The following is a 114,956-nucleotide window of genomic DNA, read 5'->3' on the forward strand; positions in this document are numbered from 1 at the left end:
ACGTTTAGTACGCCGACGCACCAAGGCATCCACGATGCAGGCTGTGATCAGCACCACGAACAGTGCCCACCACTGCACGATGCCTGCCAGTCTATACAGCGCCAGCATGGTCAACATATCGAGCGAGCGGAAATAGCTGTTCTGAAACAGCTGCAGACGCACCCGGCCCAGGCTATCGGCGACGGGTTGTGCTACCGGATCGCGCGTCACCTCGTGGACGTTGGCCGATGCCGGTTGGGAGTCCAATGCAGCTTGATACTGAAACATGCGGCTCAACACGCGGCGTGCATACAGATCGCCCCAGCAGTCCGCACTGGCCATATGCTCCGCGCGGATCTGCGCGACAAATCGCTGAGGCGGGAAGGCTGACGGCAGGTACAGCACCAGAATCAGGAGCACGCTCAGCGAAACAATGGCCATCAACCGAATCAGCATGCTTCACCCTCCTCCTTCTGATCGCGGCTTACATCGTCCGCGCCAGGGTCAATTAGCGTAAACCGCCCCTTGTAGACATGGCCGCCAGACACGGAGGCGAAGAACTGCAAATTGGGTAATTTACCGAGGATCGATGGCGGGACCAACTCGTTGACTTCCTCGCTCAACTGCGTTGAATCGACTGCCGTAAAATCCGTAAAGTGGCCGTCCCTGGCAGTGTTGTGCCCGACTTTCATGCTATGGATGGTGGTCTGCCCCAGTGTTTCATTGATGAACTCCTGAGTGGGCTGATCTTTGGTTCGGAAGGCGATGAGGTTGTTCAAGTTCCCCAATGCCATACGTGCCGTCTCCTGGCTGCCAAGGCGTTTCGCCAGGTCGGCAATCGTCTGCATGGCGGCCGTGGTGTACAGCCCTCCCTCGGCACCTTTATTCAGTATTTCGATCAACGGTTGATTGATCACGTTCGATAGCTCATCCACAAACAGGGAAATGCGCCGCTCTCCTCCCAGGTTGTAGCGAATGCCTGAGCGGGCCGCCAGGTCGGCCAGCGCCATGGCGCCGATTGCCGTTGCAACGGAAGGATCTGGCAACGAATCCAGACATAGAAGCAGCACATGTCCCGCGCGCTCGATCTTTTCCAAATTCATGATGGGCCGCTGATCATCCGCATCAAACGGATCGGGAGACAGGCTTTTTCCCAAGTCTCCGGATGTCAGCATGGACAAGATCGGTAAAAGATTAGCGGTTATTTTCTGATAGTGTTCCCGGTTATGCTGGAATACCCGGACTTGGGAACTGACCACCGGATCACGCCTAGCCTCATGCACATGGTGATCGTAGTAGGTCACATACGCCAAGAGTTCATGGCTCGCGGCTGGTGTCGGCGATTTGATCTGCCCTCTCCGCGCCTTATCGAGCAAGCGCACCATGTCGGGCGTACTACGCCACTGCATGCCAATGAGCTGTTCGTAAAAACGCTCGAGCGCCTGTTCTAGGATAGGTTCGACGCCTCCTTCAATGTATTGCTTCAGCTTCGCCAAATTCGGACGCTTCTCCAGTTGCACCATCCCTTGCACGACGACATTCACTGCGTCCCAACCAAATGCGCTGAACGTTCCAGCAGTATCTGGTGGCATGATTGACTGAATACGCGAAGCGACTTCGGTGGGCTTTTGCCAGTTAAACGTGAAGTCAAGACGAACACCCGTTTCCGGAAAGGCAGGATGAAACCAAAGAAAACTGTCTGGCTCGCGATACAGTTGACAGGCCTTCATGACCAGTCGCTTGAGGCGGCGTGAATTTTTCGGATCAATAATAATGACGACATCGCCACGGCGGATAGCCTGAAAAATCAACCAGCCAAGGCATACCCCTTTGCCCGACTGCGTAGTTCCGACCACCAATGTGCCCCCTTCAAAGTTCTGCAGCGGCCGCATCAACAAGCGCTCTTCCGACTCGACGCCATGAATCCAGGGTAGGCCAATCTCTGCGTCAGATTGTGGATTGGGTTGATATCCCAGAGCGCGTATGAGCCAGGGAGAAATGGTCATCGCGCGATAATCGATCTTGATCAACTCATAAAGCCGCTGAGAGTGCAGTGGCAACCAGATAAAGCCCAGGCCAAACACGACCTGTTCAGGATCGCCTGTCCATGTCGCCAGCCGGGAAATTGAAACCATTTCCAACGCGCGGCCAGACAACGCGGCACGAATACGCACAACACGCAGAGCTTGCCGGCAGCGAATCAAGGCAATGAGGATTGAGAAAAAAATGAGCGGAAAACCCGCACGCGGCGGCAAATGATCAGGTATTAGAAGGTAAAAAATAGCGGCGGCGAGAATCCATGCCAGAGCGGCCACGCCCTCAATGGGACTACGCCATGGCATTTCATACCGTCGCAGCAACATGATCAACCTGCATCCGAATTGATTGAGGTATCCCCTGCTGCATTCATGCCCTCGACAAATTGGCTAGCGATAACCATTCCAGCCAGTTGCTTGCCATGCAGGTTGTGATACTCAACAGGCTCGGTTCCGGCCGGCCCTACCACCAGCATGTTGGCATCGGCAAGTGCGCGTAGCGCCATCTTCGCATCCGCCTGTCGCGCCACGAAAGCGTCCATGGGGACAAACAGACCGGAGGCCGTCGGATAACATGCCGGTGGCATGCTCGTATCGTTTAGAGACCTCACGATCGCCTGCAATATCTTGGCAATGCCGGGATTCAGGCGAATCGGTGCGCACAACGAGTAGCGGCCCTTTGCTGACTGCATTGGCTCGGTATTTTTGACCTTCTTCCCCCTTCCTTGACGAGCACCTGCAGGTGGTTCGCTACCAGTGCCCGCCGCAGTTGGGGGAACCGGTGGGATGGATGGCAACGACAACTGACGATCGCTCACATCCGGCGGCGTCTCTGTGGCAACCCATTCGCCCTGAACCTGGGAGGATGCCGCCTTCGCCTGCCGTGGTCTAGCATCATGCTCCGTAGCTGGCACCTCGTCATGAGCGCGGCGGACAGCAATATCCATGTCCAGCGCCACTGGTGGCGGGTGCAACACAGCAAGGACAACGCCTGGCGTCACCAGCTTCAACGCCTCCAAGGGTTCAGGGGCGCCTGGCGGCCGGATTAACCAAACAGACTCGTCCGAATTCATTGGCAGGATGATCCCGGCATCGCTCAGAATTTCCATGGCCTTCACCGGGGAGGCAGGTAAGCCATACAATCCCTCGTCTTCCAGCAAGTTGAGTATGTCGCTTATTCCGTTCGGCCACACCAGAAACAGGCCGTCCCGCCCGAGCCACATGCGGGACCGTTCTGCATTGGGCACCCATCCCTGATGTGACTGCACGAGCTCGCGCATTGCTTTGAGCAGAAACCTGGCAAGGTAAGCCCGCGCGCGGGCCTTGCCTGCTTGCGTGTCGGCTTCGCGCAAGTCTCGGTAGATCACCAAAGTCGACGCACGATTGACGAGATGGTCAATGACGTTGTGATCTTGATATTTCACTTCACCACTGATCGCCGCAAGCATGTGGGCGACGATCATCGAGTCGTCGTGACTCAGGTAGGCCAGGGTATCTGGCGGCAGGATCATCGGTAGCGCGAACAATGACAGGGAGCGGCACTCCTGTCTGGCCTCCCCCCATCGGACGAACAGACGGTCAACCTCGCGTTTGTCAATCCACTCCCCAAGGGGTGCCAGGTATGGCTGCCACACGGTTCCATGCGCATCACTCACAACGACCGTGTCCACGACGCGGTAGAGGTACGCGCATAGCCCTGCAACGAAGGTAGCAAAGCGCCAGCGTGGCTCCAACTGTCGACGGGTTGATATCGTCGCCCTGCCAGCGAAAATCTGCGAGTCTGTCGCTTGCAGTGCGAAGAATGCGGTCTCCATGCCCAGGCGTGCCAAACCTCCAGGGCGAGCAAAAAAACTGTCCTGCGTCGCTGGCAAGACATTCACGTAAGCGATGTACTTCCTGATGAGCGGAAGCATTTCCTTGGTAAAGGCCTTAGCATCGCCGCCATAGGCCAGTTTGATGCGCCCCAGGATATCCCGATTGTCGTCCGAGATCGCATCGACAGTCCGGGGACGTATCCCGCCGTCACGCGCATGGCCGTTGATGGGATGTGAACGTTGAGGACAGGTGGGCGTGGCTTGACGGCCGCGATCACATTGACGATGGTGGCCAAGCCAACCCAGGTATTTGAAGAGATTCACTTTGGTCATAAGGAACACTCACGTGGCTATGTGAGCATTATGGCTATGCAAATCAACGTACTTCCAATTGAAAGCCGGCCCTCCACTGCGATCATTCATCGACACACGGCTCGGTCACCGATAAACAACCGCCCTCCTTTGACTACGCTAGATGTACAAGAAGGTTACCCGCGATAAGGGACCCGAGCATATCGGTCGGCACTACCGTAGCCAAAGGGGCAACCCTGCTGAAAGCAACTTTGCAATCCTCAATCCTCTCACTGGTTGCCGTGTACTTCCGCTTTCGCATGCGGATTGAATCCGTAGCTGTTTGCTGACGCTAGTAACTTCCATCTCAATACCCGACATTCTGATCTTCGCTCAATAAATCCAAATGCCTTTACATATCTCCTGCTAGTACACGCCCCATCTTGACCTCTTTAGGGAACAAGCTATTCGCGCGACTTATATCACGAAGTGACCTCAAGCAGCGGCATGGACCGTAGAATAATATTTTCAACAACACATGTCGATTCAATAAGAACCTAGGCGTAGGATCAGGCTTTTAGACGAGAGGTTGAATCCATGCGTGCTACTGCTACGTTGTCGCTACTAGGTGCCTGCTTACTTACTTCGGGCTGCCAGTCAGCTTACCTGTATAACAAGAAATCAGACGCCATAGCCAAAGCAGCGGCTGAGGACTACGAAGCTAGCAAGTTCAGTGAGCATTTAAAAGCTCAGCGTAAGGTATTAGTCACACTCGAAGATCGGGAAGTTTCAGCGTTTAGTAAGTTGACTCTCGCTGAGCGTGATCAAGCATTGCTCGCCCTTGTATCGTCTCAAGAAAAAGGCTTACCTGTAACTACGAAAGATGGGTTCGCCAATCGCCTGCTTGAAAAAATAGATGGTCGTCTGATTGCCCTAGATGGAAACCCAGATGCCCGACATGGTGCTAGGGCCAGTGAGGTAAAGGCGCGAGCGCTATTGAAGGTTTCTAGGGAGGGGCAAGTTCGTGCACGGCAGAATTTAGCCTTGCCAAACGACGGGTTTGATTCGATCGAGGCATGCAGTGACAAAGTAGCTAAGTTGGAAAAAGCTACAACTTCCGATGCTATCAAAGCGCTCGTAGAGCCGAATTTCGAGTCCATGGCAGTGGTGCTCTGGCCCTCGATTATAGGAAGCGCAAATGAACTTGGAAAGCAGTGCAGGATTGAGCAGGAGCAACTAGCGATCTTGAAAGAGTTGAAGCCTGAGCGGTCGTATTTCCTTGACCGTGCAGTAACGGCGTATGAGGTACAGGAGTCGGCAATCAAGAGCGCGGATGACAAAGCGAAAGCGTTAAAATCTGCGATGACAACCGCGGCTAAAGACTTGGCGGCTGCTACCAAGAGTAAAGCGGAAAGAGAGGCTCTTACTGATTTTAGCTGTCCTGCTGCCTCTGATGCTGCAGTTGCCCCTGCTGATCCTAATGCTACGTCTGCCGCTGCTGCGGGGGCGCTCGCAGCAACGGCAAAGCTCACAACAGAGGCGCCAGCTACTCCTGATACTGAACCGAAAAAAACTGTCATCACTTCAGCAAGCAATCTATGCAAGGCCCTCACTAAGTTGAAAGATCTCGGTTTTCGCGGTCGCAAGGTGGTTGCCGAAGAAAAAATTGCGCGGATCCGAGACGTTCTCCAGGCTATGAGTGGAATCACCCCGGAAACTCAATCTGCTGACACCGATTCATCGTTGGCATTGATAGCGGCAACCACGCGGCTCTCCGGCGCCCTGCGAATGTATCAGCAGGCAGGAAAATGGCCCTTACTTGAACCTTTGATCATTGAGAAGCAATTGGCAGATGCGCAATTAGCATCCGCGAATGCTCAGGTTGCGTTAGAGAAGCGGCGGCTCACCTACCACGCAGAAATTGTCACCTCGATACGGTCTGAAATCGAATTGCTGGATGAGGCCCGATATTCTCTGGTGAACGGATTTGGCGAGTTGGTCGACATCCGGCAAGAGGCGCCTTGCTCCAACAAGAATCTGAAACGGTGCTCATCATATGAGGCGCTCCTATCCAGCAACACCAGGGTGAATGGGGTACCCGAAGAGCGTGCGGCGTATCGGGCGATGGCACTGTTTGCAGAGTCTTACAGTGTAGGTAGAGATCGTCAGATGGCTGCTGGAGTGCGCCTAGCCCTGTCCAACTACCAGCGGAGCTATATATTGTCCGAAGAGGCGGTCGCATCCTGGACGGCACTACTTAATACCCCAGTAGACTTGCTGCGGCAGTACCACGCAGGAGGAATCACCACTGACGATGTCGCCCCGGTGATTTCCATCCTCCAGACCATTGGCATCTTCGGTATTGCGGATCGAGTCAAATAAGGAGCTAGCATGAAAGTAATCATTACGTTCTTAGCGGTATTTGCGGCCACGCTTGCCTACGCTGAAGATGGAAAGGAAAACTCTAAGCTGAGCTCGCCAGCCCAGCTGGCAAAAACGACGTCGGCCTATCTCGGTGCAGTTTCAGCGATGTTATCGAAGCAAAGTGCTGAGGTTAATCGGATGATTGATGAACGTACCGACGCCATTGCTGCACGTGAGCGTGCAGCTCTCACAGCGCAGAATCGAGTGAAGAGCGAGATTGAACACTACAACATGACTCGCAGTAACGTGCTTGCCGACAGTCTTCAGTCAATGATCCGCCGTAGCGATCGAGTAGCCACGGAACCTGCCGACTTGACTTCGGCGGAAGCTGCTCTCAGATCGGAAATCAAGGTGGCTACCGCGCTTCCACTCCTGTCGACAGATAAACTTGACTCAGCTGCTAAAAAGCTAGCAGTGCTAGCTGAGCAGCAGCCCCCTCTCGAGCGCGCGCAAGAGGCGATTGAGTTTTACAACGCAACCAAGGCTTCGGTTAACAAGATCGAAAAGGATGCTGAAGCGACAAAATTGAAAGCAGACGAAGAGTCCAAAAAAGCAATCTTACCAACTACCTAATGCGAGGTCATCATGAAAACACTCAAAGAGCTTCGAAATATCATAGCGAATGGCGAGCCAGAGGAAAAATTGACGGCTGCAATGGAGATTACAAACTTCATGCTGCCCTACAACGAGGAGTACAACCTGCTACTCGACCTTGAGGCGTCCGCTACCATAGAGCATTTCGCCATCACCCACCCAGAAAAGGGTGGAATCGATCATGGCTACCGTCTCGAACTGGAAGCGTTGCAAACTAGCATTATGGCACGGAAGTCGTTTCTGGACATGCAACTTCGTGCCTTTCAGAACAGCGAAATCGGCATCGATGCGCCTGACCAAGACGTAGTAGACAACGTTAAAAAGCTTACCGATAAAGTGGCGAAAATAGTGATGAAGAACCAGGCTATCAAGGGGATCATCGCATCTCTCGCGGAAATTGCAACGCTGATCAACAATACGATGGAAAGGTTGAAACCAGCGTAGAGCGTTCCGAAGCAGTCCCGCCGCAGCCCATTTCATCAAAAAATTAGATCATAGCAAGTTGCCACTGACAACCATTATGGCCCTCCATTATCTGCTAGTGGCTGCGGATAGCGGACGATCTGAGTGGCTCAGTGTACGAGATTATTGCGTCAATGGTGAGATAGCCCCCTGATTCCCCGGACACAGCCTATGCGTTATTCTTACGGATAGTAATAGGACTGTGCATATGACTAGGAACAAGCAAACAATCGAAGTGGTAACGGTGAGCCAGGAGCGTCGCAGACGCTGGTCAGCCGAGGAAAAGGCGGCACTGGTACGCGAGACGTACGAGCCGGGCATGAACGTGTCGCTGGTCGCTCGCAAGCACGGCGTGGGGGCGAGCCAGCTGTTCAACTGGCGCAAACTCGAACGCGAAGGTGCACTGATGGCGGTTACTGCCGGCGAATCGGTCGTGCCAGCGAGCGAACTGGCAGCTGCGCGCGCCCAGATCGCACAATTGCAGCGCATGCTTGGCAAGAAGACGATGGAGGCGGAAATTCTCAAGGAGGCCGTCGAGTTCGCTCGCGAAAAAAAGTGGATTGCGCGCTCGCCCTTGTTGGGCAAGGACGACCAGTGAAGCCGGTTTGTTCTGCCCTTGGTGTAGCGCGCTCGCATGTTTCGCAAATGTTGATTCGGCCGGCCGACTGGGTCGATGGCCGCACTGTACAAACGTTCCATCAACCTGCTGACGCGATCCTGGTCGACGCGGTGCGCGCCGAGATCACCGCATTGCCAACGTATGGCTATCGCCGTGCAGGCGCTCTGGTCAATCGAACACGCGCATTGATGGGGCTGCAAACGATCAACCATAAGCGCTTTTACCGGGTGATGAAACAGAACTCTCTACTGCTGCCCAAAGCACCTAAACGGCCCGTCAGTAGCCGCGTGCACGACGGTGTGGTGTCGGTGGCCGAATCGAACCAACGCTGGTGTTCCGACGGTTTCGAGATCGCCTGCGACAACGGCGAAGTGGTGACCGGCGTGTTCATGAAGGACTGCTGTGATCGTGAAATCATCGCGTGGCGGGCGTGGGCTGAACGTGGGTTGCCTGGCGAACCGGTACGTGACATGTTGGTGGAAGCGGTGGAAGCGCGATTTGGCCAGGCCAGTGTCGGATCGACCCGGCTGGAATTCTTGAGCGACAACGGTGGCGCCTACCGGGCCCATGAAACGCACGCCTTGGTGCGCGCACTTGGGATTGAACCGGTGCACACGCCGGTATGCAGCCCGCAGTCGAACGGCATTGCTGAAAGCTTCGTGAACACGTTTAAACGAGACTATGTGAACTTGATGGACCGCAGCAGCGCAGAAATCGTTCTGGCTCAATTGCCAGACGCCTTTATGCACTTCAACGAGGTCCATCCGCATTCGTCGCTGAAATGGAAATCGCCTCGCATGTTCAGGAGGGAGCTGGCGCGCCGGGCTCAGGAAAGTGGCGCTAACTAAACGATTGGCTGTGTCTGGTTATACGGGGGCAAGATCAAATGGCGAGTTTATGGGTTCGCTATAGATATCAAACCTAATGTTCGATAGCAATACAAAACTATCAGTGCGTCACTACAAAAAACGCAGAATAAACCATGCAATGACTAATTTTTCTCTACATTCAGGCGCAAGTCAGGTTTGCCAGCAAAGCTCGATTGAATACGGGAATCCGTGGCATATCGTTTGACGAGCTTGCAAAACACACATCCGGAGTGATCCGCCGAGGTATCCCCGAGTGCGATCAGATAGCGGCAGCGGCAACGCGGGCAGGTATGCAGCGCCAACTGCGATGAATGGTGGGTCCAAATGCCCTCTACGCTAGCGATCAGCTCGAAAGCGCGATCAAACGAGATGCTGGAACGGCCATTCCACCGCTCTCGATACATCTTGTAGGCGCAGACCATGGCCTTCCGTGCCGAACATGCATGCTGCGTACGCAGGAAATGAAAAATAGTGGCGATCAGTGACGCCTCGGCACGTTGCACCAGTGTCGCCATATGGTACCAATCCTGCGAGCTAGGCCATCGACCGCCGGTGGCCACCCGGTCATTGTAGAAATACTCCCGCAGCAGCGATGCACTCAATCCGGTCAAATAGGCGACGGTTTTCATCCGCGCGCCCTGTTCGACGCAGGATTTGGCAAGCTGCAGGGCCTGAATGTGCCGCTCTGCATGTTCGTACGCCATACGTCACCTATGCGAGGCGCGCATGAGCCGTAGTCGCCTGGCCGGCACGCGAGGGGCCACGGGTTGCATCCTGATCAACAGCGCGGACCCGGCACAACGTCATGGCCAATACGGGCGGCGTTTCCAGGAGAGTCTTAAAATTACCTATCGGCTTAAACAAGCTTTCATGCGACATGCTAGCGGCAAGCTGCTGCAATGAGTCCACGCTCATTGCGGCGAGCGTCTCGGCTGAGGCAGTGTCGAGGTGAAAGGTACAGCAAGTGGCCAGGAGGTCTTGCTTCAGACCCACCTGGATAGTGAGTAAGTAATTCAAATTGAGGTACTGCACGTCCGTGTATCGAATCGCGTCTTCCATGGTCCACCCCGCTTTGCCCCGCTACTGCGGGGCGTGGTCATTAATCCGGTTTCCGCTGTGCACATCTGCCCGGTCGGTCAACTGATTAGCGAAGTCATGAGTACGAGGACTACGCGCGTAGGCAATAGCACATTAAAAAAAGACTACTCCGCAAAATTTCAAAGGTCAATAGCAACTGCTAATCGAATCAAAATATTTATATGCACTTTAGCAAACTTTCACTGGAGGAAATCCGATTCCCCCTCTAAAATCAAGCTCAGCCCCATAAAAACATACCTATAACAACTGCTACAAATAATCTACAAACAAACTAAGGTCTCTCACTTTACCTCGGCCTGGAGACAAAAATCGTGACAACAAGCAATAACATCCCGCTTACCAGAGAGGCCGTCCGCGAACTTGACATCGATATCGTCCCTGGTGTCCGGCAACGGCTCATTGCAGAACTCGACAGACGGGGAATACATCCTGGTCAACGCGAGCACTTCCTGAGCCAGATTACTGGCCGAGCGCTGCAAACAGTGGCACGCTGGATCGATGAAGAAAAACCAGGTTTGCCCGATCTCAAATCCCTCGCCATTGTCTGCCTTCAGTTCGACATGGATGCGAACTGGATCCTGGGATTAACGTCGCATCGCATCCCTTTCCCACGGCAACAATTAACGCCTGGTGTGCGCCAACAAGTGCATGGCCAGGCGGCTCCGCCCTTTGACTGGATCGGCCATTTACTGGCAGAGACAGCATTGCTCAATGACACCGACTTAGCCGGCCTAATGCGTGGCGACGACATGGCCCCGTTAATCCAGGAAGGATCCTTGTATTTCTTTGATGCGTGTGTCCACGAAATAGATATCAATGGCATCTACGTACTTGAATATCAGGAAAAGGTGCTTGTGAGACACGTAGAGATCGTGGTGGGCGAAGGACTTCTCCTACGCTGCGAGAACGCGCGCTACAAACCAACCATGGTAAAAATGGCCAAAGTCGCAAGCACATTAAAAATCGTCGGGCGCGTTAAGAATGTACTGAATTTTTCAACCCTATAACATCACAATCTACGGGCCAATAGGGAGCTAAATCCCATTCAATATCTTGCAATAATCCATTTAATTGAGAACACATGCACAGCGTCGTAGCTTCGGTTTTACTTATTATTGGTCTTACTTCTACAGGAACCGCCCTCTGGAATGGACAGTTAATCGCAGCACTTGCAATTGCTCTGGCAACCGCATATGCCGTTCTTGCTTGGTATTCAGGCATCATTGACTCCCTGACGAACCCGATCTTCCAACTAGCAGGCGCAGTCGTCATTCTTCCCATTGGACTGGTAGCAATTCTAAACAACAATAGGGCTCTTAATGTGAATCTTCAGGTCGCATATAGTGCCGTTCTTTATGATCTTGGCACGATGGAATTGCACTGCGATGTCAGGTCAGCAGAGCTTCGAAAACTACAGGAATTCGGAGTGATGGCTTGTGCAATGCAAGGCAATTCAGACCAGTTAGGTGTCCTGAATGAGCTGAGCAAAGGAATCCATTTCGGGCCAACGCTCACAGTGCTGGACAGCGGCGCTGCACTGCTAGACAGCGAAAAGCCAAACTACTGTGCCAAAACCTTCAAAGCAGCTGAAAACCTATGCCCAACAGCATTTATGTCCTTGAAAAAATCATATCGCAGCGCGCTACTTGAAGCAGCACAGTAATCATCTATCCTCCATGAGGCAAGCCCTTCGGTCCTTTGATTTAAAACACCTATGGGAGATCAAATTCTGGTACACAAATGAACACGGCATCGATCTACAGTGTGATGGCAATGTGCGTTGCTCCGCAGACGCTTAATACCACTCCCCGGTGGCGGAAAGACGCCCCCGGGGATTTTTCAACCATGCCGCGATCAAATTAGGCAGCTTCGACGATCTGTTGCCATTCCTTGCCCGACAACTCCAACATCTTTCCACCGATCTCCTCGAACTCAGTGGCACGATCATAGTCATCCACTTCCTGCGAGTAGCCTGTCACCGCATTAAGCAAGCCGTAGCCGTTCAGCTGCTGTTCCGAAATCAGATGGCGTAGCACGCCTGCACGTTCCGTCTCGTTCAATACGAAGCGATTCGCCAACACCTCCACAGATTTCACCGGATCGCCCGTCAATGCGATGCCCATGGTTTTGCGCATTTTTTCCGATATGAGTTGAAAGGTTGTCTCCGACACCGCAGTCTGCACCATGTCCCGCGCTTTCAAAAAGATCGCGCGATCTTCGGCCTCGACTGTGTCATCTTGCAGAATAACGTCATCGCCACACTCCAGCAAACGCCCAGCATGGTTTTTCCGCATCGAGCGCTCACAAGCGATGAGCCCATTGCTGCATTTCAGCCGAAAAATCAACGGTTCGACCCGCAGCCGTCCCACGCCGATCTCCGAGTTGCTGACCACGACGCCTGCCTGCAGTACGTCACCGGGTGCAACCTCATGCGTCACCTCGGCACTGACCACCTTTAAATACATCTTGGTTTCGGTCAGCTCCACCGACTCAAATCGGGCGCCGGGCAGTTTGAGCAAGATCGGCAAAATACTTTGGGCCAGATCGATGTTGTCAAGCCGACGGAAGCGCGACGACAAAAAGGCCCTGGCCCGTCCCGCCAAGGTCCGCACCATATAGCTATCGGTGGCATTGATTCTGAACCACGCATTGATGTTTTCATCGAGCAGTTCGGTATCAAACGAACGCATGCGCTTAAAATACAGCAACGGTATATCCAGTTTCTTTGCCAGCTGCCCACAGGCAAAATCGTTCATCAGGTAGCGCTTTTTGCCATAGGGTTCGTCAATGACGAGATTGCACTGCCCTGCTGCTGTCGTCTCGCTCACCAGCTTCGTCGCCGGCACGATCATGTCCTTCTTGAGCGCCGCCTGCCGCTCAAGTTCGACGACGAGTTGTTCCAAAGGACGTCCTGTTTTCATCACAACCTCCATGAAAAAAGCGGGCGATGCAACTCCCTGGAGGGAGCGCATCCCCCGCAGGGTCAAGCACGCGGAACTCACTGAGTTCCACGTGGGCGCACTATTGCGCCAACATGCGGCGACCAAACGGCCGCCGCGCCAAATTCACTGCTTTGCTCTCAGCACCTCACGCCGCATGACACGTGCGGTGTGAAATCGTCAGTAGCACCTCTGCCCAATCGGCGCCCGCCGACTTCGGCACAAACACCTCAGCTGATTTCCCTGCCTGTCCTGCATGGGATTTCAAGTAGCGTCGGGCAAGGCTATAGGCCGCAGCCTGCCCATCAAAAAATGCATGCGCGTCGTTGTCGGCGTAAATTCGTAGGCGTTTGACTGTTTCCGGGATCCACAGCTTTTCCAGGTTTCCAGCACTCATCCCCGCCCACACCGGCTGATGCGAACGCTTCATCACTGCCAGCGCCGTTTCGATGCCTTCACACACAGCCAATTCGTCCGTGGATGGCGCCAGACGAATTGCTGCACCGCCTATCCCAGCACACAGCAGCTTCTTGACCGCGCATTCGCTGGCCTTCTCGCCATTGCTCAAGTAAGTCCGATGCAACGATACCGTGCGCCCGCTCTTGTCCTGCACGCAGGCCACCATGGCAGGGTAGCGTCGAACCACAACGGCTTGACCAGTGAGAAAATTGCGCTCGTAGTATCCCAATGCTGGATGCATGCGCAGCGTCGATGGATATCGCTCCAGGTTAACGCCACGTTTCCGCAGATACCTGTCGACCTCATCCCCCGGCGCAACGGGCACCGTTTCAGCCAGAATTTTCCGAATCAGGCCGTCACGTTCCAGGGGTGAATCCAGAGGAAGCGAGAGCGGCGCCCTCGGGGCGTTTCCACCAAGGTAGCCATCTACCCTACTCAGCGCATCAACCGCATTCAGTCCTAGGCAGCCCATCAACAACTTAAATCCGCCACCGGCGCCGCAGCCACGGCAAATATAATTACCGTGGCCAAACTTGTCCGTGTATTGAAACCGGTCAGTGCCGCCGCAATCACCCAATGGGCACGGCTGATTGCGTTGGTTGAGCACTTTCGCATCCACGCCCAGCGCCAGCAGGATTTCCGTCCATCGTCCAAACGCGCGCTGCTTAACCTGCTGAAAATGCGCGTTGAATTCTTCCCTATTTTTGCTCATGTTGACCTCCCCATCTCAGCCCCCGAGCAAATTGCCTCGGTTCGGGCACGCCACACGGAGTGTCAACAGCCACCCGTGCTCTATGGCAAGGCCAACTCGCCCCGACAGCAGTTCGTTTAACGTGAGAAATATCGTTCTTCTCTCCGGCCGGCCACGCTGTGGATCGACCTGAAAACCGCCAGGCACAAAGGACAAGCGTATCGACCGCAGTTCTTGTCCGAGATAGAAAACACGACCTGGCTGCCCCACAACGATCTCGCTTTCCTTGATTCTGAATGTCAGCTCGTCGATATCTTGCACCTGACAAAAGCGAACGGAAGGAAATGTAGCGGCAATGGTGGCGTCACGCATGGCACCCTCCCTTCCTGCCAACCTGGCGTCCATCCTTACCGCCATAGCCACTCAAATATTCCTCATCGTCCTCTGCAATCATCGATGAAAAAAGATCGGATTGATGGAGCTTGATCTGCTCATTCATCCACTGCGGATTTTTGAACAAATTGTCGGAAATCCAGTCTGGCTTTGTCAGTACCGCCTGGCGGACCCACGCAGGGTAGTCGTGCAGCGCGCTCATAAACCAGTGGCACAACTGGGAACCAATCCAATCGCGCACTTCCTGCGCATCGATGGCGCCGATAAATGGTAGCTGCGACAACGGACTGCCACTCACCACCTTCATGCAATTGACGAAGGAAAACGGCTGCGTATCGCGAACCGGATCCGTGAACACCCAGCGAACCAGTTCAAACTTCTCATCCAGCGGCGCGCGCGGGTCGCTGAGCAAACTTACTTTGCGTAATAGCCACCAGTGCAATGCCACCAACTCTTCTTCTGAAAATTCAATCACATCGTCGTTGCTTTCGCACGCCGATATCTTGCTCACAGGTGCCCGTAACACGTCCGTATGGGAAGGTGTGGTCCTACCCTGAAGGACGCGACAATGGTTGATCTGAGATCTGCTCATGATTGCCTCGCATAAGAAAGAGAGACGAGGCGGCTCCCTCCCGGGATGCATCGTCCCAAGGGGGAAATAAATCATCCGGTTGCTGCGACACACCGGAACTTCAATTGACTGGCTTGATACTGTCGGCTGATGCCGTTTCGGCGGGGATGCCAGCTACCGTCCTGAAAACGCATGCAAAGTGCTTTGACGTGACTGCGCGGCACGCATGGCACGTCAAAAACACTCTCGTTATTCAGGAACACGGACGTCACGCCTGGAAACAGGAGACGGTCCAATCGGTGCTGCAGCGCGCGCTGGGCGCAATTGATAAGGCTTGCCGGACAATGCAGGGCTAGCTACTGCGATGATTCTGACTTTAGGCCGCCCTCCCCTGCCTGTCAACACAGGTTCGACGAAAAATGCTACCGGCAAATCCACCGGCAGTAGGAACACGCAGTTGCGTGCGCATCGATATGTGTATCGACGTGCCCGAATGGCGAACGCAGTACCCGCAAATACGCTTCCAAAGCTCCGCGCATTCCTCTTGAATCAACAGGATGGTGAGTACACCATGTTATGTAGCCCAATGGGCATTTTTGAGGATATCACCATGAACTACCCAGCTCCCACCCATTTGATCGTCACGCGTGATCACGGCGAAACCAACAGGAAGTTGCTGGCCAAGGAGGCCGCCGCCGATCTGACGCGCGTCGAATCAGCGAGCCGCAAGGTCAATATCACGCTCGCCAGTCCGGAAGGCAAGCGTTTGTACTTGCGCTGCTTCTACGTATCACAAGCGAATTTCCATTTTATTTCCGTCTTTGCCAGGATGAAATTACCAGCCGAGGATGTCGACAAAGTGGAGCAGGAATTGCGCACCATGCTAGACGCGCGCATAGCCCTCGCCAACCAGCGTATCGTCGCTTTCGAGAAACTGTGCCATCAACATGGCATCACCGAATTGGCCAGCTACGACATCGAACCTCTCGCCATCGAAGCGAAAGTGTTTTCCATGTTCGGCCGGCGTTTACTTGAGTTGATCAGCAAAGTCGACCAGCTTATGCCCATGCTCGAAACCTTATGCATTGACGAGGCGCTCTCGACAAGCCAACTGATCACCGAAAAATCGCACGTCAAGAAAACCGTACGGGCAGTGACCGCTACCACGCGCGCGCTATCGCTCGGCCTGCTCAAACGCATCAATGCACTGCCCGCAACCGAGCGCAAGCCCACCGCACCGAGCAGCCTCCCCTCCCAGGGCGATGATTCAGCCGTTTCTCCAGCGTTCACCGGAGTGACTCAACGAGCAGACCATCCGGCACCAAATCCGGCCCCTGAGCGCATTTTAAGCATTCCATCCACCCCACTTAGCGAAGAGGTGCAGACAAGTCCCTGACGACCCTTACAAGCCTTCCTACCCGCATCCCGGATAGGAAGACTTTCAACCCACCAACCATCCGGCACGGAGGAAGCCATGTGCCTTAAAATGTTACTCTGCAGTGAAGCGCCGGCGGCACGGGCATGGTGCTTAGCAGCGATGGAAACCGCGTTTGGTCCGTCCTATCGGCTGGAGCCAAGGGGCGGCGGCATTTCGCCCCTGGGCATGCCGCAAGGACAAAGCGGCATAGCAACCATAGTCATCGAGCAGGTATCCGGGTTCGTTCCGCATGATGTCCGGCGCCTGATCGAATGGTGCCATGCACACGACAAGGTGGTGTTGGCATGTGGAGTTTTAACGGAGGACGAGCGGGAATCCTACGGGCTGAGCCATAGCATCGAGCTGGACATCATTGCCGCACATGCACCGCTCTGTATTCAGTGGACTTCCTGCGCCGGCACGCTCCACCTTTTCGAAGAGATGTTCGTGCCAACGCTTAAGGCGGTTCAACGCACCGCCCATCTCTATTGTTCCGGACTACGATGCCAGCAGCATCGCATTAGCGCGGTAACAGGCGCTCGACGAACATCGGCACCTCACAAGGGGCCAGAGCGGAGGAAAAGTCCCATAGGCCATTCGCACGCCAACTCTCACCCACATGATCACTGCCAATCGGCCCCACGCCACTGACGGCCGCCGCTACAGCATCCGTCAATTGCCGTGAAATACCACCTAAATATGCCGCTTTTCAACTTGATGCCCACGATCAGCGCAGCCACCATGGCTCAGGATCATCCGTCATCGGTCATGCAGACAGCTCATCATGAAATACATCTCCCCTTCGAACCATTGGCCGTCTGCCACCATGATGGATCCTGCAGTTGGCCAGCGGGCATTAACCGAGGGGCACGCCGATCACCATATGAATTACCCGATGGATCGCGCGCGCATTACATTTGATACGACGCTGCTGGCATCGGATACTAGGCTCAGGAATTCAAAATATCGTGCAGCGCTGGCGCGGCACACCGGACGATGGAGGCTCAGATGGAACATCCCGTGACGTGGGTAAAAATCAGCAAATACGCCGAACTCACCGGCGATACGGCAGCAGCCGTGCACGCCAGACGGCGTGCCGGAAAGTGGTGCGACGGCATACAATGCAAGGTGGTCGATGAAATGCTTTGGGTCAATCTCGCTGCCGCTGAAAAATGGGTGGAAACATGGGGGCAAAGAACAGCGGTACGGGCATAGAACTGCGCAAGGGAGCACGCTCGGAAACGATACGCATCGTGTTCCAGTACCAGGGGAAACGCTGCCGCGAACCACTGAAGCTGGAACATACGCGCAACAACATCGCCTTTGCCAGGCGCTTGCAAGGTGCCGTGGTCAATGCCATCGAACGCGGTACTTTTGTCTACGAGCAATTCTTTCCCGATTCGCTCACCATCCGGCGCCAAAAGCAGGCACAGGCCGACGCGCAGGCTGCAGCTGCCGCGAAGGTGCGTCCGCCAGTGCTCATGGGCGACCTGTTGCGCGACTACCTGCAGATCGCAAAGCGAAACCTGGAATTGTCGACCTACAACTGCTACCAGCAGGTGGCGAAGAACCATCTGCTTCCCCAATGGGAGGACAAACCGGCCGCCGAACTGACCACGCGCGACCTGCGCAAGTGGATCATGAGCCTGAACGGCAAGAGCAAGACCATCCAGCTAATCCTCACCCCGATGCGCAACGCCATCGAGCTGGGCGTGACCGAAGGCGACCTGGAGTCGAATCCCTTCGACAGCATCAAGCTGGGCAAGCTGCTGCCGCGCGACCAGCGCGTCAGCAAGTTCAAGGCCGACCCATTCAATATCGATGAGATGGAACTCATCCTGAAAGCGTGCGAGCGCGATGAAGAGCGCAACATGCTGCAGTTTGCCTTCTGCACCGGCATGCGCCCATCCGAATACATCGCGCTGCAATGGGCGGCCGTAGACGAGCCGCACCACCAGGTCAGCGTGGCCGGCGCATTCGTCGACGGAGAAATGAAGGATCGTGCCAAGACGCTGAGCGGCTTGCGCACGATCGACATGCGCTGCGGCGCACTTGACGCGCTGCAGGCACAGCGTGCCCTAACGGGCGCTGGCGGCGGGACGGTATTCCTGCACCCGCGCAGCGGAAAGCCGTGGCAGGGAGACAAGCCCATCTACAACTGCTGGAAACGCATCATCAAGGCCAGCGGTGTGCGCTTCCGCAATCCCTACCAGACGCGCCACACTTTCGCCTCCAACCTGCTCATGCTCGGCGCGCTGCCGCTGTACGTCGCTACGCAAATGGGCCATGCAGACACGACCATGATCGTGCGTACCTATGGCAAATGGATAGCCGCGGGGCTCGACCATGGACGCAGGGAACGGCTGCTGCGCCTGTATGCACAGACGAACCCGCTGCGGGCAGATGAATTCCCGAAATACAATTAAAAATACCCAACAGACCCTCCCGCCGTATGGCCGCTATCGCCCCATTGCAGACGTAGTAACCGTTCAAAAGCTGAGATCCAACGGTGAAAATAACCGGCTGCCGGAGCCCGCAGAGCGGAGGAAACCATTCAAAATAACTGGCTGCTGGAACGTGGGTTACGCCTTGTATTCACTCCACTCTCCGTTGTCTTGGTTCGCTGCCTGCTCGGCGGCATGCCAGCGACCAAATTCTTCTTTGCCGCCTTCGCTCCAGTGAAGGCGAATGGCACGAATGTCTTTGGTCGACCTGAGGGCGTTACGACCACACGAAGAGCCCGGGTAGTACTCCCTGAAACCCCTCGCAAATACGACCTCTAGAATCCAATGAGCTTGATTGCCTCCGTACCAATGGAGTATGAACCGGCGATTGCCACCGCCGACCACCTTGGCGCCACAAATTTCGTGGGTATGTTCGGAGAGGCACTTGTCGTTATTTAGCTCAATGTCGTTCCACTGTTTCACATACCGCTGATACATGCGGTAGACGGCCTCTTTCTCTTCGTGTTCAGTGAGGACGGTCGCCGTCGTCGTGGTGGTCCAGCGCTTTCCCTCCGATGGGCGGGGGCCAATCCAGTATGTCGGTTTTGCCATGTTGCCTCCAATAAGTTAGGCTAATTTCCGCGCCAACAAGGCCTAATGTAGGGCTGTGCGGCTGGTCGCCAGCGGATTAAATGCTTACCTGCGGTGCGCACCGGCCAGTCCGAACGAGCAACGAGTTGACCGGTCGCATGGCCGCTCATGGCCGATCTCGGCCGAATTAGCGGCGTAACTCTAGAACTACATCTTCAGGTCGAAACGCAACTAGCCATTGTGTAATACCGTCGGCATCACTGCATTCCAACTCGTAACCCGGAGTTGATGAGTAAACTTCAATGATGGTTGCTACATCACCGACTGCAGGCTGGCGAAGATTGGACTCATCAGAAAATGAGGCCTTTTGCACGTTGAATGCAACAATCTTAACTACATCGTATTGCATAAATTTCATAATGGAATCCATCATTGAACGGCTGCTCTTGGCCGAAAGCTGCTTGTCGGCGTCGCCAATGGCCGCGTCCAAATGGTCAATCGGAAGCTGGCAGGTGACGATGGGAGAGCGGCTACCGTGGCTCTAGCGGCTGTCAGAACTACGTCAACGAGGTAAATCACGGATCGGGGAGACGCTATCCCCGAATAGCACACGCCGCCGGCGAAACGGTGCGCCCTGGATGCATTCCGGTCTACTGATCCGGTCCATTCGAAAATGACGGAAGTCCTCGCGCGCAGGATCCCAGGCCACTAAATACCAGAGCGGTGGCAAGATGAGCATGGCTTGCGGTTCAACAACTCGATTGGTTACGCCCCCTTTTGCGTCACTATATTGGAAACCTAGGTGCAGCCGCTGGAGAAAAGCTTGCTCGAATGCGGGCAGCAAGGTAGGCTCCATCACTTCCATATCTGATATATCCACCAGTGGTGAAAGCTGCCCGACATACAGGCAGTCCAGAAACCGGCGCAGGTCGTGCACCTTGTCGGGCGGCAGGGCCTGCTCAATCTTGGCCAGCCCGGCATCTGCAAGACCTGAAAACGGTATATTCATGGCTGCCCGCATTGATGCAACGCTGACAAGCAGCGCAAAGACCTCGGCGACGGAGAGACGCGGCGTGGTCTGAACCGATTGCAGATTAAGTTGCAGCCCACCGCCGCGACCCGGTTCGGAATAAATGACAAAGCCCTCATCGCGCAGCGCGCTGATGTCACGCAACACCGTCCGCCTGGATACGCCAATCTCCTCCGCCAGTGCTCCGACTGTCGAAGTGCTGTTGCGGCGAAGGCTGCGTACGATGGCGTCATGTCGAAGGCGAAGATTCATGTCTCATCCTACCCTTAAATGGTGCCAGTATTTGGCACCATTGGATTTTAATATATCAGTGTTGCCGTCGAAATTGCCGTGCACACCCATTAAACCCGAGGACGGGAAAGAGCGGGCAATCCAAAACGGAATGAGTCGCTTGATCACCCGGAACGACCAAATAAAGGAAATACTAATGTCAACCACAACCCATTTTCCCAAGCCTACGTTTGTTCCAATCAACGGCGTGGTACTGGAAGTCTTTGAAGCAGGCCGACAAAATGGCGGAAATCCAATCGTACTCTGTCACGGCTGGCCTGAGCACGCCTTTACCTGGCGCAATCAGATTCCCGCCCTTGTCGCGGCGGGCTACCATGTCATCATCCCCAACCAGCGGGGCTACGGCAACTCGTCCCATCCGGCCGAAGTGACGGACTATGACATTCGAAATCTGTCGGGCGATCTTGTCGCTCTTCTCGATCACTACGGATACCAGAATGCGACCTTCGTCGGTCATGACTGGGGTGCAATGGTCGTTTGGGGGCTGACCCTGCTCTATCCGGACCGCGTAAACAAAGTGATAAATCTGAGCCTGCCTTACCAGGAGCGTGGCGCAAGACCCTGGATCGAGGTCCTTGAGCAAATCTTGGGCAGCGACTATTACTTTGTCCATTTCAATCGAAAGCCGGGTGTCGCGGACGCCATATTGGACGACAATACCTTCCGGTTCCTGCGTAACCTGTACCGGAAAAACGTGCCACTCAAAGAACCCGAGCCGGGCATGGCAATGATCAATCTGGCCAGAGCAGAAACTCCACTCGGCGAGCCTTTGATGAGCGACAGCGAATTAGCCGTTTTCGTCTCGGCCTTCGAAAAAACTGGGTTCACGGGCAGTATTAACTGGTACAGGAATCTCGACCGCAACTGGCACCTATTGGCGGACCTGGACCCTGTCATCCATCAACCTACGCTCATGATTTACGGGGATCGTGATGTGGTTCTCAAATCAGAAAGACTGGCAAAGTTCGTGCCCAATGTGGACGTGATCAGTTTGGATTGCGGTCACTGGATCCAGCAGGAAAAGCCGGAAGAAACCAACCAGGCGATATTGAATTGGTTGGCACGGCAGAGTTCAACCTGATCGTAGGGCCGGTTCAAGGGCACGTACGCTCTCCGGCCCGGTCCGGCCGGAGGGCAGGATGGCACGCCGAAAGCTATCAGTGAGCGGTACGCCTTCAAGCGCACGAATTCAATTTCTGAGGAAATCTACGAACACAGCACGAGTCAAACTACCTGCGGCGTAAGCCTCTAGCGAGTTCGCCAGCCGCTCAAGAATCGAAAGATTCGACACAAATGTCCTTCAATCGCCTGCTTGCGTAAATTACGTTTGACCGTCCGCTTTGGCCGCCAGCGGCCCTTGAGCATAACGAATTACCAAGCGAGGAAAGTCACGCATTGTCACGTCAACGCAACTGGCTGCTTCTGGCCGATAGCGGACGACCTGCATGGCTTAGTGTACGAACTTGTTGCTTTGAGAGCAAGGGGAGGTTGGATAGGCGCTTGAAACAAGCTAGATGTGAAAACGGCCGCAGGAAGCGGCCGTATCATTTTGGGCTGGACAATGGACGAAAATCCCATTGCCCCAAATTTGCCCCAAGTTCCTATTCAGACAAGATATGAAATCCTAAGTCATTGAATACAAACGAAAAATTTGGTGGGAAGTGCAAGTTTCGAACTTGCGACCCCTGCAGTGTGAATGCAGTGCTCTACCCCTGAGCTAACCTCCCGAAGCGAGGCGAATTATCGCATAGGTGTTGCGGCATCTGCAAGGGCTGGCGACAGGAAATTTAGCATGCCCCGCTTTTTTTCTCAGGCGGCCGCTGGTGGTGCGGTGACGGCGCTCCAGATGCACTGGCCTTTGGCAGCCTTGTCGAGGCCGGCGATGGTGGCTTCGTGGGCGGCGAGCTCGTCGGCCGTGGCACTCTGGAAGATGACTTCGGCGAGCGGCACGATTTCCAGGGCGGCGCCGTCGGCAGCCACTTCCACTTCTTCTTCCATGCTCAGGCTGTTTTGCCCGCGCGTCATGGCCAGGTAGACGTCGGCCAGCAATTCCGAGTCGAGCAGCGCGCCGTGCAGCTTGCGGTGGGCGTTCGAGACGCCGTAGCGGTCGCACAGGGCGTCGAGCGAATTGCGCTTGCCCGGATGCATCTCTTTCGCCTGCACCAGGGTGTCGATCACGCCATGCACTTGCTCATGCACGGGCGGCAGGTTCAGGCGCTTGAATTCCGCGTTGAGGAAGCCGATATCAAATGGGGCGTTGTGGATGATCAATTCGGCGCCGGCGATGTAGGCGCGGAATTCGTCGGCGATTTCCGCGAATTTCGGCTTATCGCTAAGGAATTCCGCCGTCAAGCCGTGGACGGCCAGCGCGCCCTCTTCCGAATCGCGCTCGGGATTGATGTAATGGTGGAAATTATTCCCCGTCAACATGCGGTTGTTCAGTTCGACCGCCCCGATCTCCAGGATGCGGTCGCCCGTGCGCGGGTTCAGGCCGGTGGTTTCAGTATCGAGAACAATTTGACGCATAGCGGATTCATTCGTAAAAGCAAAAAGCGAAGGGCACAGTATAGCAAACCTGTGTGCTGCAATCGCACCCAGACATGTTCGAACGCCCAACAAAACCGTAGCGAGCGGCAGTGATTTGTGGCCGGGAAGCGCAACCGTACTCTAGTACGGTGAGCATCACAGGCCGCAAAGCGCGACGCGCGGTAGGTTTGGTTGGGCGTTCTTAGGCGCGCACGGTTTCCACGCCCAGGTTGGCTAGCTCATCGGCCCGCTCGTTGCCCGGATGGCCATTGTGACCGCGTACCCAGCGCCATTCCACTTCATGGACGGCCTGGGCCGTGTCGAGCGCCTGCCACAGGTCGACGTTTTTCACGGGTGCCTTGGCCGCCGTTTTCCAGCCGCGCGCCTTCCAGCCGTGGATCCATTCGCTGATGCCCTTCTGCACGTACTGGCTATCGGTATACAACACCACCTGGCAGGGACGTTTGAGCGCCGTCAAGGCTTCGATCACAGCCTTCAATTCCATGCGGTTATTTGTCGTATTGAGTTCCCCGCCGTAAATTTCTTTCTTGGCGCCATCGGCCACCATCAGCGCACCCCAGCCGCCCGTGCCGGGATTGCCCTTGCATGCGCCATCGGCATAAATTTCTACCTTATCCATCTTGCTGTTCCCGCCTTTTATTCGTGACCGGTGCGCCTGCGGGCGCCGTCGCCGGTTTTTTGGTCCACGCCGGACCGATCAAACGCATCCCTTTGACACGCTTGATCGCCTGCACTATATACACTGCACCCAGATATGGCCACCAGCGCGCACCGGCCTTGTCCATGAAGGCGTTGCGGCGCAGCCATTTTTCTGTCCTGCAGGCAGGTGCGTAGCAGCCGAAGTGGCTTTGGCTGACGCCCATGTTCAGCAATTTTAACCAGTCTTTCATGCGCGGCATAGAGATCAGCTCGCCCGCCCGCGGCAGGTAATGGCGTCCCGTGACTCTTCCGAGACCCTGGCGCACGCCCCACAGGCTGGCCGGATTGAAGCCGCAGACGATCACGCGCCCCTCGGGGATCAGCACGCGCTCGACTTCGCGCAAGACCTGGTGCGGCTCGGCGGCAAATTCGAGTACGTGCGGCAAGACCACCAGGTCCAGGCTTTGCGAGTCGAACGGCAACTCGTCGAAGGCCGACACCAGAGTCAAACGGCTCGCTTGCGGCGAGCGCGACGGCAGGCGTGCATCGAGCAGCCATTTGTTCGGCATGCGGCTCGCCGCCAGCGCGTCGAGCTGGGGCAAGCCGATCTGCACGGCGTTAAATCCGAAGATGTCGACGGTGAGGCTGTCGAGGCATTGCTGCTCCCAGGCGCGCACATACAGACCGGCTGGGGTCTGCAGCCAGCCATCAAGCGCTATAATGGATTTTTCGGATGCCACACTGTCCATTCAGTTTTCTCTTTTGCTCATGACACATTCCCCTGAACACGCTTTATCGGTACTTGCCGTGCCCGCCTTTGCCGACAATTATCTGTGGCTGATCCATGACGGCCGCCACGCCGCCGTGGTCGACCCTGGCGATGCCATGGCCATCCTTGATGCGCTGCAAGCACATCAGTTGACATTGTGCGCCATTTTACTCACGCACCACCACGCCGACCACACGGGTGGCGTACCTGAATTGTTGCAGCATTTCGCCGTGCCCGTCTTCGGCCCGCGGAATGAGGCTATCACAACCATCACGCAAGCGCTTGGTGAAGGCGATGTCGCCTATGTGCCGGAGCTGGGTTTGCAGATGACAGTCATCGACGTGCCCGGCCATACCAAGGGGCATATCGCCTATGTGCGCCAGCGTTCGGAGCAAGGCGATGCGCCATGGCTGTTCTCCGGCGACACCCTGTTTGCCGGCGGCTGCGGCCGCCTGTTCGAAGGCACGCCGGGCCAGATGGCCGACTCGCTGGGCAAGCTGGCTGCCCTGCCCGACGATACCGAGGTATTTTGCGCGCATGAGTACACCCTGTCCAATCTGCGCTTCGCCAACGCCGTCGAACCGGGCAACCTTGCCCTGCAGGAACGCATCGCCATCGACACGGAAAAGCGCCAGCAAGGTTTATCGACCGTGCCGTCGACCATAGCCATGGAAAAGGCCACGAATCCCTTCCTGCGCTACCGCGAACCGGCCATCCTGAACAGCCTGAAGGTGGAAGGCAAGTTGGCCAGCGACGCTTCGCCCGTGGAAGCATTTGCCGCACTACGTATGTGGAAAAACAACTTTTAAGCTTCTGTTTCTAAAAAGAAAAATCCCGGCGATACCATCAGGTATCGCCGGGATTTTTTTTATCAATCTATTTGATCAGGATCAGATTTCTTCATACAGCGGCAAGGTCAGGAACTCGGCAAACGATTCCGACGTCGACATTTCCTCGAAAATCTGGCCCGCGCGCACATAGGTCGGACCGTTGCCGCCTGGCGCATCGCGCTGCACCTTGGCCAGTTCTTCCGGAATCATGGCGCGTACCATGTCGGCCGTGACCTTGCGGCCGTCTTCCAGCACGCCCTTGCTGGAACGAATCCATTGCCACACTTGCGAGCGGCTGATCTCGGCCGTGGCCGCATCTTCCATCAGGTTATGGATAGGCACGCAACCGTTGCCGGCCAGCCAGCTGCCCAGGTAATGGATGCCCACATTGATGTTGTAACGCAAGCCCGCTTCCGTGATCGGCGCTTCCGGCTGGAAGTTCAGCAGATCCGACGCTTTCACATCGATGTCGGGACGCTGTTTCTCGATCTGGTTCGGCTTGTCGCCCAGCACTTTCGTGAACTCGCCCATGGCCAGTTCCACCAGGCCCGGATGGGCAACCCAGCCGCCGTCGTAGCCGTCGGTGGCATCGCGCGCCTTGTCGTTGCGCACGCCGCCCATGGCGATGTCGTTCTTTTCGGGATCGTTCTTGATCGGGATCAAGGCTGCCATGCCGCCAATGGCGGGTGCACCGCGCTTGTGGCAGGTTTTCAGCAGCAGCAAGGCGTAGGCGCGCATGAACGGCGCCGTCATGGTGACTTTCGCGCGGTCGGCCAGGCAGAAATCCTTGTCCAGTTTGAATTTCTTGATGCACGAGAAGATGTAATCCCAGCGGCCCGCGTTCAGGCCCGAGCTGTGTTCTTTCAGTTCGTACAGGATTTCATCCATTTCAAACGCGGCCAGGATGGTTTCGATCAGCACGGTGGCCTTGATCGTGCCTTGTGGCAAGCCCAGCTCGTTTTGCGTCATGACGAAGATGTCGTTCCACAGGCGCGCTTCCAGGTGCGATTCCATCTTCGGCAGGTAGAAATACGGGCCCGCACCGCGCGCCAGCTGCTCCTTGGCGTTATGGAACATGAACAGGGCGAAATCAAAAATGCCGCCGGAAATGCGCTTGCCGTCGACCAGCACGTGCTTTTCATCAAGGTGCCAGCCGCGCGGACGCACGACGAGGGTGGCGATCTTGTCGTTCAGCTTGTACGACTTGCCATTTTGCTCCAGCGAAATCGTCTTGCGCACGGCGTCGAACATATTGATCTGGCCCGTCAGCTGGTTATCCCAGTTCGGCGTGTTCGAATCTTCGAAGTCCGTCATGTAGCTGTCCGCGCCGGAATTGAAGGCGTTGATGACCATCTTGCGCTCGACGGGACCGGTGATTTCCACGCGGCGGCATTCCAGCGCCTTCGGAATCGGCGCGATCTTCCAGTCGCCGTCGCGGATGTGCGCGGTTTCTGGCAGAAAATCAGGACGCTCACCCGCGTCGAGGCGCTTGGCGCGTTCCACGCGCACGGCCAGCAACTCCTGGCGGCGCGGCTCGAATGCGCGCGTCAACTTGGCCACCAGCGCCAGCGCTGCCGGCGTCAAAATCTGTTCGTAGCCGGGCTGGATTTCACCCGTGATTTGCATGCCTTCGGGAAGTGCGATCGTGTTCTGCGTCATGAAGTTCTCCGGTTTTTAATAAATATAAGCAAAGGTAATCTGGTGATCCAAGTATAAGCTGAATGACTGCGCGAACAAGCGGGACAAAGGCGTAAAAACACTCTGCCGGGCGGCGCGTTTGTTCTATAGTATTGCACTATAAGGCATGGAAACGAGATTAAAAATCACTTCATCTATGCGTTTTTATCACAAGTGACGAGATAGCGAGCACAGCATATGGGCCAGTTCAGACAAATATCGACCTTCGTGGAAGTGGTGGCCAAGGGCAGCCTGTCGGCGGCCGCGCGCGCGGAAGGCATCGCCCCGGCCATGATAGGCCGGCGCCTCGATGCGCTGGAGCAGCGCCTGGGCGTCAAATTACTGCAGCGCACGACGCGCAAGCTGGCCTTGACGAATGAAGGCGCCGCCTTCCTGGAAGATTGCCAGCGCATCCTGGGAGAATTGGAAGAGGCGGAAGCGGCCGTGGCCGAGCGCAGCGTGAAGGCCAGCGGCCATTTGCTCATTTCCGCGCCGGCCGGCTTCGGGCGCCAGCACGTGGCGCCATTGATCCCCTCGTTTGTCGCCGAGCACCGCGACGTGACGGTGTCGCTGAACCTGAACGACCGCCTCGTCGACCTGATCGGCGAAGGCATCGACGTGGCCATCCGCATCGCCAGCCTGTCCGATTCCTCGCTGGTGAGCACGAAACTGGCGGATAACCAGCGCGTGCTGGTCGGTTCGCCCGCCTATCTGAAACGGGCGGGCACGCCGCGCATCCCGGCCGACCTGGCGAAACATAATTGCCTGGCAATCAGCAGCGAAGGCAGCCAGCGGGGCTGGACCTTCCGCGAAAACGGCAAGAATGTCATTTTGAAAGTGGCCGGCAATATGGTGTGCAACGATGGCGAAGTGCTGCACGACTGGGCCTTGGCCGGCAAGGGTCTGGCGTGGCGCTCGATGTGGGAGGTGGGTGCGGAAATTGCCTCGGGCCAGCTGGTGACGGTGCTGGACCAGTTCGCGGCCCCGGGCAACGATATTTATGCCGTGTTCGCCCAGCGCCGCCACTTGCCGCTGCGCATACGGGCGTTTGTGGATTTTTTGCGGCACTCATATTCCCAGCCCGACTACTGGCGTGAAAGAGCAATCTAGTCAATGCGGGCCGAACTGGAAGAACGCAGCTTGGCGTAGGTCGGATTAGCGTAGCGTAATCCGACACCACCCCATACCTCTTGCCAACACCACCATTGCCGGCTTACGCGCAAGCGCTAAGCCGACCTACGCGATGATGCAAAGCACGCTAAAAAGAGCCGCGTAAGCCAAAAAACACTCGTAAAACCCCTGCCTCACGAAAATTCAGGCGAAAAAAAATCCTCGGAGACCGAGGATTTCTTTATTTCGTTTGATCCAGCGTATTAGATTGGCTGAATGTTCGAAGCTTGCTTGCCTTTAGGGCCAGCGGTCACTTCAAAAGAAACGCGTTGGTTCTCTTGCAGGGACTTGAAGCCGTTCGACTGGATAGCCGAGAAGTGAGCGAACAGATCTTCGCCGCCTTCGTCAGGGGTAATAAAGCCGAAGCCCTTCGAATCATTGAACCATTTTACGATGCCAGTTGCCATTACAATTTCCTATTTCAGTTAAGTTGGGCTTGCGCCCGTTATATCGTTTGAAGCAAGAAAGAAATGACAGACAAACTGCACTACTACCTCGAATCCAACGATGCCCAATTATACCAACAAAACTGAGAAAAACCATTCTTTCGCAAAATAAACTTGCGAACACTACTTTAATAGCCAAATCCCCGTCTTGCGGTGCCCTGTACCAGCGGCATGGAGACACTATATCCTAATCTGCGACGCCAATGCTTTGCGTTGCATCAAATGAATCATTGCAACCACATCTCTGTAGTGCTGTCACTTACACGCTGAAATGGGTGGCGCCCGCATCGCGTGCGGCCCAGTGCAGCAGCGCCTCCACTTGCGCCCGCACGGCTGGCCATTCCGCCACCGCCTGCGCAGGCGTGTTGAGCATGGCGCGCACCAGCTGTTCGAGGCGCCGGCATTCCTGGCCCAGCGCGGCAAAGCCGAAGGTGGCAGCCGAGCCGGCGACCGCGTGCAGCGCGCGGTGCAGCTCCGTCAACGGCTCCAGACGGGGGCCTTCACTGTCGCAGCGGCCGCTGGCCTGCGTGATCGCTTGCATCAGGGCCGGCACGCCAGCCGCATATTTTTCGTTCAGGGCGCGCAAACGCGCGCGAAAATCCGGATCGATCAAGGTTGCCATCGCAATACTCGCGGAAATGGCTTACTTGGTGCCAAAGATGCGGTCGCCGGCGTCGCCCAGGCCCGGCACGATGTAAGCGTGGTCATCCAGGTGCGAATCGAGCGAAGCGCAATACATCTTGACCTTCGGATGCGCGTTCTGGAACACGGTCACGCCTTCCGGCGCGGCTACCAGCGCCAGGAAGATGATCTGCTCGTCCGTCACGCCCCGCTTCTTCAGTACGTCGACGGCGTACACGGCCGAATTGCCGGTGGCCACCATCGGGTCGCACAGGATGAAGGTGCGCTCATTCAAGTCCGGTAGACGCACCAGGTATTCCACGGGCATGTGGGTGGTGGGATCGCGGTACACGCCGATGTGGCCCACGCGGGCCGATGGCACCAGGTTCAGCAAGCCATCGCTCATGCCGATGCCGGCGCGCAGGATGGGCACGATGGCCAGTTTCTTGCCTGCAATGACAGGGGCGTCGATGGTGACCAGCGGGGTCTTGATTTCGCGCGTGGTCAGTGGCAGGTCGCGCGTGATTTCATAGCCCATCAGCAAAGTGATTTCTTTGAGCAATTCGCGGAAGGTGCGCGTGGACGTGTCGTGCTCGCGCATGTGGCTCAGTTTGTGCTGGATCAAAGGGTGATCGGTAATGAACAAATTCGGGAAGCGTGGATCTTGTTTCATATTGTTGTTCTTTCTTTGCTCTCTGGCGCGGCGGCAAGCATGGCCGCAGGCGCGCTGTGTGTCGATAAAATGATGGATTGCCGCATTATCCCAGCCCACAGCCCGCCTGTGGCCTGAATTTTCGAAATAATCAGATTTATCGGGGTCAATACTCGCGCAGGGCGCGCGCCAGGATGGCCGCGCAATCGGTGCCCGCCGGCAAGCGGCCATACGCGCCGCCCGGCGCTTGCACCAGCCGCGACTGCAGGAAGGCCTGCGCGATGAAGGGCGGCGCATGGCGCAGCAGCAAGGCGGCCTGCACGGCCAGCACGATGCGCTCAGATAATTGCCTGGCGCCAAATTCATCCGTTTGCGGCCCGTCCAGGTCGGCCAGCAGGCGCGTCCGGTACTCTGCAAAGGCAGCGTCGGCATCGCCGGCCAGCGCCAGCTCGGCCGCCAGCGCGTCGCGCGCGGCCGGCGACTTGCCGAAGGCGCGCAAGACGTCGAGGCACATGACGTTGCCCGAACCTTCCCAGATCGAGTTGACGGGCAGCTCACGGTACAGGCGCGCCAGCGGCGCGTCTTCCACATAGCCGGTGCCGCCCAGCACCTCCATGGCTTCCGCGCCGAAGCCGGGACCGCGCTTGCAGATCCAGTACTTGCCGGCCGGCGTGAGCACGCGCGCCAGCATCGCTTGGCCTGCATCATCCTTTTCATCGAAACAGCGGGCCAGGCGCAGGGCAAAGGCCGTGGCGGCTTCCGATTCGAGCGCCAGGTCGGCCAGCACGTTTTGCATCAATGGCTGCCCGGCCAGCGGCTTGCCGAACACGGCCCGCTGGCGCGCATGGTGCAGCGCCTGCGTCAGGGCGGCGCGCATGATGCCGCTGCTGCCCAGCACGCAATCGAGGCGCGTATGGCTGGCCATTTCCAGGATGGTGGGAATGCCCCGCCCCGGCTGCCCCACGAGCCAGCCGTAGGCATTGGTAAATTCCACTTCCGACGAGGCATTCGAGCGGTTGCCCAGCTTATCCTTCAGGCGCTGCACGCGGATGGCATTGCGGCTGCCGTCGGGCAGGTAGCGGGGCAAAAAGAAACAGGACAATCCCCCCTCTTCCGCCTGCGCCAGGATCAGATGGGCGTCGCACTGCGGCGCCGAAAAAAACCATTTGTGGCCGACGATGCACCAGGCGCCGCCAGCCTCGTCGCCGAACAGGACCCGCGCCTCGGCCGGCGGCACGGGCACGGCGCGCGTAGTGTTGCTGCGCACGTCCGAGCCGCCCTGCTTTTCCGTCATGCCCATGCCGATCAGGGCGCCGCGTTTCTGTTCCACGGGCAGGGAGCGGGGATCGTATTCGCGCGAGAGGATTTTCGGCAGCCAGCGCGCAGCGATGTGCGGCAGATCAAGCGCCTGGCGCAAGGCCGGCACCGAGGCATACGTCATCGTCACGGGACACTGCGTGCCGTTTTCCACCTGTCCTACTAATAGATAGGCGGCCGCACGCGCCACCTGGGCACCGGGGCCCGGTGACGCCCAGGGCGCAGCGTGCGCGCCGGCGCCCACGAGGATGGCCATCAGCTCATGCCAGGCCGGATGGAACAGCACCTCGTCGATGCGGCGCCCGGCCCGGTCAAACTGCTGCAGCTCGGGCGTGTGGATATTGGCCAGGCGCGCCAGCGCATACGTCTCGGCACGGCCCAGTTTCTCGCCCAGCGCGTCGAGCTCCTGCCGCGCCGCGCCGCCGCCCTCGCGCAGCAGCGCTTCGACCAGCGCCGGGTCGCAGGCGAACAGATTGACGTTTTCAAACGGCGTGGCCTGGTTGAAAACTTCATGCGTGTCAAAAGCATTCATGGGAGTCTCCCGCGATTTGTTATCATGGCGCCCTGACTGTCGCTGGCGCACCGTCAACACCGTCTGTCAGCCAGACTAGCGTAAAGCGCATGGCGGGGCAAGCGCGCCAGTGAAAGCAATTGCCGATAAATGTTTCCATGGGGAACGAAAATGCCTGCGTGTGTCGCGCAGCATGATTTTTTTCATGGAAGGCAGGAATATTTACAAAACCTGAAGCAATGTTGCTTTATTTCATGTAATCGAATGCTTTTCAATGATACATTTCGTGTGGATCGCATTCCGATAGTTGCCCTCCGGCCCGCTATGGCGCGCGTAGCGCACGATGCACTCTTTCCGTTGGCGCCCTGCCCTGCAGCGTGCGCCGGCACTGATCACAAAAAGGTAAAAGCCAGCACGATGTTTTCCAGTACCCCATCCGCCGCCCACCGCGAGGCACGCCACGAGTTGGACAACCTCATGGAAGAGGCAGGCGACGTCGTGTTCCGGCTCGATACGGACGGCCTGATCCTGTTCGCCAGCAAGCGCGCAGCCACCCTGTTCGGTGCACCCTCAGGCCTGTCCGGCCACTTGCTGCTGCCGCTGGCCGCCGAAGCATCGCGCGCGGCGCTGCAGGCAGCGCTGGAAGATTCCCTGGAAGAACCGGGCCGCCTGGAAGTGCGCCTGCAAACGCCGGACCAGGAACTCTGGTTCGAGCTGCGCCTGTCTTCTTATATGAATGCAGCGGGCGTGGCCGAATTGCTGGTAGTCGGGCGCGACACCTCGGCCCAGCACAACACGGAAGAACGCTTGCGCCACATGGCCACGCACGATGCGCTGACCGGGCTGCCGAACCGCCTGCTGCTGTCGGACCGCATCCGCATGGTCATTTCCCAGGCGGCCCGTTCGGGCCAGGGTTTTTCCGTCGCTACCATCGGCCTCGATGGTTTTAAAAAGGTCAACGATGGCCTGGGCCATCCCGTCGGCGACGCCGTACTGCGCCTGGCCGCCGCGCGCCTGCGCAAGACCCTGCGCGACAGCGACACCCTGGCGCGCGTGGGCGGCGATGAATTCGTCGCCGTGCTGCCCGGCAGCGCCACCGATGCGCAAATCAAGCTGGTGACGGGCCGCCTGCTGGCCACCCTGCAGGCGCCGTTCGAAGTCGATGGCCACACGATCTACGTGGGGGCGTCCGTGGGCGTATCGATCTATCCGCTGCACGCGGAAGATGAAGTGCGCCTGGTGGCGCTGGCCGATGCGGCCATGTCGCGCGCCAAGGAAACGGGCAAGGCCCGCTGCCTGGTCTACAGCCCGCGCCTGAATGGCCCGTCGGAACACGATATTTCGCTGGAAGCGGCCATGTTTCACGCCGTGCGCGAAGGCGAGTTTCTGCTGTTTTACCAGCCCATCGTCGATGCGCACACGCGGCAGATCCAGGGCTTCGAAACCCTGATGCGCTGGAAGCACCCGACCCTGGGTCTGGTGCCGCCCGTGCGTTTCATCCCGATTGCCGAAGCCAATGGCCTGATCAATCTGCTGGGCGCCTGGGCGCTGAAGGCGGCCTGCGTGCAGCTCAAGCAGTTCCAGGAAGTGGCCAAGCGGCCGCTGTACATCTCCGTCAACATCAGCCCGCGCCAGTTCCGCAACGACAAATTCCTCGAAGTGCTCGATGACGCCATCGCCTTTTCGGGACTCTCGGGCGAACACCTGGTGCTGGAAATTACCGAAGGCACGCTGATGATCGACCCCGTGCATGCGGAAACCATCCTCGTCAAGATGACGGAGCGCCGCGCGCGCATCGCCATCGACGATTTCGGCACCGGCTACTCTTCGCTCGCGTATCTGAAGCGCTTCCCCATTTCGGTACTGAAGATCGACCGTACCTTCATCAAGGACTTGCCCGAATCGAGCAAGGACGCGGCCATCTGCAACACCATTCTCGACCTGGCCAAGCATTTGAATTTGTCCGTGGTGGCCGAAGGCGTGGAAACGGAGGCGCAGATGCACTTCATGGAGTCGCGCGGCTGCCAGTATGTGCAAGGCTATTTGACGGGCAAACCGATGCCGGCCCATGCCGCGCTATCGGCCTTGAGTGAAAAAACCTATGCGGCGCTGGTGCCCACGCCGTCTGCCTATGAACAGCGCGGAGGGGTGCAATGAATCCAGATCATTTCACGGTGCCGACACAGCTCGGCAAAAACACCCTGGACCTGCTGTGGGCGCGCACGCGACAGCAGGGCGACATGCCCGGCTTCGCGAAAGCCATCAGCGCCATCCTGGGCGCCATGCGCGGCGAGGATGACCACGAATTCGACATCACGCAAACGGTGCTTTCCGACCCTGTCCTCACGCACAAGGTGCTGCGCCTGGCCAACAGCGGCATGTATTCGGCCTTCGGCCAGCGGGTCAACACTGTCTCGAAGGCCGTGCTGGTGCTGGGCATCGACGCCATCGGCCACCTGGCGCTGGGACTGAAACTGATCGAGGAGCTGTCGCAGGCCTCGCCCGACTCCGTCAGTGCCCACGTGGAAATGGAGAAGGCCGTGCTGGCCGGGATGGTGGCGCAGCAAGTGGCCACCAGCGCCGGCAGCCTGCAGGCGGAGCAAGCCGTCGTCTGCTCCATGCTGCACACCCTGGGCCGCATGATGGTGACGTTCTACATGACGGACTTCTGGGCGCGCATGCAGGCGCATGCGGGTCCCGGCAACGAGGCGGCCGCTGCGCGCGAAATCCTCGGCCTGTCGCTACAGGAAGTGGGATATGCCACGGCTGCCCACTGGGGCTTGCCGCAGCACCTGATCAACGGCATGCATCCGATGGAGCCGTCGCCCGACAACGCGCCCGTCAGCGGCGCCGACTGGATGGCAGGACTGTCGACCATGGCGGCGCGCTGCGCCGACTCGCTGTGGCATGACGATGCGGCCGGAGCGGCGCAGGTGCACGCGCTGATCGATGACTATGCAGGCACCCTGGGCATCGCTGCCGCGGACCTGGTGGTGGCGGTGGACAAGGCGAAGACGATGGCGGCGGCCGACCTGTCGATCGCACCGCTGTCGAAACCGGCCGAACGGCGCGCGCGCCAGCTGGCCTCGACGCGCATGCGCGCCGAGGGCAACCGCGTGCTGATCGGCGGCCTGGCCGACCTGCGCAGCGCCATCGGCAGCGCCAGCCCCGGACAGATGGTCTCGATGGCGCTCGAAACACTGCACCAGGGCTTTGATTTTTCGCGCTCGGTGGCGTTCGTGCGCAACCACCGCGATCATTTGTATTCGGCGCGCATCAGCATGGGCGAAGGCATGGCCGACCTGCAGGATCTGATGGTGTTTGGCGACGCGTACGAGCCGAACGTATTCCACGCGGCCCTCAATAGCGACCGCGTGATCTTCATCGACAATGCGCGCGACCCGAAATTTGCCGCCAAGCTGCCGCAATGGTGGAAAGCCACCCTGTCGGATGCACGCAGCTTCGTCGTGCTGCCCCTGTCGGCCAACGGCCACCCCACGGGATTCCTGTATGGCGACTGGGACGACAGCTTCCCGCCGATTCAATTGAACCAGACGGAATTCAACCTGATCAACGATATCCGGGCCTTGCTGGTGCAGTCGGTGGAGATGCGGCACCAGCTCGAGCTGGTGGCAAATAAGGTAGCGTGACAGGAAACGCCAACGATGTTGTCGGATTACGCGGGGCGATGCCCCGCTAATCCGACCTACACACGGCGTGGGTCGTAGGTCGGATTAGGGCCGCAGGCCCGTAATCCGACAACATTCAACTTACTTCAACTTCGGCGTATTCACCGACACATCGCCGCACTGCGCGCGGTGCATCAGGGCGTGGTCGATCAAGACCAGCGCCAGCATGGCTTCGGCGATCGGCGTGGCACGAATGCCCACGCAGGGGTCGTGGCGGCCGAAGGTTTCCACCATCACGGGATTGCCCTCTTTATCGATCGAGCGGCGTGGCGTGCGGATCGACGACGTCGGCTTGATGGCGATCGAGACGCTGATATCCTGTCCCGTCGAGATACCACCGAGTACGCCGCCGGCGTTATTGCCGATAAATCCTTCCGGCGTCAGTTCGTCGCCGTGCTCCGAACCCTTTTGCGCCACCGAATCGAAACCGGCGCCGATTTCCACGCCCTTGACGGCATTGATGCCCATCATGGCGTAGGCGATGTCGGCGTCGAGCTTGTCGTAGATGGGCTGGCCCAGTCCGACCGGCACGTTTTGCGCGATCACGTCGATGCGCGCGCCGATGGAATCGCCATCGCGGCGCAATTGATCCATGGCCGCTTCCATGCGCGCGATCAGGTCCGCGTCGCCGCTGGCGGCAAAGAAGGGGTTCGCATGCACGTGTTCCCACGACTGGAACGGCACAGGAATGTCGCCCAGCTGGCTCATGCAGCCCTTGAAGGTGGTGCCGTACTGCTGCAGCAGCCATTTCTTGGCAATCGCCGCCGCGCCCACCACGGGCGCCGTCAGGCGCGCGGAGGAACGACCGCCGCCGCGCGGGTCGCGCACGCCGTATTTATGCCAGTAGGTGTAGTCGGCATGGCCGGGGCGAAAGCTTTCCGCGATATTGCCATAGTCCTTGCTGCGCTGGTCTTCATTGCGGATCAGCAGTGCGATGGGCGTGCCCGTCGTCACGCCCTGGTACACGCCGGAGAGAATTTCTACCGTATCGGACTCCTGGCGCTGCGTCACGTGGCGCGAGGTGCCCGGCTTGCGGCGGTCCAGTTCGGGCTGGATATCGGCTTCCGACAGGATCAATCCTGGCGGACAGCCATCAATCACGCAGCCGATGGCCGGGCCATGCGATTCGCCGAAAGTGGTAACAGTAAACAGCTTGCCAAAAGAATTGCCGGACATAGTAGGAGGTGTGAGGACTGGAAAACTCAATTCTACCAGTCTGCGGGGCATGCCATGCCGCGAATGCCGCAGCAAGGCCCGATATTCCCGCCCGTCATCAGCATTTTTAAGTCCCGTGTTTTTTTTCATACAAAAAACACCGAATATGAGCCGCAATCATGCAATAAAAGAAATATTGCTCTACGGAATAGGCTTAAAAAAACATTTTGCTTATTAAATAGCTATATACTTGAATGATGGACCATCAGAAAATGTGCGAGCCTCGGCAGCACCGGAATGCTACATTTTCGATGCGCCCTGAGTGCATCAGAAATGGCCAGGGCTAGGCGCGGCGCCGAAGACAGTACGCAAGTACGGCGAGGCGCTGCAACAACGCCATTGACATTTCTGATGTGCTCACATCTCGTTCCGAGTCATCCTGGAGAAGCTATACATGCCCGCACCGATCATCCCCCTTGACGCTAACAAGGACGATCACGACGACCTGGTATTCCTCGATGAGCAACCAGCGCCGCCGCTGGCCATCGCACCGCGCAGCGTCTGGCGGGTGATGATCATCGACGACGATGAAGACGTCCACTCCACCACCACTTTCGCCCTGGGCAACCTGGAAATGCAGCACCGCCCGCTCGAATTCGTGCATGCGTATTCGGCCGGCCAGGCACGCGAACTGCTCAAGCATGAAGACGACATCGCTGTCATCCTGCTCGACGTGGTGATGGAACAGGATGACGCGGGCCTGCACCTGGTGCGCTACATCCGCGAAACCCTCAAAATGACGGACGTGCGCATCATCTTGCGCACAGGGCAGCCTGGCTATGCGCCGGAAATCGACGCCATCCGCGACTATGACATCAACGACTACAAGACCAAGTCCGAACTGACGCGCATCAAGCTGTTTACCACCGTGACGGCCGCCATCCGCTCGTACGAACAGATACGCTCGATCAGCAACAGCCGGCGCGGCCTGGACCAGATCGTCCATGCCAGCACGCAGCTGATGGCACTGCACGGCGTGCAAAACTTCTCGGCCGGCGTGCTGGCGCAGATCGCCGACCTGCTGGACATTCGCGCCGATGGCGTGTTGTGCGTGCAAGAGATGCTGGACAATGGCGGCAAGGAGCTGCTCGTGTCGGCCTGCACGGGCAGCTTTTCCAGCCTGCCGCACAGCGCCCTGTGCGGCCTGCAAAACCCCCACGTGATGGCGGCCGTCGAGCACACACTGGCGCAGCGGCGCAATGTCTACGCACACGACTACGCCACCCTGTATTTCGCGGGCAAGGCCGGCCGCGATGCGACCGCCTACCTGGTCCTGCCGCGCCCCCTCTCGGCCATCGATGAAAGCCTGCTGGAAGTGTTTTGCAGCAACGTCGCCGTGGGCCTGGACAATGTCGAACTGGTATCGCACCTGCACAACGCCGCCTTCTACGACCAGTTGTCGAAGCTGCCGAACCGCACGCGCCTGGTGGAAATCCTCGACGCCACCCTGGCCGGGCCTGCGCGCGACGACGCCACCCTGGCGCTGGTCGACCTCGACCACTTTGCCGAGACCAACGACGCGCTGGGGCACCAGTTCGGCGACACCCTGCTGATTGCCGTGGCGGGCCGATTGCAAACCCAGCTCGGTTCCCAGCTGACGGTGGCGCGCCTGGGCGGCGACATCTTTTGCGTGCTGGGCGACTCGTCGCAAGTCAACCCGGCCAAGATCCTGGCCCTGTTCCAGGCGCCGTTCTGCATCGATGGCCAGGATGTGCAGCTGTCGGCCACCCTGGGCCTGGTGCGGCTGGGCGAACATGCGGGCACGGGCGCCGATGCGCTGAAGGATGCCGATATCGCCCTGAAACGGGCAAAAAGCCAGCAGCGCGCCGGGCACTTCTATTTTTCGCGCAGCATGGGCATCGAAATCCGCGAAAGAGTCCGCATGATGCATGCGCTGCGCACGGCCTTCAGCCAGGACCAGCTGTTTGTCGTGTATCAACCGCAGATCGACCTGACCACGCGCCGCCCCGTGGGCGCCGAAGCGCTGCTGCGCTGGCAGACGCCGGACGGCAAGTTCATCTCGCCCGACCGTTTCATCCCGATTGCCGAGTATTCGGGCATCATCATCGACCTCGGTGAATGGGTGCTGCGCACGGCTTGCCGCGAACTGGTGCTGCTGCGCGAACAGGGCCACCGCAACTTCGTCATGTCCGTCAACGTGTCGCAAGTGCAGTTCCGCCACCCGCTGTTCCTGGAAATGCTGCGCGTGGCGCTGGAAGAGACGCAGGCGCCGCCCGAGTTCATCGAGCTGGAAATCACGGAATCGATGGCCATGGAAGAGCCGGACCTGCTGATCAAGATGTTGTGGCAGATCAAGCAGACGGGCGTGAGCATCGCCATCGACGACTTCGGCACGGGTTTTTCGTCGCTGTCGTACCTGCAGCGGCTGCAAGTCGACCGCCTGAAAATCGACCGCGCGTTTGTGACGGAAATTACGGGTTCCGCGCGCGGCAGCAGCATCGCCGAAATGGTCATCCAACTGGGCCGCAACCTGGGCCTGGCCGTGATCGCCGAAGGCGTGGAAGACGAGCGGCAAGCACAAATTTTGCAGGCGCTGGGCTGCCCCATGGCGCAAGGTTTCCTGTTCGCCCGTCCCATGACGGCCACGGCGCTGAGCACCTGGCTGAACAACGAGGCGCTGCAGGGCGCGGCATAGGCGCCAGCTTGCATTGACCATGCAAAACGCCGGCAGTGCCGGCGTTGTTTTTACTGCATTGCGATCGCTTAATCGGTGGTTTCAGCCGGCCAATCGCGGATATACGCTTTCAGCATCTGGTTTTCAAAGCTTTGCGCTTCGAGCACGGCGCGTGCCACGTCGTAGAAGGAGATGACGCCCAGCAAGGTCTTGGCGTTCAAGACGGGCAGGTAGCGCGCGTGCTTTTCCAGCATGATGCGGCGCACTTCGTTCACTTCCGTATCCGGGGTGACGGTGATCGGATGGTCATCCATGTGCTTGCGCACGGTGCCGCCGCCGATCTGGCCCGCGTTTTCATGCAGCGCGTTCAACACTTCGCGGAAGGTCAGCATGCCGACCAGGTCGCCAAATTCCATCACCACCAGCGAACCGATGTCTTTTTCAGCCATGGTATTGGCCGCGTCAAGCAGGGGCTGGTCAGGCGTGACCGTATAGAGGATGTTGCCCTTGACTTGGAGAATTTCAGATACTTTCATATTGGCCGTCCTGTCCGCGTGATTGGTATTTTAGTTATTCTAGCCCTTACTGCGACTGTAGCCTATGCCTGAGGAAAAATCCAGCCTTGCGCGCAATCAAATCAAAGGGGATTGCGCGCCACTTTCCATCATCCCCTGCGGCGGAACCACCCTGCTATCGACAGGCGCTCGCGCGCCGTCGGCAGCACCTCGTGCAGCATCTCGCCCGACAGAAACATGGCCATGCGCCCTGCTTCTGGCGCGATATCCACGCTGGGGCCGCCATCGGGGTACAAACGCAGCGCGCCGCCGTGTTCGGGCAGCCAGTCGTCGTTCAGGTACAGCACGACGGACACGGTGCGTTTGTCATCGTCGCGGAAACGGTCCAGATGGGCCCGGTAAAAGGCGCCCGGCGCATACAGGGCAAAATGGCTTTCGTACTCTTCCAGCCCCAGGAACAGCTCGCGATTGAGGGTCTGACGCAACGCTTCCATATGCTTCAGATAGCTGTCGCAGGCGCTTGAGCGCCCCCCTTCCAGCCATGCGATATGGTCGCCGCGGATGTCCGGCTGCAGCAGCGGTGCATGGCCGCTGCCCACGCCGGCGCCCTTCATCTTGCCGCTTAGCATGGATTGCACGCATTCGGCGGCCAACTGGCGGCTGAGTTCAGGGGGAATGAATTGCTCTTGCAGGAGCCAAGCTGCGCGGCACAGGCCGTCAACGATAGACGCTCCGGGCACGGCAAGGGCGCCGTCGAACGATATTGCGGGCATAAAATCTTTCCTGGTGGACATACATGAGAGTGCGCCTGAAGCCCAGGATGTCGTTCGCTACAGCTGCTTCCCCGCGGTGCGGCGCACGCGCAATGGTCGAACAACCCGAATATCGCTGATCCGGCATGCTACCACCGCCACGCCGAGCCAGTCACTTTTTTTGACTTCAAGTGACAAGCGCCGCCCGCCAGCACGGCGCCATGCGCCCTGCACGCGAGGCCTTTTACTCCGCGCTGAATCAGGTTACGATCTTGCCACTATAAAACTTGGCGGAGACACCATGAGCGGCCCGAAATACCCCGGTTTCGATACTTTATCCCTGCACGCGGGCGCGGCGCCCGACCCGGCCACGGGCGCGCGCGCCACGCCCATCCATTTCACGTCCTCGTTTGCCTTCAAGAGTTCGGAGCATGCGGCCTCGCTGTTCAACATGGAGCGGGCCGGCCACGTGTACTCGCGCATTTCAAATCCCACCAACGCCGTGCTGGAAGAGCGCATCGCCGCGCTCGAAGGCGGCGTGGCCGGCATCGCCACGGCCAGCGGCCAAGCCGCCATGCACCTTGGTTTATGTACCATCGCCGGCGCCGGCTCGCACATCGTTGCCTCGCGCGCCCTGTACGGCGGCTCGCACAACCTGCTGGCCTATACCTTGAAACGCTTCGGTATCGAGACGACGTTTGTCGACCCGCGCGACGTGGATGCCTGGCGCGCCGCCATCCGCCCGAATACGAAAGTGCTGTTCGGCGAAACGCTGGGCAATCCCGGCCTCGACGTGCTGGACATCCCCACGATCGCCGCCCTGGCGCACGAACACCAGCTGCCGCTGATGCTCGACTCGACCTTTACCACGCCCTATTTGCTGCGCCCCTTCGAGCATGGCGCCGACCTGGTATTCCACTCGGCCACCAAGTTTTTATGCGGGCACGGCACGGCCATCGGCGGCTTGCTGGTCGATGGCGGCACCTTCGACTGGCAAGCCGCCTACGACAAGACGGGGCGTTTTGCCGAACTGTGCGAACCGTATGACGGCTTTCACGGCATGGTATTCGCCGAGGAATCGACAGTGGCGCCGTTCGCTCTGCGCGCGCGGCGCGAAGGCTTGCGCGATTTCGGCGCCGTCATGAGCCCGCACAATGCCTTCGCCATCCTGCAAGGCATCGAAACCCTGGGCTTGCGCATGGACCGCCACGTGGCCAACACGCGCAAGATCATCGACTTTTTGCTGGCCAATCCAGCCGTGGATGCCGTGTCCTACCCCGAACTGCCGTCGCACCCCGACTACGCACTGGCAAAGACCCTGCTGCCGAAAGGCGCGGGCGGCGTCTTCACCTTCCGCCTGCGCGGTGACCGCGCGGCGGGCCAGCGCTTTGTCGACAGCCTCAAGATCTTCTCGCACCTGGCCAATGTGGGCGACGCCAAGTCGCTCGTCATCCACCCCGCCTCCACCACGCATTTCCGCGTGCCCGACGAGCAACTGGCGCAGGCCGGCATCACGCAAGGCACCATGCGCCTGTCGGTGGGCCTGGAAGACGCGGACGATTTGATCGAAGACCTGGGCCGCAGCCTGAAACTGTCGCAGAAAGGCGCCTGAGATGCTGTTCACCATCGAAAACACCACGGCCTACTGCTACACGGGCGGCAAACCATACAACCCGAGCCAGCCTACGGCCATCTTCATCCACGGCGCGCAGAACGACCATTCCGTGTGGGCCCTGCAAACGCGCTACTTCGCCCACCACGGCTGGAACGTGCTGGCCGTCGACTTGCCGGGCCACGGGCGCAGCCCGGGTACGGCAAAGGATAATGTCGCAGAGCTGGCGCGCTGGATACTGGCCGTGCTGGACGCCGCTGGTGCGGACAAGGCCATGCTGATCGGCCACAGCATGGGCTCATTGATCGCGCTGGAAGCGGCGTACCTGGCGCCGGATCGCGTCAGCCACCTGGCCATGCTCGGTTCCACCTACCCGATGAAAGTCTCTCCGGCGCTGCTGGAAACGGCGCTCCAGGACGAACAGGCGGCCATCGACATGGTCAATATCTGGTCCCACTCGTCGATCGCGCAAAAGCCGTCGTTTCCCGGCCCGGGCTTCTACGCCATGGGCGGCGCGCGGCGCTTGAAACAGCGCATCGCCGCCCTCAATCCCGCTCACGTGTTTCACACGGATTTTTTCGCCTGCAATGCCTACGCGAACGGCGAAATCGCCGCCGCTTCGGTACACTGCCCCACTTTATTCATTTTCGGCGCGCGCGACATGATGACGCCGCCCAAGTCGACCAGGCTGCTGACAGCGGCCATCGCGCATGGCACCGTGGTGCAGGTCGACAGCGGACATGAATTGATGGCCGAGCAACCGGACGCAGTGCTCGACGCGCTGTTTGCGTTTGCGCAAAGCACCCCGGCATGAAGCCATGCCACGCACACTTTTTCAGGATCAATGAATGATGTTGTTGAATACTCTGCACGATGAATTGACTGGCCAAGGCAGCGGCACGGAAGCGGAGCGGCACGCACGCTATACATGGCTGGAACAGCTGCGCTTCACTAACCCGCTGGCGGACGAAGGCGGCCCCATGGCCGGCATCCCGTACTACCAATGGTGCCGGCTGCCGCAGGCGCTGGTCGTGGCGGGCCAGCACACGGATCTGCTGGTCGGCACCACCAGCGCCCTGTACCTGGTCTTCGAGGGCCGCCACGCGGCAGCCTTCGCGGCCGAACTGGGCCTGCAATACGACGCCAACAACCGCATCGACCGCCCCGGTGGCCTCGACGAGCTGCTCGACGCCTATGAAGAGCAGGACGACGGCAGCTGGACCACCTTGCCGGCTGGCCAGCCAGCGCCACCGCTGGCCGGCTGGGACGACGTGTATTTCCGCGTGCGCGACCTGAGCGACGGCAAGGCCATCCAGAGCGTGACCACCATCGCCTACGAGAGCAGCCGCTTCCCTGGCTACACCCTGCTGGGCACGACCATGGTGGGCGCGGGCGCCATCGCCCACGACGACGAGACGGCGCAATATCTGCAACAAATCTTCGCCGACTGGGCCATCCAGCGTGATTGCGCCGCCACCTGCCCGCCTTCGTCCGCGCCCTGGCCCTGCGCGCCGCGCCAGACGCCGCCCGAGACGTTCGGCACTGCGTTCGACTTTGGCCGCAACCTGACTTACCTCGATACGCTGCTCACTGCCTACGGACGCGCGCAGGCGCAGGCGCAAGTCGATGGCGGCGATGACGCCTACTGGGCGTGCGCGGCCGCCAGCACGGCGTACCAGGTCTTCTCGCTGCGCTACACGGCAGGCTTGCCCATGCCTGACGTGGAAACGGCGCTGGAAGCGGCCATCGCCGCCTGCGAAACGGCGCGCGCGGCCCTGGCCGCAGCCTACGATGACGATGCCTTGCCCGCCTTTGATTTCGAACAGTTGACGGATTACGCACGCACGCTGCAGTTGCTGGGCGCGGCCCTGCTGTTCGGCCGCCACGACCTGGCTGCCCGCCTGGCCGCCCTGCAAACGGCCTTCGATGGCGAAGACGGCGTGGTTGAGGCACTGCTGGCGACCATCGATCCGCAGCGTCCCGCCGTCGACGAATGGTATTTCGCCGAGCCCTACTCGGCCCTGTTCGAGTGCCTGGATACGGACGATCGCGCGCAGCAGCGGGAACACCTGCGGCACTACCTGGCCAGCTGGCATGGGGCATTGGTGCACGAAGACTGGTTCAACGGTCATTTGCGCGCACACGGCCTGGGCGGCTACTACGGCCTGTGGGCCTTCGAGGCGGCCGCCGTGGCCAAACACCTGGGCCTGGAGCGCAGCGCGCTGGCGCACTGGGTCATGCCGCCAGCACCCTGAATCCCCCGTTCACTTTCAGATAAATATCAATGATCAATACCGCAGCCCTGTTCAGCACCGCCTTCCTGCCCGGCCACGCCGGCTTCGACACCGAGGCCATCACGGGCCTGGCCGAATGGCGGCTGGACGCACCTGCGCTGTTCAAGCTGCTCATCGGCGCCGGCACGCAAGCCGTCGCCTGGCCCATCTACGGCGATGGCGAAGACTGCGCCTGCGTGCTGGCTGCGCCAATGCTCCAGGCGCGGGCCAGCTGGCAAGCCTTGTCCGTGCTGATGGACAAGCCGCGCGACGACGCCGCCATCGTCGCGCACAGCGCCATCAGCACCCTGCTGGCGGGCGGCCAGCCATGGCTGATCCTCGATTGCGTGCAACTGATCCCGCACGATATCGGCACGCCGCAATACGCGGCCGCGCTCGACGCCCTGCGCGCCGAGGCGCAAGCCTTGCACTCTGCCCTGCTGCGCGGCGAGCGCGATGTCCTGGCGCCCCTGCTGGCCGCCGGCGCCGCATCGCCGGCGACCGGCTACTGGTCCGCCACGGCTGATGCGCAGCTGGCCGATGTCGAGGAACTGGGCGCGGACGAACTGCCTTTCCTGCAAGGCCTGGAAGTGGCGGGATGGGAGGAAGACGCGCTGTGCTATGCAGTGAGCGCCGCCGGCGAACCGGCCGTCACCGGTCTGGTCACGCCTTATGGCCGCTGGATCGTGCCGCTGTCGCGGCGCTATGTCGACCTGGGCGTTTACTACGCGGACGATGGCTGGATCACCTTTGCCACGGCGGACGCCCCCGATGCGCACGGCGTGCTGGACCTCAACGGTACGGTGGTGCTGCCGCCCGCACCCGGCGCCCTGTATGTGATCAACCCCCATCTGGTGCAGCAGATCGATGCAGACGGCGCCAGCCGTTTGCTGCGCCTGCCCGATGGCGCACTGCTGATGGACAGCGTGGACCACATCGGCCAGCGCGACGACGGCTATATCGACATCGAGCGCCAGGCGCACGATGACGAGCGCAATGTCTGCGGCGTGCTCGACGCCACCGGCAAGGTGGTGCTACCGACTGCCTACAGCTCCGTGCAGGATTTCGGCACGAAGAAAAAAATCGCCATCGTCAGCCAGCGCATAGCCGGGCGCTTCCTGTTTGGCCTGGTCAATAGCCAGGGCGAGCTGCTGGCGCCCTGCCAGTACGAAGCCATCGATAGCGCCACCACCTCGTCGTCGCCCAAGCTGCGCAAGAACCTGATCTTCGCCATCGACGCGCAGGGCCTGGCCTGCATGCTGACGCTCGATGGCAAGCAGGCGTTTACGCCCCTGTATCCGCCCGCCCACCATTTGCGCGGCGTGGCCGTGCAAAGCGACTTTTTATATGTGGTCAAGGACGGCATGGCCTGGAGCATGGATTTCACGGGCCGGTTGCTGGAGCAGTTCGACACCGTGGACAACTTCAAGGCGGCCATCACGGCCCAGTTGAGCGAGGCCATGGGGCTGAGCAAGAAAAACCCCGAGAAAAAGCCCGCTAAGCGCCGCAGCTTTACGCCGTCGCAGATCCTGGCCAAGGCCGACCGCGAGCAGTTGCGTACCATGGCCGCCCTCCTCTTGCAAGGCGATGCGGAACTGGCCGCGCACTGCGTGGACATCACCCTGGAAGAACTGGCGCAGGACGACCCGGAAGAGGAATACGAAGGCGATACGCCCGAGGCGGCATGCTTCTTCCTGCTCTGGTCCACGGCCGCCCACACGCTGGGCCACGGCACCACGCTGGACTGGAAAGCCGTCGATGAAGTGCCGCGCATCGCCCAGCATATCGGCCTGCCCGCGCTGCGCGATTTTTCGTGGGCGCAGCGCGAAGATGGCGACGCCATGGCCGAAGGCCTGGCCGCCATCGCCGCCCATTTGGCGCAGCATCAGCTGCGCCTGGTCAACCTGCACGGTGGCGAGGATACGTATTATCTGGGCGTGGTGCGCGCGGCCGATGCGGCAGCGTTCAGCAAGGTGGCGCTGCAGGCGGCCTTGCGGCCCGTGCTGCTGTGATTTTTCCAATACAAGGAATCCATGCACGCGAAAAAATTCATCGATGATGTCGTCGCATCCAATGCGTCGCTGCTGGCCTTGTATGCGCAGGGACGCGAGGGACAGACCCGGCTTGGCGCCCAGCTCGACGGGCTGGCACTGGCCCAGGGCCAGCGCGAGCAAGTCCTGGCCTTGATCAAGCTGGCGATCGATGACGCCACGTACCAGCTGGTGTGCGGCATCGAGGGCAGCGCCTCGCTGGGCGACGGCCAGCAGGATTACACGCTGGTCGACGAAGACGGCAATACGCTGACGGGCGCGCTCGATGTGCTGCTGTACGACAGGCTGAACACCTGATCGAGCGTCAGGCGCAGCGCACTTCGCCGAAATGCTGCGCCAGGGTCAGGCCCAGTCCCTGCTCCACGGCGTTTTCCACCTGCGCCGCGAGCGCGGCTGCATCGATGGCCGCCTGGATATCGCGCTCATTGGTGGAACCGGCCGGATAGCCGGAGTTCACGCGCATGCCGCCGAAGACGAACAGCCGGTAGACGTCGGCCAGGCTGATGCGGTTGACATTGCCCAGCAAGACCCAGTGGTCGGAACTGTCGGCCACGCGCTTGCCCCACTGTACGCGCACGGCGCCATCCACGTTGACTCGTCCCACCCAGCCCTGCTGCACCATCTTGTCAAGCAGGGTTTCCATCTCTTCGAAGCCCAGGCGCGTGCTGCGGCGAATTTCCGCCGCCCCCACCAGGGCCGAATCGGCACAGTGACAGGCCTGGTGCAACACCTTCAGGATGGCGACGGCGTCGACGAATTCGCTGCCGGGCGCCGCCTCGTACCACCAGCGCTCGTATTTCACGACGGGCAAGGCGGCCACCAGCAAGGCACCCACCAGGGTGATCATCCAGCTCAGGTAAATCCACACGAGGAACAGGGGCAAGGCGGCCAGCGCGCCATAGATGCGCGAATACGTGGGGAATTCCTGGATGAATTCACCGAAGCCCCGCTTGGCCACCTCGAACGCCAGCGCCGCCAGCAAGCCGCCCCAGGCCGCGTCACGCCAGTCCACGTCGCGGTTCGGCACGGCGATGTAGAGCAAGGTAAACGCCAGCATGGTCAGGCCGATCGACACCAGCGTGTAAAACACGGCGCCGATGAAAGGCACGGCGCCCACCACGCCGCTGGTGGCCATGAAGAGGCGCGAGGTCACCGTCAGCGAGACGCCCACCAGCAGCGGCCCCAGGGTGACGATGGCCCAGTAGACGAGCAGGCGCTTGGTCCAGCGGCGTTCCTGGCGCACGCGCCAGATGCGGTTGAAGACGCGTTCGATCAAGCCCATCATGCCCACCGAGGTGACGATCAGGGCGCCCGCGCCAATGGCCGACAGGCGCGTGGCTTTCGAGGCAAACGTGGTCAAGTAATCGAGGATGGTGTTCGATATCCCCTTGGGCATCACGCTTTGCACGAAATAGTCTTCCAGCGCGTGGCGGAAGGTATTAAACAGGGGGAAAGTGGTGAAGATGGCCAGGGCCAGGGTCAGCAGCGGCACCAGCGCAAACACGGTGGCGAAGGTCAGGCTGCCGGCCACCTGCGGCAGGCTTTCCTCGCGCACGCGGCGGCGCGCGAACTGCAGCAGGTCGCGCGTTTCGGACCACGTCAGGCCGCGCACGACGGCCAGTCCCATGCTCAGGGCGCGCCACAGGTATTGAAAGATGGGGAGTATATATTTTGAAAACATGTGCAAAATCAGAACGGCGCCATGACAGCAGTCGTATCAGGCTGTAAAGCGCCCTATAATACCAATGATGAAGCCAACCAATCTGATTATTCTCGTATTGTTTTATTCACGCCATGGCGCCACGCGCCAGCTGGCCGAGCTGATAGCCCAGGGAGTGGAAAGCGTGCCTGGCTGCGACGCGCGCCTGCGCACCGTGCCCGCCGTCTCCACGGTGACGGAAGCAACGGCGCCGGAAGTCCCGCCTGACGGCGCTCCGTATGTGGAACTGGAAGACTTGCAGGAATGCGCAGGCCTGGCCCTGGGGTCGCCCACGCGCTTCGGCAACATGGCCGCCGCCATGAAGTACTTCTGGGATGGCACGGCCAGCGACTGGCTGGCTGGCAGCCTGTCCGGCAAGCCCGCCTGCGTGTTCACGTCCACGGGCAGCCTGCACGGCGGCCAGGAATCGACCCTGCTGTCGATGATGATCCCCCTTTTCCACCACGGCATGCTGGTCATGGGCCTGCCCTATACGCATGCTGAACTGATGACGACGTCCACAGGCGGCTCGCCGTATGGCGCCACGCACTGGTCAGGCATCGCTGGCGACAAGGCGCTCAGCGACGATGAAAAACGCCTGGCCGTCGCCCTGGGCCGGCGCCTTGCGGAAAACGCCGCGAAACTGGCAGGTGCATGATGCACGGCACACTGCACAAGTATTTTCACTGGGGCGCCATCGCCAGTCTCGTCACCCTGATCGTCTGGTGCCTGCTGTGGGAAACCGTCGTCGCGCCGCTGCAGCCGGGCGGCTCCTGGGTCGTGCTGAAGGCGGCGCCCCTGTTCATTCCCCTGTACGGCGTCATCAAGCGCGACGTCTACACCCTGCAATGGTCATCGATGGTGATCCTGCTGTATTTTACAGAGGGCGTGGTGCGCGGCTACAGCGACACGAATCCCGTCTCCGCCATGATGGCCTGGGGCGAGGCGGCCATCGTCTGCATCTACTTCTTCTGCGCCGTGCTGTATCTGCGCCCGTATAAAAAGGCTGCCAAGCGCATGGCCAGGGAACTGCTGGAAAAAGTGAATAAAGTGAGCATCAAGAAATGATCGAACAGACTATGACTGACCAAGCCGACTTCCTCGCCGCCTGCCGCGACCTGCTGGGTGACACCTATGTCCTCACCCTGGACGCCGACATGGCGCCCTTCCTCACCGACTGGCGCGACAGGTTTACCGGCAAGGCCCTGGCCGTGCTACGCCCCGCCACGGTCGACGAAGTGGCAGGCGCGCTGCGCGCGTGCGCGCAATGGCAGATTCCCGTCGTGCCGCAAGGCGGCAATACGGGCCTGGTCCTGGGCAGCATCCCGGACGCTGCCGGCACGGCCATCGTGCTGTCGCTGGCGCGCCTGAACAGCATCCGCGCGCTCGACCCCGTCAACCGCACCATCACGGTCGATGCGGGCTGCATTTTGCAAACCATCCAGGAAGCGGCAGCCGCCGCCGGCTGCCTGTTCCCCCTGTCGCTGGCGGCCGAGGGCAGTTGCACCATCGGCGGCAACCTGGCCACGAACGCGGGCGGCACGGCCGTGCTGCGCTACGGCAATACGCGCGAGCTGTGCCTGGGCCTGGAAGTGGTCACGCCGCAGGGCGAGATCTGGAGCGGCTTGCGCGGCCTGCGCAAGGACAATACCGGCTACGACTTGCGCGACCTGTACATCGGCGCCGAGGGCACCCTGGGCGTGATCACGGGTGCGGTGATGAAACTGTACCCGCAGCCGAAAGCCTGCATCACGGCGCTGGCCGCCATGCCTTCGCCCGCCCACGCCCTGCGTTTGTTAAGCCTGATGCAAGACCATTGCGGCGCCAGCCTGACGGGTTTTGAACTGATGTCGCAGTATTGCTTGCAACTGGTGGCACAGCAGTTCCCCCAGCTGCCGCGTCCTTTCGCCGAGCCGCATGGCCAGTACGTGTTGCTGGAGCTGTCCAGCAGCCAGTCCGAGGCGCACGCCGTGGAATTGCTGGAAGCGAGCATCGGCGCGGCGCTGGAAGACGAATTGATCGATGATGCCGTCGTCGCCAGTTCCGTGGCGCAGTCCGAAGGCCTGTGGCAGCTGCGCGAGCACATTCCACTGGCACAGGCGCAGGCGGGCAAGAACATCAAGCACGATATCTCGCTGCCGATTTCCCGCATCGCCGATTTCATCGCCGTCACGGACGTGGCCCTTGAATCAGCCTTCGCCGGCTGCCAGCTGGTGTGCTTCGGCCATCTGGGCGACGGCAACCTGCATTACAACGTGGCGCCGCCGCCCGGCATGACGGATCGCGACTTCCTGGCCAACCAGGACGCCATCAACCGCATCGTGCACGACCAGGTCCACGCTTTCGGTGGTTCCATCTCGGCCGAACACGGCATCGGCGCCCTCAAAAAGGACGACCTGGCGCACTACAAGTCACCGCTGGAACTGCAGCTGATGCGCGCCGTGAAGCAGGCGCTGGACCCGCAGAACATCATGAATCCGGGGAAGATCCTGTGAGAACACCATTTTTCCTGTTCGCCATCTGCGCCGGCATGGCCGGCCATGCTGGCGCGCAGGACGTCTACAAATGCGTGCAGGATGGACAGACCAGCTACAGCGCCGCGCCCTGCACGGGCGGCCAGTTGCAGATCCTGGAAATCCCCTCGCCCCCGCCTGCCGTAGACAAGGGCGCGGCCACGCGCCAGCAACGGGTGGCCAGCCAGCTGGAGGCGGCACGCAAGAAGCAGGAAAATCTGGCAGACCAGGCGCGCGAACGGGCCGCCAGGCAGAAAGAAACGCATGACAAGCGTTGCGCCCAGCTGCGCCTGGAGCAGAAATGGGCGGCGCAGGACGCCGTCGGCGCAGGCGACAAGAACCGCGACGCGGCGCAACTGAAAGCGCGGCGCGCCGGCGAACGCCTGGCCGTCGAATGTCTGAATTGAGTGCGCCGCTGGCCAGCCCGGCGACGACGCGCCTGCTGTCGCGTTGGCTGCTGCTGGGCGAATGGCGCGCGCATCCCGTGCGCGCCCTCGTCGCCATCCTCGCCATCGCCATCGGCGTGTCCTTGGGTTTTGCCATCCACCTGATCAACGCGGCCGCCTTCAACGAATTTTCCACGGCCGTCAAAAGCCTGTCCGGCCAGGCCGACGTGCAGGTGGCCGGGCGCGAAGCGCTGTTCGATGAAAGCATCTACCCATGGCTGGCGCAGCGCGACGGCGTGGCCGTGGCTTCACCCGTGCTGGACCTGCACGCCGCAGTGGCAGACCGTGCCGGCAAGGACGGCGCTCCGCTGCACATCCTGGCGCTCGACGTCTTCCGCGCCGGCTACATCTCGCCCGACCTGATCGGCGCGCCCGCCGAGGGCCAGCCTTTCGACACCCTGGCCGACGACGCCATCTTTTTATCGCCGGCCGCCTTGCGCTGGCTCGGTGTGGCGCAGGGCGCCACGATTGCCCTGCAATCGGGTACCGGCCAGGTGCCGCTGCGCGTGGCCGGTTCGCTGCAGAGCGCACGCGCTGGCCAGCGCATCGCCGTGATGGATATCGGCGCGGCGCAGTGGCGCTTCAACAAGCTGGGCAAGCTGTCGCGCATCGATCTGAAACTGCGCCAGGGCGTCAACCGCGACGCCTTCCAGGCGGATCTCGCGCGCACACTGGAAGCCCGATACCCGGGGCGTTTCCAGGTGGGCCAGCCGAATGACGAAAACCAGAATAGCCGCAACAATAACCTCAGCCGCGCCTACCGGGTCAACCTGACGGTGCTGGCCCTGGTGGCCCTGTTTACGGGCGCCTTTTTGGTGTTTTCCACGCAAGCGCTGTCCGTCATCCGCCGCCGCGGCCAGTTCGCGCTGCTGCGCGTGCTGGGCATGGAGCGGGGACAATTGCTGCGCCAGGTGCTGCTGGAAGGCGCCAGCCTGGGCGTGGTCGGCGCTGGCCTGGGCATCGCCGGCGGTTATGCCATGGCGGCCGTGGCCTTGCGCTTCTTCGGCGGCGACCTGGGCGCCGGCTATTTCGCGGGCGTGCAGCCGCAGGTGCAATTCACGCCTGTCGCCGCCTTCGTGTATTTTGCCCTCGGCCTCGGTGTCGCCTTGCTGGGCTGCGCGGCGCCCGCGCTGGAAGCGGCGCGCGCCGCCCCCGCCATCGCCCTCAAATCGGGTAGCGAAGAAGTCGTGACGACGCGCCTGGCGAAAACCTGGCCCGCGCTCGCTTGTTTGCTGCTGGCCGGCGCCCTGACGTTCTTGCCACCCGTCTTCGAGCTGCCCCTGTTCGGCTATCTGTCCATCGCCCTGCTGCTGATCGGCGCCATCGCCCTGATGCCGCAGCTGGCGGCCGTCGTCTTCCGCTTGCTGCAGCGCGCCTGGCTGCGCACGGACGCGAGCAGCCACGCCCCCGTGCGCAGCCTGACCCTGTCCCGCCTGGCGAACGCCTCGGGCCAGGCCGGCATCGCGCTCGGCGGCGTACTGTCGAGTTTCAGCCTGATGGTGGCGATGGCCATCATGGTGTCGAGTTTCCGCGTCTCCGTCGACGACTGGCTGTTGCAGATTTTGCCGGCCGACGTGTATACGCGCACCACCGCCAGCGGCGGCACGGCGGGCCTGAACCCGCGCGAACAGGCCGCCATCAGTGCCCTGCCCGGCGTGGCCAGGGTGGATTTCCAGCGCCTGCGCTCGCTGTCGCTGGCGCCCGACCGCCCCAACGTGATGCTGCTGGCGCGCCCCGTCAACCTGGCCGATCCGGGCAAAAGCATGGTGCTGGTGGGCGAGACATTAGCCGTGCCGGATGGCGCGAAACCCGTCTGGCTGTCCGAGGCGGCGGCCGACCTGTACAACGTCAAACCTGGCCAGCAGATAGCCCTGCCGCTGGCAGGCGGCTTGCACAAGTTCTTTGTCGCCGGCATTTGGCGCGACTATGCGCGCTCTTCCGGCGCCATCCAGATGCCTTTGGCCGACTACCGCGCGCTGACGGGCGACCATGACGTGAGCGATGCGGCCCTGTGGCTGGACAAGGACGCCACTGGCGAGCAGCTGCAGCAGCGCCTGAAGGCCCTGCCCTTCGGCGCCAGCCTGGAAGTGTCGACCCCCTCGGCCATCCGTGCCCTGAGCCTGCAGATCTTCGACCGCAGCTTTGCCGTCACGTATTTACTGGAAGCGATCGCCATCGTCATCGGCCTGTTCGGCGTGGCAGCCACGTTTTCCGCGCAAACCCTGGCGCGTGCGCGCGAATTCGGCATGCTGCGCCACGTGGGCGTGACGCGCGGGCAGATTTTGTCCATCCTCGCGCTGGAAGGCGGCGCGCTGACAGCGCTGGGCATTGCCACCGGTTTTGTTCTGGGCCTGTTGATCAGCTTTGTACTGGTCTTCATCGTCAATCCGCAATCGTTCCACTGGACCATGCAACTGCACCTGCCGTGGTCCTTGATCGCCAGCGTGGCCGCCGCCCTGCTGACGGCTGCCGCCCTGACTGCCCTCATCGCGGGCCGGCAAGCCCTGTCCGCTGGCCCCATCCGCGCCGTCAGGGAGGACTGGTAATGCGCCGTTTGACTCTTTTGCTGTTGTTCTGCAGCGCCGCCGCCATCGCCGCGCCGCCTGCCTTCGCCCCCGTCACGCCGCTGCCGGCCGGCCAAAGCCTGCGCCTGCCGCACGATTTCGGCGCCCATCCCGCGTACAAGACGGAATGGTGGTACGCCACGGGCTGGGTCAAAACCGCCGGCGGCGAGCAGCTGGGCTACCAGGTGACCTTCTTTCGCAGCGCCACGGCCACCGATACGCTGAACCCCAGCGCCTTCGCGCCGAAGCAGCTGATCATCGGCCATGCGGCCCTGTCCGACCCGAAGGTCGGCAAACTGCTGCATGACGAGAAAAGCGCGCGCGAGGGGTTCGGCCTGGCCTACGCCAAGGTGGGCGACACGGATGTGAAACTGGACGACTGGCGCATGCAGCGGCAAGCGGACGGCAGCTACCAGGTCAGCCTGGCCGCGCGCGACTTTACACTGCAGCTGACCCTGGCCCCCACGCAGCCCGTGCTGCTGCAGGGTGACGGCGGCTACTCGCGCAAGGGCGCGCGGCCCGCGCAAAGCAGTTACTATTACAGCGAACCGCAGCTTGCTACCCGTGGCACGATCGCGCGCACGGGCGGCAAGCCGGAAGCGGTGACGGGCACCACCTGGCTCGATCACGAGTGGTCCAGCCAGGTGCTCGATGCGGATGCCAGCGGCTGGAACTGGATAGGCGCCAACCTCGATGACGGCGGCGCCCTGATGGCCTTCCAGATCCGCAGCAAGACAGGTGCTAAACTATGGGCGCACGCGACATGGCGCGATGCTTCCGGCAAGATAAGGCAGTTCGCTCCCGGCGACGTCGATTTCACGCCCACGCAGCTGTGGCGCTCGCCCCGCACGCTGGCCGAATACCCGGTCGCCACCGAGATCCGCACTGGCCCCACGCGCTGGCACATCAAGCCATTGCAAGCCGACCAGGAACTCGATTCGCGCCGCTCGACGGGCGCCGTGTACTGGGAAGGCGCCGTGACCGTGGAGCGCAACGGCCAGCCGGTGGGCCGTGCCTACCTGGAAATGACGGGCTATGTGCAGCCGATGAAGTTGTAAGCAACTACAAATAAGCAAGACCGGATACAGTACCTACTAAGCGAAAAACAATGACAACCAGCACAGATACAGGCAATACCAGCAGCACCGCAGCAAGCGCAGCGCCCTCCCCCGACACCGGCACCAGCCGGGAACTGAAGAAAGGCAGCCTGGCCGCCTTCAAGGGCTTGATGCCCTTTTTGACGCCGTACCGCAAGCAGTTCTTCCTGGCCGGTATCGCGCTGGTGGTGGCTGCCGCCTCCACCCTGGCCATCCCCGCCGCGTTCAAGCAGATGATCGATCTCGGCTTCGGCGGCGCGGCCGGCTCGAGCAGCATTCAGCATGTCGACCTGGTCTTCCTCGCCCTGTTCGGCGTGGCGTCCATCCTGGCGCTGGCCACGGCGGCGCGCTTTTATACGGTGTCGTGGCTGGGCGAGCGCGTCACGGCCGACATCCGCAGCGCCGTGTACCGCCACGTCGTCACGCAAAGCCCCGCATTCTTTGAAACCACGCAGACGGGCGAAGTCCTGTCGCGCATCACCACCGACACAACCCTGATCCAGGCCGTGGTCGGCACCAGCATCTCCATGGCGCTGCGCAATGTGCTGCTGTTCCTGGGCGGCCTGGTGATGCTGTTCGTCACCAGCGCCAAGCTGGCCGGCATCATCATCGGCTTGCTGATCCTCGTCGTCGTGCCCATCATCGTGTTTGGCCGTCGCGTGCGCAAGCTGTCGCGCGATTCGCAGGACCGCATCGCCGACGCTTCGGCCATGGCCGGCGAAATCCTCAACGCCATGCCCACCGTGCAGGCGTTTACGCACGAGAAAATCGAATCGAAACGCTTTGGCGACTCCGTCGAAGGCGCCTTCATGACAGCCATGCGCCGCATCCGCGCGCGTGCCCTGCTGACCATGATCGCGATTTTGCTGGTCTTCGGCACCATCGTCTTCGTGCTGTGGCTGGGCGCGCGCGCCGTGCTGGAAGGCTCGATGACGGGCGGAGATCTGGGTCAGTTCATCCTGTACGCCTCCATCGTGGCCGGCGCCATCGGCGCGCTGTCTGAAGTGATGGGCGAAGCGCAGCGCGCCGCCGGCGCCACCGAGCGCCTGCTGGAACTGATGGCCGTCAAATCGGAAATCGAGTCGCCAATCACGCCCCTGCCGCTGCCCGCGCGCGCCGCGAACGGCGCTTCGCTGTCGCTGGACGATGTCATGTTCTCGTATCCGTCGCGCCCGGACACCCACGCGCTGGACCACGTCAGCCTCGACATCCGCGCCGGCGAAACGGTGGCCGTCGTCGGTCCGTCGGGCGCCGGCAAGACCACCCTGTTCCAGCTATTTTTACGTTTTTATGACCCGCAAAGCGGCAGCATCCGCCTCGATGGCGTGGACATCAAGCAGCTCGACCTGCACACCCTGCGCGACGCCATCGGCATCGTGCCGCAAGATACCGTGATCTTCTCGGCCGACGCCATGGAAAACATCCGCTATGGCCGCGCCGGCGCCAGCGACGAGGAAGTCATTGCGGCTGCGAAAATGGCGGCTGCCCACGAATTCATCGAGCGCCTGCCGAACGGCTACAAATCCTTCCTCGGCGAACGCGGCGTGCGCCTGTCCGGCGGCCAGCGCCAGCGCATCGCCATTGCCCGCGCCCTGCTGAAAAACCCGCCGCTGCTGCTGCTCGACGAAGCGACCAGCGCGCTGGACGCGGAATCGGAACGCCTGGTGCAAAAGGCGCTGGAAGCGGCCATGGTGGGCCGCACCACGGTCATCATCGCGCACCGCCTGGCCACCGTGCAGCGGGCCGACCGCATCATCGTCATGGAAGACGGCAAGATCGTCGAGACGGGCACACATGCCTCGTTGGTTGCGCTCGGGGGCATCTATGCGAACCTGGCCGCACTGCAATTCCATCACGTACAGCTCAATCCTGCAGAATAATCATGAACGCACTTTTTCACGCCAACCTGGGCATCACCGATTTCTGGACCTTTTTACTGGGGACCATCTTCATCGTCATCCTGCCCGGCCCTAACTCCATGTACGTGCTGTCGGTGGCCGCCCAGCGCGGCGTGCGGCCCGCCTACCAGGGCGCCTTCGGCATCTTCGCCGGCGACCTGATTTTGATGGTGCTGTCGGCCTGCGGCGTGGCCTCGCTGCTGAAAGCCAGCCCGGCCCTGTTCTATGTCGTGAAATACATCGGCGCGGCCTACCTGGGCTGGATCGGCCTGCAGATGCTGGTCCAATGCTGGCGCAAGCTGCGCGCACCAGTGCCGGCCGACGGTGTAGCGGCGGCTGCGCCAAGCACCGTCAAGGAAAGCGACCCGTTCCGCAAGGCCCTGATCATCAGCCTGATGAATCCGAAGGCGATCCTGTTCTTCATCTCGTTTTTCATCCAGTTCGTCGACCCGGCCTTTTCAAAGCCCGTGCTGTCCTTCATCGGCCTGGGCCTGATCTGCCAGGTGATCAGCTTTAGCTACCTGACGGCCATCATCTTTGTCGGTGCGCGCCTGGCCGAAACCTTCCGTCGCCGTCGCCGCCTGTCGGCCGGCATGGGCGGCGGCGTGGGTGCCATGTTCATCGGCTTCGGCGCGAAGCTCGCCACGGCCACCCTGTAAGGAAATACCGTGAACGAGCTTGAACTGCGCCAGCGCTGCCATACCATCCTGCCGGGCCACCGCCAGCCCACGCCAGCGGCAACCTTCGCCGCAATGGCCGCCTGGTGCGAGGCCAACGACATCGCGCACGACACCTATGGCGAAGGCGCGCTGATCGAACAGTTCGAACACAAGGTCGCCAGCCTGCTCGGCTTCGAAGCGGCCGTGTTCTGCATTACGGGCACCATGACGCAAGTGACGGCCCTGCGCCTGGCTTGCCAGGACCGGGGTTCGCGCCTAGTGGCGCTGCATCCGACGTCGCACATCCTGCGCCACGAGCGGGGCAACCATGAGTTGCTCGAACACTTCAAGGGTTTGATGATCGGCGACCCGCACCGTCCGTGGACGGTGGACGACTTGCGTGCCGTGCCCGATGCGCTGGGCGCCGCCCAGGTCGAACTGCCGATGCGCGAAATCGGCGGCCAGTGCCCGTCCTGGGATGACTTGAACGACATCAAGCGGCACTGCCGCGACAACAACATTCACCTGCACATGGATGGCGCGCGCCTGTGGGAAGCGCAAGCGGGTTTTGACCAGCCCCTGCCCGCCATCTGCGATGGTTTTGACTCCGTCTACGTGTCGCTGTACAAGGGCATCGGCGGCCTCGGTGGCGCCATGCTGGCCGGCAGCCGCCCGTTTGTCGAACGGGCGCGCGCGTGGTTTCACCGCCAGGGTGGCAACATCGTGCACCGCACACCCTACGTGGTGGCCGCCGCCATGCAGTTCGACGCGCGCCTCGCCGCCATGCCCCGCTATTTCGCACGCACGCAGTGGCTGTACGCGCTGCTGCGCGACTTTCCGTCGATTGCCGTCAACCCTGCGCAGCCGCAGGCCAACATGCTGCACTTGCACTTGCCCGTCTCGCGCGAGCGGGCCATCGCCATCCGCAACCAGGTGGCCGAGGAGCACGGCATCTGGCTGTTCGGCCGCGCCGGCCACGCCGCCCTGCCAGGGCGCAGCGTGGTGGAATGGTATGTAGGAGATCAGTTGCTGGAACTGCCGGACGATACCGTGCGGCATGCCTTGAGCCTGCTGGATCAGAGCATGCGCAGGCCATAGGTGTATTTGATCAGATAGTTGACGTCAACGCTATTGGGCCGCGCGTCCGGCTGTCCAGGATCATTCCCCCGGCCGATATCGGTGCACGCACCGCTGCCACCAGCATGGCCGCGCAGGAAGCGGCCACGGTAATCAGGCAATTGAAACTGTCCGTCCACGCCGCCATACAGATGCCCGAGCACTGCAAACAGTTCCGGATAGCTCGCGACGGCCAGCATGCGGCCGTCGCAGACCAGCCAGCCAAAGGCTTCAACGGGAAATTCGGCAGGAGAGGATGTGTCAGCGACGGCCCCGGCAAAGGCGACCACCGCGCCGACGGGAGGGTCGCCAAAGCCCGTATGAAACGGCTGTATCGAAGGAAACATGGGCCTCATGACCACTGCTCCCCATCGTCAAGCACGCAACGTCGCGCCAGTGCCGCGGTGTCGGCGCCGCCTGGAACCGCCAGGCGTTCTGTTGCCTCGCTGTTGCCTTGATAAATACCCATTCGCATGTCTTGTCCTTGTCGGTTTTTAGCCACTCAAGATGTATGGCAAGGTGCATCATAGTAACAAATTAGCATATTCGAAAAACAAGTTCAACATCCCGAGAGCACCTTCGAAGCGGCGCTGCCTGCCCATCCCACCTGGGCCGCACAAAAAAAAGCGCCCGAAGGCGCTTTTTTCCTTTCATGGCGGCCGGGTTGGCCGCCACTACCTGCTTAGAACTTGTAGTTATAAGCGAGACCGATCAACTGCATGCGGGTCTTGAACAGGCCCTTGGTGGTTTCACCGTTGCCGGTGCAGCCAGTCTTGACAGGCGAGCAGTCGTTTGTGTAGTTGACTTCAGCATCCTTGAAGTCGATGAAGCTGTAAGCCAGGTCCAGCGAGGAATTGGCGTTCAGTTTCCAGTTCGCGCCGATCGAGTACTGCATGCGATCGCTGTCCGGCAAGGCCGGGTGGCGCAGTTCCGCGCTGCGTACTGGCGCCTGGTCGTGGGCGATACCGGCGCGCAGCATCAGATTCTCGCTGTACTTGTAGTTGGTGCCCAGCGAGACGCGGTAAGTGTCTTTCCAGTTCTGGCGAATGCGCTCGGCGCCCTCGGCCGTCGGCGGGAACTGGATGTCCAGGTTCTCCAGGCGCGAAGTGCGGGTCCAGGTGACGTCGCCCATCAAGGCCCAACGATCATCCATTTGGTGGAAGGCGTTGACCGACAGGGTTTCCGGCGTGCGCAATTCCACCAGCGCTTCCGAATTGACCTTGTTCGATGCCTTGGCGATGAAGGCGTTCACGGCAGGATTGCTCGTCACCTGCGAGAAGTCCCAGATGGTGCTGCCCTTGAGCTTGTGCGAAATCGACGAGCGGTAAGCGATACCGAAACGCGTGCCTTCGTTCAACTGGTACAAATAGCCCAGGTTGAAGCCAAAGCCCCAGTCATGGCCGTCCATCGAAGCATGGCCATCCTTGATCGGGCCCTGCAGCGCGGCGCCGGCAGCTTGCGCCGCAGCCAGGCCTTGCGTCTTGGCGATATTGGCCAGGAATGCCTGCGATGCGGTTGGCGCAAATTTACCCAGGAAAGCAACCGAACCCGGCACGTCCACGCCCTGGCCCAGTTCCGCCTTCATGTATTCGGCCGTCACGCCGAAACCGAACGAGTGATGCTGGTCCAGCTTGAACGAAACGGAAGGATTCAGGGCGATGGCTTCGAGCTTGATATTGGTGATTGCATAACGACCATACCAGTCATTGCCGTAATCGAGCTTGGCGCCATATGGCACGAACAGGCCGGCGCCGACGGTCCACTGGTCATTGATTTTCTTGCTGGCGTACAACGCAGGCGCGACCACGGCGTCCGGCGCGTAGTCTTTGGTTGCGGCGTAAGGCGTGCGATTGCCTGCGAAGAAAGGCTTCGAACCCGCATCCGTGTAGGTCGAATGCGGTACAACGATGGTGCCGCCGCCGACGAACTGCGTGCCTTCCAGGCGCGACAGGCCGGCCGGGTTGTAGAAAATGGTCGACGCGTCAGCCGCTTCGGCGCCGCTGGCATCAGCCGTGCCCTGGGCGGAAACACTTTGCGAGCCAAAACGGTAGCCCGACGCTTGTGCGGTGGAGGAGATGCCGGCGAACGCGGCAACGATGAGGAGGGGCAGATATTTATGTTTCAAGTTAGTCTCTCTTTATTATATGAAGTGTCTTCGTCACATTGTCTCGGGTAGCTCAACCTCACCCGTCTTGCACTGTTCTTGCCGCCGTGAACTCCCACACTGACGGCATGAGCGAAGCATATAATATTTTTTAAAAAAAAGCGAACGTTCGCTCTTTTTAAGAAACGGCGTTGTTTTCCTCACCAATCACCGGGCTGTACGGGGGCAGCACGGGCGCTGGAAGCGGTATCAGAAAGCGCTGTTGCATCAGCGCCAGCATCTGTTCGGCCGGCACGGGGCGCGAAATGAAATAGCCTTGCACCTCGTTGCATTGCAGCGCACGCAGGATGTCGAGCTGCTCGCGCGTCTCCACCCCTTCGGCCACCACGCTCATGCCCAGCGCATGCGCCATCGACAGGATGGCGCGCACGAAGACCTCGCCCTGCTCCGAACGGCCCAGCTCCATGGTGAAGGCGCGGTCGATCTTCAAGCCATCCATGGCGAACTTCTGCAACTGCGACAGCGAAGAATAGCCGGTGCCGAAATCGTCAACGAGCAGACGCACGCCCAGCGCGCGGATGGCCGACAGCTGCTCCACGGCGCGGTTCTGCTCATCCATCATGGCCGATTCGGTGATTTCCACCTCGATCAGCCGCGCATCGATGCGATGGCGCGTCAGCGCGGACGCCAGCACCTGGTGCACATCGCCACGGCCGAACTGGCGCGCCGAGACGTTGATCGAGACGGGTACCATTTCCAGCCCGCTGGCTTGCCAGCGCGCCATTTGCAGGCACACCTTTTCGATGACGACTTCGCCCAGCTGCGAAATCAGGCCGCTGCTCTCGGCCACGGGGATGAATTCCAGCGGCGGCACCATGCCGTGCTGCGGATGGTGCCAGCGCACCAGCGCCTCCATGCTGCACAGCTGGCCGCTCATGGCGTCGACCCGCGGCTGGTAGACGACGAGGAACTGGTCCTGCTCCAGCGCCGTCACCAGGCTTTGCTCCAGTTCGCGGCGGTTGCGGATGGTTTCGAACAATTCCGGCTGGAAGAAACGGTGATGGCCCTTGCCCGCCACTTTCACGGCGTACATGGCGATATCGGCATTCTTCAGCAGCACTTCCGTTTCGGCGCCGTCGCGTGGATACAGGCTGATGCCGATCGAAGCGCCCATCTTGTGGCGTTCGCTGCCCAGGTAAAACGGTTCGTCGAAGGCGATGGCGATGCGCTGTGCCACCTGTTCTGCACGGCTGTCGTCTTCCACCGGGTCGAGCACGACGACGAATTCATCGCCGCCCAGGCGCACCACGTGATCGCCCGGCCGCAGCACACCCTTCAGGCGCAAGGAGGCGGCGCGCAGCACCTTGTCTCCCTCGGCGTGGCCCTGCGTGTCGTTGATATCCTTAAAACCATCGAGGTCGATGAAGAGCAGCGCCAGCATGTGCCGCGCAATGGCGGCGCGCCCCAGGGCGCCGGGCAGGAATTGCTGCAGCCAGTAGCGGTTGGGCAAGCCCGTCAAGCCGTCCTCGTTGGCCAGGCGGCGCAAGTCGCGTTCATGCTCCTTGGCCGTGCTGATGTCTTGCAGGGTCACGGCCAGGCGGTCGCCGCTGCGCACCAGGCGCCGGCGTATCCAGCGCAGCTTGAAAGGGTTTCCATCCGGCAACTCGATCTCTTCCTCGGAAAAGCCGGACTGCATGGCGGCCCGGTAGTTATGGATCAGGTCGCGGAAATACGGCTCGTGGGCGCGCGACTGCAGGCGCATGCCCAGCAATTGTTCGCGGCGCACGCCGAAGTAGCCGGCGCCCGGCTCGTTGCAGTCGACGATCTCGAAGTCGAGGATGCTGCCATCCTCGCCGCGCAGGGCGGCAATGATGTAAAAGCCGTCGCTCGTGCCTTCGGTGGCCATGCGGTAAGCGTTGCGCACGCCTTCGGACTGGTGGTGGCGCCACGCCAGGCGCAGCGACAGCACGGTGGCGACGGCGGCAAAGGCCAGCAGCAGCGCGGTGACGGCCAGCGCGATGCCGATGTAAATGCTGCGCGTTTCTGCGTACGGGTGCAGCATTTCGCCGTCCGACAGGCCGACCACAGCCGTAAACGGATAGGCTTTCAGCGCCTGCCAGCCGACATAGCGGCTTTGCTTGTCGGAAAAAGCGATCCTGCCGCCCGAATGCATGGCACCGCTGTCCGTTTCCAGGAAGCTGGTGTCGAGAAACGGCGTGCCCTCGCCGCTCGGGGTCGGCAGCACGCGCGAGCCGAGGCGCGTGCTGAACAGTTCGCCCTCTTCGCCCACCATGGCGGATATGCCGAACTTGCCGAAACTGACGCTGTTGTAAAATTCGGAAAAATAGCTGGAATGGATGGAGATCAGCAGCACGCCGTCAAAATTGCCATCCTCGTCTTCCAGCCGGCGCGTGAAATGCACGAGGCTCTCGTCGGCGCCCGGCACTGTAGCCTCGCTGGCCGCATTGGCCCGCCCCAGCGCGATGCGCAGCGCGCTGGAATTGCTGCGCCAGTGGCGCAGCAGGAAATCGCTGCGCTCGTTGACGCGCAGCTGCTGCAGCGGCGCCGTGGCCGTCACGGGGTGGCCCTTGCGGTCGAGGATGGCGACGATGGCAAATTGCGGCAAGGCATACATGCCCTGCGTCTTCAAGTGATCGAGGCGCAGCTGGCCGCGCGAATTTTCCCACTCATACTTGAGCTGCAAGGTCAGCTGGTCCATCTGTTCCAGCGTGCGCAACAGATACTGGCCATACGCTTTCGACAAGGAAGACACGCTGTCGAGCGCCTGCTGCTGCGCCACCTTCTTTTCCGCCTCCAGCTGCAGCAAGGTGGCCGTCCACAGTACCGCGCACAGGACCAGCCCCAGCAAGGGCCAGGCCAGGATCAGGCGCAGGTTAGCCTTGAGAAAATCGGCCCTGCTCATCTCCACCACGGCGGCGTTATTATTATTTACAAATTGTCGCAAGAACATGGTGCAGCATCTACCGTTTCTATGTATTTCTTTAAGGACACACAAATTACCACAGAGTCATGTTTGCAGGTAAGGCAGCAGCGTAATTATGTGTGTGGGCCGCGGCCCGCCTGTCGCGCCTGCGTTACAATCACCATCCTTACCGTTGGAGAAATACATGCAGCAATATCAAGATTTGATCAAGACCGTGCTCGAAACGGGCAGCTGGCAAGACAACCGCACGGGCATCCGCACCCTGAGCGTGCCGGGCGCCATGATGCGTTTCGACTTGGCCAACGGCAATTTCCCTGCCGTGACGACCAAGAAACTGGCTTTCAAATCCGTGATCGGCGAATTGTGCGCCTTCTTGCGCGCCTCGCGCAACGCGGCCGAATTCCGCGCGCTGGGCTGCAAGGTATGGGACCAGAACGCCAACGAAAATGCGCAATGGCTGGCCAACCCCTACCGCGAAGGCGAAGATGACCTGGGCCCCGTGTATGGCGTGCAATGGCGGCAATGGCCTGCCTACAAGCTGCTCGATGCCGACCAGACCGCGCAGATTGCCGACGCGCAAGCGAACGGTTTTAGCTTGATCGCCCCCCTCGTCGAGGATGGCGTGCAAAAAGTGCTGCTATACAAGGCCGTCGACCAGTTGCGCGAGTGCCTCGATACCATCATGACGAACCCGGGCAGCCGGCGCATCCTGTTCCACGGCTGGAACCCGGCCGTGCTGGACGCCGTCGCCCTGCCCGCCTGCCACTTGCTGTACCAGTTCATCCCGAACGCCAGCACGCGCGAAATCTCGCTGTGTTTATATGTGCGCAGCAACGATATCGGCCTGGGCACGCCGTTCAACATCGCCGAAGGCGCCGCCCTGCTGCACCTGGTGGCGCGCCTGACGGGCTACACGCCGCGCTGGTTCACCTACTTCATCGGCGACGCGCACATCTATGAAAACCACCTCGACATGGTGGAAGAACAATTGAAGCGCACGCCGTTCCCGGCGCCGCGTTTCATCATTTCCGAGCGCGTGCCCGACTACGCCAAGACGGGCAAGTACGAGCCGGAGTGGCTGGAAAAGATCGAACCGTCGGATTTCTCGCTGGAAGGCTATGAACACCATGCGCCCATCAAGGCGGCGATGGCCGTCTGATGGCGGTCGCACCGCTGGCCGCCCTGCACCGCAAGCTGTTTGACGAAACGGATGGCAGCAAGTTTGCCAGGCTGAAGGATAGGCTGCTGAAAAAGCATGCTGCCGACGAACGGCAAGCCGTGCTCGCCATCCTGATCGCTTACGCCAGGGAGGGCCAGCTGCTGCACTGGCGCGCCTTCCTGATGACGGATATCGTCGCCCTGGCCGAACCGGGAGAATACGGCGATTTTTTCAGCTGGAGCCTTGATATGGACGGCCTCGCCTACTGGGGCGTGGATGGCATGCTCAAAAGCATGGGCAAGGAGGCGTATGCTCCGCTCGTGGCCCTGGCCAGTGCGGAAAATGCCAAGCTGAGCGTGCGCGCCAAGGCCGTCAAAAGCCTGGCCGTGTTCAGCCGCCAGCCTTTCGATGCGGGTTTGCCTTACGATCCCGGCCACTGGAAGGCAGAGCAGTTGCGGCTGGCCGACGTGCAGGCCTGGCAGCGCGACGCTTATCCGGATGGCGCAGGCCATGCCGTGCCCGCCACCCACGCGTCGCTCGGGGATCCGCGCACGCCGCTGGAAAAAGCGGCGGCCATGCTGGAGAAAAAGCTGGCAGCCCGTCGCAGGAAGGAGCAGGACCTGGCGCAGCCATCGAACTGGCTGACCATCGCCAGCGCCGCCGACATGGCCGGCATCGCGCAGCGCTGGGCCTTGCCGGAGCACTACCGGCGCTTCCTGGCTTGCCATTCGCCGCTGCGGGTGTTTATCGACAGCCAGCAGTATTTCCAGGGTTTGAGCCTGTACGGCGCGGCCGGGCTGATCAAGGCCCAGCACGGTTACGCCTGGAATCCCGCCAGCGGTGAAACCATCGCCGACTGGCCGGAACAGTATCTGGTGATCGCCGACGCGGGCGCCGATCCGTATTGCCTGGACCTGGGCGCCATCGCCGATGGCGACGCGCCCGTGTATCACGCCGGACATGGCATGGGCGCATGGTGCTTTGAGCGCCATGCGGACAGTTTCATCGACTTCCTGAACGAGATCGCGTCAGCGGCCTAGCCTGGTTCGCCTCCCGGCCCGCCCGGGCCGGGACCGCCAGGGCCGCCTGGCCCGCGTCCACCCGGCGGGCCGAAACGCGGTTCCCGCTCGCCCTCTTTCGCCGCCGAGGTGGCGCCGCCGAGGCGGTACGACAGCCCCACATATATCATGCGTCCATCAAACCGGCGCGTGCTCGTCTCGCGCAGGGACGCGCTATTGATGACGGTTTCCATCTTGTTGCTGCTGAACACATCGGTCACGTTCATGACCAGGCTCAGTTGCGGCGTCACCGTATGGCGCCAGCTCACATTCAAAGTGTTGTTCGGCGAGCGATAGCCCTGCCCCGACAGCATCTTGCCTTGCATTTGCAGGGCCAGTTGCAGCTGGTTCGCCGCATCGAACTGGTAATTGAGGCGCGCGCGGCCGCTCAGGGCATTCGCCGTGCGCGTGCTGCGGTTGCCCAGGTCGTCGGAACTGCTCTGCTGGCTGCGCGCCAGGTTGCCGCTCGTGTTCAGGGTCAAGGATGGGGTCAGCTTGCCGCTGACGCTGAACTCCAGGCCGCTCGAATGGCTGCCTGCGCCGTTTTCGCGCGTGGTCAGCAGCACATTGTCGCTGATAAAGTAACGGTAATCGACGATGGCGTCCGTATCGCGCCGGTGGTAGGCGCGCAAGCTGCTTTCCAGGCCGGCGATCTTCGTTTCATAGCCGATCTCGAACGAATCCGTCTGCGTGGGTTTCAGCTTCGGGTTGCCGGCCGAGACATTGAACTCGTCGCGGTACACCACGTACGGGTTCAGGTCGCCCGCGCTCGGGCGGCGCAGGCGGTGCGCATAGCTGAAGCGCACATTGCTCTCGTCGCTGACCTTGTACGTGGCGAACAGGCTGGGAATGTAATTGATGTAATTGTTGCCGGCCTCGACGCCGCTGGTGATCTGGCGCACGTTCAAGTCCGTGTACTCGGCACGCAAGCCGGCCAGCGCGCCCCAGCGCTCGCTCAGGCGCATCTGGTAGGAGCCGTACAGCGCGATGGTGCGCTCGTCGAGCTCGAAACGGTTGCTGCGCATGGGATTGACGATTTCCGCCAGGCTGGCCGGGTTGATGTCCGTATATAAAGTGTCGAAACTGCTCTGGTTGTCGGCCACCTTGTAGCCCAGCTTGGCCGTGCCGCCCGCCAGCGGACGCTCGTAGTCGCCGCTGAAGTCGACGATACGGTTGCCCGTCTCGCTGTGCTGGCGCGCGCGGCTGTCGAAGGCATGCACGGGCGCAACCGCATAAGTGTTCGCGTAATCGCTGTCGCTCTCATTGGTCGAGGATGACACGCGCAGGTCGATCTTCAACGATTCGCCCGGCAACTCGCCCTTGTGGTCGTAGCGCGCGCCCCAGCTGGCGTTGCGGCTGTCGCCGTTGCGCACGGTGCTGCGCACATAGTCGCCTATGGTGCTGCCCGTGCTGTCGCCATTGATGTAGCGGTCGAGCGAACGCTGATCGTTGCTGCGACCGTTATACGACACGCTGGCGGCCAGGGTGTCGTTCGTGTTCAGGTTGTAATTCACGGTGCCGTGCAAGCCCAGCGAGTCGTTCAAGCCATTGCTGGCGGAGCTTTGGCTGCTGGGCGCGAACGCGCCTGTACCACGCTCCAGGCGCTCGCGGCTGACCTCGCCCACGGAATTGCGGCCGTCGTGGCGCACATTGATGCCGCCCTGGTAGCCCCACGGCCCCTCATTGTAGCTGCCGGAGACGGAGCTGTTGTAGCGCCCGGCGATGCCCGCATTCGCGTTGACGGTGGCAAAGCCGCCCGGCTTGCGGTTGCGCCGCATCACCAGGTTCAAAATCGGGCCGCCACCGGCTTCGTTGCCGAACTGGGCGCCGGGATTGTTGATCACTTCCACCGATTCGATATCGTCGGCCGCCATGGCGTTCAGGGTGGCGCCGCGCGCATCGCCCTGCAGCATGGCCGACGGCTTGCCATCGATCAATATCTGCACATTGCTGCTGCCGCGCAAGGACACGGAACCGTCGGGGTCGACGGCAACGGATGGCACATTGTTGAGCGCGTCGGCCGCCGTGCCGTTGCTGCTGCCCACATCGGACTTGACGTCGTAGACTTGCCGGTCGATGCGGCCCGTGGGACGTTCGGCCGTCACGCTGACGGAAACGGGAGCGTCAATGGCGGGCACCTTGGCCGATACGGGTGCTGGTGCGGGCTTGACGACGGTATCGCCGGTACCAGTTTGCGCCTGAACAGCGGCGCCGGAGACCAGCAGGCTACCGCCCGCCAGACAGTGGAAAAGGATTTTATGCATTTGGCTAAATAATAATCGAGACGCTACGGATGAGGCGCTACGCCGCAGCGTGAGGGCACAGGTGGGGGCACAGTGAAAGCATGCCACGACTCCATTGGGCAAAGCAAATGCGAACCATTGTTATTTACTTCAATTTACAAATCTCTTCCACTTGTGGTCGTATAGCCTCATACGCTGGAGGGCAAAACAAAACGCTTGACGAAAAAACATCTCATATATAGAGTACTCTGCATTACAGAGTTAACCAGGAGAACACGATGCTGAACCCGCAACAAGTCCAACAATACCTGCAGGAAGTGGAGCAAACCCAGACGCGCAGTGAACAGTATTTGCGCTATTGGCGCTCGGGCGTCATCGTCCAGCTGTGGGGCGTGGTCTGGTTCTGCGCCTATCTGGGCAGCTATCTGGCACCGGCACACAGCGGATATTGCTGGCTGATTGCCGACGCGGCGGGCATGCTCGGAACCGCGTATCTGCTGAGCCGGCAAAAAACCGCCAGCCAGCCGGGCGACCGGCGCATCTGGCTGGCCATGGCCATTCTCGTCGCCTTCGGCATCATGGTGTCGACTTTCATCGTGCACCGGCCCGGCGCCATCTCCGTGTTCTGGACCAGCTTGTTCATGCTCGTGTATATGCTGGCCGGCCTCTGGTATGGCCTGCGGTGGACGATCCTGGGCGCCAGCATTTGCGTGCTGACCTTCATCGCCTACCATTTTCTCGCTCCCTGGTTCGATCTGGCCATGGCGCTGCTGGCGGGGGGCGGATTGCTGCTTGGCGGCACCTGGCTGCGCCGCGCTGCCTGAGGAGAACATCATGGCTGGCCTGGACGACATCATCCATCAGAGCACGCGCTTGCGCATCATGACTGCCCTGAATGTATTACAAGTAAATGAAAGCATCGAGTTCGTGCGCCTGAAAGCGCTGACCGAGGCAAGCGACGGCAATCTGGGGGCGCACCTGGACACACTGGCTCGCGCGGGCTATGTGACGCTCGAAAAGCAGTTCGTCGGCAAGAAACCGCAAACCCGTATCCATGCCACTGCGCAAGGACGCGCCGCCTACCAGGCACATGTCATGGAATTGCGCCGCTTGCTGTCCATATAACATCAACCGAAGGACGTAACATGAAAAAAATCATACCTTGGTGCATCGCACTGCTGCTGCCAGCCGCAGGACTGGCCTGCGCCGCCGACCTGCTCGTGACCGTCAACAATGTCCAGCCCGGTGCAGGCACAGTCAAGGCGGCCATTTACCAATCGGCCGCGCATTTCCTCTCGAAACCCCTGCAGCAGGCCACAGTGCCAGCCAACGGCAGCACCGTCCAGCTGCACCTGGATAAATTGCCTGCGGGCGAGTACGCTGTCGCGGTCTTCCAGGACGTGAATGCGAATGGCAAGATGGACAGCAACTTTTTCAAGATTCCCAGCGAACCCACGGGCAGCAGCAACGACGCGCGTTCAATGATGGGTCCGCCCAGCTACGAGAAGGCGCGCTTCTTGCTGCCAGAAGCAGGCACCACGATTGCCATCAAGCTCGGCAACTAACATCGCAGGATGATCAGTTCAGCAAGCCCTGCCCCCGCGCCAGTTTCAGCCAGCCCGGATATTCCGTCATCAGCAAATCGTACAGCTCCGCATCGCTGTGCTCGTCGGGCGAGCTGACGGAAAAGTAATTGGCGTTATCGACCAGGCGTCCCTGCAATTCGTCGAGTTTTTCCAGGAAGGGAAAGTCGGAATCGGCAAAGGCGGCGAGAAACTTGCTTTTCGACTTGCGCCCCTTGCCGATGCCCATGAATTGCCAGAAGATGGGTTCATTGCTGGCCCAGCGCAATTGCTTCTCCGTTGTCGCCTGGTCGCTGGTGCCGCCATCGGTGACGAACATCACGTACACGGGCAGCTCGGCGGCAACGGGCCGCGTTCGCTCGCCGCCGGCCTTGTCTGGGAAGTAAAACGCGCGGATGGCCTGCATGGCGGCGCCATAGCGCGTGTCGCCTTCCAGCGGATGGCGCTGTATGGCCTGCCCCACGTAGGTATTGCAGTTATTCAAGGCCATGGGCGCCGGATGGTGGACGTTCTTACCGAACAAAAATACATCGATCTCGCCATCGTCGTCGAACTTGCAGCCCAGGGCCAGGATGCGCTCGGCAAAGCGCTGCACCAGCCCCTCTTTATATAGCCGTCCCATGGAACCGGAAATATCCAGGCATAAACACACCTTGGCCCGATGGTCAAGCAGGCCCACCTTTTGCAGCGACACGCCCGCCTGCTTGACCAGGCTGACCAGTTGCGGCGCCTCGCGCTCGACGCGTTTTTCCAGGTTGATCTTCGCCTGCTGAATTGCCGAAACCGCGGCAGGCGCGGCAGAGGTGGCAGGAGAGGCCTGGTCAACTTCGCCGCCGAAGTGGCGCACCAGCGCATCGAGGCCGCCATTGAAACCCTGGCCCACGGCCATGCAGCGCCAGCCGCCATCCTTGCGGTAAATTTCTGCCAGCATGACGGCTTTTTCCTGTGCGAAATCATTGCCCGCGAAGGCAAAGCGGGCCAGTTCGCGTCCGCCCGCCTGCAGGCGCACATGGCCAGCTTGCAGCTGCGACATCACGCCGCCGCCATCGATGGAGGCCGTCACAACGAGGCGGTCTATGCCGGCCGGCAAGCGCGCCAGCTGCAAGGCAAACTCGGCCATGTCGCCGCCACTGCCGGCGCGCGCTTCCACGCCGCCGCACGGCGTGCGCGGCTGGTTGAAGAAGGTCATGTAGCGCTCGTCGGACAATTTGCCCGCCGCATCGAGGCCAAAACAGGCCACGTCGAGCGCCAGCCCCTGCGCGGCGACGCCGATCTGCAGCACGCCATCGGGAACGAGATTGGCCAGCGGCAAGCGCTGACCCTTGGCCAAGGTTTCCATCAGTGTCTCCTAGGCGATGTAGCGGCGCGGATTGTCCGCGTTGAAATCATCTTCGTCTTCCTTGTCCTCGCCCTTGAAGACGACGGGACCGTTGAAGGCCAGCTGCAGGTTCTCACCCTGCCAGCTCAGCCACGGCGTCGCTTCGCTGCCGGGCTCCGACGTCTTGCCGGACGGCTCCAGGATGATGCTGTCGGGCGTGATGCGCGCCATGCCGATCACATAGGTGTAGACCGTATCGTCTTCGGCTGCCTTCGACAGGCGGAAGTCGAAGTCGCACTCGACGATCTGCTGGCCGTATTGCATGACCATTTTCGGGCGCATGGACGCCACCGGGACGGCACCATTGGCCAGCGCCGAATACACGCTGAAGACGAGGCCCACCGTGCCGCCGTAATGTTGCGCCAGCGCAGGATTGACTTCCACCGTTTCCGTGGCCGGCTCCTTGCCCGCCGCACCGGCCACGTCGCCCAGGTGGCGCACATACGGCATGACGTCAAAGCTGCCTGCCGTGTCCGGCGCCTGGATGAAGCGCATCTGGCCGTTCGGCAAGAGGATGCCGACTCTTAAATCGAGGTCGTCATTATCGTCGTCGCCATCGCCGTTATCGACCCAGGTGGCCTTGACGGTGAGTTTTGTTGGCGCGCCCGCGCCCTTTTCCAGCGACACCTTGTGCGTCTGGCCCGCCTTGGTCAGCGAGATTTTTGACAAGGAAATCTTCGGCGCTGCGGGTTCTGGCGCCGCCTGCGCCACTTCGCCGCCGAAATGGGCGACCAGCGCATCCAGGCCGCCATTGAAACCCTGGCCCACGGCCATGAAACGCCAGCCGCCGTCCTTGCGGTAAAACTCGCCCAGCATGACGGCTTTTTCTTGCGCAAAATCAGCACCCGCATACGCGTAGCGGGCCAGTTCGCGCCCGCCGTCGAGCAGGCGCAGGTAGCCGCTGCCCAGCTGCGCCATGCTGGCCGCGCCATCGATGGCGGCCGTGACAACCAGGCGCTCGATGGAGGCAGGCAAGCGTTCAAGGTGGTAACTGAAACCGGCCGCATCGCCGGACGGCGCCGAAGTTTCCACGCCGCCGCACGGCGTGCGCGGCTGGTTGAAGAAAGTCATGTAGCGGTCATCGGACAGCTTGCCGGCCGCATCGAGGCCGAAACAGGCAAAGTCCAGCGGCACGCCCGCGCTGGACAAACCCAGTTGCACGACGTTGCCCGTGACGAGGCCGGACAGCGCCAGGCGCTGCCCCTTGATCAGGTTTTCCATGGAGTCAGGGAGAGAGAGAAGAAAGACAGAACCGGGCAGCGTGGCCGCCCGGCAAAGGAACGCCCTTTCAGGCGTCAACATGCTTTTTAAGCATTAATACCAAAAGAACGGGCCAGTGGGCCCAGGCCGCCCTTGAAACCTTGGCCGATGGCCTTGAATTTCCATTCGCTGCCGGCGCGGTAGATTTCGCCGAAGATCATGGCCGCTTCCGTCGAGCCGTCTTCCGACAGGTCATAGCGGGCGATTTCCGCGCCGTTGTCGCCGTTCAGGCAGCGGATGTAGGCCTTGCCCACCATGCCGAAGTTTTGCTTGCGGGCTTCCGCGTCGTGGATGGTGACGGCCACGGCGATCTTGTCGATGTCGGCCGGCACGTTGGCCAGGTCGACGGCGATTTTCTCGTCGTCGCCATCGCCGCCACCGGTGGTGTTATCGCCCGCGTGGACGATGGAGCCATCAACCGACTTCAGGTTGTTATAAAAAATGAAATCGGCATCGGAGCGGGCCTTGCCATCCGTTTTCAGCAGGAAGGCGCTGCCGTCCAGGTCGAAAGCGGCGCCATCAGTGGCGCGCGGGTCCCAGCCCAGGCCAATCACGATTTTCGTCAAGCCGGGAGCTTCCTTGCTCAGGTTGACATTGCCGCCTTTTTGCAAACTGATCGCCATGGTAATTCCTCTTTAATGTGGGGGGTTGCATTCGGTGTTTCAGGTCACGTCGCCGGTAGGCCGGCTGGATGAGTCATGAGCCTACCATAAAGTTCCTGCTTGCCAGCTGCGCACTATTGAAAATAATGCCATACGGAAAATACCGTACGGCTGTCCCAATGCGCAAAATGACGGATAATGCCGCTCGACAAAAAATTTTCACCATCCTGTACCAGGCTTGTCCTTGAACAATACCCAGATACGACTCGACTGTATTCCCGGCACCCTGTGCGATGAACGCCTGTGGTCGCGCCTGGCGCCTGCCCTAAGCGACGCCTTTGATCTGCAGCACATACCCCTGCACCAGGCGCGCACGCGCGCGCAGATGCAATCGATGATTGCCAGCCACAGCGCTCCGCAATCCCACCTGGTGGGCTTTTCACTAGGCGCCTACCTGGCGCTGGAACACGCGCTGGCGCACCCGCAGCGCGTGCAGTCTTTGACTTTGATCGCCAATTCGGCCCAAGGTTTGCTGCCGGCGGAAGTCGAAGCGCGCCAGCGCATCGTCGCCATGCTTGAGCGCAATGCCTATGCGGGCATCACGCGCCAGCGCCTGCGCGAACTGCTGCACCCGTCGCACCTCGACGATGCCGCCATCACCGGCCTGATCCAGCAAATGGGACTGGACCTGGGCAAGGACGTGCTGCTGGCGCAATTTCTCACCACCATAGTCCGCCCCGACCTGATGGCACGCTTGCCGGAACTCGATTGTCCCGTGCTGATCGTCGGTGCCGAAGACGACAAGCTCGTCCATCCCGACGACCTGCGCGCCATGGCCGCCCGTCTGCCCCAGGCTACCTTGTACTTACTAACAGACAACACCGGCCACATGATTCCGCTGGAAGCACCGGGCGCGCTGGCGCAAGCCATGCGTGCGCATCTGGAGGCGGCCGGCAATTTCAACGATAATGACGGGCATAGCGCACCGCGCCCACTTACTTCATAGAATCAATGAGCCATTTGACCATCATCGTCGCCACCGACCAGCAAGGCGGCATCGGCATCGACAACACCCTGCCGTGGAAATTGCCGGAAGACCTCGCACATTTCAAGCGCCTGACGACGGGCCATCCCATCCTCATGGGCCGCAAGACCTTCGATTCCATCGGCCGCCCGCTGCCGAACCGCCGCAACATCGTCATTACGCGCAATCCCGACTGGCGCCATGACGGCGTGGAAGCGGTGTCGTCGGTGGAAGCGGCCATCGCGCTGCTGAACGGCGCGGAAGGCTATGTCATCGGCGGCGCCGAGATTTACAAGCAGGCATTGCCTCTGACACAGCGTTTGATCATCACGGAAATCGGCCAGACGTTTGACTGCGACGCCTTTTTCCCCGCCGTGGATCATGCCGTGTGGCAAGAAACCGCGCGCGAGGCGCAGGTCTCGGAGAAATCCGGCCTGCCTTACGCCTTTGTCACGCTGGAACGCAAAGCCTGATAAGGTGATATAGATAGCCAGAAACATAGCCAGAATGTTGCTGTAATACCCCTGTCACACCGTTGCGTCACGCTAGCGCATGCTGGTGACGCTTGGCTACGATATTTTTTTCCCGCAGACGCCGCATTTCTGCGAGAATCCCGTTCTTATTTTTTTTCTGCGGCTGCCGGGTTGTACCACCGCCTGACCGTCGCGCCCTAGTCCGCCCCTCCATTACGTCAGGGGCGGCTTGCTTTTTTGGAGACATGCATGAAATTTCGTTTCCCTATCGTCATCATTGACGAGGATTTCCGTTCTGAAAATACGTCCGGCCTGGGCATTCGCGCCCTTGCCGCCGCAATGGAAAAAGAAGGCATGGAAGTGCTGGGCGTGACCAGCTACGGCGATCTGTCGCAATTTGCCCAGCAACAATCGCGCGCATCGGCCTTCGTACTGTCGATCGACGATGAAGAGTTCGGCGCCGGCTCCATCGAGGAAACCGATCACGCCTTGAAGTCGCTGCGCGCCTTCGTCGAGGAAATCCGCTACAAGAACGCCGACATCCCGATTTATCTGTACGGTGAAACGCGCACCTCGCGCCACATTCCGAACGATATCCTGCGCGAACTGCATGGCTTCATCCACATGTTCGAAGATACACCGGAATTCGTCGCGCGCCACATCATCCGCGAAGCGAAATCCTACCTGGACGGCCTGTCGCCGCCGTTCTTCCGCGCCCTGGTGCACTACGCCAACGACGGCTCTTACTCGTGGCATTGCCCCGGCCACTCGGGCGGCGTGGCCTTCCTCAAGTCGCCTATCGGCCAGATGTTCCACCAGTTCTTCGGTGAAAACATGCTGCGCGCCGACGTCTGCAACGCCGTCGAAGAACTGGGCCAGCTGCTCGACCATACGGGCCCTGTCGCCGCCTCGGAACGCAATGCGGCGCGCATCTTCAATGCCGACCATTGCTATTTTGTCACCAATGGTACGTCCACCTCGAACAAGATGGTGTGGCACTCGACCGTGGCGCCGGGCGACATCGTCGTCGTCGACCGCAACTGCCACAAGTCGATCTTGCATTCGATCATCATGTGCGGCGCGATTCCCGTGTTCCTGATGCCGACGCGCAATCACCTGGGCATCATTGGCCCCATCCCGCTGCATGAATTCACGCCGGAAAGCATTGCCCGCAAGATCGAGGCGAACCCGTTCGCGCGCGAAGCGAAGAACAAGAAGCCGCGCATTCTGACCATCACGCAATCGACCTACGATGGCGTGATCTACAACGTGGAAACCCTGCGCGAAATGCTCGATGGCAAGATCGACACCCTGCACTTCGATGAAGCGTGGCTGCCGCACGCCACCTTCCACGATTTCTACAAGAATATGCACGCCATCGGCAAGGACCGTCCACGCGCCAAGGAATCGATGATCTTCTCGACCCAGTCCACGCACAAATTGCTCGCCGGCCTGTCGCAGGCGTCGCAAATCCTCGTGCGCGAATCGGATACGGTCAAGCTGGACCAGGACGCCTTCAACGAGGCTTACCTGATGCACACCTCGACCTCGCCGCAATATTCCATCATCGCCTCGTGCGACGTGGCCGCGGCCATGATGGAAGCGCCGGGCGGCACGGCCCTGGTGGAAGAATCGATCATGGAAGCGCTCGATTTCCGCCGCGCCATGAAAAAGATCGACCAGGAATGGGGCCAGGACTGGTGGTTCCAGGTGTGGGGACCGGACAGCTTCAACGACGAAGGCATGGGCCAGCAGGAAGACTGGATGATACGCGCCGAGGATGACTGGCACGGCTTCGGCGACCTCGCTCCCGGCTTCAACATGCTCGACCCGATCAAGGCGACCATCGTCAACCCGGGTCTGTCGCTGGACGGCCAGTTCGGCGAGACGGGCATCCCCGCGTCCATCGTCACCAAATACCTGGCCGAGCACGGCGTCATCATTGAAAAATGCGGCCTGTACTCGTTCTTCATCATGTTTACCATCGGCATCACCAAGGGCCGTTGGAATACCTTGCTGACGGCCTTGCAGCAATTCAAGGACGACTACGACAAGAACCAGCCGATGTGGCGCATCCTGCCGGAATTTGCGGCCGCCAACCCACGCTACGAAAAAATGGGCTTGCGCGACCTGTGCCAGCAAATCCACGATTTCTACAAGGCCTACGATGTGGCGCGCTTGACGACGGAAATGTATCTGTCGGACATGATCCCCGCCATGAAGCCGTCGGACGCGTTCGCCAAGATGGCGCACCGCGAGATCGAGCGCGTGGCCATCGACGAACTCGAAGGCCGCATCACGTCCATCCTGCTGACGCCGTATCCACCGGGCATTCCGCTGCTGATTCCGGGCGAGCGCTTCAACAAGACCATCGTCGACTACCTGCGCTTCGCGCGCGACTTCAACGAGCGCTTCCCCGGCTTCGAGACGGATGTGCATGGTCTCGTGAAACGCGAAGTCGATGGCAAGCGTGGTTACTTCGTCGATTGTGTCAAGTTGGACGATTAGTGACGGCTCATCCAATCTACTGCGCGGTGCGCTTTGCGGCCGGCGATGCTCACCGTACTAGAGTACGGTTGCGCTTCTCGGCCACAAATCACTGCCGCTCGCTACGATTGGATGAACCGTCGTGACGTTCGTTAAAAACAGTTGATGCTACTTAACGCCGCCTGATGCAGATCAGGCGGCGTTTTTCATTCTGGGCTACCGCGCACGCTTGCGCAAGATCAAACGGCTGGGGTATCGGGCTTCTAAGATGGGCGACTCGTGTCCTCGTGATGGCTGCCATATGACGCTCAAGGTGTGGCTGGAAATCGTGCAGCAGGCGGCGGCTGGCAGTGGCGCCTTGCTGATGACGGCCTTGAAGCAGGCTCAGGTAACTGTAGCCCGGCGGCACGATGGCGAGGCAGCTAGCGCGGGCATCGTGCTGTTTGCCGAGGCCGATAGCGCGTTGCTGCAAGCGCTGCCGGTCCTGTGCCGGCACGCCTCCGTGCTGGCCATTGCCGCCTGCGGCCAGTCACCCAGCTGCGCACAACAGCGCGCCCTGATGGCGGCAGGCGCACTCGATGTGCTGCTGTGGCCGGACGGCGCCATTGACGCGGACCCGGTGCTGGCGCGCCTGCAGCGCTGGCAGGCCGTGGCGCAGCTGCTGGCGTCCAACGCCGTGCGCCAGCACCTGGTGGGCGACAGCGCGGCCTGGACCGCCTTGCTGCACCAGGTGGTGGAAATGGCCGCATTCAGCCAGGCTTCGATGCTGATCACGGGCGAGACGGGCACGGGCAAGGATTTACTGGCGCAACTGGTCCACCGCCTCGGCAACTGCCGCGGCGACTTCACCATTCTCGACTGCACTACCCTGTCGCCGGAACTGGCTGGCAGCGAACTATTCGGCCATGAACGGGGCGCGTTTACGGGCGCCGCCGGGGCGCGCGACGGCGCTTTCGCCCTGGCGGACGGCGGCGTGCTGTTTCTCGACGAAGTGGGCGAACTGCCGCTGCCCCTGCAGGCGCAGCTGCTGCGCGCCATCCAGGAACGCAAATACAAGCGCGTGGGCGGCAATACCTGGCAACCCACACAATTCAGGCTCGTGTGTGCCACCAACCGCGAACTGGAGCACGACGTGGCGCGCGGCGCCTTTCGCGCCGATCTGTATTACCGCATTGCCGGCTGGCGTTGCCAGACCCCGCCCCTGCGTGAACGCCAGGACGATATCCTGCCACTGGCCCGGCATTTCCTCGCCGAACTGGCGCAGCGCCCTCCTCCCGTGCTCGATGCCGCCGTGCGCGAATACCTGCTGCTGCGCGACTATCCGGGCAATGTGCGCGAGCTGCGCCAGACCGTCACGCGCATCTGGCACCGCCATTGCGGCCCCGGCCCCATCACCATCGGCGCCCTGCCCCCCGAAGAACGGCTGCTGGCGCCGCTCTGGCCCGACCAGCATTTCGAGGCGGCCGTGCGGCGCGCCCTGGCACAGGGCTGCAAGCTGTCGCACATCACGCGCTGCGCCACCGACATGGCCATCCGTCTGGTGCTGGCCGAGGAACACGGCAACAACCAGCGCGCCGCCGCCCGCCTGGGCGTGACGGACCGCGCCCTGCAGATACGCCGCAAGGCGGCCGCCTGCGCGACGCAGGCCGCAGCAGCCGTCACGCCGGCCTCGCCAGCCGCCCTTTGATCGACCTCAAGCCAGCCCCGCCAGCCGCAAAAAATTGCCACCCATAATCAACGACGCATCCAGCGGTGGCAAGCCCAGCAACTCAATCTTGTGCAATTCCAGTCCCGGATGCAGCCAGGGGCCGTCCGAGCCGAACAAGACCTTGTGCGGCCCCGCGCGGCGCACGGCCTGCTGCAGCAAGTCGAAACGGCGCACGCCGGAACTGTCCGTGTAAATGTTGGCGTGACGAACAAGGTGGTCGATCAGCGCCAGCTGCGCCGCCCAGTCGTCGCCGAAGCTGCCCAGGTGGGGCAGGATAAAGTTGACGTCGCGATACTGCTGCGCCAGCAGTTCGGCCACCGCCACCTCGCCGGCGGGGTCGTACAGCACGGGCAAGCCGAAGAAGCGGGCCGCGTCGCACACTTCGCCGCTGATGCGCGCATCGAGCCGGTGCGCCTTGATGCCGACAAAGCCGTAACGCTCGACGGCAGTGCGCAGCAAGTCCATGATGCGGCCCCGGTCGCGCCGCGCATGCACGAAGGCAAAGCCGTAAAAACGCTGCGGATCGGCAGCGACCAGGCGCGCCACGCCATGGTTGGCGATCGCATAATCGGAGTGAAAGGTGGCGAACAGCACGCTGCGGTCGATGCCGGCCGCCTGCGCGCGGCGCAAATAAGCAGCTAGCGGCGCATCGCTGTCCCACGGCCCGCTCAAGCCGTCGCCGGGACCAGCGTGGCAGTGGCAGTCGATGATCATCTTGCCGTGCTATTGCCAATCGCCCATCACGACGATGCGGTTGCCGCGCCGGCGCCAGCGCCCGCTTTCCTCTTCCTGCTGCGGCGCAGGTGAGCGGAAGTGCGGCAATTGCTGGTGCAGGGCCCGCGTCAGCGCGCTTTCCACGGCGCGCGCGCTGCCATCGCCCTCGGCCGCCAGGCGCGCCGCCTGCCCCGCGATGCGCACGAAGCGGCGCGCCAGCTCCAGCTCGCGGTCGGCCAGCGCCTCGGCGGCCATTTCCAGCTCCAGCGCATTGCTGGCCGCGCGCCCCAGGGCCGAACCGAGCGCCGTGCCTACGCCCGGTATGGGGATCATCGAACCGAGGGCGCCGCCGACAAAGGGCAAGGCCGTCTTGGCCACGGCCTTCAAGGCGCCGCCCAGGGGCTTGGCCACCTTGGCGATGGTCGATCCCACCTTCTTGACGCCCTTCCACACGCTCTTGAAGACATTGCCGAGAAACTGCTCGAGTTCCTCCTCGCTGGCCACTTCCAGCAATTCCATGGCCAGCTGCAGTTCTTCCTCTTCGCTGAAGACGGCCGGCGCACTGCCCTTGCCAGGCCAGTCCTGGCCGAATTCCAGCACTTCAAACGCGGCGCCGGCCCGTTGCCGGCATTGTGCGCATGCGCATTCGAGTTGGTGCATGATGTTCTCCTTCGCCGTCATCCTGTTATCGTCAGCCCCACATTTCGCCCAGCACGGCCAGTTCCAGTTCGCGCCGCTGGTTGGTCAGCACGCCGCGCTGATTGGCGAGCATGTCGTCGTGGATGCGCTGTTCGATACGGCGCCGCTGCGCCGCCGAAGACAGGGGCGCCACGTACACCTGGTGCCCGCTCAAGTCGACGCCCATCATCTGGCCGCACAGGCGGTGCTGCAGCAAACGCCGGTGCAGGTCGTCCGTCTGGCCGCTGTAGGCGCGGCGGCGTCCGCCCGCATCGAATTCGATCACATACAGGCCCGCCCCCCGTCCATGCGGGTCGCGCAAGGCATTGGCGAGCGTGCCCAGCGCCTGGTAATTGAGGGCCGCCGCTTCCGGCACCCGGCCCATGGTGCCGGCCAGGGTAGGCGGGATTTCGCCCTGCTGCTGACCATCGTCCTGCCCTTGATCCGCGCCCAGGTCCTGCCCCTGGTCCTGGTCCGCATCCGGCTCCTGCCCGTCGCCAAACGCGGGGTCGGCCACCGGATAGGGCGCCGGATAAATCGTCGGATAGATGGCCGGATAGCCGCCCCAGCCACGGTAGCGCGGCGGCAGGTAGGGCGAGGGCTGGGCAGCATGGCGGGGCGGCCGGCGGCCCTGCCCCTGGTAGCGCGGCGGCGCGGGACGGCGCTGTCCGCGCAACGGTGGGCGCGCGCGCAGCCCGCCGCCGCGCATGCCGCCGCGAGCGCTACCGGGACGCGGGCGCTCGCCCTCCCATTCGGCCTCGTCCTCCCCTTGCCACTCCTGCGACCACTCCTGCGTCCATTCTCCCAGCCACTCCTGCTCGCCGGCAGCTCCTGGCTGCCCCGCAAAGGGCAGCATTTCAAATGCTTCGTGCATATCGCCTCCTGATGTGATGTTCAAGCAAGTCCATCGCCTGCTGCAGTTGCCCGGGCGTCTGGTCCGCCCGCAGCAGAAAAGTCAGCGCGCCGGGGCCATCCCCCGCTTGCGCCAGCGCCAGCACGCCCGCTGCGCGCAAGGCCGGCTGCAAATGGGCGCGCCCGGGCAGTCGCTGCACGGGGAAGCTGCCGCCCCGGCAAGCGATGCCGGCGGCCGCCATCCCGCTGCGCCACTGCGCCACCCTGTCCGCCAGCCTGGTGCGCAGGGCGCCGCCATGCTGCGCATTGAGCGCCAGAGCACGCCGCGCCGCCGCCAGCACGGCGGCCGAAGGCGGACTGGCATGCACGCGCGTCTGGCTGTGCGCCGCGAAGCGCCGCAGCAGGGCGCCGCTGCCCGCCAGCACGGCCAGCGGCACGCCGAAACCCTTGGCCAGCGAGGCGCCGACGATCAAATGGCCGCCCGCCTTGTCGTAGCCGCCCGACAAGCCATGCAGCCGCGCCGAGCCGCCACCGGAGGCGCCCATCACGCCCAGCACCTGCGTGTCGTCCAGCAGCAGATAACCGCCCCCCTGGCGCGCCACGGCCGCATAGCCGGCCAGCGGCAAGACCTGCTCGCTGCCCGGCACATAACCGTCGGCCAGGATCAAGGGACGCCGCCCCTGCCTGCCCCAGGCCGCCACCAGGCGCCGCAGCGCCGCCACCTCGCCGCTGGGAAACACTTGCCGCGGCAAGCCCAGCGCCTGCGCCCGCTCGGCGCCCCAGCGCGCGATGGCGTAACTGCCGCCATCGACGAGGATCACCAGCCGCTCGGCAGCCAGCATGCCGAACAGGTCCCAGAACAAATGCAGGGTCGAGGGCAGCACGCAAGCCGCTTCGCAGCCTTGCAGCGCAGCCAGGTCCGCTGCCAGCGCTGGCGCGCCCGGTGGTTCGCGCAGCGCCGCCGGCTGCCCCAGGGTCAGGCTGCTCCATGGCGCCAGCTGGGCCGCCGGATGGCGCATGCCCAGGTACAGGGCACTGGTAAAGTCGAGCATGCACGCGCCCCGCTCCCGCCCTAGACGCTGCGCAGCTGCTGGCTCAGGCGCTGGCGCAGCAGCACCGAGGGCATGGTCGCTTCGATCGCGGGATCGCTGCTGTCGACGGACAAATCCACCCCCGTGGCGGCGCGGTAGCCGTGGATGTAACCCTGCACTTGCGGGCGCCAGAAACGTGCCCAATTGAAGGCCTGGGTGGGTTCATAGATGTCGCTCCAGTTGCCATAGCGCACGGACAGCAGCAATTGCTCGCCAAAGATGGCCAGGTTACGGAAATGCATCACGCTCGTATCCGTCCAGCCCTGCAGTTTCTTCATGGCATCGACCCGGTCCATCCACGGTTCCGGATACGCCACCATCACGCGCGTGGGCAAAAATTCGCGGAATTCGGGCCGCGCCAGCATCCATTGCTGCATCAGCATTTCGATGCGCGCCGTCGACGGCAAGTCGCCGAACTGGTTGTGCGCGCCCTGCGACAGGATCAGGTGGATCTCTTTCAATGCATTGAGCACGGGGAAGGCGTCCGCCTTGACGGTGGTGTCGTCGTCCTGCTTGTAGAACGAGGTGAGCAGGCGCAGCAAATGGTGGAACGCTTCGAGGAATTTCGAGCGGCTGTCGGCCGGCCGGAAGTGCTGTACCGCCTTGCCATCGAGACGCACGCCGTAATGGTGGTCGTACTCGTAATTGCGGCGCACCACGGTCAGCCGGTGCTGCTCATCTTGTGTATATCCCCACAGCAAGTTGTTCAGCGGACGCAGCATGTCGATTTCCGTGTTCGACAGGGGATCGAGGCCGGCGCCGGGCGCGCGCAGGTTCTGGAAGCGCTGCGTGATGGCATTCATGGTTTGCACCAGCATGCCCTCTTCATGCCAGTACGACCAGATCAGTTCCAGCAGGCAAGGATTGGCCAGCTTTTCCTGGATGATGCCAAAGCACAAGTCCACCTCGCCCTCCTGGCCGCGCGGGATGCTGATGGGGATGTCGGGCAGCTTGCGGCGGATCACTGCCAGGTAGGGCAAGGTCTGGAAGCCATCGATGTTTTCCAGGTAATCGTTGCGCAGCACGGTTTCCAGGTCGCGCCCCTGGGGAATGTCGCGCCGGTCCAGGTAGGCGTTGTCCTCGGCCGGATTGAAGGCCAGCGGCTGGTTCAACACGCCGCAATTGACCATCACGAACGCTTCCGTCGCCACTTTCAGCACGCGGTAGGAATCGGCATCGGAAAACGGCAGCGCGCGGCGCTGCTTGAGCTGCTGGAACATGTCGGCCTTCTTGACGAAGCGTTCCTGTTCGAAGCCGCGTACATTCGCCAGGTCGCCGCAAAACAGGCTGTCCATGAAATGCAGGTAATTCGTAAACGACATCGCTTCGGTGCTGTTGCGTATCAAGGTCCACAGCGGCAAGTCTTCCGTCGGTTCCGTCTCCGTGCGTGTCAGCGACACGCCCACATTGCCGGAGATGGGCTGCGGCTGGCGCTCTTGCGTCTCGTATTCCGCATCCACGGCGAGCATGGCGTTCGGGCTGAGGCCCTCCGGCACGGGCAAGGCGTTGCGCAGTTCGGGCCGCTGCGACAACATCATCTGGCCCACGAAACGGTGCATGCCGGCGCGCCGCACGGGTGTGGAAAACGCGTTCGGCGTGCCGCGCAGGGGCACCCACGGCGAGGCGGCCAGCACCTGCACCTGGTCGCGCCCGTCGGCGCTTTGATCGCCGTCAAACGAGACGGTGGCGACGGCGCGGTCGCCCACCCGGCCGAACTGACAATCGCTGGGATGGCATTCGGGCGTTTCAAACGCCAGCGCCACCTGCGGATTGAGCTGGGGCTTGAAGCACAGCACGGCGCTGCAGCCGGCCTGCACCGTCACGCACTGGGGCGCCGTGCTGGGGAAATTGCCATACACGCCCACGTAGCTGCCCGTCGCCAGGTCGGCAAACACGGTGCAGCCACGCCCATCCGTCCAGCGCACGCCCACCAGCATGGCGGGATCGGCTACCCAGGTGGCGGGATTGAAATTATGGCAATCGGCTTCGGCTCCCCGGTACAGGCTGATGGCCGCGTTGACGACCATGGCCCCGCTATCCTGCTCGTGGACGGTAACAGCGATGCTGCCGCCGCGGTGTATCGGGCCAGCCTGGCCAGCCCCCCTGTTTTTGCTGCTGATCTTGCTGCTCATGTCATTCTCCTCAATGGATAATCAAACGCGATGCCAGGGGCGCTACCGCCCTGCCGGGCTGGCGGCCATGCCGCACGACATCGGCGCACAGCTCCGACGTGTCCAGGGTGCTGCGCAGGGCCCAGTGGGTCAGCAGACGTCCCAGCAGCTCACTTTCGTCTTCCGGACTCAGGCTGCCGCTGGCGCGCGCCTGGCCCAGCACGGCGAACACCAGGGTCGGCGTGGCCTCGTACATCTGCGCCGGCGCCAGGGTCCAGCTGCGAAACAGCCGCGCCAGCATGGCCGGCTGGCGCATGTGCACGGCCATGGCTTCGACCAGCGAGCCGCCGCGCAAGGCCGGCGGCCGGTGCTGCACCAGCAAGTCCACCAGGGCCGCCATGCTGGTCTGCAACTGCTCCAACAGTCGCTGCTGCCCCTGGGGCAGGCCAGCCAGCGGGTAGTACGACAGCCACAGCTGCTCCAGCCGGCGCCATTGCGGATGCGGATACAGGGCCCGTCCCATGGAGCAGCTCAGGCGCACCCGCAGCCATGGCACCGGGTGGGGATCGTCGATATTGAGGCGGAAGACAAACACGCGCGGCAGGCTGACCACGCCGATCAGGCCCAGGGTGGCGGCCACGCCGACGCGCGCCAGCGACCAGAAATCGGCCACGATCTCGGAGATCCACCGTTCCCACAGCTGCCACACGTGAACCAGGCCGCTGCCGCCGTGCTGCATGGCTTGCAGCATGGGCCGCAGGGATGCCACCAGGTCCAGCAGCGCCGCGCCCTGATGACCCACCTCGTGCACCAGCGACGAGGCGATGCTGCTGCCGATCATGCGTTCGCGCGGCAAACGGATGATGGCCACGGGATTGTCGCCGCCGCCCGGCAGGCGCGTACGTGCGCGGCGGATGGCGGCGCCCGGCCCCCGGTCCAGGTAGCAGATCACGGGCGGCGCCTGGTACACATTGCCGGGCAGCGCCAGCGCGTCGGCGGCAACGATGTCGAGGCCGGCCAGCCACACGCCCGTCTTGTGCTCGCTGCGCTGCGTGATGACTTCGTTGAACAGGTCGAACTGGGTCAGCGCGGCGTTGAATTTCAGGCGCAGGAAGGTAAAGCGGCGCTGCGCCTCGGCGGCAGTGGCCGTGCTGGCGTCATCGGCCGCTTCGCGCCGCAGCCACCACTGGAACTGGGCCACCATGCGCCGCAATGCGCGCCGGCCCTGCACCAGCTGGCTTTCGATGGCCGACTGGGCGCTGGGCATCAGGGCCGCCGCCAGCACCGTCGGTTCGATCAGCGCGAACGGTTCCAGCCGCGCCAGCCGCGTCAGCAGCGAGCGCGCCTCCTGCGCCAGCATCCAGGCAGCGTAAGCGCCGATGGCCATGATGTCAGACGCCGTACAGGACGATTTTATGGCCCTGGCGCGCCCAGCGCCCGCTGGCCGGACGCATGCCGGCCTGGCCGCGCGCGCTGCCCTGCGCCATGGCGCCGGCGCCGCTGCCGTTCTGCGTGGCGACCTGGCCGCCGGGGCGGCCCAGCAGGCCGGGGGCGAACTGGCGCGCCGCCGCGCTGGCCGCCGCCTGGGCGATGGCGCGCGGGTCGCCATTGCCGCGCGCTTGCGCGGCGCGGTTGACGGTGTCGGCGGCCAGGCGCACGAACTGCTTGGCGCCCTCGAATTCACGGTCCTCGTTCGACGACGCTTCCGCTTCCAGCCCCAGCGCGCTGCCGGCCGCGGAAGCGAGGCCGCTGCCGATCTTGGCCCCCAGCGGCCCCCCGAAATAGCCGCCGATGGCGCCGCCGGCCAGGGGAATCGCCTTCTTCGCCACGCCCTTGAGCACGCCGCCGATCGCTTGTCCAACGGGGGACTTGATGATGCCGCCCGCCACGGAGGCGGCCTTGCGCAGGAAATTGCCGAGAAATTGTTCCAGCTCGGCTTCATTGCTCACCGACAACAGTTCATTCGCCAGCTCCATTTCCTCGGCCTCGGAAAACATGGCGTTCGCGCCGCCCTCGCCGCTCCACTCGCCCTGGCCAAACTCGAACTGCTCCGCTTCAAAACCGGACATCTCCTGCCCGTATTCCAGGGTCGTACGATCCATGTCATGCATGATGAGCTCCTCAAAGTTAACACCTCGGTTGACACCTCAGTTCGGATTACCTTGCCGGACAGCCTGGCCATCCGGCCAACAATCGAGCACGACGATGTGCCCGCCCTCGCGGCGCCAGCGGCCAGCGTCCCGTCCCGGCGTTTGCGCCGCCTGCCTGAGCAAGCCTGGCGCCACGCTGCGCGCCACCTGCAGCAGTGCCGTTTCCACCCGCGCGCCGGGCGCGCGCGCGTCCATGCCGCCGTCCGGCGCCAGTTTCGTATTGACGGCATCGATCAGATGCACGACCTGGCGCGCCAGTTCGAACTCCTTGTCTTCCGGGCTCAATCCTTCCAGTTCCATGCCGAAGATGCCGGCGGCGCGCCGCCTGAGCGCCTGCGGCGAACCGCCATGCAGAGGTAGCAGGGGCGCCATCACCTTGCCCAGCAGTTGACGCAGCGGCCCTTCCAGCGGCGTGCCGCGCACTTGCCGGCCCGCCACGGTGGCGCCCAGCTGGCGCGCCAGGAAAGCGTCGAACTGGGCCGGCGCCTGCAATTCCAGCAAGCGCGCCGCCAGTGCCAGCTCACCTTCCTGCTGCAGGGGCGGCATGGCTGGCGCATCAGGCAATTCCATCTCGGGACGATAGGCGAGCAGGCGGCTGGTCATGACAGGCTCCGGTGATAGACGGGCGGGTGGCCCATGCCTCCCTGACGCAAGGGCCATGCCAGCCATATGCGAGGGAAGAACGGGACGCCACTGCGAACGGTGTTTCGCCGATGGCGTAAAAACCATCGTTTCCGGCGAAGCGAGTTTCGTTGTCAAGATGAGCTTTCAAACAAGCTTAATTGGCGGGAACGATTACGTCGCCTATCCGCCACAGTGCGCGTCATCAGCAAAAAATATTTTCCATTTTCAAAGAATAAAGTTCCCCCTACAGCGCCGAAAACAGCACCAACGCCACGCCAACGTCCGGCAAATAAAAACGTGGCCAACACGTAAATAGTTAATTGAAAACAGGATTTTGGTAGTTGAGGCCTACAATTAACGGGCTAAAATTTGATTGCCCGAGAGAAACTAAATGACTGACCCAACTTTGCGCCGCCTACTGGCCATCACCCTACTCAGCCTGCTTGCCGCCTGCGGCGGTGGCGGCGACAGCAAGAGCGGTTCCATCCAGAACCCGGACGTATCGGTCGTGCCGCCAGCGACCACCGCCCCCGGCGATCCGGCAGCCCCCGGCACCATGCCGGGCGACACCATTGCGCCGCCGCCCCTGACCACGCCGCCGGCCAAACAGACGGCCACCTTCACGCGCCAGGAAGCGTCGCGCTTCCTGGGCCGGGCCACGTTCGGCCCCAACATGGCGGCCATCGATGCGCTGGCTGCCAGCGATAGCGACGCCTGGTTCCGCGCGCAGTTTTCCAAGCCGCAAACCTTGCACCGGAAATTTATCGACGCCATGCTGGCAGAGCAGGCCGCCGGCGGGCAAAAAGTGGGTTTTACGGGGGTATATGAAACCTTCTGGCAGCAGGGCATCCGTGGCGAGGACCAATTGCGCCAACGCATGGCCTTTGCCCTGTCCGAGATTTTCGTTATTTCCATGCAGAATGAGTCCGTACGCCCGCAGGTGCGTGGCGTGGCCAGTTACTACGACATGCTGGGCCAGCATGCTTTTGGCAACTTCCGCGACCTGCTGGAAGGCGTGGCCCTGCATCCGATGATGGGGCTGTACCTGTCCCACCTGCGCAACCAGAAGGAATCGGCGACGCGCACGCCCGATGAAAACTTCGCCCGCGAAGTGATGCAGCTGTTTACCATCGGCCTGTACCAGCTCAATCCAGATGGCAGCCTGAAACTGTCCGGTGGCAAGCCCATCGATACCTACACGCGCGACGACGTGGCGGGCCTGGCGCGCGTCTTTACGGGCTGGAGCTGGGCCGGTCCGGACCAAAGCGCCACGCGCTTCTATGGCGGCACGGCCGATCCCGACCGCGACTGGAGGCCGATGCAGAACTATGCGGCCTATCATTCCAGCGGCGACAAGCGCTTTCTGGGCCAGAGCATTTCCGGCGCCAGCAGCGGACAGGCCGACTTGAAACTGGCACTCGATACCCTGTTCAACCATCCCAATGCGGGACCGTTCTTTGCCCGCCAACTGATCCAGCGCCTGGTCAGCAGCAACCCCAGCGCCGCCTACGTGGGCCGTGTGGCCGCCGCGTTTGCCAACAATGGCAGCGGCGTGCGCGGCGACATGCAAGCCGTCATCCGGGCCGTGCTGCTCGATCCGGAAGCACTGGCTCCAGGTGGCACCACCTTGCGCACAGGCAAGTTGCGCGAACCGCTGTTGCGCCTGGCCGGCTGGATACGCGCCTTCGATGCCAAGCCTGACAGCGGGCGCTACCGCATCTATTATCTCGACGACCCACTGAGCGGCTTGGGCCAGAACCCGCTGAATCCGCCCTCCGTGTTCAGTTTTTTCCGCCCCGCCTATACGCCGCCCAATTCCGCCCTGGCCAGCGCGGGCCTGGTGGCGCCGGAGCTGCAGATCACGGCCGAGCCATCGGTGACGGGCTACCTGAACTTCATGCAGGATGCCGTCAATAGCGGCGTGGGCGAGAACCGTGAAGTCAAGCCTGACTACACGCGCGAATTGGCGCTGGCCAGCGACGCGGGCGCCCTGCTCGACCGTATTGACCTGCTCCTGATGCATGGCAGCATGCCCACCAGGCTGCGCGGACAAATCCTGACGGCCATCAATGGCGTCAGCATCCCCACGGCCACGGCCAGCAATGCCACCCAGGTCGCTACGGCCCAGGCCAACCGCGTCAAGCTGGCCATTTTCCTGAGCATGGCCTCACCGGCCTACCTGGTACAAAAGTAAGAGCGATCACATGCAAAATTTCCCATTTTCCCGCCGCCGCTTCCTCGGCTCAATGCTGAGCCTGGCCGGCTCCACCGCCGCCCCCTTTGCCCTGAACCTGGCCGCCATGGGCAACGCCGCCGCACAATCGGCCGGCGACTACAAAGCCATGGTGTGCCTGTTCATGGCAGGCGGCAACGATGCCTTCAACACGGTGCTGGCCACCGACCCCACCTCATGGAGTGAATACGCGCGCCTGCGCAACACGGGCGGCGCCGATTCCATCCATCTGCCCGGCGTGGGCGAGACGGGCGGCGTATTGCCCATCGTGCCCGCTACCGCGCAAACGGGCCGCGCCTTCGCCCTGCATCCCCAGCTGGCGCCCCTGAAAGACCTGTTCGACAATGGCCGCGCCGCCGTCGTGGCCAATGTGGGTACCCTGATCCAGCCGGCCACCCTGGCCCAGTACAAGGCAGGCAGCGTGGCCTTGCCACCCAAGCTGTTTTCGCACAACGACCAGCAATCGACGTGGCAATCGGGTTCGCCGGAAGGCGCCAGCGTGGGCTGGGGCGGCCGGGTGGCCGATGTGGCCGGCTCGTTCAATACGCATGCCATGTTCACGGCCATTTCCGCTGCGGGCAACACCGTCTTCCTCAGCGGGCGCCAGGTGCGCCAGTTCCAGGTGGGCCAGGCGGGTGCCGTGCCCATCCGCGGCCTGAGCGGCAGCCTGTATGGCAGCACGGGCGGTGCGGGCGCGCTGCAAGCCATCATCAACGATGCGGGCAGCGACCTGATCGAACAGGAACACGTGGCGACGGTGCAGCGCGCCATTTCCAGCCAGAGCGTCCTGAGCGGCGCCATGCTGGCGGCCGGCGCGGGCGGCGTGCCCAATCCGCCGCTCTACATCAATCCGAACACGGGCGTGTCCGGCGTCAATCCGTTGGCAGTGCAATTGCAGACGGTGGCGCGCATCATCGGCGGGCGCGGCGCCCTGGGGGCAAAACGGCAAGTGTTCTATGTGACACTGGGCAGCTTCGACACGCATGACCGGCAAAAAGTGCTGCATGCCGACCTGATGGCGCGCCTGGCGCACGCGCTGGCGTATTTCGACGCGACCCTGGCGGCCCTGCAGGGCACGGACGTGCGGCGCCAGGTGACAACGTTTACCGCGTCGGACTTCGGCCGCACCTTCAGCAGCAACGGCGACGGCACGGATCACGGCTGGGGCGCGCACCATTTTGTCGTGGGCGGCGCCGTGAAGGGCCGCGACATCTACGGCGCCTTCCCCACCACGGGCCTGGGCCATGCGCTGGACGTGGGTTCCGGCGCCCTGCTGCCGACCACCTCCGTCGACCAGTACGGCGCCACCCTGGCCAAGTGGTTCGGCGTGGCCGACAGCCAGCTGGCCGAGGTGTTCCCGAATATCGGCAACTTCAGCCAGCGCGATCTGGGTTTCATGACAGTCACTTAACCGTTCACGGCGATGCTCAGGGTGACGACGTAGCCCTGCGTGGCATTGCCCGTCACCGTGGCCATCTGCAGGCTGGTGCCATCGCTGAAAACGTTGTCGCTGGCATAGCTGATCTGCGCCAGGTTGCGCACGCTGGCCGTGTAGCCACTGGCCTTGTAAACCTCGTTTAACGTTGCCATCGGGAAGGTGAACTGCGAGGTCTTGAGGCGGTTCGAGGCAGAGGCCGCCTTGGCCAGGCTGGGATAGACCTCGACATGCACGTGCGGCATGCGCCCCGCGTAGCAGCCAGGAAAGATGGTCGTGAAGACCAGGTTGCCGGCGCTGTCCGTTTCCTGCACCCCGCGCAAATAATTTTGCGCCGTCACGCCGCTCAAATATAGCGAATACAAGCCTTCGCGGTCGCAGTGCCATAAATACACGGCGTAACCGGCCAGGCTGGCGCAGCTGCCGCTGGCGTTGAGCAACTGCAACTTGATAGTGAGCGGCACGCCCGCCGCATCATTTCGAGGTCGGATGCCAGACCGTGATCATGTAATTCCATACATACTCCAACAAATGGGGCAAGCCCGCCAAGGCGGGGGTCAGGCTGGCGCACAGAAACAGGACGTGCGTGGCCCGTGGCGAAAGCGCCTTCCTGGCAGCCGGAGCGAGCTTGCGTTCCATGCTTCAGGCCGTTGTATTGACCAGGTTGCCGCTGGCGGACAGGCTGGCGCCCGCATTCGCCGCGCCCAGGCTGCCCGACAGCGCCTGCAAGAAACTGCCCAGTTTGCTACTACTGCCGGTGCTGGCCTCATCGCCGCCCAGCGCACTGAGCAGGCTGGCAAAGCTGGACTGCAAGTCCGTCACGCTGCTGTCCGTGCTGTCGCCACTGTCGCTGCCGGACGCGGACAATTTTTGCAGCAGGCTTTGCAAGTCCGACTCGATATTGCCGGGGCCGCCAGCACGCGCGCCACCGTCGGGCGGCGGCCCGGAAGGCGCTACGCCACGCTCCTCTTGCCCGGCTGCACTCCCACCGCTCTGCGCATGCAGGCTGCCCATCAGCTGGTGCAGGAAGGCGCCCAGCGCCTGGCCCACGTCGCTGCTGGTGGCGCTGCTGCCGGCGCTGTCCGTAGCGCTGTTGCCATCGCTGGCGTCCGCCGACACGCCGATCGACGACAGGGCACTGGTAACAGCGTCGAGAAACGCGCCATCGTCGGGCTTTTGCGGCCGCGTGCCGCCCACGCTGCCGGCACTATTGGTACTGCCGCTGCTGCTACTACCGTTCAGGCGGCTGAGCGCGCTCAGCTGGGTAGCGGCGCTGCTGGAACTCAAGGCACTGATGCTCATGGTCAATCTCCTGTGGCTGATTGGGGACGGCGCGGGCCGGGGCGGCTGTCGCGCCGCTGCTGCGCTTGCTTGCGCTGTTCTGGCGTCAGCACGGCCAGCAATTGCTGCTCCAGCCGCGCCTGCTGCAAGCTGATTGTCGCCATGGCTTGCGCCGCCGTATTCGCCAGCGCGCCGGCCTTCGCATCGTCGTAGGTGCTCGATGCAGCCAGCTCGCGCAGCTGCGCATGGGCCTTGAAAGCGATCTTTTCCTGTTCCCGCAGCAAGGGCGCCTGGGCGTAGGTGGCGGCGAAGACCTTATCCTGCTGCGCTTCGCTCAGCTCGATGCCATGCAGAAACGGCGGCAAGCCTGGCGCGCCGGGAATGGGGACGTGACCCGGGCCGTGACCAAAGCCGGGCGGCGGCCCCGACATGGCGCGCGCTAGCGGGCCGTCCGGCGCTGATTCTTGCTGGGCCAGCGCCAACAGCGGCATGCTGCAGGCGGACAGCAGCAACAGCGATACAGTAATACTCAGGTGTTTCATCGGGCTTTCCTTTCGTGGCGATCAGCCCTGATTGTCGGCGTCTGGCATGTAAAGCAACGTTAGGGCCGCGTAAAAGCGTGTAAAGGAAGCTGCGCAAATGTAAGCAGGCGTATGTAAAAGCGGGTAAAAGGGACCTGAACCACCCCTGCTGACTGCTATCATCGGGCGATATTCACCCGAAAAAAGCACAGGCATGAGCAAGGTTTTGTTAATCGATGACGACGTGGAACTGGTCGGCATGTTCCAGGAATACCTGACGCAGGAAGGTTTTGACGCCCGCGCCGTGCATGACGGCGAAAGCGGCGCGGCCGAGGCGCTGACGGGCCTGTACGCCATCGCCGTCCTCGACGTCATGATGCCGCGCATGAATGGCCTGGAAACCCTGCGCCGCATCCGCGCCGGCAGCAACCTGCCCATCCTGATGCTGACGGCGCGCGGCGACGACACGGACCGCATCGTGGGCCTGGAGCTGGGCGCCGACGATTACGTGACCAAACCGTGCACGCCGCGCGAGCTGACGGCGCGCATCCGCGCCATCCTGCGCCGTTCGCAAGCGGCGCCGCACGACAGCTCGGGCCTGGCGCCGCTGGCCGTTGGGCAACTGACGATGTGGCCGGAACAGCGCCGCGTTGCCTGGGCCGGCGCGCACCTGGAGCTGACGAGCACGGAATTCAATCTGCTGGAAGTGCTGGTGCGCCATGCGGGCAAGCCCGTGAGCAAGAATCAATTGTCGGAACTGGGCCTGGGCCGGCCCATGGCGCGCTTCGACCGCAATATCGACGTTCACTTGAGCAGCCTGCGCCGCAAGCTGGGCAGCCTTGCCGACGGCCGTTCCTGCCTGCAGACCGTCTACCGTCTCGGTTACCAGCTGATCAAGGAGTAAGCGTGGGCCGTCTGTTCTGGAAGTTTTTTCTATGCATCATGCTGGCACAAGTGACGGCCACCATCGGCATCGGCGGTACCTTCTGGCTGAAAAACCGGGCGGCGCAGCAGGAGCGGACCCTCGACATCGATACCAGTCCGCCGGCGCAAATGATCATCGAGGCAGCCAGCGCCACCCTGGAAGCGGGCGGCAGCCAGGCCTTGCGGCAATTCCTGGGCAAGCTCGAACGCATGCGCGTATTTGCCGTCGATGCCAAAGGGCAAGAATTGATGGGCCGCACAGTGCATCCCGCCATGCTGACCAAGGCCCGCGCCATGCTTGGGCAAAGCCAGCACCATCCCGTGGTGCGCGAGGTCATCGGCCGCGACGGCGTGCGCTACCTGCTGTTCCTGCCTTCGTCCGAACGTTTCCGCAATGCCGAAGCGGGCGCGGCGCGCGACACGCTCAACGCCGTCACTCTGAGCGGCCCGCACGGCATGGGAGCCGGTCCACGGCCCAACGAAGCGGGCGCCCCGCCGCCACGCGGCGACTTCGGCCGCGGCATGCCACCCGGCCCGCGCATGGACAGCCCCTTCCGCACCTTCATTCCCCTGGCCGCCGCCATCGCCGCCAGCCTGCTGTTCTCCTTCTTGCTGGCCTGGTATTTTGCGCGTCCCATCCGCGACCTGAGGCAAGCGTTCGAGGCTGCCTCGCAAGGCGACCTGGCGCCGCGTTTTCACGCCAGCGGCAAGCGCGGCGATGAATTGACGGACCTGGGCCGCGATTTCGACCGCATGACGGGCCGTTTGCGCAGCCTCATGGAAAGCCAGACGCGCTTGCTGCACGATGTGTCGCACGAACTGCGCTCGCCGCTGGCGCGCTTGCAAGCGGCCATCGGCCTGGCGCACCAGCAGCCGGACAAGATGGACGCCTCGATGCAGCGCATCGAACGCGAAAGCGAACGCATGGATAAGCTGATCGGCGAGCTGCTGACCCTGTCGCGGCTGGAAGCGGGCGCCGGCTCTCCCCTCAGCGAAGACGTCGGCATCGCCGACCTGTTGCACGACATGATGGAAGATGCCCGCTACGAAGCGAAGGCGCGCCAGGTGGGCATCGCCCTGGCGGGCGACGCGGCCATTGCCGATGCCGCTGTCACGGGCCGGCCGGAACTGCTGGCGCGCGCCGTGGAAAACGTGGTGCGCAATGCCATCAAACACAGTCCCGACGGCGGCACGGTGGAAGTGAATTTGTCGCGCCTGCATGACGGCAAGCAGGATCTGCTGCGCATTGCCGTGCTGGACCGCGGCCCCGGCGTGGCCAGCGCCGACCTGGCCCGCATTTTTGAACCGTTCTTCCGCGCCAGCCATACCCAGCACAGCACGGACGGCCATGGCCTGGGCCTGGCCATCGCCAAGCACGTCATCAGCGCCCATGGGGGCCGCATAGCGGCCAGCTTGCGCAGTGGTGGCGGGCTGTGCGTGGAAATGCTGTTGCCCGTCAAAACGCCAGGCTGACCTGTCGGCGAGCCTGGCGTGTTGACGCGCAGATGTGCTGCTACGCCTGCGTATCGATAATGCTGCCCAGGGTCGACGAGCTTGACTTGGCCGGACTCGTCACCGTATCGGCGCTGCTGGCCGTCTGCGTATCCTGTTGCGCCTGCGCCGCTGCCGCCTGTAACTGGGCAATTTGCGCCTGCAAGGCCTGGATTTGCTGTGCCAGCTGCTGTTGCAGCTTTTGCGACGCCTCCGTCTGCTCGCCCTTTTGCGATTCCGTCAATTCTTTTTGCGCCGCCGTGATCTGCTTTTGCAGCGCCGCGATCTGCGAACTGCTGCCCGAACTGGCGCTACTGGCCGCGCTGACCGCGCTGCCTGAACCGATTGCCGCTACCATGATGCCTCCTCAGTGTTTCAATACCAAGGTTAACGGCAAGCATGGGGCGTGGATGTAGGGCGGCAGATGTAAAGGCAGGTAAAGACAGCGGGCGCCGCACCCTTCAGAATAATCAGGTCTTCGGCAATGTCACGCCAACCTGGCCCTGGTATTTGCCGCCGCGGTCCTTGTACGAGGTTTCGCACACTTCGTCGGATTCGAAGAACAGCACTTGCGCCACGCCTTCGTTGGCGTAGATTTTCGCCGGTAACGGTGTCGTATTCGAAAACTCCAGGGTCACGAAACCTTCCCATTCCGGTTCGAACGGGGTGACGTTGACGATGATGCCGCAGCGCGCATAGGTGCTCTTGCCCAGGCAAATCGTCAATACATTGCGGGGAATGCGGAAATACTCGACCGTACGGGCCAGCGCGAACGAGTTCGGCGGGATGATGCAATAGCCCTTGCCCGACACATCGACGAAGTTGTTCGCGTCAAAATCCTTCGGGTCGACGATGGTAGTGTTGATGTTGGTAAACAGCTTGAACTCGTCGGCGCAGCGGATGTCGTAGCCATAGCTGGAGGTGCCATAGGAAACGATGCGGTTGCCGTCGCGCTCCTTGACCTGGCCCGGTTCGAACGGCTCGATCATGCCCGTTGATTCAGCCATGCGGCGTATCCATTTATCGCTTTTAATCGTCATCGCAGGGGTATCTTTCTAGAATATCGGAATGGCGGGGGCCGCACGCCTGCTGCAGGCACGGCCCGAATGGCAAGATTTTACGCGAAAACCCGCCACTGTTGGCCCTTGAAAGATGAAAATCGTTGGTCTCAGACTACTGTTTCGCCAGCAAGGAAGTGATCATCTCGCGCACCACTTGCGCCGTCAGTTCAGGGTTTTCCATGGGAAACAGATGGCCACCCGGCACCTGGCGGAAAAACTTGCCGACCAGCTTGCGCGTGGCTTTCAAGCCCGCCTGGCGGCATTCCACCGATTCCGTGCCGCCGATAAAGCCGATGGGAACCGGGAAACCATCCTTGACGAGGCCGCCGATATGATGCGGCAAGCTGCGGTAGACATCCGTTTCCACTTCGCGCGTAAAGCGCAGCTGCACCCCGTCCGGATGAGGGACCAGGCCGCTGTCCATGTAGTCGCGCAAGACCTGCGGCGCCCAGATGGCGAACATGTCCTTGGCGGCAAAGTGTGCATACGCGGCTTGCGCATCGGGCCACTGCTTGCGCCGCCGGGCGGAAAAGCGCGACGGCGAAAACCGCTCGCCCAGCGCCGTATTGCGCGCCAGGCGCACCAGCAAGGCGCGCCAGCCCGCCACCACGGGCGAATCGAGCAAGACCACGCAGCGCACCAGGTCGGGCCGCTGCTTGGCCACCATCACGCTGAGCATGCCGCCCAGCGAATGGCCGACGAGGATCACGGGCGCGCTGTAGCGGCGCTCCAGGTCATCGATATACTCGCGCACCAGCTCGGGCCAGCCCGTGCTGACGGGATAATCCGGGTCGTGCGCGTGCATGTCGAGCGCCTGCACACTGTAGTGCTGGCCCAGCAGGCCGAACAGCTTGCGGTAGGTGCCTGCAGGATAACTGTTGGCGTGGGCGAAGTGCAGTTGCGGGAGTGTCATCGTGGGATGGTGCCGGTGAATGCGATAGGCAATTGTAATGGCATGCCGGCAAGCCGTATCAGAGGAAGGCCTCTAATTTCCGAGGTGGCAATGGGTGCGCTGGCGCCATGCCGGGCACGAACGAGGCCAGTACAGCACCCAGCTCGGCGCTTGATTCCACCACGCAAAAGGCGTCGTCGAACGCATGCTCGCGGTTCATGTGATTGCGCACGATGATGCATTCCAGCCCAGCGGCCCTGGCGGCGCGCAAGCCGCGCGGCGAATCTTCCACCGCCACGCATTGGGCCGCAGCCAGGCCCAGGCGCTGCAAGCCCAGCTGGTAGCCGTCGGGGGCAGGCTTGCTTTCGCCATACATTTCACGCGTCAGCACGAAGTCGAAGTGTGGCAACATGCCCGTGGCCGCATGGCTGATCTGGAAATGCTGTGCGTAGGCGCTGGTGACCACGCCCATGGCCACATGCGGGCGCAGCGCCGCCAGTACTTGCCCGATGCCGGGCATGGCCAGCTGGCGCGCCTGGCGCAAGCGTTGCGCAAACAGCACGGTGCGCTCGGCCCGCAGACGCTCGACCAGCTCGATGGCGTGGCCCTGCCCCAGCAGCACATGCCAGGCGCCGTAGTTATTGTCCAGGAACCAGTCAAAGAATTGCTTGGGCGTCAGGTCTACGCCGTAGGGCAAGAGCAAGTCGCGGTTGGCCTCATAAAACAGCTGCTCGGTGTTGACCAGCACGCCATCGTTGTCCCACAGCACGCCCTGGATGGTTTTCATGGCTTGTTGTCGTTTAAAACTTACTTGAAGAAAATGTCGTAGGACAACTTGACGATCAGCAGCACCAGCAACACGAGGAAGAGGATGCGCACGAAGGCGGCGCCGCGGCGCACAGCGATCCAGGTACCCGTCAGGGCGCCCAGGATATTGCACACGGCCATCGGTGCGGCCACCGCGTACACCACGTGGCCGGCGGGAATGAAAAAGGCCAGCGCGGCCACGTTGGTGGCGATATTCACCAGTTTCGAGCAGGCCGAGGCGAGGATGAAATCGAAGCCGAAGACGCGGATGAACAGGAAAATCAGGAAGCTGCCCGTGCCCGGCCCGAACAGGCCGTCATAAAAGCCGATGGCGCCGCCGATGACGATGGCAAGGATGCGTTCACGCGGGCCGATGGGGCGCGCTTCGCGCGTCGTGCCGAAATCCTTCTTGATGAAGGTGTAGATGGCCATGATGATGATCAACACCAGCACCATCGGGCGCACCACCTGCTGCGGCACATACGATACGGCGGCAGCGCCGATGAAGGACATGACGAAGGCGCTGGCCACGGCGGGCAGCACCAGCAGCCAGGGGATGTGGACCTTGCCGACGAACGAGCGGGCGGCAAACGTGGTGCCGCAGGCCGATGCCAGTTTATTCGTGCCCAGCAAGGAGGTCGAGGCCATGTTCGGCATCAGGTTAAACAGGGCCGGCAGCTGTATCAGCCCGCCCCCGCCCACGGCGGCATCGATCAGGCCGGCAAAGAAGGCAAATAAACACAGCAGTGAGATGGTCAGCATGATAGGCAATGAGGAATGGGCGACAGCGGCAGTATAGGCGCCGTGGATTTTTCCGGATGCAACTTCATATTGCGGAAAACGCAATCAGGCGTAACGCTTGACGGAATGCGCCCCATGCGGTTTACTGGCCTCTTTTGCCGGGAGTCACGCGATGTCGATGAAACTGATGTGGGAGATCCGCGCCTTCTGCACCGTGGTCGAAAAGCGCAGCTTCATCCACGCGGCGCGCATGCTGGGACGCTCGCCGTCGGCCGTCACGCGCGCCATCCAGTTCCTCGAAGACGCCATCGGCGCCGAGCTGATCTTGCGCACGCAAAAGCAGTTCACCCTGACGACGGCCGGCGAGACGTATTACGCGTCTGCCAAGCATTTGCTGGAAACGCAAGCCGAGGCGGAAGACCAATTGGCGGAATTGAGCAACTCGCCGCAAGGCTGGGTGCGCCTCTCGGCGCCGGAAATTTTGTCGCTGGGTTTCTTGCCGAAAGTGGTGGCGCAATTTTCGCGCGACTACCCGAATGTGTCCGTGGACATCCATTTCTCCGATAAATCGATCGACCCCATCCAGGAAAAGCTCGACTTCGCCATCCGCGGCGCCTTCCCCCAGTCGAGCGAGCTGATCGGCTATCCCCTGTGGAACTACCGCCGCTACATGTACGCCTCGCCCGACTATATACAACGCATGGGCGCGCCCGACGAACCGGAAGAACTGGCCGGCCACGACATCATCATGCACTCAGCCCCGCGCATTCTGCGCGACTGGCATTTTGTCTCCACCGAACGCAACGTGCGCTACCAGGTGCAGCCGCGCTTCCGCTTCACTTCCGGCATCGCCACTTTCCAGGCGGCCCTGGAAGGCGCCGGCATCGTGCGCCTGGCCAGCTGGCTGGCCGAACCGGCCGTGGCCGCCGGCAATTTACGCCGCGTCTGCACGGCATACCGGCTGACGTCGTCCAAGGAGCTCGATCCCAGCATCCATGCCGTGTATGGCACGTCGAGGATGGCCAAGGGGGCAAGGCTGTTTCTGGAATATGTGCGGCAGCGGGGGCTGGACATACCGGACGAGCGGGCAGATGTGGCGCGCACCGGATTACACACATAGGCATCGAGGCGCCACCGGCGCAGCTGGACGCCAGCTTAACTGCGTGGCGACAGCCTGCGGAACAGCCATGGAATGGAGAAAACAAGAAAGAGAAAAAATCCGAAGAAATAAAGACCGAAAGCCTTCATGACAAAAAATCCGGCATCCCCGTCATCCATGACCTTATTTATTATTGTTTGCACTATGAAACTGTAAATGGCGTAAATCACTCCCCATTTAGCGAGGAATTTGAACGTGGCCAGGCGACGACGCTGATACATTTCCACAGAATGGCTGGCATTCAGTTGATAGCCGAGATAACTGGCAAGCAAAAACAGGCCGATATTAAGGCTATATAAATTAAGTAAGATCTTGAGCTCATCGCCATCTGGCCCACTGCCGTTGACATGATAAGACACGCTATAGCCATACGCTAAGCTCAGGCAGAAAACCGCGAGAAACAGGAACCTGAAAGGCTTGGACATGGTACAGAGTCCGCCAATTACCACAAAAAAGCCAATTGCAAAAAACATACACACCCTTCAGTTAATTCTACTTCCCCACATAACATCCACATGCGCTTTCCCGAATGCAGTGACCATCGGTCGCCCGCTCGGCGGCATTGTCCCGATGCATATCCATGAACGGCAAAGCACTGCACCGACCAGCACGAAGTATAAATAAATTACTCAAAAGAAATATCACACAATGTCACCCGCACCTTAAAAAGACTATCTCACCGTCAAGTGCCCTGGCGCTGGCTCAACGCGTCATGCACGAAGCGATGTACAGGCAGGCGACATGCACGCCATCACTACCGACCGTGCAAATACCGTGGCCGGCCAAGCCGATACCGCAGCACATCAATCTCCTCGCCAAACACCAGCACCACCGCCCCTTCCACATCGGTGCGCAGCCGCACGATTCCCATCTCGCCATAGCGCGCATACACCTGCGCCTTCGGATGTTTATAGCGATTCCTGTGCCCGACCTGGAAAATCGCCAGACCGGGATCGACGGCGTTCAAGAATGCCTGTGTCGACGAAGTACCACTGCCGTGGTGCGGTGCCAGCAATACGTCGGCGGCCAGTTCGCCCGCCACCGAGCGCGCCAGCAATTGCGCTTCCTGCGCCGCTTCAATATCACCGGCCAGCAGGATCGCATGCTTGCCTGCCGTGATTTTCACGGTGCAGCTGCGGGCGTTCGGTTTCAGTGCAATGTCCGTGTGGCTGGCGGGCAATGGGTGCAGCATGGCGAAGTGCACGCCTTCCCAGCTCCAGCGCTGGCCCGCCATGCAGTGCAGATACGGACGCCGGGCTTGCCGCCGGGCCTCGACGGCCGGGTGGCCGTCGAACAACGACGAGGCCAGCCAGCCTACGTCTATGTTTTCCAGCAAGGATACGGCGCCGCCCGCGTGATCGAGGTCGCTGTGGGAAATGATCACGCCGTCGAGCCTGGCTATGCCGCGTGCGCGCAAGTAAGGCACGATGACCCGGCTGGCGCCATCGGAGTCGAGGCTGTAGGCGGGTCCCGTGTCGTACAACAAGCGGTGCCCGTGCGTTTCCACCAGCATGGCCATGCCTTGTCCCACGTCAAAGGCCGTGATCCACATCTGGCCAGCTGGCGGGCTGGACGGCAAGGCCGTCAGCAGCGGCAGCCAGCCCAGCATGCCCGCCCAGCGATGCGGCCATCCGCGTGGCGCCAGCAGCCATGCCGTGCCAAACAATGCCCAGCAAAAACTCCACATAGGCGGCGCGGGCGCCGTCCACACGGCAAAACGGCGCGCACCCAGCCAGTCCAGTACCTGCGCCAGCATCTGCACGATGGCGTGTGCCAGCAGCAACAGCCAGTCGCACAAGGGCGCCGGCAGCAGGCTACCGGCCAGGGACAATGGCGTGACGAGCAGGCTGATGACGGGAATGGCCAGCGCATTGGCCACGGGGCTGAGCAATGACACTTGCGAGAACAGCAGCATCGTCAAGGGCACCAGCCCCACCGTCACCACGTATTGCGTGTGGGCACCCAGCGCCACGGCGGCGCGCAAACGGCGCCAGCGCCCGGCGCTCTGCGGCAAGGACGCTGTGGTGCGGCCCGCCGTCGCGTACAGCATGGTGGCGACGGCGCCGAACGACAGCCAGAAACCGGGCCATAGCACGGCCCACGGGTCGAGCAGCACCACCACACCCAGCGCCAGGCACAGGATATGGCCGATGCTGGTGATGCGCCCGAGCCACAAGGCCAGCGCCACCACCAGCAACATGTATAAAGTGCGCTGCGCGGGCACGCCAAAACCGGCCAGCAGCACATACACAAATGCCGCCAGTGCGCCGGCCAGGGCCGCCACTTTTTGCGCCGGCAGCAGCAAAGGCAGTTGCCGCTCCGTGAAAAACGAGCGCCGCCACAGCGCACCTGCGCCCAGGGCGAACAGGCCCGCGATCATCGTAATGTGCAAGCCGGAAATCGAAATCAAATGGCTCACGCCCGTGCGGTTGAACACTTGCCAGTCCGACTGGGGAATGGCGCGCTGGTCGCCCACCACCAGCGCCACGATCACGCCCGCATACTGTTTTCCGTCCAGGCTGCGCAAGATGCGCGCGCGCAACGCCGCGCGGCTGGCCTCCACCACGTTGCCGAAGCCGGGCACAAAGCTCGCCAGACGCACGTTCGGCGTATCGGCGCGCGGCTGCGGCCGTACATAGCCCGTGGCGCGCACGCCCTGCTCCAGCAGCCACGCCTCGTAGTCAAAGCCCATGGGATTCGCGTTGCCATGTGGACGCTGCAAGCGCACCGTCAGGCGCCAGCGCTCGCCCGGCTGCACGTCGCCCACCTCGTTCGTCACGGCATCGCGGAAACCCGCGTACCAGGACAGGGCGATCAGGGGCGGCACCTGCGCGCCAACCGCCTTTTCCACGGCAAAATTGAAGCGCACGCCCTGCTCGAAACGGTATGGCAGGCTGGCGATGGTGCCCGTCACGGTGATATCCTGCCCTTCGTCGGCCAGCGCCAGCTGCGGGGCCAGCGCGGCCTGGGCCAGCCAGGCGGCCCAATAAAAGCCCAATCCCACGCCAGCGGCAAGCGCAACAACGCAGCGCCAGCGCGCGTGGCGGTGCAGCGCCAGACTAACCGTGAACCCTGAGCCAGCGATCAGCCACAGCAGCACGCCAGCATGGGGCGGCAAACTTGCCTGCGTTTGCAACCAGGCGGCGCCGGCTGCAAAGCCGAGTATCAGGGTGCGCATGGGGTGGCAGGATCAAGGCAAAATCCGCTCGCTGCGAAAGGGACTCAGATACTCTGATCGCTTTCTACTCCTTGCCGTCTGATCTGGCGCAAGGGTAGCGTGAAGAACACGCTCATGCACGCAATGCGCCACGGCCGCTGATGAAACTTTCTCCATGCTAAGATGACCATCAGGCGCCAGGCGCCACGACTGTGCGGATCTTGCATGCCCCCACTGACAGCGGCAGAAACCTATTTGCAGGATTTTCATCAACGGTAAGTCGGCGTGACGAGCGCCGCGTTTGCACACCTGCAGCCCGCTCGGCGTCCACCAGCTACGCCTCGTCCTGTGCAGCACTGAGCGACCGCGTACCGGTCGGCAATAGGCCGTTGAACCTGCCCGACCTGGCCTGCGGCGATGGCCATCTGCTGGGCCTGCTGGCAGCCAGGCGGCAGCCCCATTTGCAACTGCTCGGCGTCGACATGAGCGAAGCGGAACGGGCCGCCGCGCGCGCCGCCCTGCCCGCCTGCGTGCGGCGGCTGCCAGGCAGCGTCTGCGCAGCGCGTTCCTCGATGCCGCGGCGCCGCTGCAGGCCGGTGACGGATTGATCAGCACCGGCTGGGGTCTGCATCGGGTGCGGGCACGCGCCGCCTGAAAATACCGCAGAGAAACTTATTTCTATAGTAATATTGCTTTTATAAAAATTCCGCTTGCCGCCACGGCGTCGAATAGCGTATATCGTTGCGATAGGACAGCATAAGGACGCAGGCATGTCCCCATTCAAGAAACTGATCCTCGCCGCCATGCTGAGCTGCGGCGCCACGGCAGCGTCCGCTAGCAGCGTAGCCGAGTACAACAGTCCCGACAGGTATCACTGGTGGAAGTACTTGCAGTTACTGGAGCAAACTGTCCAGAAAGATATTCCGGCCGGCTCAACGGTCCCGGCCTCGGATGCGCAGCGCATGCAATTGTTGCGCGCCGTGGGCTCACCGCTGCAGCGCCTGGGCACGGCGCGCGCGATGCTCGGTGACAGCATGGGCGCCATCGCAGCCTTCGATACCTTTGAACAGCTGACCCTGTATCAGCAAAGAAAGGGGCAGCCGCATGCCGACGACGATGCGCGCCTGGCCGCCGCCACGCCGCGCGACGCCATACAGGCCATTGTCGAAGCAGCCAGCAAGCGGCAGATCGTCATCCTCAACGAGTCCCACCACGTGCCCATGCACCGGGCATTCGCGGCGGCGCTGGCGCGCGAGCTGCGCAAGGTTGGTTTCGACACGCTGGCGGTGGAAACCTTTGGCGCGACACCGGATGCCTGGCCCTACATCCATGAGCAGACCGGCTACTATTCAAATGAGCCCGTGTTTGGCCATTTCCTGCGCGAGGCGCGCCAGGACGGCTGGACCTTCGTCCAGTATGAAGAAGAGCGCGCGGACCGCAGCGCAGACGACTATCCGCGCCTGCGCGAACTGGAGCAGGCCGAAAATATCCAGTCCAGGATCTTCGCCAGCCGCCCCAACGCCCGCGTCTTCATTTATGTCGGCTATTCGCACAGCGTGGAAACGCCCATCGCGAACAAAAGGGAGGACGACGTCCGCATGGCTTCGCACGTACGCCGCATCACCGGCATCGATCCGCTGACGATAGACCAGACCATCATGTACGCGCACGCGTCGCCGGGCGCGGAACAGGCCTCATACCAGCAGGCACAGGCCAAGTCGCACAGCCAGTTCCCCTTTGTCCTGCTCGCCCCGGGTGGACAGCATGAAGTATTTGGCGAGTACCGCAACGGCATGGACATGCAGGTCATCCACCCGCGCTACGCCGACAGCGCCAGCGGGCGCCCCGGATGGTACGCCATGTTGCCCCAGCTTCAGCCACATACGATTCCCGCCAGCCTGTACCCCGCCACCGGCAGAAAGCTGATCACGGCGCGTGCCACGGGCGCGGACCCGCATGCCGTACCTTACGACGCCATCGTGATTTCGGCCGACGCGCCAGCGCCGCAGCTGATGCTGCCGCCCGGCTCCTACACATTGAGGGACAGCCTTTAAAGGGGGCGGCGCACGGTATAATCGGCCTCGCTTACTTCAACACCCAGGCACGACATGAATTCTTCCGCACTTCCTCCCGACACTTCCAGCGACATTTCCGACAGCACCGAAGACAATAACGACGCCACCCTGGTCGCGGAACTGGGGGAACTGGCCGAGCATATCCGCCTGGTCAAGATGGAAGGCCGCGTCTTCGTGCGCTTTTCCGGCGTGGTCAAGGCCGGGCATCTGGTGGTGCCGTATGCGTTGGTGCCAGCGCAGGGCGTGCTGGCGCGGCCGGCCAAGTGGCGCAAGATGGACCGCGAGGCCAAGCTGGCCCTGGTGCGCGAACGGGCCAGCGCGGCCGTCTTCGAAGAGCTGCGCCAGCATGTGATCGATTTCGTCGCCGATATCGCGGGCCTGAGCGAGGATGTGGATACGGACCCGATGGTCTTCCTGCACACCTTGGCCGACATGCAGACGTCGGAGCCGGCCGGCATGGTGTTCGACCGCATCCGCCAGCGCTTCAACCACGCCATCGAGCGCCAGCAGGAAGAGCAGCACGCGGCGCGCACGCGCCAGAGCATCAACCTGGCCGAGTATCCGGCCTCGTTCGAGATGGCGCGCCGCCTGCCGCGCCGCTTCATCGCCCTGCTCGGACCCACGAATTCCGGCAAGACGCACCGCGCGATGGAAGCGCTGGTGAAGGCAAAGAGCGGCATCTACCTGGCGCCATTGCGCTTGCTGGCCCTGGAAAACTACGAACGGCTGCTGGAAGCTGCACCGCACGGAAAACCCTTGGCCGTGAGCCTGATCACGGGCGAGGAACGCCGCGTGGTCGACGGCGCCACGCACGTAGCCAGCACGGTGGAAATGCTGGACACGAAAACCGTCGTCGAAGTGGCTGTCATCGATGAAATCCAGATGCTGGCCGACCCGGACCGGGGTGCCGCATGGACGGCGGCCGTCTGCGGCGCACCGGCCCACACCGTCTACCTGGTGGGCGCGCCGGAAGCGCGGCGCGCCATCGAGGCGCTGGCCGAGCGCCTGGACTGCCCGCTGGAAGTGCACGTTCTGAAACGCATGGCGCCCCTGTCAATGGAGCCGAGCGCCGTGCGCAAGGTGCGCAACCTGCGCCGCGGCGACGCCGTCATCGCCTTTTCGCGCCGCGAAGTGCTGATGTGGCGCGACATGATCACGGAAACGGGGCTGTCCGTGGCGACTGTGTACGGCAACCTGTCGCCCGAAGTGCGGCGCGCGCAGGCGCAGCGCTTCCGCGACGGCACGGCCGATATCGTCGTCGGCACGGACGCGCTGGCGATGGGCCTGAACATGCCGATCGCGCGCATCGTCATGACCACCTGCGTCAAATACAATGGCCGCGAAGAGGAAGAGATTTCGGCCGCGCTGGCGCGCCAGATCGCCGGGCGCGCTGGCCGCTATGGCGTGCATGAAGAGGGACTCGTGGCCGGCTACGACAACGAGACGCATGAAGTGATGCGCGCCCTGCTCAAGGAAAAGCTGCACCCGCTGAACACCAGCGGCTTTGCCGTGGCGCCCTCGCTCGAACATTTGCACCGCATTTCGTCGGTGACGGGAGAGCTGTCACTGTCAAAGCTGCTGCGCCGCTTCATCCACAACATCGACGTGCCGGACGGCTTCTTCTTCCCGCGTATCACGGAAGACCAGAAGGAGCGCGCCGTCTGGCTCGACACCCTGCCCCTGTCCGTGGCCGACAAGTTCACCCTGTCGCTGGTGCCGATATCGAGCAAGGTGCCGTCCTTGCAAACGGCGTGGGAACACTGGTCGAAGAATCTGTCGCAGGGAAAAACCAGCACCTTGCGCCAGCATGCGTATGGCGGCGGCACGCAGAATCTGCAGCAGGTGGAAGACACTTGCCGCTACTACTCGGCGTATGCCTGGCTCAGCTACCGCCTGCCCGAATTTTTCCCCGATATCGCCGTGGCGCAAAACCTGTCGCGCGACGCGTCGGAACGGGTCGACTCCATCCTGCGCGCGCACAATGCGGCTTCGCGCGGACGCGCCAGCAAGAAGTTCAAATAGGCGTCAACGGATTTCCCAGAACCACACTTCGGCGCAATCCCAGTAGCATTCGCTGCCGCAGACCTTCACGCCGATGGATGGCAGCAGGATGTCGATATGCCCGCCCGCGCCGCCCAGGTAACCGGGAATGCGGAAAAAGGCGACCAGGCCCTGGCGCTGGCCGATGCCGGCAATGGCTGCATCGCGGCTGAATTTTTCGGGCGCGCCAAACATCGAGGGGCTGGCCAGCATATGCGCCAGCTTGGCTTGTCCCGGCTCGATCAGCGCACCGCTGAACGGCCCCTTGCGAATCGCCATGCGGCCTTTGATCTGTATGCCCGCCTTGATCAGCGCCAGGCTGACGCGGATGGCGCAGGTGTTGGCAAAGCTGTCCTCGCCGATCAAATCTTCCCAGCCGATTTCGCCAAACAGGGCCGCCTGGTCAACGGACGCCACGCTCGAGTAATTTTCACGCAGATTGGTGAATGCAGGTTTCACGTCAGCCTCCCGTTGCCCCTGGTCGACAGGGAACATCCGGCCGATTGTAGGAGGATGCGGCAGCCCCGCACTGAGCGAAATCAAGCGATATGCATTACGGTTTGACCACCTCGTAATGCAGCTTGAGCACCAGCCCATTATGGTCGTCGGCCATGTAGATATCGCCGTCCTGGCCCTGCTTCACATCGACGGGCGCACCCCTGCCCTGTTTGCCCTTGCGCTCCCAGTTGCCGATCAGCTCGACGGACTTGCCCAGCGGCGCACCGGCCTTGTCGGGCAGCAGCGCCACCAGGCGGTGGCCGTTGCTGCGGTAGCCGTGGTAGCCGATGATCAGGCTATTCTTGTACAGTTCGGGGAAACGGCTGGCCGTGTAGAACGTCATGCCCAGCGGCGCGGCATGGCCGGGCAGCAGGCGCTGCGGTGCCGCGTATTGGGCGGCGCAAGCCGTCTTCGGATACTCCGGACTGGCGACGTTGTCGTCGTAGCAGTACGGCCAGCCGTAATGCCGGTCGGCCTTGATCAGGTTCAGTTCTTCGTGCGGCAGGTTCTCATCGCTTTTCAACTGCGGCATGGCGGCCTGGATGGCGTCGCGCGCGTTTTCCGCCTGCCACAGCTCACCCGTGGCCGGGTGAAAAGCCAGCGCCATCGAATTGCGCAAGCCGCGCGCATGCGTGCGCCAGCCCGTCACCGTGCCGGCCGGCCAGGCCATCGTGTATTCGCGGATGGCGCCCAGCGCTTCCGGTCCCTCCGCCGAGGCGCATGGTTTGCTCGCATCGGGCGCCTTGCCATCGTTCTCGCAGTGGTCGGTGCTCGAGCCCACGTTCACATACAGGTCGCCCTTGGGGCTGAAACGCATGGTCGTCAGCAGGTGCAAACCGAGGCCCGGCAGGCGCGGCGTCTTGGCCGTGCCGCCGATGATGTCGGTGAGGGCGCGTGCGGGATCGCGCAGGTCGAAGCGGAAGATGCGTCCCACCTCGCCCACGTAGACCATGCCGTCGGGTCCCTGCACGATGCCGTTCGGGCGATCGAGCTTGTCGAGCAGCAGCTTGCGCTCGTAGCCGGAGCCGGCCGCCTTGCGCTGCAACAGCCATAATTTACCCTGCTTCGGCGCCCATCCCGCCATGTCCGTGACGAGGATATCGCCATTCGTCAGCGGCAGCACGCCACGGGGAAATTTCAGGCCGTCGGCCAGCACGGCCACGCAAAAGCCGGCCGGCGTGGTCACGTCGAGGCGCGGCATGCCATCGCACTGGGCGCTTGGCGCCGCCATGGCGGGCGCCGACACGGTGGACAGGCAGGCCGCCAGCGCACCGGCGATGATCTTCTTGTTCATGAGGATGTTTCCATCAAAGGTAATCGGGGCAGCACGGCGCGCGCGTTGGCGCTGGTAACGGCCGCCACTTGCGCACTATCGAGGCCGCGCAATTCGGCCAGCACGGTGCCGATACGCGGCAATTCTTCGGGACTGTTGCGGCCCGGGTGGACCCAGCTGGGGGAAATGTCGGGCGCGTCCGTCTCCAGCACGATGGCGTCGAGCGGCAAGTCCGTAGCCATGCGGCGTATCTGCAGCGCGCGCGTAAACGTCATGGCACCGCCGAAACCGAGCTTGAACCCGAGGTCGATATAACCGTGCGCCTGCTGGAAGCTGCCATTGAACGCATGCGCGATGCCGCCGTTCGGACGGATCTGGCGCGCATGCTTGAGGACGATGTCCTGCGAGCGGCGCACGTGGGTCAGCACGGGCAGGTCGAAGTCGCGGGCGATTTTCAGCTGCTCGCGCAAAAAATGCTCCTGCCTGGCGCGCATGGCCGGTTCGCACAGCATGGGGAGGAAGAAATCGAGGCCGATCTCGCCGATGGCGACGAAGCGCGGGTCATGCATGGCCTGCGCCACGGCCTCGCGCAGGACGATCAGATCGTCCTCGGTGGCGTGCGGCACGTAGATCGGGTGGATGCCGAGCGCATAGCAGGCGTTGGGCGCCGCTGCCGCCAGCTCGCGCACGATGCTGAAATTGGCCCGTTCGACGGCGGGGATGACGATCATGCCCACGCCCTGCTGCTGCGCGCGCGCCGCCACCTGCAGCGATTCGCCGCCGAATTCATGCGCGTCGAGGTGGCAGTGCGTGTCGATCCACAGCATGGCGGCTCCTTAGTATTGGTACGGCTGCAGCCCTTCGTCCGTCAGGCGCAGCACGCGGTCGCAGCGCTTGGCCAGTTCGATATCGTGCGTGACGATGACGAAGGCCGTGCCCAGAGTGCGCGACAGTTCCAGCATCAGGTCAAAAATTTGTTCGGCCGTGGCGTGATCGAGGTTGCCCGTCGGTTCATCGGCGAGCACGCAGGCCGGCTGCGTGACGAGGGCACGGGCCAGGGCCACGCGCTGGCGCTCGCCGCCCGACAATTCGCCCGGCGTGTGCGTGACGCGCTTGGCCAGGTTCACGCGCGTGAGAATCTGCTGCGCCAGCTCGGTAGCGGGCGCGCGCTTCATGCGCCGTATCATCAGGGGCATGGCGACGTTGTCGAGCGCGGAAAACTCGGGCAGCAGGTGGTGGAACTGATAGACGAAGCCCAGCGAGGCGTTGCGCAAGTCGCCGCGCGCCTTTTCGCTGAGGGTGGCGAAATCCTTGCCCAGCAGGGTCACCTTGCCGCTGGTGGGCGTATCGAGCCCGCCCAGCAGGTGCAGCAGGGTCGACTTGCCGGAGCCGGAAGCGCCGACGATGGCGACCCGCTCGCCACGGTGGACGTCGATATCGATGCCGGCCAGCACCTGCACCTTGTAGCTGCCCTGTGTAAAAGTCTTGCCCAGGCCGCGGCAGGACAGGACGGCGGAATCAGCGGAAGCGCCGTTGGAGGCAGGTTTGTTCAGATCGGTCATGGTAGTTGTCAGTGGTTTATTCATAGCGCAGGGCTTCCGCAGGTTTGACGCGGGCAGCCCACCAGCTTGGGTACAGGGTCGCCAAAAAGGCGAGGATCACGGCCAGCACACCGATCTTGCTGACGTCGGGCCAGCGCAGGTCGGACGGCACGGTGCTGATGAAGTAAATGTCCTTGGAGAGGAATTGCACGCCCAGCAAATGCTCGATGAAAGGCACGATGACGTCGATGTTCATCGCCACCAGCACGCCGCCGCCCACACCCAGAATTGTGCCCAGGATGCCCACCAGCGCGCCCTGAATCATGAAGATCTTCATGATGGAGCGGGGAGAAGCGCCCAGCGTGCGCAAAATCGCGATATCGGCCTGCTTGTCCGTCACCGTCATCACCAGGGTCGACACGAGGTTGAAGGCGGCCACCGCGATGATCAGGGTCAGGATGATGAACATCATGCGTTTCTCCGTCTGCACGGCGGCGAACCAGTTGGCGTTCAGCTTGGACCAGTCGCGCAGCCACAGGTCGCCCGGCATGGATTTTTTCAATTCGGCCGCCACTTGCGGCGCCTGGTTCATGTCGGCCAGGCGCAAACGCAGGCCGGACGGGCCGTCGAGGCGCAGCAAACGCTGGCCGTCTTCAATATTGATGAAGGCCAGGCCGGCGTCGAACTCATTGTGGCCCGCCTGGAAGATGCCGCTGACGGTGAAGCTGCGCATGCGCGGCAGCACGCCGGCCGGCGTGACTTGGCCCTGCGCCAGCATCAACGTCACTTTTTCACCGAGGTTGACGCGCAAGGCGCGCGCCAGCTCGATGCCCAGCACGATATTGAAGGTGCCCGGCTGCAGCGCCTTGAAGCTGCCCATGCGCGTCTGGCCGGCCACGTCGGAGACGTTCGGCTCTTCCTCGGGCAGCACGCCGCGCACGATCGCGGGGCGCAGCGCATCGTCGCGCAGCAACATGCCCTGCGTTTCCACAAACGGCGCCGCACCTTTCACGGCTGGATTCTTGAATGCCTGGGCCGCTTCGGCGCGCCAGTCGGGCATGCTGCCGCTGTTGTCGAACACTTCCACGTGGGCCAGCACGGACAACATGCGGTCCGTCACTTCCTTCTGGAAGCCGTTCATCACGGACAGCACGACGATCAGCGCCGCCACGCCCAGGCCGATGCCGGCCATGGAAATGAGGGAAATGAAGGAGATAAAACTGTTGCGGCCACTGCGCTTGCCGGCCCGCGTGTAGCGGAGGCCAACCAGCCATTCGAAGGGCAGATTCTTGAAAATACTCATTGTTCAGGCGGTCTTTATCGTTTCTTGGAGTGTTATTCGTAGCGCAGCGCCTCGGCCGGCTTGACTCTAGCGGCGCGCCAGCTCGGGTAAATCGTCGCCACCAGCGCCAGGCCAAAGGCGATCAGGCCGATCTGCGCCACGTCCAGCCAGTGCACATCCGACGGCACGGCGCTGATCTGGTAGATTTCCTTGGAGATGAAGTGCAGGCCGAAGATGCCTTCGATGAAGGGCACGATGACGCCCACGTTCAGCGCCAGCACGACGCCGCCGATCACGCCCAGCGTACTGCCCAGCAAGCCCACCAGCGCGCCCTGGATCATGAAGATCTTCATGATGGAAAACGGCGAGGCGCCCAGCGTGCGCAAAATAGCGATGTCGGCCTGCTTGTCGGTCACCGACATCACCAGCGTCGAGACGAGGTTGAACGCGGCCACGGCGATGATCATGCTGAGGATGATGAACATCATGTTCTTCTGGCTTTGCACCAGCGCATACCAGCTGGCACTGGCGCGCGACCAGTCGCGCATCCACAGCTGGCCCGGCATCGACGCTTTGAGTTCGCGCGCCACCTGCGGCGCCTGGTTCATGTCGTGCAGACGCAGACGCAGGCCGGACGGGCCGTCGAGCTGCAGCAGCTGCTGCGCATCAGCCATGTTGACGAAGGCCAGGCTGCCGTCAAGTTCATTGTGGCCAGCCTCGAAGATGCCCGCCACCTTGAGCGCGCGCATGCGCGGCATGACGATGCCAGTGGCCGGGTCGCCCGCCCTCGGCTCGCGCTCCAGCATCAGGGTGACGTTCTGCCCCACTTTCACGTCGAGTGCCTTGGCCAGGTCGATGCCCAGCACGATGTTGTACGAGCCTGGCGTGAGATCCTTGAAACTGCCCTGCTTCATCTGACTCGCCACGCTGGAGACGGTCGCTTCCTGCTGCGGCAGTACGCCGCGCACGATGGACGGACGCATGGTTTCGTCGTTCAGCAGCATGCCCTGCGTTTCCACGAACGGCGACACGGCTTTCACTTGCGGGTTGGCGTAGGCGGCGCGCTCCTGCGCCTGCCAGTTCGGCATGGAACCGCTGGTGTCGAACACCTCGACGTGGGCCAGCACCGACATCAAGCGGTCGGTGACTTCCTTCTGGAAGCCGTTCATGACGGAGAGGACGACGATCAGGGCGGCCACGCCCAGGCCGATACCGGCCACGGAAATGAGGGAAATGAAGGAAATGAAGCTGTTGCGGCCACTGCGCTTCCCGGCGCGCGTATAGCGCACGCCGACCTGCCACTCAAAAGGAAATTGTTTGATGATGCTCATGCGCTCCCGCGACAACGATAATATGCGAGCGCGCAGTGTGCCACACAATGGGCTTTTTATGCGTGAAACTATGTGTGCAGCGCCGCACCCCCGCAGCAATTTTCCTATTGCGCCAGGCCGAATACCTGCAACAGCAGCCCGGACAGAGCGTACTGACGCATCTGCGCCAGGGTCAAACGGTGCATCTGGTCGATGCGCCGCTGCTGTATCGTGAAGTAGCTGTCACGCGTCTGAATGATCTGCTGCAGGTTGCGCCGGCCCGCCTCGTACTGGATGGTCCCGCCGCGCACGACAAAGGCCATCTTCTTTTCCTGCTCTTCCAGCAAGGCCAGGGTGCGCTGCGCATTGGCGATACGGGGCAGCATGCTGGCCAGGTCGGCGCGCGTGCCCTGCTCGGCGCGGACCACGTCCGCGTCGGCCGCCTGGGCGCGGCTGATGCTCTCGTCGCGCTGCGCCAGGCTGCCGCCGCCCAGCGGAAACTCCCAGCTCACTCCCACCGACCAGCCGCGCTGCTGGATGGTCGATGGCGGCGGCGTGGTCTTGTTATTCAACAGATGGCTGACATCGAGGTCCACTTTAGGCGCCAGGGTGGCCGCCACGCTGCGCACGCGCAGCCGGGCGGCGGCGGCGCGTTCGCGCACGGCGCGCAATTGCGCCTGCTGCGTGTCGGCGTTTTCCAAGGCCTGTGCCGGCAGCGGCGCAAACGTGAAATCGGCAAACTGCGCCACCGGCTCGAAAGCCAGCGCTTCAAGCTTGATCTGCGCGGCCAGACGGTCCGTCAGCAAGCCGTCGTGCACCAGTTCCGCATCGAGCTGCGAGCTTTGCGCCAGCTCGCGGTCCACTTCCGATGCCTTGCCCAGCTCCGCCTGGCGCATCACCTGCTGCACCAGCTGCGTCACGTCGCGCAGCCGCTCCTGCGATTGCAGCAGGCTGCGTTCCAGGCGCTGCATGTCGAAATAGGCTTCGGCCAGCTTTTCCGCGCTGTCCGCCCTGGCGCGCTGCACGTCGAAGGCGGCGCCCGCCACCTCGCGCCCGGCCGCATCCATTTCGGCGCCGTCGGCGCCGCCGTTGTACACATTCCAGCGCAGGCTGGCCTCCACCTGGTGCGTGCGCCGTTGCACGTCCAGCGTGCCATCGAGGTCGTTGCTGCGCCCGCGCGTGGCCTGCAGCGCCGCATTCGGAAACAGGCGCGAACGGGCCTGTTTGTAGCGCGCCTCGGTGGTGGCCAGCGCCGCCTGCGCGGCGATCACTTGCGGATCGCGCGGCACGGCGCGCGCCAGCAAGGCCGGCAAGCCGCGCATGGGCGCCGGCTGGACGGACAAGGTGCCGGGCGGCTGGGCCTGCGCTTCCGGCACGATGCCGGCGCACGCCAGCGTGACAAATATCAACAAGGCACGCATCAACGCTCCTGCAGGGAAGACTGCAAACCGCGCAGCACGGGCTTGAACACATATTGCATCACCGAGCGGCGTCCCGTCAGGATGCCAACGTCGACCGGCATGCCGGGCGTGACCGGCAGCACCTTGCCATGCGCCGTCAACTGGCGGCGGTCGGTGCTGAGCTGCACCTCGAAATACGGCTCGTTGCGCTCGTCGGGGATGGCGTCGGCGCCCACGCGCACCACCTGCGCCTTCATGCGGCCATAGGTGGTGGCGTCATACGCCAGCACATTCGCCGAGGCGCTCTGCCCCACATGGATAAAGCCGATATCGGACGGTTTCACGCGCACGGAGATGAGCACCTCGGAGTCGGCCGGCACGATTTCCAGGATAGGCTTGCCGGGCTGCGCCACGCCGCCGACGGTGGCCACCAGCACGCGGTTGACGACGCCGTCGACGGGCGCCGTGATGTCGCGCCGGCTCACTTGATCTTGCTGACCCTTGACTGTGCTGGCCAGCGCGGCCGCCTTGGTTTCGTATTCGCTGCGCTGCGCACCCCACTGGCCGCGCATGCGCGCTTCAACTTCGCCGGCCTGCGCCTGCGCTTCGGCCAGGGTGGCCAGCAAACGCGGCACGGAGCTGCGCAGGCCGTCGAGTTCCGTGCGCT

103 protein-coding genes and 1 tRNA gene (2 of these 104 only partly in view) are annotated in these 114,956 nt (G+C 61.9%); 46 read left to right on the top strand and 58 right to left on the bottom strand.

Going from position 1 to position 114,956, the window contains the following annotated elements:
• The 3 genes in view from FJQ89_RS07315 to mobH are tightly spaced (at most 2 nt apart) and all read right to left on the bottom strand, a layout consistent with a single transcriptional unit that may run on beyond the window.
• Positions 1–435: the 5' portion of an IncC plasmid conjugative DNA transfer DtrJ family protein gene (locus tag FJQ89_RS07315; RefSeq protein ID WP_141169675.1), read on the bottom strand. The gene continues 180 nt to the left of window position 1, outside the view; only the first 435 of its 615 coding nucleotides appear in the window; its start codon is at positions 433–435; the stop codon falls past the left edge of the window.
• Positions 429–2,342, bottom strand: coding sequence for a conjugative transfer system coupling protein TraD (gene traD / locus FJQ89_RS07320; RefSeq protein WP_141172678.1), 1,914 nt, complete (start codon positions 2,340–2,342; stop codon positions 429–431). The genes FJQ89_RS07315 and traD overlap by 7 nt, the downstream gene beginning before the upstream one ends.
• Before the next feature lie 2 nt (positions 2,343–2,344).
• Complete coding sequence (mobH, locus tag FJQ89_RS07325; protein WP_141169676.1) at positions 2,345–4,162, bottom strand: MobH family relaxase; 1,818 nt, start codon at positions 4,160–4,162, stop codon at positions 2,345–2,347.
• A 555-nt stretch (positions 4,163–4,717) separates the two neighbouring features.
• On the opposite strand from mobH, the gene FJQ89_RS07330 reads away from it, so the two are divergent.
• From FJQ89_RS07330 to FJQ89_RS07345, 4 genes are all read left to right on the top strand, one after another.
• Entirely contained in the window at positions 4,718–6,502 is a 1,785-nt protein-coding gene (locus FJQ89_RS07330) for a hypothetical protein (RefSeq protein ID WP_141169677.1), read from the top strand.
• A 9-nt stretch (positions 6,503–6,511) separates the two neighbouring features.
• On the top strand, positions 6,512–7,117 hold the full coding sequence (locus FJQ89_RS07335) for a hypothetical protein (RefSeq protein ID WP_141169678.1): 606 nt from the start codon (positions 6,512–6,514) through the stop codon (positions 7,115–7,117).
• A gap of 12 nt (positions 7,118–7,129) precedes the next feature.
• Positions 7,130–7,582 carry a hypothetical protein gene (locus FJQ89_RS07340; RefSeq protein ID WP_141169679.1) on the top strand — a complete coding sequence of 151 codons (453 nt, stop codon included), beginning with the start codon at positions 7,130–7,132 and terminating at the stop codon, positions 7,580–7,582.
• A 226-nt stretch (positions 7,583–7,808) separates the two neighbouring features.
• Positions 7,809–9,067 (top strand): IS3 family transposase gene (locus FJQ89_RS07345; protein WP_423245175.1). Its coding sequence is split into 2 segments (ribosomal slippage): positions 7,809–8,157 and positions 8,157–9,067, totalling 1,260 coding nucleotides; the frame shifts between segments, so codons are not numbered across the junction.
• A 143-nt stretch (positions 9,068–9,210) separates the two neighbouring features.
• Here the strand turns inward: FJQ89_RS07345 and FJQ89_RS07350 are convergent.
• Positions 9,211–9,792, bottom strand: coding sequence for a FlhC family transcriptional regulator (locus FJQ89_RS07350; protein ID WP_141169680.1), 582 nt, complete (start codon positions 9,790–9,792; stop codon positions 9,211–9,213).
• 705 nt (positions 9,793–10,497) lie between these two features.
• On the opposite strand from FJQ89_RS07350, the gene FJQ89_RS07360 reads away from it, so the two are divergent.
• Complete coding sequence (locus tag FJQ89_RS07360) at positions 10,498–11,193, top strand: S24 family peptidase (RefSeq protein WP_141169682.1); 696 nt, start codon at positions 10,498–10,500, stop codon at positions 11,191–11,193.
• Positions 11,194–11,267: 74 nt separating this feature from the next.
• Complete coding sequence (locus FJQ89_RS07365) at positions 11,268–11,849, top strand: hypothetical protein (protein ID WP_141169683.1); 582 nt, start codon at positions 11,268–11,270, stop codon at positions 11,847–11,849.
• A 196-nt stretch (positions 11,850–12,045) separates the two neighbouring features.
• Here FJQ89_RS07365 and FJQ89_RS07370 read toward each other — a convergent pair whose 3' ends face one another.
• From FJQ89_RS07370 to FJQ89_RS07385, 4 genes are all read right to left on the bottom strand, one after another.
• Positions 12,046–13,107: a DUF932 domain-containing protein gene (locus FJQ89_RS07370; RefSeq protein ID WP_141169684.1), complete on the bottom strand. Its 1,062-nt coding sequence runs from the start codon at positions 13,105–13,107 to the stop codon at positions 12,046–12,048.
• Between the two features lie 166 nt (positions 13,108–13,273).
• On the bottom strand, positions 13,274–14,296 hold the full coding sequence (locus FJQ89_RS07375; protein WP_141169685.1) for a DUF7146 domain-containing protein: 1,023 nt from the start codon (positions 14,294–14,296) through the stop codon (positions 13,274–13,276).
• Positions 14,297–14,311: 15 nt separating this feature from the next.
• Positions 14,312–14,647, bottom strand: a complete 336-nt coding sequence (locus FJQ89_RS07380; RefSeq protein ID WP_141169686.1) for a hypothetical protein — start codon at positions 14,645–14,647, stop codon at positions 14,312–14,314.
• Positions 14,640–15,179: a hypothetical protein gene (locus FJQ89_RS07385; RefSeq protein WP_141169687.1), complete on the bottom strand. Its 540-nt coding sequence runs from the start codon at positions 15,177–15,179 to the stop codon at positions 14,640–14,642. Before FJQ89_RS07385 ends, FJQ89_RS07380 begins: the two co-directional genes overlap by 8 nt.
• Before the next feature lie 670 nt (positions 15,180–15,849).
• Between FJQ89_RS07385 and FJQ89_RS07390 the strand changes: the two genes are divergently transcribed.
• The 3 genes from FJQ89_RS07390 (at position 15,850) to FJQ89_RS07400 (ending at position 19,082) form a co-directional block, all read left to right on the top strand.
• Complete coding sequence (locus tag FJQ89_RS07390; protein ID WP_141169688.1) at positions 15,850–16,635, top strand: DUF1845 domain-containing protein; 786 nt, start codon at positions 15,850–15,852, stop codon at positions 16,633–16,635.
• A gap of 1,029 nt (positions 16,636–17,664) precedes the next feature.
• Positions 17,665–17,871: an excisionase gene (locus FJQ89_RS07395; RefSeq protein ID WP_205704585.1), complete on the top strand. Its 207-nt coding sequence runs from the start codon at positions 17,665–17,667 to the stop codon at positions 17,869–17,871.
• Positions 17,841–19,082 (top strand): Arm DNA-binding domain-containing protein, encoded by a 1,242-nt coding sequence (locus tag FJQ89_RS07400; protein WP_168208393.1) that lies wholly within the window; start codon positions 17,841–17,843, stop codon positions 19,080–19,082. The genes FJQ89_RS07395 and FJQ89_RS07400 overlap by 31 nt, the downstream gene beginning before the upstream one ends.
• 156 nt (positions 19,083–19,238) lie before the next feature.
• Here the strand turns inward: FJQ89_RS07400 and FJQ89_RS07405 are convergent, their stop codons facing one another.
• The 3 genes from FJQ89_RS07405 to FJQ89_RS07415 all read right to left on the bottom strand — a co-directional run bounded on the left by FJQ89_RS07405 (position 19,239) and on the right by FJQ89_RS07415 (position 20,973).
• Entirely contained in the window at positions 19,239–19,712 is a 474-nt protein-coding gene (locus tag FJQ89_RS07405; RefSeq protein WP_141169690.1) for a hypothetical protein, read from the bottom strand.
• 166 nt (positions 19,713–19,878) lie between these two features.
• Positions 19,879–20,109 carry a DUF4926 domain-containing protein gene (locus FJQ89_RS07410; RefSeq protein WP_168208394.1) on the bottom strand — a complete coding sequence of 77 codons (231 nt, stop codon included), beginning with the start codon at positions 20,107–20,109 and terminating at the stop codon, positions 19,879–19,881.
• A gap of 144 nt (positions 20,110–20,253) precedes the next feature.
• The gene (locus tag FJQ89_RS07415; protein WP_141169692.1) at positions 20,254–20,973 is read right to left on the bottom strand and encodes a helix-turn-helix transcriptional regulator; all 720 of its coding nucleotides are present in this window, start codon (positions 20,971–20,973) and stop codon (positions 20,254–20,256) included.
• Between the two features lie 175 nt (positions 20,974–21,148).
• Between FJQ89_RS07415 and FJQ89_RS07420 the strand changes: the two genes are divergently transcribed.
• Positions 21,149–22,093: an alpha/beta fold hydrolase gene (locus FJQ89_RS07420; RefSeq protein WP_141169693.1), complete on the top strand. Its 945-nt coding sequence runs from the start codon at positions 21,149–21,151 to the stop codon at positions 22,091–22,093.
• A 571-nt stretch (positions 22,094–22,664) separates the two neighbouring features.
• Here FJQ89_RS07420 and FJQ89_RS07425 read toward each other — a convergent pair.
• The 4 genes from FJQ89_RS07425 to FJQ89_RS07440 form a co-directional block, all read right to left on the bottom strand.
• Positions 22,665–22,739, bottom strand: a tRNA-Val gene (locus FJQ89_RS07425).
• Positions 22,740–22,821: 82 nt separating this feature from the next.
• On the bottom strand, positions 22,822–23,538 hold the full coding sequence (dnaQ, locus tag FJQ89_RS07430) for a DNA polymerase III subunit epsilon (protein ID WP_141169694.1): 717 nt from the start codon (positions 23,536–23,538) through the stop codon (positions 22,822–22,824).
• A gap of 202 nt (positions 23,539–23,740) precedes the next feature.
• On the bottom strand, positions 23,741–24,178 hold the full coding sequence (rnhA, locus tag FJQ89_RS07435) for a ribonuclease HI (protein ID WP_071076881.1): 438 nt from the start codon (positions 24,176–24,178) through the stop codon (positions 23,741–23,743).
• Positions 24,171–24,947, bottom strand: coding sequence for a class I SAM-dependent methyltransferase (locus FJQ89_RS07440; RefSeq protein WP_141169695.1), 777 nt, complete (start codon positions 24,945–24,947; stop codon positions 24,171–24,173). Before FJQ89_RS07440 ends, rnhA begins: the two co-directional genes overlap by 8 nt.
• Before the next feature lie 19 nt (positions 24,948–24,966).
• Between FJQ89_RS07440 and gloB the strand changes: the two genes are divergently transcribed.
• Positions 24,967–25,776 (top strand): hydroxyacylglutathione hydrolase, encoded by an 810-nt coding sequence (gloB, locus tag FJQ89_RS07445; protein ID WP_141169696.1) that lies wholly within the window; start codon positions 24,967–24,969, stop codon positions 25,774–25,776.
• A gap of 81 nt (positions 25,777–25,857) precedes the next feature.
• On the opposite strand, the gene aceB is transcribed toward gloB, so the two are convergent.
• Positions 25,858–27,456: a malate synthase A gene (gene aceB / locus FJQ89_RS07450; RefSeq protein ID WP_141169697.1), complete on the bottom strand. Its 1,599-nt coding sequence runs from the start codon at positions 27,454–27,456 to the stop codon at positions 25,858–25,860.
• Positions 27,457–27,672: 216 nt separating this feature from the next.
• On the opposite strand from aceB, the gene FJQ89_RS07455 reads away from it, so the two are divergent.
• Positions 27,673–28,584, top strand: a complete 912-nt coding sequence (locus FJQ89_RS07455) for a LysR family transcriptional regulator (protein ID WP_035819455.1) — start codon at positions 27,673–27,675, stop codon at positions 28,582–28,584.
• Between the two features lie 263 nt (positions 28,585–28,847).
• Here the strand turns inward: FJQ89_RS07455 and FJQ89_RS07460 are convergent, their stop codons facing one another.
• The 4 genes from FJQ89_RS07460 to FJQ89_RS07475 all read right to left on the bottom strand — a co-directional run bounded on the left by FJQ89_RS07460 (position 28,848) and on the right by FJQ89_RS07475 (position 32,212).
• Positions 28,848–29,051, bottom strand: coding sequence for a cold-shock protein (locus tag FJQ89_RS07460; RefSeq protein ID WP_010398811.1), 204 nt, complete (start codon positions 29,049–29,051; stop codon positions 28,848–28,850).
• Positions 29,052–29,349: 298 nt separating this feature from the next.
• On the bottom strand, positions 29,350–29,712 hold the full coding sequence (locus FJQ89_RS07465) for an Hpt domain-containing protein (protein ID WP_141169698.1): 363 nt from the start codon (positions 29,710–29,712) through the stop codon (positions 29,350–29,352).
• Positions 29,713–29,733: 21 nt separating this feature from the next.
• Entirely contained in the window at positions 29,734–30,384 is a 651-nt protein-coding gene (gene upp / locus FJQ89_RS07470) for a uracil phosphoribosyltransferase (RefSeq protein WP_071076875.1), read from the bottom strand.
• Positions 30,385–30,529: 145 nt separating this feature from the next.
• Positions 30,530–32,212 carry an isovaleryl-CoA dehydrogenase gene (locus FJQ89_RS07475; RefSeq protein WP_141169699.1) on the bottom strand — a complete coding sequence of 561 codons (1,683 nt, stop codon included), beginning with the start codon at positions 32,210–32,212 and terminating at the stop codon, positions 30,530–30,532.
• A gap of 396 nt (positions 32,213–32,608) precedes the next feature.
• Between FJQ89_RS07475 and FJQ89_RS07480 the strand changes: the two genes are divergently transcribed.
• Complete coding sequence (locus FJQ89_RS07480) at positions 32,609–34,348, top strand: putative bifunctional diguanylate cyclase/phosphodiesterase (protein ID WP_141169700.1); 1,740 nt, start codon at positions 32,609–32,611, stop codon at positions 34,346–34,348.
• Positions 34,345–35,841, top strand: a complete 1,497-nt coding sequence (locus tag FJQ89_RS07485; protein ID WP_141169701.1) for an HDOD domain-containing protein — start codon at positions 34,345–34,347, stop codon at positions 35,839–35,841. The genes FJQ89_RS07480 and FJQ89_RS07485 overlap by 4 nt, the downstream gene beginning before the upstream one ends.
• 120 nt (positions 35,842–35,961) lie before the next feature.
• Here FJQ89_RS07485 and aroC read toward each other — a convergent pair whose 3' ends face one another.
• Entirely contained in the window at positions 35,962–37,056 is a 1,095-nt protein-coding gene (gene aroC / locus FJQ89_RS07490) for a chorismate synthase (protein WP_070224428.1), read from the bottom strand.
• A 433-nt stretch (positions 37,057–37,489) separates the two neighbouring features.
• Here aroC and FJQ89_RS07495 point away from each other — a divergent pair, with 433 nt between their 5' ends.
• Positions 37,490–39,751 carry a putative bifunctional diguanylate cyclase/phosphodiesterase gene (locus FJQ89_RS07495; RefSeq protein ID WP_141169702.1) on the top strand — a complete coding sequence of 754 codons (2,262 nt, stop codon included), beginning with the start codon at positions 37,490–37,492 and terminating at the stop codon, positions 39,749–39,751.
• A 68-nt stretch (positions 39,752–39,819) separates the two neighbouring features.
• On the opposite strand, the gene FJQ89_RS07500 is transcribed toward FJQ89_RS07495, so the two are convergent.
• Positions 39,820–40,266 (bottom strand): CBS domain-containing protein, encoded by a 447-nt coding sequence (locus FJQ89_RS07500; protein ID WP_141169703.1) that lies wholly within the window; start codon positions 40,264–40,266, stop codon positions 39,820–39,822.
• A gap of 128 nt (positions 40,267–40,394) precedes the next feature.
• Positions 40,395–41,018 (bottom strand): 2OG-Fe(II) oxygenase, encoded by a 624-nt coding sequence (locus tag FJQ89_RS07505; RefSeq protein WP_141169704.1) that lies wholly within the window; start codon positions 41,016–41,018, stop codon positions 40,395–40,397.
• A gap of 280 nt (positions 41,019–41,298) precedes the next feature.
• On the opposite strand from FJQ89_RS07505, the gene FJQ89_RS07510 reads away from it, so the two are divergent.
• Genes FJQ89_RS07510 through FJQ89_RS07530 form a run of 5 tightly spaced genes read left to right on the top strand, consistent with a single transcriptional unit; the run spans position 41,299 to position 47,230 of the window.
• Positions 41,299–42,609 (top strand): O-acetylhomoserine aminocarboxypropyltransferase, encoded by a 1,311-nt coding sequence (locus FJQ89_RS07510; protein ID WP_141169705.1) that lies wholly within the window; start codon positions 41,299–41,301, stop codon positions 42,607–42,609.
• A gap of 1 nt (position 42,610) precedes the next feature.
• Complete coding sequence (locus tag FJQ89_RS07515) at positions 42,611–43,423, top strand: alpha/beta fold hydrolase (RefSeq protein WP_141169706.1); 813 nt, start codon at positions 42,611–42,613, stop codon at positions 43,421–43,423.
• A 34-nt stretch (positions 43,424–43,457) separates the two neighbouring features.
• On the top strand, positions 43,458–44,864 hold the full coding sequence (locus FJQ89_RS07520; protein ID WP_141169707.1) for a PoNe immunity protein domain-containing protein: 1,407 nt from the start codon (positions 43,458–43,460) through the stop codon (positions 44,862–44,864).
• Positions 44,865–44,893: 29 nt separating this feature from the next.
• Positions 44,894–46,894, top strand: a complete 2,001-nt coding sequence (locus FJQ89_RS07525; protein WP_141169708.1) for a DUF6630 family protein — start codon at positions 44,894–44,896, stop codon at positions 46,892–46,894.
• A gap of 21 nt (positions 46,895–46,915) precedes the next feature.
• Complete coding sequence (locus tag FJQ89_RS07530; RefSeq protein WP_141169709.1) at positions 46,916–47,230, top strand: hypothetical protein; 315 nt, start codon at positions 46,916–46,918, stop codon at positions 47,228–47,230.
• 7 nt (positions 47,231–47,237) lie between these two features.
• Here the strand turns inward: FJQ89_RS07530 and FJQ89_RS07535 are convergent, their stop codons facing one another.
• Positions 47,238–48,614, bottom strand: coding sequence for a YihY family inner membrane protein (locus FJQ89_RS07535; RefSeq protein WP_243136462.1), 1,377 nt, complete (start codon positions 48,612–48,614; stop codon positions 47,238–47,240).
• 67 nt (positions 48,615–48,681) lie between these two features.
• Here FJQ89_RS07535 and wrbA point away from each other — a divergent pair, with 67 nt between their 5' ends.
• From wrbA to FJQ89_RS07580, 9 genes are read left to right on the top strand one after another with little or no spacing between them, the layout of a single operon-like run.
• On the top strand, positions 48,682–49,290 hold the full coding sequence (gene wrbA / locus FJQ89_RS07540; RefSeq protein ID WP_141172680.1) for an NAD(P)H:quinone oxidoreductase: 609 nt from the start codon (positions 48,682–48,684) through the stop codon (positions 49,288–49,290).
• On the top strand, positions 49,287–49,700 hold the full coding sequence (locus FJQ89_RS07545) for a DUF2069 domain-containing protein (protein ID WP_423245191.1): 414 nt from the start codon (positions 49,287–49,289) through the stop codon (positions 49,698–49,700). Before wrbA ends, FJQ89_RS07545 begins: the two co-directional genes overlap by 4 nt.
• 11 nt (positions 49,701–49,711) lie before the next feature.
• Complete coding sequence (locus tag FJQ89_RS07550) at positions 49,712–51,127, top strand: FAD-binding oxidoreductase (protein WP_168208395.1); 1,416 nt, start codon at positions 49,712–49,714, stop codon at positions 51,125–51,127.
• Positions 51,124–51,552 carry a DUF4124 domain-containing protein gene (locus FJQ89_RS07555; protein WP_141169711.1) on the top strand — a complete coding sequence of 143 codons (429 nt, stop codon included), beginning with the start codon at positions 51,124–51,126 and terminating at the stop codon, positions 51,550–51,552. The genes FJQ89_RS07550 and FJQ89_RS07555 overlap by 4 nt, the downstream gene beginning before the upstream one ends.
• Positions 51,540–54,137, top strand: a complete 2,598-nt coding sequence (locus FJQ89_RS07560) for an FtsX-like permease family protein (RefSeq protein ID WP_141169712.1) — start codon at positions 51,540–51,542, stop codon at positions 54,135–54,137. Before FJQ89_RS07555 ends, FJQ89_RS07560 begins: the two co-directional genes overlap by 13 nt.
• Positions 54,137–55,213 carry a lipocalin-like domain-containing protein gene (locus FJQ89_RS07565; protein ID WP_141169713.1) on the top strand — a complete coding sequence of 359 codons (1,077 nt, stop codon included), beginning with the start codon at positions 54,137–54,139 and terminating at the stop codon, positions 55,211–55,213. The genes FJQ89_RS07560 and FJQ89_RS07565 overlap by 1 nt, the downstream gene beginning before the upstream one ends.
• 50 nt (positions 55,214–55,263) lie before the next feature.
• Positions 55,264–57,132 (top strand): ABC transporter transmembrane domain-containing protein, encoded by a 1,869-nt coding sequence (locus tag FJQ89_RS07570; RefSeq protein WP_141169714.1) that lies wholly within the window; start codon positions 55,264–55,266, stop codon positions 57,130–57,132.
• A 2-nt stretch (positions 57,133–57,134) separates the two neighbouring features.
• Positions 57,135–57,809, top strand: a complete 675-nt coding sequence (gene leuE / locus FJQ89_RS07575) for a leucine efflux protein LeuE (protein WP_141169715.1) — start codon at positions 57,135–57,137, stop codon at positions 57,807–57,809.
• Positions 57,810–57,818: 9 nt separating this feature from the next.
• On the top strand, positions 57,819–58,907 hold the full coding sequence (locus FJQ89_RS07580) for a threonine aldolase family protein (protein ID WP_141169716.1): 1,089 nt from the start codon (positions 57,819–57,821) through the stop codon (positions 58,905–58,907).
• Here the strand turns inward: FJQ89_RS07580 and FJQ89_RS07585 are convergent.
• The 3 genes from FJQ89_RS07585 to FJQ89_RS07595 form a co-directional block, all read right to left on the bottom strand.
• A complete protein-coding gene (locus FJQ89_RS07585; RefSeq protein ID WP_141169717.1) occupies positions 58,886–59,272 on the bottom strand; it encodes a tail fiber protein in 387 nt (128 codons plus the stop codon). The two genes, FJQ89_RS07580 and FJQ89_RS07585, sit on opposite strands and share 22 nt — an antisense overlap.
• A gap of 335 nt (positions 59,273–59,607) precedes the next feature.
• Positions 59,608–61,050 (bottom strand): OmpP1/FadL family transporter, encoded by a 1,443-nt coding sequence (locus FJQ89_RS07590; RefSeq protein WP_141169718.1) that lies wholly within the window; start codon positions 61,048–61,050, stop codon positions 59,608–59,610.
• Positions 61,051–61,207: 157 nt separating this feature from the next.
• Positions 61,208–63,952, bottom strand: coding sequence for a bifunctional diguanylate cyclase/phosphodiesterase (locus FJQ89_RS07595; protein WP_243136463.1), 2,745 nt, complete (start codon positions 63,950–63,952; stop codon positions 61,208–61,210).
• A 205-nt stretch (positions 63,953–64,157) separates the two neighbouring features.
• Between FJQ89_RS07595 and FJQ89_RS07600 the strand changes: the two genes are divergently transcribed.
• Together FJQ89_RS07600 and FJQ89_RS07605 are read left to right on the top strand one after the other, a co-directional pair.
• Positions 64,158–65,132: a thymidylate synthase gene (locus FJQ89_RS07600; RefSeq protein ID WP_141169719.1), complete on the top strand. Its 975-nt coding sequence runs from the start codon at positions 64,158–64,160 to the stop codon at positions 65,130–65,132.
• Entirely contained in the window at positions 65,132–66,172 is a 1,041-nt protein-coding gene (locus tag FJQ89_RS07605; protein WP_141169720.1) for an SMI1/KNR4 family protein, read from the top strand. Before FJQ89_RS07600 ends, FJQ89_RS07605 begins: the two co-directional genes overlap by 1 nt.
• Here FJQ89_RS07605 and FJQ89_RS07610 read toward each other — a convergent pair.
• On the bottom strand, positions 66,169–68,454 hold the full coding sequence (locus FJQ89_RS07610) for an outer membrane beta-barrel family protein (RefSeq protein WP_141169721.1): 2,286 nt from the start codon (positions 68,452–68,454) through the stop codon (positions 66,169–66,171). The genes FJQ89_RS07605 and FJQ89_RS07610 overlap by 4 nt on opposite strands.
• A 257-nt stretch (positions 68,455–68,711) precedes the next feature.
• Between FJQ89_RS07610 and FJQ89_RS07615 the strand changes: the two genes are divergently transcribed.
• Genes FJQ89_RS07615 through FJQ89_RS07625 form a run of 3 tightly spaced genes read left to right on the top strand, consistent with a single transcriptional unit; the run spans position 68,712 to position 69,998 of the window.
• Positions 68,712–69,257 carry a hypothetical protein gene (locus FJQ89_RS07615; protein ID WP_141169722.1) on the top strand — a complete coding sequence of 182 codons (546 nt, stop codon included), beginning with the start codon at positions 68,712–68,714 and terminating at the stop codon, positions 69,255–69,257.
• A gap of 10 nt (positions 69,258–69,267) precedes the next feature.
• Positions 69,268–69,558: a winged helix-turn-helix domain-containing protein gene (locus FJQ89_RS07620; protein ID WP_141169723.1), complete on the top strand. Its 291-nt coding sequence runs from the start codon at positions 69,268–69,270 to the stop codon at positions 69,556–69,558.
• A gap of 20 nt (positions 69,559–69,578) precedes the next feature.
• Positions 69,579–69,998 (top strand): DUF2141 domain-containing protein, encoded by a 420-nt coding sequence (locus FJQ89_RS07625; protein WP_141169724.1) that lies wholly within the window; start codon positions 69,579–69,581, stop codon positions 69,996–69,998.
• Positions 69,999–70,011: 13 nt separating this feature from the next.
• On the opposite strand, the gene FJQ89_RS07630 is transcribed toward FJQ89_RS07625, so the two are convergent.
• From FJQ89_RS07630 to FJQ89_RS07640, 3 genes are all read right to left on the bottom strand, one after another.
• Complete coding sequence (locus tag FJQ89_RS07630; RefSeq protein ID WP_141169725.1) at positions 70,012–71,355, bottom strand: VWA domain-containing protein; 1,344 nt, start codon at positions 71,353–71,355, stop codon at positions 70,012–70,014.
• A 9-nt stretch (positions 71,356–71,364) separates the two neighbouring features.
• Positions 71,365–72,615: a TerD family protein gene (locus tag FJQ89_RS07635; RefSeq protein ID WP_141169726.1), complete on the bottom strand. Its 1,251-nt coding sequence runs from the start codon at positions 72,613–72,615 to the stop codon at positions 71,365–71,367.
• Between the two features lie 86 nt (positions 72,616–72,701).
• Positions 72,702–73,277, bottom strand: coding sequence for a TerD family protein (locus FJQ89_RS07640; RefSeq protein ID WP_116744752.1), 576 nt, complete (start codon positions 73,275–73,277; stop codon positions 72,702–72,704).
• Between the two features lie 223 nt (positions 73,278–73,500).
• Between FJQ89_RS07640 and FJQ89_RS07645 the strand changes: the two genes are divergently transcribed.
• From FJQ89_RS07645 to FJQ89_RS07660, 4 genes are all read left to right on the top strand, one after another.
• On the top strand, positions 73,501–74,262 hold the full coding sequence (locus FJQ89_RS07645) for an alpha/beta fold hydrolase (RefSeq protein ID WP_141169727.1): 762 nt from the start codon (positions 73,501–73,503) through the stop codon (positions 74,260–74,262).
• A gap of 5 nt (positions 74,263–74,267) precedes the next feature.
• Positions 74,268–74,753 carry a dihydrofolate reductase gene (locus FJQ89_RS07650; RefSeq protein WP_141169728.1) on the top strand — a complete coding sequence of 162 codons (486 nt, stop codon included), beginning with the start codon at positions 74,268–74,270 and terminating at the stop codon, positions 74,751–74,753.
• A 249-nt stretch (positions 74,754–75,002) separates the two neighbouring features.
• Positions 75,003–77,261 carry an arginine/lysine/ornithine decarboxylase gene (locus FJQ89_RS07655; protein ID WP_141169729.1) on the top strand — a complete coding sequence of 753 codons (2,259 nt, stop codon included), beginning with the start codon at positions 75,003–75,005 and terminating at the stop codon, positions 77,259–77,261.
• 280 nt (positions 77,262–77,541) lie between these two features.
• On the top strand, positions 77,542–78,927 hold the full coding sequence (locus FJQ89_RS07660; RefSeq protein ID WP_141169730.1) for a sigma-54-dependent transcriptional regulator: 1,386 nt from the start codon (positions 77,542–77,544) through the stop codon (positions 78,925–78,927).
• Positions 78,928–78,933: 6 nt separating this feature from the next.
• Here FJQ89_RS07660 and FJQ89_RS07665 read toward each other — a convergent pair whose 3' ends face one another.
• The 9 genes from FJQ89_RS07665 to FJQ89_RS07700 are packed head-to-tail and all read right to left on the bottom strand — an operon-like array spanning position 78,934 to position 87,147.
• Positions 78,934–79,662, bottom strand: a complete 729-nt coding sequence (locus FJQ89_RS07665) for an amidohydrolase family protein (protein ID WP_141169731.1) — start codon at positions 79,660–79,662, stop codon at positions 78,934–78,936.
• A 9-nt stretch (positions 79,663–79,671) separates the two neighbouring features.
• Positions 79,672–80,322, bottom strand: a complete 651-nt coding sequence (locus FJQ89_RS07670) for a hypothetical protein (RefSeq protein ID WP_141169732.1) — start codon at positions 80,320–80,322, stop codon at positions 79,672–79,674.
• Positions 80,323–80,353: 31 nt separating this feature from the next.
• Positions 80,354–81,214 carry a hypothetical protein gene (locus tag FJQ89_RS07675; protein WP_141169733.1) on the bottom strand — a complete coding sequence of 287 codons (861 nt, stop codon included), beginning with the start codon at positions 81,212–81,214 and terminating at the stop codon, positions 80,354–80,356.
• Positions 81,198–82,244, bottom strand: a complete 1,047-nt coding sequence (locus FJQ89_RS07680; protein WP_141169734.1) for an aminotransferase class I/II-fold pyridoxal phosphate-dependent enzyme — start codon at positions 82,242–82,244, stop codon at positions 81,198–81,200. The genes FJQ89_RS07675 and FJQ89_RS07680 overlap by 17 nt, the downstream gene beginning before the upstream one ends.
• A gap of 20 nt (positions 82,245–82,264) precedes the next feature.
• Positions 82,265–84,415, bottom strand: a complete 2,151-nt coding sequence (locus FJQ89_RS07685; RefSeq protein WP_141169735.1) for an 8-amino-7-oxononanoate synthase — start codon at positions 84,413–84,415, stop codon at positions 82,265–82,267.
• A 10-nt stretch (positions 84,416–84,425) separates the two neighbouring features.
• Positions 84,426–85,751, bottom strand: coding sequence for a hypothetical protein (locus tag FJQ89_RS28360; protein WP_423245210.1), 1,326 nt, complete (start codon positions 85,749–85,751; stop codon positions 84,426–84,428).
• The gene (locus FJQ89_RS28710; RefSeq protein ID WP_197678704.1) at positions 85,724–85,789 is read right to left on the bottom strand and encodes a GlyGly-CTERM sorting domain-containing protein; all 66 of its coding nucleotides are present in this window, start codon (positions 85,787–85,789) and stop codon (positions 85,724–85,726) included. The genes FJQ89_RS28360 and FJQ89_RS28710 overlap by 28 nt, the downstream gene beginning before the upstream one ends.
• Entirely contained in the window at positions 85,786–86,505 is a 720-nt protein-coding gene (locus tag FJQ89_RS07695; RefSeq protein WP_141169737.1) for a hypothetical protein, read from the bottom strand. The genes FJQ89_RS28710 and FJQ89_RS07695 overlap by 4 nt, the downstream gene beginning before the upstream one ends.
• A 36-nt stretch (positions 86,506–86,541) precedes the next feature.
• Positions 86,542–87,147 carry a hypothetical protein gene (locus FJQ89_RS07700; protein ID WP_141169738.1) on the bottom strand — a complete coding sequence of 202 codons (606 nt, stop codon included), beginning with the start codon at positions 87,145–87,147 and terminating at the stop codon, positions 86,542–86,544.
• Between the two features lie 412 nt (positions 87,148–87,559).
• Here FJQ89_RS07700 and FJQ89_RS07705 point away from each other — a divergent pair, with 412 nt between their 5' ends.
• Positions 87,560–89,362, top strand: a complete 1,803-nt coding sequence (locus tag FJQ89_RS07705) for a DUF1800 domain-containing protein (protein WP_141169739.1) — start codon at positions 87,560–87,562, stop codon at positions 89,360–89,362.
• A gap of 10 nt (positions 89,363–89,372) precedes the next feature.
• The gene (locus FJQ89_RS07710) at positions 89,373–90,812 is read left to right on the top strand and encodes a DUF1501 domain-containing protein (protein WP_141169740.1); all 1,440 of its coding nucleotides are present in this window, start codon (positions 89,373–89,375) and stop codon (positions 90,810–90,812) included.
• Here the strand turns inward: FJQ89_RS07710 and FJQ89_RS07715 are convergent.
• From FJQ89_RS07715 to FJQ89_RS07725, 3 genes are all read right to left on the bottom strand, one after another.
• Positions 90,809–91,300: a dioxygenase family protein gene (locus FJQ89_RS07715; protein ID WP_243136464.1), complete on the bottom strand. Its 492-nt coding sequence runs from the start codon at positions 91,298–91,300 to the stop codon at positions 90,809–90,811. The genes FJQ89_RS07710 and FJQ89_RS07715 overlap by 4 nt on opposite strands.
• Positions 91,301–91,478: 178 nt before the next feature.
• A complete protein-coding gene (locus FJQ89_RS07720; RefSeq protein ID WP_141169741.1) occupies positions 91,479–92,138 on the bottom strand; it encodes a hypothetical protein in 660 nt (219 codons plus the stop codon).
• Positions 92,139–92,140: 2 nt separating this feature from the next.
• Positions 92,141–92,659, bottom strand: coding sequence for a Spy/CpxP family protein refolding chaperone (locus tag FJQ89_RS07725; protein ID WP_141169742.1), 519 nt, complete (start codon positions 92,657–92,659; stop codon positions 92,141–92,143).
• A 193-nt stretch (positions 92,660–92,852) separates the two neighbouring features.
• Here FJQ89_RS07725 and FJQ89_RS07730 point away from each other — a divergent pair, with 193 nt between their 5' ends.
• Positions 92,853–93,542 (top strand): response regulator transcription factor, encoded by a 690-nt coding sequence (locus FJQ89_RS07730; RefSeq protein WP_071076833.1) that lies wholly within the window; start codon positions 92,853–92,855, stop codon positions 93,540–93,542.
• Positions 93,543–93,544: 2 nt separating this feature from the next.
• Positions 93,545–95,035 (top strand): sensor histidine kinase, encoded by a 1,491-nt coding sequence (locus FJQ89_RS07735; protein ID WP_141169743.1) that lies wholly within the window; start codon positions 93,545–93,547, stop codon positions 95,033–95,035.
• A 40-nt stretch (positions 95,036–95,075) separates the two neighbouring features.
• Here the strand turns inward: FJQ89_RS07735 and FJQ89_RS07740 are convergent, their stop codons facing one another.
• From FJQ89_RS07740 to FJQ89_RS07760, 5 genes are all read right to left on the bottom strand, one after another.
• Positions 95,076–95,411, bottom strand: a complete 336-nt coding sequence (locus FJQ89_RS07740) for a FlxA-like family protein (RefSeq protein ID WP_141169744.1) — start codon at positions 95,409–95,411, stop codon at positions 95,076–95,078.
• A gap of 112 nt (positions 95,412–95,523) precedes the next feature.
• On the bottom strand, positions 95,524–96,093 hold the full coding sequence (gene dcd / locus FJQ89_RS07745) for a dCTP deaminase (protein ID WP_071076830.1): 570 nt from the start codon (positions 96,091–96,093) through the stop codon (positions 95,524–95,526).
• A 133-nt stretch (positions 96,094–96,226) separates the two neighbouring features.
• Positions 96,227–97,027 (bottom strand): alpha/beta fold hydrolase, encoded by an 801-nt coding sequence (locus FJQ89_RS07750; RefSeq protein WP_141169745.1) that lies wholly within the window; start codon positions 97,025–97,027, stop codon positions 96,227–96,229.
• 58 nt (positions 97,028–97,085) lie between these two features.
• Complete coding sequence (locus FJQ89_RS07755) at positions 97,086–97,793, bottom strand: HAD family hydrolase (RefSeq protein ID WP_141169746.1); 708 nt, start codon at positions 97,791–97,793, stop codon at positions 97,086–97,088.
• 20 nt (positions 97,794–97,813) lie between these two features.
• Positions 97,814–98,575, bottom strand: coding sequence for a sulfite exporter TauE/SafE family protein (locus FJQ89_RS07760; protein WP_034756294.1), 762 nt, complete (start codon positions 98,573–98,575; stop codon positions 97,814–97,816).
• Positions 98,576–98,726: 151 nt separating this feature from the next.
• On the opposite strand from FJQ89_RS07760, the gene FJQ89_RS07765 reads away from it, so the two are divergent.
• Positions 98,727–99,674 (top strand): LysR family transcriptional regulator, encoded by a 948-nt coding sequence (locus FJQ89_RS07765; protein WP_141169747.1) that lies wholly within the window; start codon positions 98,727–98,729, stop codon positions 99,672–99,674.
• A 35-nt stretch (positions 99,675–99,709) separates the two neighbouring features.
• On the opposite strand, the gene FJQ89_RS07770 is transcribed toward FJQ89_RS07765, so the two are convergent.
• Positions 99,710–100,138 (bottom strand): hypothetical protein, encoded by a 429-nt coding sequence (locus FJQ89_RS07770; RefSeq protein ID WP_141169748.1) that lies wholly within the window; start codon positions 100,136–100,138, stop codon positions 99,710–99,712.
• A 329-nt stretch (positions 100,139–100,467) separates the two neighbouring features.
• Positions 100,468–102,891, bottom strand: coding sequence for a DNA internalization-related competence protein ComEC/Rec2 (locus FJQ89_RS07775; RefSeq protein ID WP_141169749.1), 2,424 nt, complete (start codon positions 102,889–102,891; stop codon positions 100,468–100,470).
• A gap of 368 nt (positions 102,892–103,259) precedes the next feature.
• Here FJQ89_RS07775 and FJQ89_RS07780 point away from each other — a divergent pair, with 368 nt between their 5' ends.
• The 3 genes from FJQ89_RS07780 to FJQ89_RS07790 all read left to right on the top strand — a co-directional run bounded on the left by FJQ89_RS07780 (position 103,260) and on the right by FJQ89_RS07790 (position 106,967).
• Positions 103,260–103,478 (top strand): class I SAM-dependent methyltransferase, encoded by a 219-nt coding sequence (locus FJQ89_RS07780; RefSeq protein ID WP_141169750.1) that lies wholly within the window; start codon positions 103,260–103,262, stop codon positions 103,476–103,478.
• Positions 103,479–103,640: 162 nt separating this feature from the next.
• Complete coding sequence (locus tag FJQ89_RS07785) at positions 103,641–104,924, top strand: hypothetical protein (protein ID WP_141169751.1); 1,284 nt, start codon at positions 103,641–103,643, stop codon at positions 104,922–104,924.
• 54 nt (positions 104,925–104,978) lie between these two features.
• A complete protein-coding gene (locus tag FJQ89_RS07790; RefSeq protein ID WP_141169752.1) occupies positions 104,979–106,967 on the top strand; it encodes a helicase-related protein in 1,989 nt (662 codons plus the stop codon).
• Positions 106,968–106,970: 3 nt separating this feature from the next.
• Here FJQ89_RS07790 and FJQ89_RS07795 read toward each other — a convergent pair whose 3' ends face one another.
• The 8 genes from FJQ89_RS07795 to FJQ89_RS07830 form a co-directional block, all read right to left on the bottom strand.
• Complete coding sequence (locus tag FJQ89_RS07795) at positions 106,971–107,444, bottom strand: T6SS effector amidase Tae4 family protein (protein ID WP_168208396.1); 474 nt, start codon at positions 107,442–107,444, stop codon at positions 106,971–106,973.
• A 94-nt stretch (positions 107,445–107,538) separates the two neighbouring features.
• Positions 107,539–108,777: a PQQ-dependent sugar dehydrogenase gene (locus tag FJQ89_RS07800; RefSeq protein WP_141169754.1), complete on the bottom strand. Its 1,239-nt coding sequence runs from the start codon at positions 108,775–108,777 to the stop codon at positions 107,539–107,541.
• Positions 108,774–109,580 carry a TatD family hydrolase gene (locus tag FJQ89_RS07805; RefSeq protein ID WP_141172682.1) on the bottom strand — a complete coding sequence of 269 codons (807 nt, stop codon included), beginning with the start codon at positions 109,578–109,580 and terminating at the stop codon, positions 108,774–108,776. The genes FJQ89_RS07800 and FJQ89_RS07805 overlap by 4 nt, the downstream gene beginning before the upstream one ends.
• 12 nt (positions 109,581–109,592) lie before the next feature.
• Positions 109,593–110,318 (bottom strand): lipoprotein-releasing ABC transporter ATP-binding protein LolD, encoded by a 726-nt coding sequence (gene lolD, locus FJQ89_RS07810; protein WP_035819561.1) that lies wholly within the window; start codon positions 110,316–110,318, stop codon positions 109,593–109,595.
• A 16-nt stretch (positions 110,319–110,334) separates the two neighbouring features.
• Positions 110,335–111,600, bottom strand: a complete 1,266-nt coding sequence (locus FJQ89_RS07815; protein ID WP_076571576.1) for a lipoprotein-releasing ABC transporter permease subunit — start codon at positions 111,598–111,600, stop codon at positions 110,335–110,337.
• A gap of 32 nt (positions 111,601–111,632) precedes the next feature.
• Positions 111,633–112,910: a lipoprotein-releasing ABC transporter permease subunit gene (locus tag FJQ89_RS07820; protein WP_141169755.1), complete on the bottom strand. Its 1,278-nt coding sequence runs from the start codon at positions 112,908–112,910 to the stop codon at positions 111,633–111,635.
• A gap of 104 nt (positions 112,911–113,014) precedes the next feature.
• Positions 113,015–114,310, bottom strand: a complete 1,296-nt coding sequence (locus tag FJQ89_RS07825) for a TolC family protein (protein WP_141169756.1) — start codon at positions 114,308–114,310, stop codon at positions 113,015–113,017.
• Positions 114,310–114,956, bottom strand: the end of a protein-coding gene (locus FJQ89_RS07830) for an HlyD family type I secretion periplasmic adaptor subunit (protein ID WP_141169757.1). 667 nt of this gene lie beyond the right edge of the window; only the last 647 of its 1,314 coding nucleotides appear in the window; its start codon lies beyond the right edge, outside the window; the stop codon is at positions 114,310–114,312. The genes FJQ89_RS07825 and FJQ89_RS07830 overlap by 1 nt, the downstream gene beginning before the upstream one ends.

Origin of the sequence: Janthinobacterium tructae, assembly GCF_006517255.1 — a bacterium.
In the GTDB taxonomy this organism is placed as follows: domain Bacteria; phylum Pseudomonadota; class Gammaproteobacteria; order Burkholderiales; family Burkholderiaceae_D; genus Janthinobacterium; species Janthinobacterium tructae.

Bases quoted from the DNA above. Each gene is read 5' to 3' on its own strand.
- traD (WP_141172678.1), bottom strand. From the start codon at position 2,342: ATGTTGCTGCGACGGTATGAAATGCCATGGCGTAGTCCCATTGAGGGC.
- mobH (WP_141169676.1), bottom strand. From the start codon at position 4,162: ATGACCAAAGTGAATCTCTTCAAATACCTGGGTTGGCTTGGCCACCAT.
- FJQ89_RS07330 (WP_141169677.1), top strand. From the start codon at position 4,718: ATGCGTGCTACTGCTACGTTGTCGCTACTAGGTGCCTGCTTACTTACT.
- FJQ89_RS07335 (WP_141169678.1), top strand. From the start codon at position 6,512: ATGAAAGTAATCATTACGTTCTTAGCGGTATTTGCGGCCACGCTTGCC.
- FJQ89_RS07340 (WP_141169679.1), top strand. From the start codon at position 7,130: ATGAAAACACTCAAAGAGCTTCGAAATATCATAGCGAATGGCGAGCCA.
- FJQ89_RS07350 (WP_141169680.1), bottom strand. From the start codon at position 9,792: ATGGCGTACGAACATGCAGAGCGGCACATTCAGGCCCTGCAGCTTGCC.
- FJQ89_RS07365 (WP_141169683.1), top strand. From the start codon at position 11,268: ATGCACAGCGTCGTAGCTTCGGTTTTACTTATTATTGGTCTTACTTCT.
- FJQ89_RS07370 (WP_141169684.1), bottom strand. From the start codon at position 13,107: ATGAAAACAGGACGTCCTTTGGAACAACTCGTCGTCGAACTTGAGCGG.
- FJQ89_RS07375 (WP_141169685.1), bottom strand. From the start codon at position 14,296: ATGAGCAAAAATAGGGAAGAATTCAACGCGCATTTTCAGCAGGTTAAG.
- FJQ89_RS07380 (WP_141169686.1), bottom strand. From the start codon at position 14,647: ATGCGTGACGCCACCATTGCCGCTACATTTCCTTCCGTTCGCTTTTGT.
- FJQ89_RS07390 (WP_141169688.1), top strand. From the start codon at position 15,850: ATGAACTACCCAGCTCCCACCCATTTGATCGTCACGCGTGATCACGGC.
- FJQ89_RS07395 (WP_205704585.1), top strand. From the start codon at position 17,665: ATGGAACATCCCGTGACGTGGGTAAAAATCAGCAAATACGCCGAACTC.
- FJQ89_RS07400 (WP_168208393.1), top strand. From the start codon at position 17,841: ATGGGGGCAAAGAACAGCGGTACGGGCATAGAACTGCGCAAGGGAGCA.
- FJQ89_RS07405 (WP_141169690.1), bottom strand. From the start codon at position 19,712: ATGGCAAAACCGACATACTGGATTGGCCCCCGCCCATCGGAGGGAAAG.
- FJQ89_RS07410 (WP_168208394.1), bottom strand. From the start codon at position 20,109: ATGAAATTTATGCAATACGATGTAGTTAAGATTGTTGCATTCAACGTG.
- FJQ89_RS07415 (WP_141169692.1), bottom strand. From the start codon at position 20,973: ATGAATCTTCGCCTTCGACATGACGCCATCGTACGCAGCCTTCGCCGC.
- FJQ89_RS07420 (WP_141169693.1), top strand. From the start codon at position 21,149: ATGTCAACCACAACCCATTTTCCCAAGCCTACGTTTGTTCCAATCAAC.
- dnaQ (WP_141169694.1), bottom strand. From the start codon at position 23,538: ATGCGTCAAATTGTTCTCGATACTGAAACCACCGGCCTGAACCCGCGC.
- rnhA (WP_071076881.1), bottom strand. From the start codon at position 24,178: ATGGATAAGGTAGAAATTTATGCCGATGGCGCATGCAAGGGCAATCCC.
- FJQ89_RS07440 (WP_141169695.1), bottom strand. From the start codon at position 24,947: ATGGACAGTGTGGCATCCGAAAAATCCATTATAGCGCTTGATGGCTGG.
- gloB (WP_141169696.1), top strand. From the start codon at position 24,967: ATGACACATTCCCCTGAACACGCTTTATCGGTACTTGCCGTGCCCGCC.
- aceB (WP_141169697.1), bottom strand. From the start codon at position 27,456: ATGACGCAGAACACGATCGCACTTCCCGAAGGCATGCAAATCACGGGT.
- FJQ89_RS07455 (WP_035819455.1), top strand. From the start codon at position 27,673: ATGGGCCAGTTCAGACAAATATCGACCTTCGTGGAAGTGGTGGCCAAG.
- FJQ89_RS07460 (WP_010398811.1), bottom strand. From the start codon at position 29,051: ATGGCAACTGGCATCGTAAAATGGTTCAATGATTCGAAGGGCTTCGGC.
- FJQ89_RS07465 (WP_141169698.1), bottom strand. From the start codon at position 29,712: ATGGCAACCTTGATCGATCCGGATTTTCGCGCGCGTTTGCGCGCCCTG.
- upp (WP_071076875.1), bottom strand. From the start codon at position 30,384: ATGAAACAAGATCCACGCTTCCCGAATTTGTTCATTACCGATCACCCT.
- FJQ89_RS07475 (WP_141169699.1), bottom strand. From the start codon at position 32,212: ATGAATGCTTTTGACACGCATGAAGTTTTCAACCAGGCCACGCCGTTT.
- FJQ89_RS07480 (WP_141169700.1), top strand. From the start codon at position 32,609: ATGTTTTCCAGTACCCCATCCGCCGCCCACCGCGAGGCACGCCACGAG.
- FJQ89_RS07485 (WP_141169701.1), top strand. From the start codon at position 34,345: ATGAATCCAGATCATTTCACGGTGCCGACACAGCTCGGCAAAAACACC.
- aroC (WP_070224428.1), bottom strand. From the start codon at position 37,056: ATGTCCGGCAATTCTTTTGGCAAGCTGTTTACTGTTACCACTTTCGGC.
- FJQ89_RS07495 (WP_141169702.1), top strand. From the start codon at position 37,490: ATGCCCGCACCGATCATCCCCCTTGACGCTAACAAGGACGATCACGAC.
- FJQ89_RS07500 (WP_141169703.1), bottom strand. From the start codon at position 40,266: ATGAAAGTATCTGAAATTCTCCAAGTCAAGGGCAACATCCTCTATACG.
- FJQ89_RS07505 (WP_141169704.1), bottom strand. From the start codon at position 41,018: ATGCCCGCAATATCGTTCGACGGCGCCCTTGCCGTGCCCGGAGCGTCT.
- FJQ89_RS07510 (WP_141169705.1), top strand. From the start codon at position 41,299: ATGAGCGGCCCGAAATACCCCGGTTTCGATACTTTATCCCTGCACGCG.
- FJQ89_RS07515 (WP_141169706.1), top strand. From the start codon at position 42,611: ATGCTGTTCACCATCGAAAACACCACGGCCTACTGCTACACGGGCGGC.
- FJQ89_RS07520 (WP_141169707.1), top strand. From the start codon at position 43,458: ATGATGTTGTTGAATACTCTGCACGATGAATTGACTGGCCAAGGCAGC.
- FJQ89_RS07525 (WP_141169708.1), top strand. From the start codon at position 44,894: ATGATCAATACCGCAGCCCTGTTCAGCACCGCCTTCCTGCCCGGCCAC.
- FJQ89_RS07530 (WP_141169709.1), top strand. From the start codon at position 46,916: ATGCACGCGAAAAAATTCATCGATGATGTCGTCGCATCCAATGCGTCG.
- FJQ89_RS07535 (WP_243136462.1), bottom strand. From the start codon at position 48,614: ATGTTTTCAAAATATATACTCCCCATCTTTCAATACCTGTGGCGCGCC.
- wrbA (WP_141172680.1), top strand. From the start codon at position 48,682: ATGAAGCCAACCAATCTGATTATTCTCGTATTGTTTTATTCACGCCAT.
- FJQ89_RS07545 (WP_423245191.1), top strand. From the start codon at position 49,287: ATGATGCACGGCACACTGCACAAGTATTTTCACTGGGGCGCCATCGCC.
- FJQ89_RS07550 (WP_168208395.1), top strand. From the start codon at position 49,712: ATGACTGACCAAGCCGACTTCCTCGCCGCCTGCCGCGACCTGCTGGGT.
- FJQ89_RS07560 (WP_141169712.1), top strand. From the start codon at position 51,540: ATGTCTGAATTGAGTGCGCCGCTGGCCAGCCCGGCGACGACGCGCCTG.
- FJQ89_RS07565 (WP_141169713.1), top strand. From the start codon at position 54,137: ATGCGCCGTTTGACTCTTTTGCTGTTGTTCTGCAGCGCCGCCGCCATC.
- FJQ89_RS07570 (WP_141169714.1), top strand. From the start codon at position 55,264: ATGACAACCAGCACAGATACAGGCAATACCAGCAGCACCGCAGCAAGC.
- leuE (WP_141169715.1), top strand. From the start codon at position 57,135: ATGAACGCACTTTTTCACGCCAACCTGGGCATCACCGATTTCTGGACC.
- FJQ89_RS07585 (WP_141169717.1), bottom strand. From the start codon at position 59,272: ATGTTTCCTTCGATACAGCCGTTTCATACGGGCTTTGGCGACCCTCCC.
- FJQ89_RS07595 (WP_243136463.1), bottom strand. From the start codon at position 63,952: ATGAGCAGGGCCGATTTTCTCAAGGCTAACCTGCGCCTGATCCTGGCC.
- FJQ89_RS07600 (WP_141169719.1), top strand. From the start codon at position 64,158: ATGCAGCAATATCAAGATTTGATCAAGACCGTGCTCGAAACGGGCAGC.
- FJQ89_RS07605 (WP_141169720.1), top strand. From the start codon at position 65,132: ATGGCGGTCGCACCGCTGGCCGCCCTGCACCGCAAGCTGTTTGACGAA.
- FJQ89_RS07610 (WP_141169721.1), bottom strand. From the start codon at position 68,454: ATGCATAAAATCCTTTTCCACTGTCTGGCGGGCGGTAGCCTGCTGGTC.
- FJQ89_RS07615 (WP_141169722.1), top strand. From the start codon at position 68,712: ATGCTGAACCCGCAACAAGTCCAACAATACCTGCAGGAAGTGGAGCAA.
- FJQ89_RS07620 (WP_141169723.1), top strand. From the start codon at position 69,268: ATGGCTGGCCTGGACGACATCATCCATCAGAGCACGCGCTTGCGCATC.
- FJQ89_RS07625 (WP_141169724.1), top strand. From the start codon at position 69,579: ATGAAAAAAATCATACCTTGGTGCATCGCACTGCTGCTGCCAGCCGCA.
- FJQ89_RS07630 (WP_141169725.1), bottom strand. From the start codon at position 71,355: ATGGAAACCTTGGCCAAGGGTCAGCGCTTGCCGCTGGCCAATCTCGTT.
- FJQ89_RS07635 (WP_141169726.1), bottom strand. From the start codon at position 72,615: ATGGAAAACCTGATCAAGGGGCAGCGCCTGGCGCTGTCCGGCCTCGTC.
- FJQ89_RS07640 (WP_116744752.1), bottom strand. From the start codon at position 73,277: ATGGCGATCAGTTTGCAAAAAGGCGGCAATGTCAACCTGAGCAAGGAA.
- FJQ89_RS07650 (WP_141169728.1), top strand. From the start codon at position 74,268: ATGAGCCATTTGACCATCATCGTCGCCACCGACCAGCAAGGCGGCATC.
- FJQ89_RS07655 (WP_141169729.1), top strand. From the start codon at position 75,003: ATGAAATTTCGTTTCCCTATCGTCATCATTGACGAGGATTTCCGTTCT.
- FJQ89_RS07660 (WP_141169730.1), top strand. From the start codon at position 77,542: ATGACGCTCAAGGTGTGGCTGGAAATCGTGCAGCAGGCGGCGGCTGGC.
- FJQ89_RS07665 (WP_141169731.1), bottom strand. From the start codon at position 79,662: ATGATCATCGACTGCCACTGCCACGCTGGTCCCGGCGACGGCTTGAGC.
- FJQ89_RS07670 (WP_141169732.1), bottom strand. From the start codon at position 80,322: ATGCACCAACTCGAATGCGCATGCGCACAATGCCGGCAACGGGCCGGC.
- FJQ89_RS07675 (WP_141169733.1), bottom strand. From the start codon at position 81,214: ATGCACGAAGCATTTGAAATGCTGCCCTTTGCGGGGCAGCCAGGAGCT.
- FJQ89_RS07680 (WP_141169734.1), bottom strand. From the start codon at position 82,244: ATGCTCGACTTTACCAGTGCCCTGTACCTGGGCATGCGCCATCCGGCG.
- FJQ89_RS07685 (WP_141169735.1), bottom strand. From the start codon at position 84,415: ATGAGCAGCAAGATCAGCAGCAAAAACAGGGGGGCTGGCCAGGCTGGC.
- FJQ89_RS07695 (WP_141169737.1), bottom strand. From the start codon at position 86,505: ATGCATGACATGGATCGTACGACCCTGGAATACGGGCAGGAGATGTCC.
- FJQ89_RS07700 (WP_141169738.1), bottom strand. From the start codon at position 87,147: ATGACCAGCCGCCTGCTCGCCTATCGTCCCGAGATGGAATTGCCTGAT.
- FJQ89_RS07705 (WP_141169739.1), top strand. From the start codon at position 87,560: ATGACTGACCCAACTTTGCGCCGCCTACTGGCCATCACCCTACTCAGC.
- FJQ89_RS07710 (WP_141169740.1), top strand. From the start codon at position 89,373: ATGCAAAATTTCCCATTTTCCCGCCGCCGCTTCCTCGGCTCAATGCTG.
- FJQ89_RS07720 (WP_141169741.1), bottom strand. From the start codon at position 92,138: ATGAGCATCAGTGCCTTGAGTTCCAGCAGCGCCGCTACCCAGCTGAGC.
- FJQ89_RS07725 (WP_141169742.1), bottom strand. From the start codon at position 92,659: ATGAAACACCTGAGTATTACTGTATCGCTGTTGCTGCTGTCCGCCTGC.
- FJQ89_RS07730 (WP_071076833.1), top strand. From the start codon at position 92,853: ATGAGCAAGGTTTTGTTAATCGATGACGACGTGGAACTGGTCGGCATG.
- FJQ89_RS07740 (WP_141169744.1), bottom strand. From the start codon at position 95,411: ATGGTAGCGGCAATCGGTTCAGGCAGCGCGGTCAGCGCGGCCAGTAGC.
- dcd (WP_071076830.1), bottom strand. From the start codon at position 96,093: ATGACGATTAAAAGCGATAAATGGATACGCCGCATGGCTGAATCAACG.
- FJQ89_RS07750 (WP_141169745.1), bottom strand. From the start codon at position 97,027: ATGACACTCCCGCAACTGCACTTCGCCCACGCCAACAGTTATCCTGCA.
- FJQ89_RS07755 (WP_141169746.1), bottom strand. From the start codon at position 97,793: ATGAAAACCATCCAGGGCGTGCTGTGGGACAACGATGGCGTGCTGGTC.
- FJQ89_RS07760 (WP_034756294.1), bottom strand. From the start codon at position 98,575: ATGCTGACCATCTCACTGCTGTGTTTATTTGCCTTCTTTGCCGGCCTG.
- FJQ89_RS07765 (WP_141169747.1), top strand. From the start codon at position 98,727: ATGTCGATGAAACTGATGTGGGAGATCCGCGCCTTCTGCACCGTGGTC.
- FJQ89_RS07770 (WP_141169748.1), bottom strand. From the start codon at position 100,138: ATGTCCAAGCCTTTCAGGTTCCTGTTTCTCGCGGTTTTCTGCCTGAGC.
- FJQ89_RS07775 (WP_141169749.1), bottom strand. From the start codon at position 102,891: ATGCGCACCCTGATACTCGGCTTTGCAGCCGGCGCCGCCTGGTTGCAA.
- FJQ89_RS07785 (WP_141169751.1), top strand. From the start codon at position 103,641: ATGTCCCCATTCAAGAAACTGATCCTCGCCGCCATGCTGAGCTGCGGC.
- FJQ89_RS07790 (WP_141169752.1), top strand. From the start codon at position 104,979: ATGAATTCTTCCGCACTTCCTCCCGACACTTCCAGCGACATTTCCGAC.
- FJQ89_RS07800 (WP_141169754.1), bottom strand. From the start codon at position 108,777: ATGAACAAGAAGATCATCGCCGGTGCGCTGGCGGCCTGCCTGTCCACC.
- lolD (WP_035819561.1), bottom strand. From the start codon at position 110,318: ATGACCGATCTGAACAAACCTGCCTCCAACGGCGCTTCCGCTGATTCC.
- FJQ89_RS07815 (WP_076571576.1), bottom strand. From the start codon at position 111,600: ATGAGTATTTTCAAGAATCTGCCCTTCGAATGGCTGGTTGGCCTCCGC.
- FJQ89_RS07820 (WP_141169755.1), bottom strand. From the start codon at position 112,910: ATGAGCATCATCAAACAATTTCCTTTTGAGTGGCAGGTCGGCGTGCGC.
- FJQ89_RS07825 (WP_141169756.1), bottom strand. From the start codon at position 114,310: ATGCGTGCCTTGTTGATATTTGTCACGCTGGCGTGCGCCGGCATCGTG.